The organism is Streptomyces sp. SID12501, assembly GCF_010550245.1.
GTDB lineage: Bacteria > Actinomycetota > Actinomycetes > Streptomycetales > Streptomycetaceae > Streptomyces.
On sequence record NZ_JAAGLU010000005.1, the window covers coordinates 173,015 to 288,357 of the forward strand.

Annotated in this window: 88 protein-coding genes, 4 tRNA genes and 4 pseudogenes (2 of these 96 running past the window's edge); 57 read left to right on the plus strand and 39 right to left on the minus strand. The window is 68.9% G+C overall.

The genetic code is table 11. The features are described 5' to 3' along the window. The 4 genes in view from G3I71_RS07420 to G3I71_RS07435 are tightly spaced (at most 44 nt apart) and all read left to right on the plus strand, a layout consistent with a single transcriptional unit that may run on beyond the window. Positions 1-1,412, plus strand: the 3' portion of a protein-coding gene (locus G3I71_RS07420) for a carboxyl transferase domain-containing protein (protein WP_164313108.1). Its footprint begins 205 nt before the window's first position; only the last 1,412 of its 1,617 coding nucleotides appear in the window; the start codon falls outside the window, past its left edge; its stop codon occupies positions 1,410-1,412. 44 nt (positions 1,413-1,456) lie between these two features. Beyond that, on the plus strand, positions 1,457-3,460 hold the full coding sequence (locus G3I71_RS07425; RefSeq protein ID WP_164313247.1) for a biotin carboxylase N-terminal domain-containing protein: 2,004 nt from the start codon (positions 1,457-1,459) through the stop codon (positions 3,458-3,460). Next, positions 3,457-4,461, plus strand: a complete 1,005-nt coding sequence (locus G3I71_RS07430) for a hydroxymethylglutaryl-CoA lyase (RefSeq protein WP_164313109.1) — start codon at positions 3,457-3,459, stop codon at positions 4,459-4,461. The genes G3I71_RS07425 and G3I71_RS07430 overlap by 4 nt, the downstream gene beginning before the upstream one ends. A gap of 6 nt (positions 4,462-4,467) precedes the next feature. Beyond that, complete coding sequence (locus tag G3I71_RS07435) at positions 4,468-5,640, plus strand: acyl-CoA dehydrogenase family protein (protein ID WP_164313110.1); 1,173 nt, start codon at positions 4,468-4,470, stop codon at positions 5,638-5,640. Here the strand turns inward: G3I71_RS07435 and G3I71_RS07440 are convergent. Both G3I71_RS07440 and G3I71_RS07445 read right to left on the minus strand, forming a co-directional pair. Continuing rightward, positions 5,597-6,271, minus strand: a complete 675-nt coding sequence (locus G3I71_RS07440; RefSeq protein ID WP_164313111.1) for a biliverdin-producing heme oxygenase — start codon at positions 6,269-6,271, stop codon at positions 5,597-5,599. The genes G3I71_RS07435 and G3I71_RS07440 overlap by 44 nt on opposite strands. Next, positions 6,268-7,443: a polyprenyl synthetase family protein gene (locus G3I71_RS07445; RefSeq protein WP_203729590.1), complete on the minus strand. Its 1,176-nt coding sequence runs from the start codon at positions 7,441-7,443 to the stop codon at positions 6,268-6,270. Before G3I71_RS07445 ends, G3I71_RS07440 begins: the two co-directional genes overlap by 4 nt. Before the next feature lie 200 nt (positions 7,444-7,643). On the opposite strand from G3I71_RS07445, the gene G3I71_RS07450 reads away from it, so the two are divergent. Further along, on the plus strand, positions 7,644-8,054 hold the full coding sequence (locus G3I71_RS07450) for an Imm10 family immunity protein (RefSeq protein WP_164313113.1): 411 nt from the start codon (positions 7,644-7,646) through the stop codon (positions 8,052-8,054). 162 nt (positions 8,055-8,216) lie between these two features. Here the strand turns inward: G3I71_RS07450 and G3I71_RS07455 are convergent, their stop codons facing one another. Continuing rightward, a complete protein-coding gene (locus tag G3I71_RS07455; RefSeq protein WP_164313114.1) occupies positions 8,217-8,657 on the minus strand; it encodes an ATP-binding protein in 441 nt (146 codons plus the stop codon). Between the two features lie 235 nt (positions 8,658-8,892). Between G3I71_RS07455 and G3I71_RS07460 the strand changes: the two genes are divergently transcribed. Continuing rightward, positions 8,893-9,744, plus strand: a complete 852-nt coding sequence (locus G3I71_RS07460) for a helix-turn-helix transcriptional regulator (RefSeq protein WP_164313115.1) — start codon at positions 8,893-8,895, stop codon at positions 9,742-9,744. A gap of 10 nt (positions 9,745-9,754) precedes the next feature. After that, positions 9,755-9,958: a DUF397 domain-containing protein gene (locus G3I71_RS07465; RefSeq protein WP_164313116.1), complete on the plus strand. Its 204-nt coding sequence runs from the start codon at positions 9,755-9,757 to the stop codon at positions 9,956-9,958. A gap of 194 nt (positions 9,959-10,152) precedes the next feature. Here the strand turns inward: G3I71_RS07465 and G3I71_RS07470 are convergent, their stop codons facing one another. From G3I71_RS07470 to G3I71_RS07485, 4 genes are all read right to left on the minus strand, one after another. Continuing rightward, the gene (locus G3I71_RS07470; protein WP_164313117.1) at positions 10,153-10,623 is read right to left on the minus strand and encodes a hypothetical protein; all 471 of its coding nucleotides are present in this window, start codon (positions 10,621-10,623) and stop codon (positions 10,153-10,155) included. Positions 10,624-10,729: 106 nt separating this feature from the next. Next, a complete protein-coding gene (locus tag G3I71_RS07475) occupies positions 10,730-17,296 on the minus strand; it encodes an RHS repeat-associated core domain-containing protein (RefSeq protein WP_164313118.1) in 6,567 nt (2,188 codons plus the stop codon). 148 nt (positions 17,297-17,444) lie between these two features. After that, positions 17,445-21,053: a LamG domain-containing protein gene (locus G3I71_RS07480; protein WP_239148989.1), complete on the minus strand. Its 3,609-nt coding sequence runs from the start codon at positions 21,051-21,053 to the stop codon at positions 17,445-17,447. A 418-nt stretch (positions 21,054-21,471) separates the two neighbouring features. After that, positions 21,472-21,825, minus strand: coding sequence for an SCO4225 family membrane protein (locus tag G3I71_RS07485; protein ID WP_164313120.1), 354 nt, complete (start codon positions 21,823-21,825; stop codon positions 21,472-21,474). A gap of 353 nt (positions 21,826-22,178) precedes the next feature. On the opposite strand from G3I71_RS07485, the gene G3I71_RS07490 reads away from it, so the two are divergent. The 7 genes from G3I71_RS07490 to G3I71_RS07520 all read left to right on the plus strand — a co-directional run bounded on the left by G3I71_RS07490 (position 22,179) and on the right by G3I71_RS07520 (position 31,254). Next, a complete protein-coding gene (locus tag G3I71_RS07490) occupies positions 22,179-23,237 on the plus strand; it encodes an ABC transporter substrate-binding protein (RefSeq protein WP_164313121.1) in 1,059 nt (352 codons plus the stop codon). A gap of 140 nt (positions 23,238-23,377) precedes the next feature. Next, positions 23,378-24,274 (plus strand): siderophore-interacting protein, encoded by an 897-nt coding sequence (locus G3I71_RS07495; RefSeq protein ID WP_164313122.1) that lies wholly within the window; start codon positions 23,378-23,380, stop codon positions 24,272-24,274. Between the two features lie 129 nt (positions 24,275-24,403). Then, complete coding sequence (gene desA / locus G3I71_RS07500; RefSeq protein ID WP_164313123.1) at positions 24,404-25,894, plus strand: lysine decarboxylase DesA; 1,491 nt, start codon at positions 24,404-24,406, stop codon at positions 25,892-25,894. A gap of 10 nt (positions 25,895-25,904) precedes the next feature. Then, on the plus strand, positions 25,905-27,221 hold the full coding sequence (locus tag G3I71_RS07505) for a lysine N(6)-hydroxylase/L-ornithine N(5)-oxygenase family protein (protein ID WP_164313124.1): 1,317 nt from the start codon (positions 25,905-25,907) through the stop codon (positions 27,219-27,221). Continuing rightward, positions 27,218-27,778, plus strand: coding sequence for a GNAT family N-acetyltransferase (locus G3I71_RS07510; RefSeq protein WP_203729592.1), 561 nt, complete (start codon positions 27,218-27,220; stop codon positions 27,776-27,778). Before G3I71_RS07505 ends, G3I71_RS07510 begins: the two co-directional genes overlap by 4 nt. Beyond that, a complete protein-coding gene (locus G3I71_RS07515; RefSeq protein WP_164313125.1) occupies positions 27,775-29,586 on the plus strand; it encodes an IucA/IucC family siderophore biosynthesis protein in 1,812 nt (603 codons plus the stop codon). The genes G3I71_RS07510 and G3I71_RS07515 overlap by 4 nt, the downstream gene beginning before the upstream one ends. A gap of 192 nt (positions 29,587-29,778) precedes the next feature. Next, positions 29,779-31,254 carry an RICIN domain-containing protein gene (locus G3I71_RS07520; RefSeq protein ID WP_164313126.1) on the plus strand — a complete coding sequence of 492 codons (1,476 nt, stop codon included), beginning with the start codon at positions 29,779-29,781 and terminating at the stop codon, positions 31,252-31,254. Positions 31,255-31,507: 253 nt separating this feature from the next. On the opposite strand, the gene G3I71_RS07525 is transcribed toward G3I71_RS07520, so the two are convergent. After that, a complete protein-coding gene (locus G3I71_RS07525) occupies positions 31,508-33,115 on the minus strand; it encodes a metallophosphoesterase family protein (protein ID WP_164313249.1) in 1,608 nt (535 codons plus the stop codon). A gap of 164 nt (positions 33,116-33,279) precedes the next feature. Here G3I71_RS07525 and G3I71_RS07530 point away from each other — a divergent pair, with 164 nt between their 5' ends. After that, complete coding sequence (locus G3I71_RS07530) at positions 33,280-33,537, plus strand: hypothetical protein (RefSeq protein ID WP_164313127.1); 258 nt, start codon at positions 33,280-33,282, stop codon at positions 33,535-33,537. Between the two features lie 54 nt (positions 33,538-33,591). Beyond that, positions 33,592-35,409, plus strand: coding sequence for a glutamine--fructose-6-phosphate transaminase (isomerizing) (gene glmS / locus G3I71_RS07535; RefSeq protein WP_164313128.1), 1,818 nt, complete (start codon positions 33,592-33,594; stop codon positions 35,407-35,409). Between the two features lie 160 nt (positions 35,410-35,569). Here the strand turns inward: glmS and G3I71_RS07540 are convergent, their stop codons facing one another. Together G3I71_RS07540 and G3I71_RS07545 are read right to left on the minus strand one after the other, a co-directional pair. Continuing rightward, positions 35,570-36,139 (minus strand): GPR1/FUN34/YaaH family transporter, encoded by a 570-nt coding sequence (locus G3I71_RS07540; protein WP_164313129.1) that lies wholly within the window; start codon positions 36,137-36,139, stop codon positions 35,570-35,572. A 192-nt stretch (positions 36,140-36,331) separates the two neighbouring features. Beyond that, positions 36,332-36,859 carry a universal stress protein gene (locus G3I71_RS07545; RefSeq protein WP_164313130.1) on the minus strand — a complete coding sequence of 176 codons (528 nt, stop codon included), beginning with the start codon at positions 36,857-36,859 and terminating at the stop codon, positions 36,332-36,334. Positions 36,860-37,217: 358 nt separating this feature from the next. Here G3I71_RS07545 and G3I71_RS07550 point away from each other — a divergent pair, with 358 nt between their 5' ends. Both G3I71_RS07550 and G3I71_RS07555 read left to right on the plus strand, forming a co-directional pair. Next, the gene (locus tag G3I71_RS07550; RefSeq protein ID WP_164313131.1) at positions 37,218-37,538 is read left to right on the plus strand and encodes a hypothetical protein; all 321 of its coding nucleotides are present in this window, start codon (positions 37,218-37,220) and stop codon (positions 37,536-37,538) included. A gap of 377 nt (positions 37,539-37,915) precedes the next feature. Beyond that, positions 37,916-39,193, plus strand: a complete 1,278-nt coding sequence (locus tag G3I71_RS07555; RefSeq protein WP_164313132.1) for a helix-turn-helix domain-containing protein — start codon at positions 37,916-37,918, stop codon at positions 39,191-39,193. Positions 39,194-39,366: 173 nt separating this feature from the next. Here the strand turns inward: G3I71_RS07555 and G3I71_RS07560 are convergent. Further along, positions 39,367-40,998 (minus strand): annotated as a pseudogene (locus G3I71_RS07560) (IS200/IS605 family accessory protein TnpB-related protein). 268 nt (positions 40,999-41,266) lie between these two features. Here G3I71_RS07560 and orn point away from each other — a divergent pair. Continuing rightward, entirely contained in the window at positions 41,267-41,872 is a 606-nt protein-coding gene (gene orn / locus G3I71_RS07565; RefSeq protein WP_164313134.1) for an oligoribonuclease, read from the plus strand. Positions 41,873-41,992: 120 nt separating this feature from the next. Then, positions 41,993-42,065: transfer RNA gene (locus G3I71_RS07570), tRNA-His, on the plus strand. Positions 42,066-42,285: 220 nt separating this feature from the next. Here the strand turns inward: G3I71_RS07570 and G3I71_RS07575 are convergent. Beyond that, positions 42,286-43,341, minus strand: coding sequence for a LacI family DNA-binding transcriptional regulator (locus tag G3I71_RS07575; protein ID WP_164313135.1), 1,056 nt, complete (start codon positions 43,339-43,341; stop codon positions 42,286-42,288). A 449-nt stretch (positions 43,342-43,790) separates the two neighbouring features. On the opposite strand from G3I71_RS07575, the gene G3I71_RS07580 reads away from it, so the two are divergent. The 4 genes from G3I71_RS07580 to G3I71_RS07595 all read left to right on the plus strand — a co-directional run bounded on the left by G3I71_RS07580 (position 43,791) and on the right by G3I71_RS07595 (position 48,676). Beyond that, positions 43,791-45,113: an ABC transporter substrate-binding protein gene (locus G3I71_RS07580; protein ID WP_164313136.1), complete on the plus strand. Its 1,323-nt coding sequence runs from the start codon at positions 43,791-43,793 to the stop codon at positions 45,111-45,113. Positions 45,114-45,118: 5 nt separating this feature from the next. Beyond that, entirely contained in the window at positions 45,119-46,135 is a 1,017-nt protein-coding gene (locus G3I71_RS07585; protein WP_164313250.1) for a carbohydrate ABC transporter permease, read from the plus strand. A gap of 9 nt (positions 46,136-46,144) precedes the next feature. After that, the gene (locus G3I71_RS07590) at positions 46,145-47,053 is read left to right on the plus strand and encodes a carbohydrate ABC transporter permease (protein ID WP_164313137.1); all 909 of its coding nucleotides are present in this window, start codon (positions 46,145-46,147) and stop codon (positions 47,051-47,053) included. A gap of 195 nt (positions 47,054-47,248) precedes the next feature. Continuing rightward, a complete protein-coding gene (locus G3I71_RS07595; protein WP_164313138.1) occupies positions 47,249-48,676 on the plus strand; it encodes a GH1 family beta-glucosidase in 1,428 nt (475 codons plus the stop codon). A gap of 117 nt (positions 48,677-48,793) precedes the next feature. On the opposite strand, the gene G3I71_RS07600 is transcribed toward G3I71_RS07595, so the two are convergent. Together G3I71_RS07600 and G3I71_RS07605 are read right to left on the minus strand one after the other, a co-directional pair. Beyond that, the gene (locus tag G3I71_RS07600) at positions 48,794-50,212 is read right to left on the minus strand and encodes a HAMP domain-containing sensor histidine kinase (protein WP_164313139.1); all 1,419 of its coding nucleotides are present in this window, start codon (positions 50,210-50,212) and stop codon (positions 48,794-48,796) included. A 10-nt stretch (positions 50,213-50,222) separates the two neighbouring features. After that, the gene (locus G3I71_RS07605; protein ID WP_164313140.1) at positions 50,223-50,927 is read right to left on the minus strand and encodes a response regulator transcription factor; all 705 of its coding nucleotides are present in this window, start codon (positions 50,925-50,927) and stop codon (positions 50,223-50,225) included. Positions 50,928-51,047: 120 nt separating this feature from the next. Here G3I71_RS07605 and G3I71_RS07610 point away from each other — a divergent pair, with 120 nt between their 5' ends. After that, positions 51,048-51,581, plus strand: a complete 534-nt coding sequence (locus G3I71_RS07610) for a hypothetical protein (RefSeq protein ID WP_164313141.1) — start codon at positions 51,048-51,050, stop codon at positions 51,579-51,581. 30 nt (positions 51,582-51,611) lie between these two features. Here G3I71_RS07610 and G3I71_RS07615 read toward each other — a convergent pair whose 3' ends face one another. Further along, positions 51,612-52,481, minus strand: a complete 870-nt coding sequence (locus tag G3I71_RS07615) for a spermidine synthase (protein ID WP_164313142.1) — start codon at positions 52,479-52,481, stop codon at positions 51,612-51,614. A 64-nt stretch (positions 52,482-52,545) separates the two neighbouring features. Then, positions 52,546-53,004: a hypothetical protein gene (locus tag G3I71_RS07620; protein WP_343242875.1), complete on the minus strand. Its 459-nt coding sequence runs from the start codon at positions 53,002-53,004 to the stop codon at positions 52,546-52,548. Between the two features lie 280 nt (positions 53,005-53,284). Here G3I71_RS07620 and G3I71_RS07625 point away from each other — a divergent pair, with 280 nt between their 5' ends. Beyond that, positions 53,285-54,733 (plus strand): hypothetical protein, encoded by a 1,449-nt coding sequence (locus G3I71_RS07625; protein WP_164313143.1) that lies wholly within the window; start codon positions 53,285-53,287, stop codon positions 54,731-54,733. A 103-nt stretch (positions 54,734-54,836) separates the two neighbouring features. On the opposite strand, the gene G3I71_RS07630 is transcribed toward G3I71_RS07625, so the two are convergent. Next, a complete protein-coding gene (locus G3I71_RS07630; protein WP_164313144.1) occupies positions 54,837-55,433 on the minus strand; it encodes a histidine phosphatase family protein in 597 nt (198 codons plus the stop codon). Between the two features lie 284 nt (positions 55,434-55,717). Between G3I71_RS07630 and G3I71_RS07635 the strand changes: the two genes are divergently transcribed. The 7 genes from G3I71_RS07635 to G3I71_RS07665 all read left to right on the plus strand — a co-directional run bounded on the left by G3I71_RS07635 (position 55,718) and on the right by G3I71_RS07665 (position 62,656). Beyond that, complete coding sequence (locus tag G3I71_RS07635) at positions 55,718-56,692, plus strand: phosphatase PAP2 family protein (RefSeq protein WP_164313145.1); 975 nt, start codon at positions 55,718-55,720, stop codon at positions 56,690-56,692. Beyond that, positions 56,673-57,911 carry a hypothetical protein gene (locus G3I71_RS07640; protein ID WP_239149012.1) on the plus strand — a complete coding sequence of 413 codons (1,239 nt, stop codon included), beginning with the start codon at positions 56,673-56,675 and terminating at the stop codon, positions 57,909-57,911. The genes G3I71_RS07635 and G3I71_RS07640 overlap by 20 nt, the downstream gene beginning before the upstream one ends. Continuing rightward, positions 57,902-59,560 (plus strand): hypothetical protein, encoded by a 1,659-nt coding sequence (locus G3I71_RS07645; protein WP_164313146.1) that lies wholly within the window; start codon positions 57,902-57,904, stop codon positions 59,558-59,560. The genes G3I71_RS07640 and G3I71_RS07645 overlap by 10 nt, the downstream gene beginning before the upstream one ends. A 148-nt stretch (positions 59,561-59,708) precedes the next feature. After that, positions 59,709-61,061, plus strand: a complete 1,353-nt coding sequence (locus G3I71_RS07650; protein ID WP_164313147.1) for an AAA family ATPase — start codon at positions 59,709-59,711, stop codon at positions 61,059-61,061. Between the two features lie 292 nt (positions 61,062-61,353). Continuing rightward, the gene (locus G3I71_RS07655; RefSeq protein ID WP_164313148.1) at positions 61,354-61,761 is read left to right on the plus strand and encodes a hypothetical protein; all 408 of its coding nucleotides are present in this window, start codon (positions 61,354-61,356) and stop codon (positions 61,759-61,761) included. A gap of 177 nt (positions 61,762-61,938) precedes the next feature. Further along, complete coding sequence (locus G3I71_RS07660) at positions 61,939-62,592, plus strand: hypothetical protein (protein WP_164313149.1); 654 nt, start codon at positions 61,939-61,941, stop codon at positions 62,590-62,592. Further along, a tRNA-Lys gene (locus G3I71_RS07665) sits at positions 62,583-62,656 on the plus strand. The genes G3I71_RS07660 and G3I71_RS07665 overlap by 10 nt, the downstream gene beginning before the upstream one ends. A gap of 122 nt (positions 62,657-62,778) precedes the next feature. Here the strand turns inward: G3I71_RS07665 and G3I71_RS07670 are convergent. Continuing rightward, positions 62,779-64,143, minus strand: coding sequence for a M6 family metalloprotease domain-containing protein (locus G3I71_RS07670; protein ID WP_343242876.1), 1,365 nt, complete (start codon positions 64,141-64,143; stop codon positions 62,779-62,781). 447 nt (positions 64,144-64,590) lie between these two features. Here G3I71_RS07670 and G3I71_RS07675 point away from each other — a divergent pair, with 447 nt between their 5' ends. Then, complete coding sequence (locus G3I71_RS07675) at positions 64,591-66,567, plus strand: EAL domain-containing protein (protein WP_164313150.1); 1,977 nt, start codon at positions 64,591-64,593, stop codon at positions 66,565-66,567. A gap of 43 nt (positions 66,568-66,610) precedes the next feature. Here the strand turns inward: G3I71_RS07675 and G3I71_RS07680 are convergent, their stop codons facing one another. Together G3I71_RS07680 and G3I71_RS07685 are read right to left on the minus strand one after the other, a co-directional pair. Further along, positions 66,611-67,741: an LLM class flavin-dependent oxidoreductase gene (locus G3I71_RS07680; protein WP_164313151.1), complete on the minus strand. Its 1,131-nt coding sequence runs from the start codon at positions 67,739-67,741 to the stop codon at positions 66,611-66,613. Positions 67,742-67,915: 174 nt separating this feature from the next. After that, positions 67,916-68,620, minus strand: a complete 705-nt coding sequence (locus tag G3I71_RS07685; protein ID WP_164313152.1) for a decarboxylase — start codon at positions 68,618-68,620, stop codon at positions 67,916-67,918. A gap of 288 nt (positions 68,621-68,908) precedes the next feature. Here G3I71_RS07685 and G3I71_RS07690 point away from each other — a divergent pair, with 288 nt between their 5' ends. From G3I71_RS07690 to G3I71_RS07705, 4 genes and pseudogenes are all read left to right on the plus strand, one after another. Next, entirely contained in the window at positions 68,909-69,859 is a 951-nt protein-coding gene (locus tag G3I71_RS07690; RefSeq protein ID WP_164313253.1) for a D-2-hydroxyacid dehydrogenase, read from the plus strand. A gap of 125 nt (positions 69,860-69,984) precedes the next feature. Beyond that, positions 69,985-70,226 (plus strand): annotated as a pseudogene (locus G3I71_RS50940) (L-cystine ABC transporter ATP-binding protein YecC); the annotation flags it as partial. A 193-nt stretch (positions 70,227-70,419) separates the two neighbouring features. Then, positions 70,420-71,178: an IclR family transcriptional regulator C-terminal domain-containing protein gene (locus G3I71_RS07700; RefSeq protein ID WP_164313153.1), complete on the plus strand. Its 759-nt coding sequence runs from the start codon at positions 70,420-70,422 to the stop codon at positions 71,176-71,178. 97 nt (positions 71,179-71,275) lie between these two features. Then, positions 71,276-71,349: transfer RNA gene (locus G3I71_RS07705), tRNA-Lys, on the plus strand. Positions 71,350-71,487: 138 nt separating this feature from the next. Here G3I71_RS07705 and G3I71_RS07710 read toward each other — a convergent pair. The 5 genes from G3I71_RS07710 to G3I71_RS07730 form a co-directional block, all read right to left on the minus strand. After that, positions 71,488-73,152 carry an AMP-binding protein gene (locus G3I71_RS07710; RefSeq protein WP_164313154.1) on the minus strand — a complete coding sequence of 555 codons (1,665 nt, stop codon included), beginning with the start codon at positions 73,150-73,152 and terminating at the stop codon, positions 71,488-71,490. Between the two features lie 40 nt (positions 73,153-73,192). After that, complete coding sequence (locus tag G3I71_RS07715) at positions 73,193-73,741, minus strand: DUF3592 domain-containing protein (RefSeq protein ID WP_164313155.1); 549 nt, start codon at positions 73,739-73,741, stop codon at positions 73,193-73,195. A 113-nt stretch (positions 73,742-73,854) separates the two neighbouring features. Then, a complete protein-coding gene (locus G3I71_RS07720) occupies positions 73,855-74,478 on the minus strand; it encodes a lytic polysaccharide monooxygenase (protein ID WP_164313156.1) in 624 nt (207 codons plus the stop codon). A 98-nt stretch (positions 74,479-74,576) separates the two neighbouring features. Next, complete coding sequence (locus G3I71_RS07725; RefSeq protein ID WP_164313157.1) at positions 74,577-75,704, minus strand: SPFH domain-containing protein; 1,128 nt, start codon at positions 75,702-75,704, stop codon at positions 74,577-74,579. A gap of 102 nt (positions 75,705-75,806) precedes the next feature. Next, positions 75,807-77,243 (minus strand): peptidoglycan-binding protein, encoded by a 1,437-nt coding sequence (locus tag G3I71_RS07730; protein WP_164313158.1) that lies wholly within the window; start codon positions 77,241-77,243, stop codon positions 75,807-75,809. A 181-nt stretch (positions 77,244-77,424) separates the two neighbouring features. On the opposite strand from G3I71_RS07730, the gene G3I71_RS07735 reads away from it, so the two are divergent. The 3 genes from G3I71_RS07735 to G3I71_RS07745 all read left to right on the plus strand — a co-directional run bounded on the left by G3I71_RS07735 (position 77,425) and on the right by G3I71_RS07745 (position 81,937). Continuing rightward, positions 77,425-77,498: transfer RNA gene (locus tag G3I71_RS07735), tRNA-Lys, on the plus strand. A gap of 462 nt (positions 77,499-77,960) precedes the next feature. Continuing rightward, positions 77,961-80,003, plus strand: coding sequence for a glycosyltransferase family 2 protein (locus G3I71_RS07740; protein WP_164313159.1), 2,043 nt, complete (start codon positions 77,961-77,963; stop codon positions 80,001-80,003). Further along, positions 80,000-81,937 carry a kelch motif-containing protein gene (locus G3I71_RS07745; RefSeq protein WP_164313160.1) on the plus strand — a complete coding sequence of 646 codons (1,938 nt, stop codon included), beginning with the start codon at positions 80,000-80,002 and terminating at the stop codon, positions 81,935-81,937. Before G3I71_RS07740 ends, G3I71_RS07745 begins: the two co-directional genes overlap by 4 nt. Before the next feature lie 125 nt (positions 81,938-82,062). Here the strand turns inward: G3I71_RS07745 and G3I71_RS07750 are convergent, their stop codons facing one another. From G3I71_RS07750 to G3I71_RS07770, 5 genes are all read right to left on the minus strand, one after another. Next, a complete protein-coding gene (locus tag G3I71_RS07750) occupies positions 82,063-83,094 on the minus strand; it encodes a glycoside hydrolase family 6 protein (RefSeq protein WP_164313161.1) in 1,032 nt (343 codons plus the stop codon). A 500-nt stretch (positions 83,095-83,594) separates the two neighbouring features. Then, on the minus strand, positions 83,595-84,266 hold the full coding sequence (locus G3I71_RS07755; RefSeq protein ID WP_164313162.1) for a class F sortase: 672 nt from the start codon (positions 84,264-84,266) through the stop codon (positions 83,595-83,597). Between the two features lie 5 nt (positions 84,267-84,271). Further along, a complete protein-coding gene (locus G3I71_RS07760; RefSeq protein WP_164313163.1) occupies positions 84,272-84,850 on the minus strand; it encodes a hypothetical protein in 579 nt (192 codons plus the stop codon). Between the two features lie 186 nt (positions 84,851-85,036). Continuing rightward, complete coding sequence (locus tag G3I71_RS07765) at positions 85,037-85,816, minus strand: HAD-IIA family hydrolase (protein ID WP_164313164.1); 780 nt, start codon at positions 85,814-85,816, stop codon at positions 85,037-85,039. 105 nt (positions 85,817-85,921) lie between these two features. Next, on the minus strand, positions 85,922-86,698 hold the full coding sequence (locus G3I71_RS07770; protein ID WP_343242877.1) for a hypothetical protein: 777 nt from the start codon (positions 86,696-86,698) through the stop codon (positions 85,922-85,924). A 273-nt stretch (positions 86,699-86,971) separates the two neighbouring features. On the opposite strand from G3I71_RS07770, the gene G3I71_RS07775 reads away from it, so the two are divergent. From G3I71_RS07775 to G3I71_RS07790, 4 genes are all read left to right on the plus strand, one after another. Then, positions 86,972-88,072, plus strand: a complete 1,101-nt coding sequence (locus tag G3I71_RS07775) for a Gfo/Idh/MocA family oxidoreductase (protein ID WP_164313166.1) — start codon at positions 86,972-86,974, stop codon at positions 88,070-88,072. After that, positions 88,069-88,602: a heme-degrading domain-containing protein gene (locus G3I71_RS07780; protein ID WP_203729600.1), complete on the plus strand. Its 534-nt coding sequence runs from the start codon at positions 88,069-88,071 to the stop codon at positions 88,600-88,602. The genes G3I71_RS07775 and G3I71_RS07780 overlap by 4 nt, the downstream gene beginning before the upstream one ends. 106 nt (positions 88,603-88,708) lie before the next feature. Beyond that, positions 88,709-89,599 carry an LLM class F420-dependent oxidoreductase gene (locus tag G3I71_RS07785; RefSeq protein WP_164313167.1) on the plus strand — a complete coding sequence of 297 codons (891 nt, stop codon included), beginning with the start codon at positions 88,709-88,711 and terminating at the stop codon, positions 89,597-89,599. A gap of 124 nt (positions 89,600-89,723) precedes the next feature. Further along, a complete protein-coding gene (locus G3I71_RS07790) occupies positions 89,724-91,307 on the plus strand; it encodes a condensation domain-containing protein (RefSeq protein ID WP_343242878.1) in 1,584 nt (527 codons plus the stop codon). Here the strand turns inward: G3I71_RS07790 and G3I71_RS07795 are convergent. The 4 genes from G3I71_RS07795 to G3I71_RS07810 all read right to left on the minus strand — a co-directional run bounded on the left by G3I71_RS07795 (position 91,294) and on the right by G3I71_RS07810 (position 94,317). After that, the gene (locus G3I71_RS07795) at positions 91,294-92,151 is read right to left on the minus strand and encodes a fumarylacetoacetate hydrolase family protein (RefSeq protein WP_164313168.1); all 858 of its coding nucleotides are present in this window, start codon (positions 92,149-92,151) and stop codon (positions 91,294-91,296) included. The genes G3I71_RS07790 and G3I71_RS07795 overlap by 14 nt on opposite strands. Positions 92,152-92,262: 111 nt before the next feature. Continuing rightward, positions 92,263-93,006 (minus strand): YidC/Oxa1 family membrane protein insertase, encoded by a 744-nt coding sequence (locus tag G3I71_RS07800; protein ID WP_164313255.1) that lies wholly within the window; start codon positions 93,004-93,006, stop codon positions 92,263-92,265. A 106-nt stretch (positions 93,007-93,112) separates the two neighbouring features. After that, complete coding sequence (locus G3I71_RS07805; RefSeq protein ID WP_164313169.1) at positions 93,113-93,436, minus strand: DUF6412 domain-containing protein; 324 nt, start codon at positions 93,434-93,436, stop codon at positions 93,113-93,115. Positions 93,437-93,528: 92 nt separating this feature from the next. After that, a complete protein-coding gene (locus G3I71_RS07810) occupies positions 93,529-94,317 on the minus strand; it encodes a class E sortase (RefSeq protein ID WP_164313170.1) in 789 nt (262 codons plus the stop codon). A 232-nt stretch (positions 94,318-94,549) separates the two neighbouring features. On the opposite strand from G3I71_RS07810, the gene G3I71_RS07815 reads away from it, so the two are divergent. The 3 genes from G3I71_RS07815 (at position 94,550) to G3I71_RS07825 (ending at position 98,024) form a co-directional block, all read left to right on the plus strand. Then, the gene (locus G3I71_RS07815; protein WP_164313171.1) at positions 94,550-96,025 is read left to right on the plus strand and encodes a beta-1,6-galactanase; all 1,476 of its coding nucleotides are present in this window, start codon (positions 94,550-94,552) and stop codon (positions 96,023-96,025) included. Between the two features lie 207 nt (positions 96,026-96,232). Next, positions 96,233-97,252 carry an SEC-C domain-containing protein gene (locus G3I71_RS07820; protein ID WP_164313172.1) on the plus strand — a complete coding sequence of 340 codons (1,020 nt, stop codon included), beginning with the start codon at positions 96,233-96,235 and terminating at the stop codon, positions 97,250-97,252. Between the two features lie 397 nt (positions 97,253-97,649). Continuing rightward, positions 97,650-98,024: a VOC family protein gene (locus tag G3I71_RS07825; protein WP_164313173.1), complete on the plus strand. Its 375-nt coding sequence runs from the start codon at positions 97,650-97,652 to the stop codon at positions 98,022-98,024. Between the two features lie 150 nt (positions 98,025-98,174). On the opposite strand, the gene G3I71_RS07830 is transcribed toward G3I71_RS07825, so the two are convergent. The 4 genes and pseudogenes from G3I71_RS07830 to G3I71_RS07845 form a co-directional block, all read right to left on the minus strand. Then, a complete protein-coding gene (locus G3I71_RS07830) occupies positions 98,175-99,395 on the minus strand; it encodes an acetyl-CoA C-acyltransferase (RefSeq protein ID WP_164313174.1) in 1,221 nt (406 codons plus the stop codon). A 103-nt stretch (positions 99,396-99,498) separates the two neighbouring features. Then, complete coding sequence (asnB, locus tag G3I71_RS07835) at positions 99,499-101,322, minus strand: asparagine synthase (glutamine-hydrolyzing) (protein WP_164313175.1); 1,824 nt, start codon at positions 101,320-101,322, stop codon at positions 99,499-99,501. A gap of 248 nt (positions 101,323-101,570) precedes the next feature. Next, a pseudogene (locus G3I71_RS07840) lies at positions 101,571-102,310 on the minus strand (SDR family NAD(P)-dependent oxidoreductase). Positions 102,311-102,477: 167 nt separating this feature from the next. Beyond that, the gene (locus G3I71_RS07845; RefSeq protein WP_164313176.1) at positions 102,478-103,248 is read right to left on the minus strand and encodes a hypothetical protein; all 771 of its coding nucleotides are present in this window, start codon (positions 103,246-103,248) and stop codon (positions 102,478-102,480) included. A gap of 536 nt (positions 103,249-103,784) precedes the next feature. On the opposite strand from G3I71_RS07845, the pseudogene G3I71_RS07850 reads away from it, so the two are divergent. The 3 genes and pseudogenes from G3I71_RS07850 (at position 103,785) to G3I71_RS07860 (ending at position 106,459) form a co-directional block, all read left to right on the plus strand. After that, positions 103,785-105,425, plus strand: a pseudogene (locus G3I71_RS07850) (IS200/IS605 family accessory protein TnpB-related protein). Positions 105,426-105,589: 164 nt separating this feature from the next. After that, positions 105,590-105,820, plus strand: coding sequence for a hypothetical protein (locus G3I71_RS07855; RefSeq protein ID WP_164313177.1), 231 nt, complete (start codon positions 105,590-105,592; stop codon positions 105,818-105,820). Positions 105,821-106,066: 246 nt separating this feature from the next. Further along, positions 106,067-106,459, plus strand: coding sequence for a very short patch repair endonuclease (locus tag G3I71_RS07860; RefSeq protein ID WP_164313256.1), 393 nt, complete (start codon positions 106,067-106,069; stop codon positions 106,457-106,459). Positions 106,460-107,060: 601 nt separating this feature from the next. On the opposite strand, the gene G3I71_RS50945 is transcribed toward G3I71_RS07860, so the two are convergent. Further along, positions 107,061-107,255: a hypothetical protein gene (locus tag G3I71_RS50945; RefSeq protein WP_239148991.1), complete on the minus strand. Its 195-nt coding sequence runs from the start codon at positions 107,253-107,255 to the stop codon at positions 107,061-107,063. A gap of 42 nt (positions 107,256-107,297) precedes the next feature. Between G3I71_RS50945 and G3I71_RS07865 the strand changes: the two genes are divergently transcribed. From G3I71_RS07865 to G3I71_RS07890, 6 genes are all read left to right on the plus strand, one after another. After that, a complete protein-coding gene (locus G3I71_RS07865; RefSeq protein ID WP_239148992.1) occupies positions 107,298-109,286 on the plus strand; it encodes a Z1 domain-containing protein in 1,989 nt (662 codons plus the stop codon). Continuing rightward, the gene (locus G3I71_RS07870) at positions 109,283-110,308 is read left to right on the plus strand and encodes a PD-(D/E)XK motif protein (RefSeq protein ID WP_164313179.1); all 1,026 of its coding nucleotides are present in this window, start codon (positions 109,283-109,285) and stop codon (positions 110,306-110,308) included. Before G3I71_RS07865 ends, G3I71_RS07870 begins: the two co-directional genes overlap by 4 nt. After that, complete coding sequence (locus tag G3I71_RS07875; RefSeq protein WP_164313180.1) at positions 110,305-112,299, plus strand: hypothetical protein; 1,995 nt, start codon at positions 110,305-110,307, stop codon at positions 112,297-112,299. Before G3I71_RS07870 ends, G3I71_RS07875 begins: the two co-directional genes overlap by 4 nt. 65 nt (positions 112,300-112,364) lie before the next feature. Next, entirely contained in the window at positions 112,365-113,195 is an 831-nt protein-coding gene (locus G3I71_RS50245) for a hypothetical protein (protein WP_203729605.1), read from the plus strand. Between the two features lie 17 nt (positions 113,196-113,212). Beyond that, complete coding sequence (locus G3I71_RS52635) at positions 113,213-115,021, plus strand: DUF6339 family protein (protein WP_343242879.1); 1,809 nt, start codon at positions 113,213-113,215, stop codon at positions 115,019-115,021. Positions 115,022-115,030: 9 nt separating this feature from the next. Next, positions 115,031-115,343, plus strand: partial view of a DNA cytosine methyltransferase gene (locus G3I71_RS07890; RefSeq protein ID WP_164313181.1) — the start only. Its footprint extends 1,049 nt past the window's final position; the window shows 313 of its 1,362 coding nt (coding positions 1-313); the start codon lies at positions 115,031-115,033; the stop codon falls past the right edge of the window.

Genomic DNA, 115,343 nt, shown 5'->3' on the forward strand with positions numbered 1-115,343 from the left:
CTGGGTCGCCCTTCCTGGAAATCGCCCCCCTGGCCGCCGACGGGATGTACCAGGGGCAGGCGCCGGCCGCCGGTGTCATCGCCGGGATCGGGCGGGTCAGCGGGCGTGAGTGCGTGATCGTCGCCAACGACGCCACCGTCAAGGGCGGCACGTACTACCCGATGACCGTCAAGAAGCATCTGCGCGCGCAGGAGATCGCCCTCGACAACCGGCTCCCGTGCATCTACCTGGTGGACTCCGGGGGTGCCTTCCTGCCCATGCAGGACGAGGTCTTCCCCGACCGTGACCACTTCGGGCGGATCTTCTTCAACCAGGCGCGGATGTCCGGCGCCGGCATTCCGCAGATCGCCGCCGTGCTCGGATCGTGCACCGCGGGGGGCGCCTACGTGCCCGCCATGAGCGACGAGGCGGTCATCGTCCGCAACCAGGGGACCATCTTCCTGGGCGGTCCCCCGCTGGTGAAGGCCGCCACGGGTGAGGTCGTGACCGCCGAGGAGCTGGGCGGAGGGGATGTCCACGCGCGCGTGTCGGGCGTGACCGACCATCTCGCCGAGGACGACGCGCACGCCCTGCGCATCGTCCGCAACATCGCCGCGACCCTCCCCGCGCGCGGGCCGCTGCCCTGGGACGTCCAGCAGTCCGTCGAACCCAAGGTCGACCCCCACGGGCTCTACGGCGCCGTGCCAGTCGACTCCCGCACCCCTTATGACGTACGGGAGATCATCGCGCGCGTGGTCGACGGCTCCCGTTTCTCGGAGTTCAAGGCCGAGTTCGGGCAAACGCTGGTCACCGGCTTCGCACGCATCCACGGCCACCCGGTCGGGGTCATCGGCAACAACGGCATCCTGTTCTCCGAATCCGCCCAGAAGGGCGCCCACTTCATCGAGCTGTGCGACCAGCGCGGCATCCCGCTCCTGTTCCTCCAGAACATCTCCGGCTTCATGGTGGGCCGGGACTACGAGGCGGGTGGCATCGCCAAGCACGGCGCCAAGATGGTCACGGCCGTGGCCTGCACGCGCGTGCCCAAGCTGACGGTTGTGGTCGGCGGGTCGTACGGCGCGGGGAACTACTCGATGTGCGGCCGGGCGTATTCACCGCGCTTCCTGTGGATGTGGCCCGGCGCCAAGATCTCGGTCATGGGCGGCGAACAGGCCGCGTCCGTCCTCGCGACCGTCAAGCGGGACCAGCTGGAGTCCCGCGGGGAGTCCTGGCAGGCGGCGGACGAGGACGCGTTCAAGGACCCGATCCGCGCGCAGTACGAGCGCCAGGGCAACGCCTACTACGCGACGGCCCGACTCTGGGACGACGGCGTCATCGACCCTCTCGAAACCCGCCAGGTACTGGGACTCGCGCTCACCGCCTGCGCCAACGCGCCACTGGGCGACCCCCAGTTCGGCGTCTTCCGGATGTGAGGGGCTCTAAGACGATGGCTATGAATATTGCTGTGAACATGGCGATGTTCGACACAGTCCTTGTGGCCAACCGGGGCGAGATCGCCGTACGTGTCATCCGTACGCTGCGCTCCCTCGGTGTGCGCTCGGTCGCCGTGTACTCCGACGCCGACGCGGACGCCCGGCACGTCCGGGAGGCCGACACGGCGGTACGGATCGGACCGGCGGCAGCGGCGGAGAGCTATCTGTCCGTCCCCCGCATCCTGGAAGCCGCCGCCCGCACCGGCGCACAGGCGGTGCACCCCGGGTACGGCTTCCTCGCCGAGAACGCGTCCTTCGCGCACGCGTGCACCGAGGCGGGGCTGGCGTTCATCGGCCCCCCGGCGGACGCGATCTCCCTCATGGGCGACAAGATCCGCGCCAAGGAGACGGTCCGCGCGGCCGGGGTCCCGGTGGTCCCCGGATCGAACGGCAGCGGGCTCACGGACGCCGAACTGGCCGACGCGGCACGGGAGATCGGCATGCCGGTGCTGCTCAAGCCCAGCGCGGGCGGGGGCGGCAAGGGCATGCGGCTGGTGCGGGACACCGGGGAGCTGGCGGAGGAGATCGCCGCCGCGCGGCGCGAGGCCCGCGCCTCCTTCGGTGACGACACGCTCCTCGTCGAACGGTGGGTCGACCGGCCCCGCCACATCGAGATCCAGGTCCTGGCCGACGCCCACGGGAACGTCGTGCACCTGGGCGAGCGCGAGTGTTCGCTCCAGCGGCGCCACCAGAAGCTCATCGAAGAGGCGCCCAGCGTGTTCCTCGACGAGCGGACCCGGGCCGCCATGGGCGAGGCGGCGGTCCAGGCGGCGCGCTCCTGCGGGTACGAGGGCGCGGGCACCGTCGAGTTCATCGTCCCGGGCAATGACCCGTCCTCGTACTTCTTCATGGAGATGAACACCCGCCTCCAGGTCGAGCATCCGGTGACGGAGCTGGTCACCGGCCTCGACCTGGTGGAGTGGCAGCTGCGCGTGGCGGCGGGCGAGCCGCTCGGCTTCGCGCAGGAGGACGTACGGCTGACCGGGCACGCGGTCGAGGCCCGTATCTGCGCGGAGACGGTTTCCGTGCGGGCGGGTGCGCGCGGGTTCCTGCCGTCCGGCGGCACGGTGCTCGCGCTGCGCGAACCTGCCGGTGACGGCGTACGCACCGACTCGGGGCTGACCGAGGGCACGGAGGTCGGTTCGCTGTACGACCCGATGCTGTCCAAGGTGATCGCGTACGGCCCCGACCGCCCGACCGCGCTCAGGAAACTCCGGGCGGCCCTCGCGGAGACGGTCACGCTGGGCGTGCCGACCAACGCGGGGTTCCTGCGCCGACTGCTGGCCCATCCGGCGGTGGTGGCGGGCGAGTTGGACACTGGGCTGGTGGAGCGCGAGGTCGACTCCCTCGTACCGGACGGGGTGCCGGAGGAGGTCTACGAGGCGGCGGCGGCCGTACGACTGGAGGCGCTGCGGCCGAAGGCGACGGAGGGCGGCTGGACGGATCCCTTCTCCGTGCCCAGCGGTTGGCGGCTGGGCAGCATGCCGAAGCCGCTGCCGTTCGAGCTACGAGTGACGGGACTTGAACCCGTCACGCACTTCCTGCAAGGCACGCACACGGTCACCGACGACCAGGTGTCCGTGGTCGTCGACGGCGTCCGTCACACCTTCCATCGCGCCGGCGACTGGCTGGGCCGCGACGGCGACGCCTGGCAGGTGCGCGACCACGACCCGGTGGCGGCCTCCCTCACCGCCACGGGCTCCGCGGGTGCCGGTTCTCTCACCGCCCCGATGCCCGGCACGGTGACGGTGGTGAAGGTGGCGGTCGGGGACGAAGTGGCCGCCGGTCAGAGCCTGTTGGTGGTCGAGGCGATGAAGATGGAGCACGTCATCGCCGCCCCGCACGCGGGCACGGTCGCCGAGCTGGACGTCACCCCGGGGACGACGGTCGCCATGGACCAGGTGCTGGCCGTGGTCACGCCTGCGGAGTCCTTGGCGGAGTCCCCTGCGGAGTCCTTGGTGAAGTCCTCGACAGAGGAGGAGAAATGACGCTCCCCATGGTCGTACCGGCCCCGGGTCTGCCCGCGCGGGTCAGGATCCACGAGGTCGGCGCGCGCGACGGACTGCAGAACGAGAAGGTGACCGTGCCGACGGCGGTGAAGGCGGAGTTCGTCCGCCGACTGGCCACCGCCGGCCTGTCGACGATCGAGGCGACGAGCTTCGTCCACCCCAAGTGGGTGCCCCAACTCGCGGACGCGGAGCAGCTGTTCCCGCTCGTCCGAGATCTCAGCGAGTTGCGCGATCTGAAGGTGGCGCTCCCGGTCCTGGTGCCGAACCAGCGCGGCCTGGACCGGGCTCTGGCGCTGGGAGCCAGGCGTGTCGCCGTGTTCGCCAGTGCCACGGAGTCCTTCGCCAAGGCCAACCTCAACCGGACGGTCGACGAGTCGCTCGCGATGTTCGAGCCGGTGGTCCGACGGGCGAAGGACGAGGCAGCGCACGTGCGCGGCTATGTGTCGATGTGCTTCGGCGACCCCTGGGAGGGGGCGGTCCCGCTCCACCAGGTGGTACGGGTCTGCACGGCGCTGCGGGACATGGGCTGCGACGAGCTGAGCCTGGGCGACACGATCGGCGTCGCCACCCCCGGCCACGTCCTGGAGCTGCTCGCCGCCCTCAACGAACAGGGCGTGCCGACGAACGTGCTGGGCGTGCACTTCCACGACACCTACGGCCAGGCACTCGCCAACACCCTGGCCGCGCTCCAGCACGGCGTCACCACCGTGGACGCGTCAGCGGGCGGCCTCGGCGGCTGCCCGTTCGCCAAATCCGCGACCGGCAACCTGGCCACCGAGGACCTGGTGTGGATGCTCCAGGGCCTCGGCATCGAGACCGGGGTCGACCTCGCCGGCCTCCTCGCCACCAGCACGTGGATGGCAGCCCAGTTGGGCCGGCCCAGCCCGTCCCGCACCGTACGAGCCCTGTCCCACAAGGATTCGCAGGACTCACAGGACTCGCAGCCCTCACAGATCTCACAGGATTCCCAGGAGCAGTGAAGGACCATGGACCACAAGCTCTCCCCTGAACTGGAAGAACTCCGGCGTACGGTCGAGCAGTTCGCGCACGACGTCGTGGCCCCGAAGATCGGCGACTTCTACGAGCGGCACGAGTTCCCGTACGAGATCGTCCGCGAGATGGGCAGGATGGGCCTGTTCGGGCTGCCGTTCTCCGAGGAGTACGGCGGTATGGGCGGCGACTATCTGGCGCTGGGCATCGCGCTGGAGGAACTGGCGCGGGTCGACTCGTCGGTGGCGATCACGCTGGAGGCCGGGGTCTCGCTGGGCGCGATGCCCATCCACCTGTTCGGCACGGAGGAGCAGAAGCGGGAGTGGCTTCCGCGGCTGTGCGCCGGCGAGATCCTGGGCGCGTTCGGCCTGACGGAACCGGACGGCGGCTCGGACGCGGGCGCGACCCGCACGACGGCCCGGCTGGACCCCGACACCGATGAGTGGGTGATCAACGGTACGAAGTGCTTCATCACCAACTCGGGTACGGACATCACGGGCTTCGTGACGGTGACGGCGGTGACGGGCCGCAAGCCGGACGGCAGGCCGCTCATCTCCGCGATCCTGGTCCCGTCCGGAACGCCGGGCTTCACGGTGGCGGCGCCCTACTCGAAGGTCGGCTGGAACGCCTCGGACACCCGGGAGTTGTCGTTCTCGGACGTACGCGTCCCAGCGGCGAACCTGATCGGCGAGGAGGGGCGCGGCTACGCCCAGTTCCTTCGCATCCTCGACGAGGGGCGTATCGCGATCGCCGCGCTGGCGACCGGACTTGCCCAGGGCTGCGTGGACGAGTCGGTGAAATACGCCAAGGAACGGCATGCGTTCGGGCGTCCGATCGGCGCGAACCAGGCCATCCAGTTCAAGATCGCGGACATGGAGATGAAGGCCCATACGTCCCGCCTGGCCTGGCGGGACGCGGCCTCCCGGCTGGTGGCAGGGGACCCCTTCAAGAAGGAAGCGGCCCTGGCCAAGCTGTACTCGTCGACGATCGCGGTGGACAACGCCCGCGACGCGACCCAGATCCACGGCGGCTACGGCTTCATGAACGAGTACCCGGTGGCCCGGATGTGGCGCGACTCGAAGATCCTGGAGATCGGGGAGGGCACGAGTGAGGTCCAACGGATGCTCATCGCGCGGGAGTTGGGGCTGGGGATGGAGATGGCGGGCTGAGACCCACGGAGAGGGCCCCGGTGATCGCGGCGGTGTGCCGGTAGGCGACGCGGGCCGCCTCGACGACCTGTTCCTGTACCTCGGGGTCGGGTAGGGCCTGGTTCATCCGGGCGGTGAGGCGGGCCCAGCGGGCGCGGTCGCCGCTGGTGTAGTAGGCGACGCCCTCCGTGCCGGGAAGGCTGTAGGCGGCGGTGACGTACGGGTGCAGGAAGAGGGCGCCGAGCGTCGAGCCCTCCATGACGTAGAGGTACCCCATGAGCGCTGTGAGGTCGGACTCCTGGGCCCGCAGCCGTATCTCCGCCGCGAACGCTTCCGCTTCCTCGGCGGCCCAGGGGCCGGGCGCGGTGCCGAGGTTCGCGAAGTAGGCCAAGTCGTGCTCGATGAAGGGGAGTTTGCCGAGGTCCGCCGACCACACGGGGTCGGCGGAGGGGTCCGTGACGCGGGAGAGCTCACCTTCGAGGGCGGTCAACACCACCCGATAGGCGGCGAGTTGGCCGACGTACCGCTCGACGGGAAGTGTCCCGGCGATCATCGCGCTCGCGAAGGGCGTGGCCTCCAGCGCGTCATGCCAGTCGCGGGTGCTCGTACGCAGCCGCTCAACCAGCGTGGCCGGGACCGGGGCCGCCGTCACGCGCCGCTCCGCTGCTGAAGCGTCTCGAGGAGACGGTCGATGAGGTGGCCCTTGCGTTCGATGGTGAGGTCGAAGTAGGCGGCGCTGCGGTCGGACCGGCACACGCGGTACACACTCTCCTTGGCGTCGCGCTTCAGCTGGACAGCCTCGGCGCCGAGCGCGAGGAGCGTCGGCTGCAGCTTCGGATGCCCGAGGACGTAGGCCTTGAGCCGCTCCCCCGAGAGTGACGGTTGGGACGACTCCGGGTCGAGCAGTTCGAGGAAGACCCGGTTGCTGAGCCCGTCGTAGTCCTCGTGGATCCTGCCCCCGCCGAACTCGGGTACGAAGTCGGTGAGGTCGTTGAACAGCTGGCTGGCCAGGCCGAGTTGGCGCATGGCGGCGTCCAGGACGTACTGCTCGTCGTCGACGACGCGAAGACCCGCGAGGGCCGAGTCGAGCGGCATCCGGAAGAGCGTGCCGGTCTTGAGGGCGGCCAGTGACTCCCAGTAGGCCACGCGCTCTTCGACGGGCGCGGCCAGCAACTCGGCGCGGGTCTCGGCCGTACGCGTGGACAGGTCGACGGCCTGCCCGGTGAAGCCGCTCTCGACGGCTCGCGCGAGGCTTTCCACGACAGCCGGGTCGGCCGCGTGCCGCAGGACGGCCGCGATCAGCCAGGAACCGGTGTTGAGTGCGAGCGGCACACCATGGGTGACGTGGAGCGCGGGTTCGCCGTAGCGGACGTCGCTGCCGTCCTGGATGTCGTCGATCGCGACGAAGGCCTTCAACATGACCCGCACGGCCACGGCGGCCCGCCGAACGACGGCCAGGTCGGCGGCGGAGTCCCCGCCACCACCATCGTTCCCCAACTCGTCGGGGAAGCCCCGATAATTCCGATAGGCCCAGTACACCATCGACGGCCGCAGCGGAGCCCGGTTGCCGCCGGGCGCCCCGGCGGTCGGGGGCAGCGCCTCCTGGCCCACCTTCGACCCGACGGCATCGGCGACGGGTTCGTAGAGGGAGCGCCGCAGGGCGGACTCGTACACGGACTGCGAGGCGACCGCCCCAGGAGCGGTCAGCGAAGCGAGAAACTCGGCCAGATCGTCCTCCAGCAGAGCCGCGTCACCCCGCACCACCGCCTCTACCGCGTCCACCGCTTCCCCAGCCGCTTCAGCGACCCTCTCCGTGGCACCCATACCCGCCCCAGCCTCCACTTCCGGCTCCCGCCCCGACCCCTGTCGACACGCAGAAGCGTGATCGCAACTGGCATATTTCGCAAGGGAGTTCGAGGACAGCACGGTAGCCGATATGGCGAAATCCGGCCTCCAAGACATCGCTTCTGATACTGGTTGGCCTGCCTACTGGCGCGCCCAGGTGTCCTGCTACAACAGCAGCCATGACCCTGAGATTCACTGCACGCGCAGTAGCGGCAGAGGTCGACCTCGACAACGACGTGATGCGGGCGGGCGTCGCCGAGGACGAGGCCGGCGAGGGGTTCTTCCTGCTGTTCATGAGCAACATCGGCGAACCGTCCCGTCAGAACATGTCACTCGGGCTCGACAGTCACTGTGTCGTGACGCAATCCCATGGAACGGCCTATGGCTGCGTCCGGGCGGTCACGTTGTCGGGCGGGCGACTCACGGTGTCGCTGGATCCCGCCTCGCTGGACGAACTGGGACTGGACGACCCCGAGATCGAGGCAGAACTCGACGTGCCGGACGAGGACATCGAGCGGATGAGGGCGGTACTCGCCCAGGTGCTGGCGTTCGGGCGGGCAGACTCCCGTCCTCGGTACGTTGGCCTATAGTCGCGCGCCCCTGGCTGCAGCCACCTGTGGTCGATGAGGGATGAGGATGGCAGCCATGCCGACAAGGGCGAGGAAATACTCGGACGTCGAGCGAGCACCGGTGTAGTAGTTGGGCCCAGAACTTCGCCGTCGACAAGTTACCCCTGTTTCCTGGCAGGCCTGCTACGCCGCAGCAAGGTCACCCCACACGTACTTGCCCTTGATGCCACCCCTGCTCAGCGGCTGCCAGCCCCACAGGTCGGCACAGGAACTGACCAGAGCCAGACCGCGCCCCTCCTCCAGATACGTGAGCTGCGTCAACACCTCTACCGAGGGCGGCGGCATGGGCGGTTCGGGATCGGTGTCCCACGCTCCGACGCGCAGGAAGCCGTCGCGCATCCGCAGGCGCAAAGCGACGGGGCCCTTGGTGTGGCGTACGGCATTGCTGACCAACTCCGTCGCCAGGAGTTCGGCAACGTCGGCGAGGCGGATCAGTCCGTGCATCGTGAGGATGAGTCGGACGGTGCGGCGACAGACGGTCACAGCGCGGAGGTCGTGCGGGATGTGGAGGACGTATTCCCAGGGCTCGTTCCCGGCGGGGACGGTTCCTTCAGTTTCCGACATGCGTGAACTCCTTGTAGCAGGAAGTGGAGTTGGCTGGTCGCTGAGGGTGCGGGCGGTGGCCGTGCCGCAGCCGTCATGGCAGGACGGAGTGGTGCGCTTCCGGGGTCCCGGCAGTTTCGCAGCGTGTGCGTCGCGAGACCAACCGTAGTGCAAAAATTTTTCCTCGCGCAAGCTGTTGCACTAACCTGGCACCCGAACGTGGTGCAGTGACAGGCGAGTTCAGACCGGAGGGCACATGGCACCGAGGAGCCGACCGACCGCACGGCAGGTGCGCCTAGGCACGGAACTGCGCAGGATGCGGGAAGCCGCCGGACTGAAGGCCCGAGAAGCGGCGGAGCTGCTCAGTTCGACTTCGGCCCAGATGAGCCAGGTGGAGGCCGGCCTGGCCGGAGCGAGCGAGGAGCGCGTACGCCGCCTGGCCGCTCACTACGCGTGCGCCGACGATGCCCTGATCGACGCGCTGGTGGCGATGGTCACCGACCGTACGCAGGGCTGGTGGGAGGAGTTCCAAGGCCTCCTACCGCCGGTCTTCTCTGATGTCGCCGAGTTGGAACATCACGCGACATTCCTTCACGAAGTCGTCATTACCCACGTACCGGGCTTGTTGCAGACCCCGGACTACGCCCGCGCAGTCTTCGGATACATGGTCCCGCAGTTGCCCGAGAGCGAGTTGACTCCGCGAGTCCAGCACCGGATGAACCGGCGAGCCGTCATCGAACGCGACCCCCCGGTCCCGTACCGGACCGTCGTCCACGAAGCCGCCCTGCGCATCCGTGTGGCCGACCGCAAGGTGATGTTGGCCCAACTCCAGGAGATCATGGGCGAGATGGAGCGGGGCCACGCCACCGTGCGCGTCATCCCCTTCGACACCGACGGGTTCGCCGGAGCGAGCGCCGCCATGATGCATCTGGGCGGCCCGCTCCCCCGCCTGGACACGGTGCTTCGCGACTCACCCAACGGCACGGCGTTCCTGGATGCCGAGTCCCAACTGGACCGATTTCGAACGCTCTTCCGTAAGGTGGAGGAGGCAGCGCTAGACCCCGCACAGTCGCGGGACTTCATCCACCGTTTGGCGAAGGAACTGTGAGGCACCACGCGTGACCGACCCCCTCCACTGGCAGAAGTCCTCCTTCTCCGAAGGAGGCGACGGGAACACCTGCATAGAGATAGCGGACGTGCGCACCCGCATAGCCATACGCGACTCCAAGGACCCGGCCCAGGGAACGCTCAGCTTCCCACCTCGAGCCTTCACCACGTTCGTCGATGCACTCAAGACGGACACTTCAGGCACGGCCATCTGACCTGGTCCGATCGGCCAATTGTTCCACCAGGGCTGCATAGTCCAGAGGGTGGCCAAGCTACTGAAGCCACACAGTTGGTCCGCCGCGCCGGCCGCGACTACCGCCGACCCCTGCAAGCCCTCGGCCTCACGTGACGAACACCGGACAGATCTCGATCATACAAATGCCCCTACACAGTACCGGCTCATCAATACTCACCTACCAGGCATCAGTTCCGTCACCATGTCTACCAGCTTTCGATAAGTCTGATTTTCTTGAAATACCGGATAATTTTGGACAATTACCTCCAAGGATTCCCTGGAGAACCTAGAGGCGACAGTCAGGAACTCGTCAATCTTGCAATATCCACTCACCGAATCCCAAGATCTCGTCACGGTAACCGTGTCGCCTTCGCAAGTGAAATGAATCAGTAGATCATTCTCCGTGAAGCTGATACACCCAGAATCCCCTTGCTGAACGTCACGAGCCGCAAGAAGCAGGCAGAACACGAAATCGAGGACCGGCGTTCCAGGGATCAACTCCCGCCCGAACTCATCAGTTGTGATAGACAGATCCATTTCGAAGTACCCATACCGTAGATCCATCTCACCGGTCCGCCCCAAATTGACGAGCTTCTTTCCAGTAAGTTCCGGCAATGAATCCGGAGCAAAGGAAATATCAAACACAAAAACTCCAAAGACGTGGATTTGAAAACGCGAGAGGGAAACATCATATCGGTCACCTATGCCGCATGAAGGCAGCATAGGTGACCGATATTTCAAGCAGCAGGTACTAAGGAATGGGATGAGCGGTTCTCAGGCTGCCATTCGGGTTGAGAATGACCTTAATTCCGTACGCCCTATTAGACCCCAGACCCTGGGCTTGTCTATCGCTGAGGATTCCCACACCATCGGGACCTGCATTAATTCTACCTTCGTAGACATACCCGTCACGTCCGCCACTGTTCGCCTTAGCGGAATTTTCGTTCACAACTTGCTGAATCCACTTTTGAACCTTCGCGCCCTTACCAATGAAAGCACCCTTGGTGACCGAATCATACTCTGCACCGCCGATTCGATGCCCGTCGAGAACATGCTGCCAGCCATCGAATTCATCAGTCTTCCACGTAACATTCGGGTTCTGTGCGCCTACATCTACTGAACCAGTACCAGAGGATTCGCTCTTTGCCTCGCTCAGTGCCTTGTTCATCCCGCTGTCGATGCGCCCGATGCCGTCCTTCATACCAAAGGCACCAATACCGACCATAGCCACACCGCCCGCAGCTGCGGGGACGCTGATGGCACAGCCGACAAGGGTGGCGACGCAGAGGGCTCCGCCGGCAAGCACAACATTTCCGCCAGCGCCCATGAGCAACAGGCTTCCAGCGGTTTCGGCAGCACCCCACCACAGCTCGGGCTCGGAGACGATCGCGGAGACGTAGTTGCCGGTGGTGTCCAGGACGTCGCCCAGCCAGCCCCACATGGGAGGGTTCTCCGCAACTACGGGCGCTCCGCTGCTGTTGTTCCCTGTGCTGCTGGTACTTGCCGTGCCCCCGCAGGTGTAGTAGCAGCCGCCTGGACCGGTTCCACCGCTGGGGACACCGGGAGTGGAACTCTGGCCTCCGCCGCCGCCACCCGGGCGCGGCTCGTTGTGGCCCGTGCCGTCGTCGAGCCACAGGCCCGTGGGATCGCTGAAGGTGATGGGGTTGTTGCCCGCGTAGGTGTAGCCGTTGAGCGACTGGTGCTGGTCCGGGATGAGCACCGGGTCCACGCTGATGAAACGGCCTGTTGACAGGTCGTACTCCCGCGCCCCCAGATGCGTCAGCCCCGAAGCGGAGTCCGCCGTAGCGCCGAGGAAACCCTTGTCGTCGGGCCAGGGGCCGAAGGTCGGTTGGCCTCGGTCGGCGCCGAACGGCGTGCTGTAGCGCTTCGTGGTCACCTGGGTCGCGTTGTCTATGGCGAGACTGCTCGTCCCGTGGTGATCCGAGGCCAGCCAACTCAGCTTGTCGGTGCCCGACTTGTTGGTGCGCATCGCGATCGTCGAGCCGGCGCCGGTGTAGTACCGCTGGGCCCAGAACTTCGCCGTCGATGTCGAGGTGTCGAGGTGGATCTCGCTCGATCCCAGGTACAGGACCGTCTCGCCGGCCGTGTTGCGGCGGATCAGGAGGCTGCCGTCGGCGTCGTAGACGTAGCCGGTGGTGCTGGTGCCCTCCTTGAGGGTGTCTAGCTTGCTCTCCGCCGACCAGGTCAGGGTCTGGCTCGCGGTGCCGTCCAGCCGGGTCTTGGTGTTGCCCGTCGCGTCGTAGGTGTAGGCCTCGGTGACACCGGTGCAGGTGTTCGCGGTCGTGGCCAGGAGGCGGTGGGTCTTCGTGCTGTTGTAGCAGTACGTCTTGGTCGTGGGTGTACTGCTGGTTTTGGTGACCTCGGTCGCGCGCAGGCCCGAGTCCTTGTACGTGTACGACGTCCAGTAGGGGGCGGCGCCGCCCAGGTTGGCCGTTGTGCGGTTGGCGGTGGAGCAGTCCGCTGCCGACGGGGTCCAGGCATCGGTCAGGCGGCGGTGACCGTCGTAGGTGAAGCACTGGTTGTCCGCCGCGCCGGTGCCGCCAAGGGTCATCGGGTCCGAGATGGACGTGACGTTGCCCGCGGCGTCGTAGGCGTAGTTCAGCTGCTGGAGCGTGTAGGCGTGCGTGTCGTCGGTGACCGACGACCTGAGGATGCGGTCGGTGCCTGTCTCGTAGTGGTTGTTGATGTACGCGTTGTAGGTGCCTTCGGCGTTGGATTTACCCAGGCTGAGCACCTGGGGCTGACCGAGGGCCGTGTAGCTGGCGTCCAGCAGGTAGGCACTGGTGCCTTCGGTCTGGGTGTTCAGGCCCAGACCGTCGTACTTGTATATGACCTGCTCCGAAGCAAGGCCACCGGCGGCGGGTTCCGTGGTGCTCTGCAGAGTTCCGTCGATGCGGTAGTCCGCTGCGAAAGTCAGCGTCTTGTCGGCGACAGCCTTCTTGGCTACCAACGGGTCGCTGTCCGGCAGGACGAGCTGGGTGGTGGTGGCCCGGTACATGCTGTCGAACGCGGTGACCTTCTTCGTGTACGCACTGCCGGTGCCGCTGACGGCCCCGCCGACATACCGGATGGCCGAGTCCCGCTGGCCCTTGGCGTTGGTGACCCCGTCGTAGGTGTACGCCGTGAGTTTGTTCGCGTCGACCTGCTCCTCGGTGGTGGAGGAGAGGTCCGCCGTGGCGGGAGCCGACCATGTGCCGGTGGTACGGCCCAACACGTCGTAGGCGCTGATCACGACTCGTCCCTCCGCGTCCTTGGTCCAGGAGACCTGGTCCAGGGTCGTGAAGCCGGTGGTCGTCGTGCCCATGTCGGGGTCGGTGGCGGAGGTCTGACGGCCGTAGAGGTCGTAGGCGTACGACCATCCACTGTCAGGTCCCGTGATCGTGGACTGCTTACCGTCGCGGGTGTACGTGAACTTCGTGGACGTGTAGGTCGCGCCCACCGTGGCGCCGTAGCCGGTGTCGGCCGGGCTGGTGCCCTCGTACTCGCGGGTCTCCGTCGTACGGCCCTGGGCGTCCACGATCGTGCGGGTGGCCGAGCCTCCGTCGGGGGCGGTCGTCGCGGTGGAGTCACCTGTGTAGCTGCTGGTGGTGCTCCACTTCTCCACGCCGACGACATAGAAGGTGCTGGTTACAGGGCGTTCCGCGCCGTCGAAGACAGTCACCGACTGCTTGGGCGTGCGGCCGTACACGGCAGCCGCGTACTCGCCGGAGGGAAGGTTGTCGGAGTCGAAGGCGTCGGCATACGTCTGGTAGGCCAGGCCGCGGTCGTTGTAGCGGGTGTCCGTGAGAAGTCGGCCGCCCTGCGGTGTGGGGCTCTGGCTCTGGAGAGGCCTCAGGAGCGAGTCGTAGATCGCGTAACTGGTGTTGTACGTGGAGCCGTCGGCCTTGAGCGTCGAGGTCGAGGACCAGGAGTTGTCGGCATTGGAGACGGAGTAGGCGTACGTGTAGTTGGGGCTGTAGCTGCTGGCGCGGGAGCGGTCGGGCAGCCACGTCGCGGTCTGGCGGCCGAGGGCGTCGTACGTCGTCTCGGTGATCTTGCTGTTGATGTCGTAGACCTTGACCGGCAGGCCTCGGGCGTAGTCCGCGTAGACAAAGGTGCTCTGCGTCTTGGCGTTGGTGACCTTGGTCCGGGTCAGCGGTCCCGCCGCAATGGGGACGTAACTCGTGGCCGTGGTGTTGTTGGCGGTGTCGGTGACGGACGCGACGCGGCCCAGACCGTCGTACGTCGTCCGGCTGGTCGTCTGCCATACGGACGGGTTACGTTCGCCGTTCGTGGCCGCCGTCGGGTAGGCGGTGGGGCGACCGATCCAGGTGATCTCGCCCTTGGTCGGCGTCTGGGACCCGGACCAGACGGCGGTCGTGGACGTGCCGTCGTAGACCATCGCGGTGTCGGACAGGACGTCGCCGGCCGTGGCCGATGACGTGGGCAGGGACAGCTCGGTCTCGGCGGGCGTGCAGGACCTGCCGACCACCCGGGTACGGGTGACCAGGGAGTTGATGCCGAGCGTCGTGTTGGCCGCGTACCAGGTGCGGGTGCACGTCTCGTCGCCGGTGACGGCCGCGTCGCCCGCGTCCTGCACCATCAGTGGCTGCCCGTAGGCGTCCCACTCGGTCGTTGCCGTGGTGCGTGTGCGCCAGGACGTCTTCGCCGCCAGATAGGTGTGCGCGTACGCCCTCTCCGTACGGACGAAGTAGGTCTTGGTGTTCGACGCACTGTGCGTGGCGGTGGTGCGGTACCAGGGATCGTTGACGGTCACGCTGACCGGCGTCGAACCGTTGTACGTGATCTGTTCGCGCAGGAAGCCCGCGTACGGGTCGCTGTCGGTCTGGTCGGCGACGTCCAGGCCGGTGAAGTCGATCCCGGCGACCGAGGCCGACCGCGTGGTGGCGGTGCCCTTGAGCTTGTCGCCGTGCATGCCCTGCAGGTAGAGGGAGACGGTCTTGGACTGGGTGCCGCCCGCGATGCCCTTGGTCGCGGTGACCTTGCCGTAGCCGCGCCAGACGGACCAGGTGCGCTCGGTCTCGGGGGTGAGCGGGTCGTCGTTGTAGTGCCAGGCGGGGTCTGCGTAGGTGTAGGCGTTCTCGGTGTCCGCGCTCCCGCTGAACGGGTCGGCGGTGCCTACGGCCGTGACGCGGTACTTGTGGAACCAGTCGATGGATGCCTCGGAGGATCCGTTGATGTTCCAGAACTGCGGGTAGCAGGGCTTGGAGTTGTCGTCCTCGGCGGCCGGCATGTTGAAGCCTCGGACGCACTCCGGACCAGAGATGGTGACCGTGGTGATGGCACCCGTCTCGGAGGTGACCGTCCTGATCCGTGGGCGGCTGAGCGGCAGGATGTTGTCGAGGTCCGCGTCGACCCGGTTCGGCCGCATCTCGTAGGTGAAGGTCACCGGATCGAGCACGATGGCGGTGCCGTTCTCGCCGGTGTGCCGGACGGACTCCAGGACCAGGCTGTGGTCGGAGGTGTCACCGATGTCGTTGCCGTCTTTGAAGTCCTGGTCCAGAGCCCAGGAGTCGACGGCGGTGAACTTGCTCGTGGCGGCCGACCAGGCTTGGGTGCTGACGCCGGTCAGTCGCTTGCGAGTGAAGAAGGATGGGCTCGCCGCGTCGCAGTCCGCCCCGGAGGCGCAGATCGAGTCGAAGGGGACGTCGGGCCACTTGGGGGCGGTGGAGTCGGTCAGTTCGCCGCAGTCCGCGACCGTGCAGCGTTCGGCGTAGGAGAAGGTGACCTTGTCGGAGGTCACACCGGAGAACAGGGCGTCCTTGTTCTGGCCGTAGCGGATCTCGGTGAGGTAGCCGCCGCGGGTGTACTTGGCGGTGGCGGTGGAAGCGCCGTTCTGTGCGTAGTAGTTGGTCTCGGGCGTGTACCAGTACGTCATGGCGTTGCCGTGGATGTCCACGACGTAGTCCAGGTTCCAGCGCCAGGCCTGGGTGAGCGCGCGGCCGGCGAAGGCGGTGCCCTTGTCGTAGCCGGGCTCACCGGAGTTGTTGCCGTAGACCGGCACCGTCCATACGGAGTTGGTGAGATCGGTGGCAGCCGCACCAGGAAGCTTGTGCTGGCCGAAGACGTACTTAGTGCCGTCGCCTGTGGTGACGGTCCAGTACTCGCCGTCGTCGTCGCCGTTGTCGCCCCCGGTGGAGCGGACGACCGTGGAAGCGTCGTCGGAGCTCAGCCGCCAGACGTCGTCGGTCTTGTCAGTGGCGTCGACCTTGACCAGCTTGTTGGCCTTGCCGTTGAGGACGATCGAAGCGTTCTCGAACTTCCAGCACAGGTCGAACTTGTCGGTCTGCCCGTCCTTGTCGCAGCTGTCGTAGGAGCGCTCGATGTACGAGGACGAGGAGATCTCGAAGCCCTCGCCGACCGGGTTGGCCTGGTTGTTCGTCGAGGCGGTACGGCCGTCGACGCTGCCGGAGTCGTAGGACAGCGCCAGGGACGGGGACGGTCCGGCCGCAGCGGGCGGCACGGCCATGCCGTAGGACCAGGTGAAGGCACCGGAGGAGCCGCCTGCCTCCCAGCTGGACGCCGGGGAGAGCGGGCTCGCCGTGTAGTCGCCCGCACCGGAGGTGGAAGCACCCGCACTCGCCGCGAGGGCCAGGACCGTCACCGCCGAGGAGGCGGAGGCTGCCGAAGTGGTGGCTGCGGCAGTTGAGTTGCGGCTCGACGGGCTCTTCTCGGCCGTCGGGGCCGCGAGGGCTACCTCGGCCGAGACGGTCTGGCCTGAGATGTCGTTGTGTGAGTCGAGCGGTGTCCGTTCACGGCAGGCGGCCTTGTCCGGCGTCGTCAGCGCGCAGGCGGGCAACTGGAACAGCCGCAGTCGGCCGGACCAGCCGCCGCCGTATGCGGAGGCGAAGTCCGAGTAGTCGACGCTGACTTCGGCGTTGCCGGGGTCGGCGGCCATGGCCGTCAGCAGTACGCCCTTGACACCAGCCGCTTCGGTCGCCTTGCGGCTGCGGACCTCGATACGGGTGTCGCCCGAGGCTCCGTCAGGCGTGCCGGTGAGGGTCACCGGGAGACCGCCGGCCGTCAGCCGGGCGGCCTTGCTCTTGCCTGCCAGCCCGGTCTTCGCCGAGCCGGCCTTCGGCCAGGTCGCGGTCTGCTCGGCCCTGGCGCGCTTGCCCTGTTCAGCGTTCTCCGCGCGTGTCTCGGCCACCCGGGCCCGGGCCTTCTTTGCGCCCTGCCCGGCGAACTCGTGGACCTCGGTGACCAGTTGCTCCTGCGCCTTGGGCTTGCCCAGGCCCCCGCCGCTGTCCGCCGCCTGCACGGGGACCGCGACAACTGTGGACACGACGAGGGTCATCACCAGTGCCGACAGTGTGCGTCGGCTGAAGACAACACGTCTGACCCTGGCGCGGACCCCACGTCTTCCGGCACTCATGGCACAACTCCCCAAGTGATCAAGGCGAACAGAGGACGACCGGACGACGGACGGCCGGTGAGACGAAAGGTCAGCCATCCGAGCCGCCCACGATGTCGTTGACCTGCTGCCCGGACATGGCGCCGGCCCAGATCCGAATCCGGGTGATCCGGCCCGCGAGGTAGTGGCCCCAGGCTGAGTCCACGAAGCCCGTGCCAACCGCGAAGTCGCCCGAACCAGCCACCGCCGTGTATTCGAGGTCCGCGCCGTTCTGGTTGCCACCGATGTACAGGCTGATTGTGCGCGCGGGGGCATCAAACACACCGGTCAGCCGTGTGACGCTGTTGGGCGTAACCACCGTGGCCGCGTTGGAGACCACTGCCGTCCAGGCCTTGTCGGTCCGCCGTCCGAAGTACCACTTACCCTCGACGGTCTTCGTTTCGGTCTGCGGATCGTCCACAGCAGCGGTCTTCTCGAACCACAAGCCCCAGGAGGAGCCGTCGGCGCTTCTCTGGCCGACGACCTGGGAGATGTAGCCGTCGGCCTTGAGCGCCATGGCTTCGCCGTCCAGCTCCACCGCCGTGGTCACCGTGAACGCCCCCGTGTCGTCAACAACCGAGCCCGTAGCGGTTGCCGTGTCGTTCGTGCCGTCAAGCACGATCGCCTTGCTGTCGAGGGAAGCGCCATTGGAGAGCTTGAGTGACCGCCCGTAGCCAGTACCGGCATCCGCCAACGGAATGTTTGTTCCGGCGGTCGCACCGTTTGGATTCCAGTCCGCCACTCGCTCGACGTACGCCTTGTTGTTCTCGTCCAGCAGCTGGGCCTCGATCGCCACGTCGTCGTCGGTCAGCAGCCTCTGCCAGACAGCTATTTCGTCGACACGGCCGCTCATGTAGTTCTGGTACGTGCCGCCCGAGGCGAACGCGACCCGGCCTACCTGTAGAGCGCCGCCCGCGACCGTCGCGTCCGACGTGCTCGGCAGGGCCACAGACCCGCCCTGCGGTCGGCCGTTCACATACAGGCGGATCGCCCGATTCTCTGCGTCATAGGAACCCGCCACATGGACCCACGTGTTGAGCGGCACGCCGGTGGCACTCGCGTCGGCGCCCTCGGACTTCCGTACGCCGTTCTCGTACCAGCTCCGGAGGAACACCCAGCGTTGTACGCCCGACGAGTAGTAGAGCGAGAAGCTGGAGTTGTCGCTTCCGGTCTGGGACAGGATCGTCCGGTAGGAGGACGCGTCGCTCAGGTTGACCCACGCCGACGCGGTGAACGAGTACCTCGTGTCGACCACGGCTTCCGACGTGTCCGCGTATCCCGACTGTCGTGTGGCGTCAGCGGGGTCGCCATTGAGCCACAACGACAGGTCCCCGTCACCACGCCGCGCCAGGGCCGACCGGCCCGAACCCGCGCCGTGCAACGTCATACCGTGCCGTACGCCCTCAGTGGCGGTGTCGGCCGCCGAGGTCCCGGTTGGTTCGTTGAGGTGCCAGCGGCCGACCGCTCGTTGCCCCTCAGCCACCTTGAAGTCCACCGCCGCCGTATCGCCCTCGCCAGCGCTGTCTCTTGCCTGGACTTCGAGCGTCGCCGTACCTGCCCGGGACGGTGTGATCCACAGAGTCACGGTGTCCCCGGAAAACCATTGCGACGATTCTTCGTCGGTGGAGAGCTTGTAGCGGTAGCCGGTGTTGACTGTGTTGTCCTCAGGGTTCCGGGAGAAGGTGAACTTCCCTTTGATCCCCGGACCGCCGACCGGGGCGCAGTCAGAGCACTCGGCGTACGGACCTCCGAAAGTGATCACCGGTGCCTTCGGGCCAGCGCTGTCGATCTTGAAATAGCACCAGCCCTTCGTGGTCACCGTGCTGGACGACTCCAGAAAGCTGTCGTCACTGTTGTAGAGCGACCGCGTGAACACCGCCATCCGGTATGTCTTCTTCTCGGTGAGCACAATTGGCGTGACGGCCTTCACCTGCTCGTTGTTGCCTACGGACCCGCCTGAGGGCCGTACCGGCTCGGTCTCCGTTTTCCAGGTGCCGTCGTTCTGTTCCCTCTGAACGTAGAAATGCGCCCGCAGGTGCGCGTAGGCTCCGCCGCCGGCTGCGGTCTGCGGTCGTGCCGTCAGCATCGGCTGCGGATCCGCAATGACGGTCGGGGCGGCCGACTTGGTCGAGCAGAGGACACTGTTCTTCTGCACGATGCCGGGATACGTCGGCACAGCGGGCAACCCCACGTACGTGACCACGAGAGCGGCATTGTCGTCGAACCGCTTCCAACTGTTCGGGTCGTTCTCGTTGTGCGCCTTCAGCATCAGCGTGAGACGGTCGAACCCGCCGGCCGCGAAGACCTTCACCGTGTTGGTGAGGTTCTCGTAGCTCTGGTCCGGGTCGTCGTTGAAGGAAATGGGAGCGTCCGGTTGGTCCGGGTCGCACATCGCTCCGCGACCCGCCGACACGGTCCGGTCGCCCAGGAGGTCCCACTTGGCCGTCGGTCCAGGCCACCTGGTCGCGGACGAGATCTCGCCGGTACGGACAAGGTCGACAACCGACTTCTCGCACGACATCGACCACTTCTCGGTCACCGTGAAGGTGGCGTCCAACACCCGCTTGCCCGCCAGACCGGTCGCCCCGAACTGGAAGTACATGCGCTGCTTGTAGCCCGAGCCGCAGTAGTACGCATAACCGCCGGTGACATAGGTGTCGCAGTAGCCGACACCCTCACCATCGTCGCCACCGGAGAAGTTGTAGAAGGTGTCGCCGTCCGAGGACAGCACCGTGCGCTCGGACGCCTCCAAGCCCACATCCGGGTCGATGTACAGCGGGTAGACCGTGTTCTCCCCGCTCAACAGGCCCACGTCCGGCACCACGGCCACCGCGTCGTCGGTCAGCTCCACGGGCATTACGACGGACACGTCACCATTGCCAGGGCCTTCAGCCGGATCGGCGGAAGTCTCGCCGTGGCCATCCACAACGGGTTCGTCATCGGCGGCGGCAAGCGACATGGTCGTCGTCCCCGACTCGGCGGCATCCCCTGCCGAGTCCCACATCCTCGCGGCCGGGGAACGGAACACCGTGTTGCCGTTCTCGTCCACCGCGGCAAGACCACCGCCTGCCCGCGCGCTCACCGTCAGGCCCTGCGTCTTGAGGGAGAACTCGATCCGCTCAAGTTCCGGATTGGCAGCCGCCTCGGCGGACTTGACGATCAATACCTGTCGGACGCCCTCCACCGTCGCAGTCATCCGCAGGTCAACCCCGGGCAGCACTTCCGCGTATGTGGCGGACGCACCGTCCAGCACCGGCTTCGGCAGACTGCCGGGCCAGCTCAGGCTCAGCCAACGGCCGTCCTCGGCCAGCTTCACCAAGCCTCCGCCGTCACCACCGGCGGAGAGAGAGATGTCGGCCACCGACGCCTTCGGCCCGATCGAGCCGTCAGCCCGGCGCTCCAGCGTCGCATCCGGCTCCGCCCACGAGCCGTCGGGCTGCGCGACGCGCACCGGTACGACGGACTGGGTAAGGGTGAACGAGTAACCGTCAGGGTTGGCGTGGGTCGTGGCGTACTCCTCACGGGCACCTACGACTTCGACCGCTTCGCCGGAAGCCGCCGCCTGTTCCAGCGCGGCGGACGCCTCAGACGTCGGCGGTTCCGTGTCATCGGCTCGCGCCACCGATGTGGTGACACCGAGGGCGGGTAGAGCCGCCAGCAACGCCGTGACCGTCAGACCGGAGACCAACCGTCTCGCACGTCCGACACTGCCGCGCTGCGGGCAGCGCAAAGCGTCCCTACCCATTCCCCACCCCCGCTTACGTGATCTTTATGAGCCCCCATATCCAACACAGTTGTTCGGGGACGGTCAAGCAATTTCAAAGTGAACACATCGACGTCGCAAAGCTGCGCACCGAGCGCCAACGCACCTTCCACGACCGCTCATTGAGACTCAAAATCGATGTTTACCTATGCGCACCATCCTCCAAGACGGCGGCCACAGGACCACACTCCCGCAGGAAGGTGAGTGCGAGTGGCTTGAAATAAACTCCCAGTTCGACCCGCGCCCACGCGGCTTCGACCAACAAGAAAAGGGCCCCGCAAGGCCCTTTCCCCACCACCGCGCCCCGTTTCCGAGGTCACGCCCCGGCAGCCGCGCCCCCCGAAGCCGGCCAGATCTTCCGCAGCGCGTATCCCATGAACGCCGCGTTGGCCAGCGCCGCCGCCGCGATGCCCACGAGGTAGAGGGCCAGGAACACCCCGTCGCCCGTGCCGTTCAGTGTGCCCTCGGGGAGAAGCGTGTACAGGAGGCTCAGCGGAGCGGTCAGCACCCACGGGACCACGCCCGACATGGAGGCGTCGGCGTGGGAGACGAAGAAGGTGTCGACGAGGAAGAAGCCGGTCGCGGCGACGACCACGGCCAGGTACACCCGGGAGAGCCAGTTGTCCGTGGCCAGGGTGAGCAGGGTGCGGGGGCGGCGGTTGCCGTTCATCGTGTCCTCCGGTGAGTGCGCCGCGTCGTGCTGCGCGATGCCTCAACAATGGCCCGCGCACCGGTGCCTTGGCATGAGTACACCTACTCATCCGTAACCAGGTTGCCTCGGAGTCGAGTTGAACCTCAGCCGACCCTTTCACCTTCACGAAACAGGCGCCGCCACCGCGAACGAATAGCCATCCACACAAGCCGCTCACCTTTGATTCGCAGGCCGCCCCAGGGACCCGCACGCATCACCCCTCCCGCCTCACTCCCCCGACCCACCCCCTGGACAGTAGGTAAAGTTAGGCTAACCTAACTTTCGAATTGTCCGGCCGGCCGACCCGCCCCGTTCGAAAGCAGAGCCCTCTCATGTCCAACGCCCGTGCCACCCACCTCTCCCGCCGCGGCATGCTGGCCGCCGGCGGCGCCCTCGGCCTCGGGGCCGTCCTCGCCGCCTGTGGGGACGACGACGCGAAAAGCGGTGGCTCGGACGCGGACGCGTCGAAGGCCGCCGCCACCCCTGCCGGGCCCTGGACGTTCAAGGACGACCGCGGCGAGACCGTCAAGGCCGACAAGGTGCCGTCCGGCATCGTCGCCTTCACCGGTGTCGCCGCCGCGCTCCACGACTACGGCGTCGAGGTCAAGGGCGTCTTCGGCCCGACCACGACCAAGGACGGCAAGGCCGACGTCCAGGCCGGCGACCTGGACGTCACCAAGGTGACCGTTCTCGGCAACGAGTGGGGCCAGTTCAACATCGAGAAGTACGCGGCCCTCGCCCCGGACCTCCTCGTCAGCACGATGTTCGACAGCGCGGGCACCCTCTGGTACGTCCCGGAGGAGTCCAAGAAGAAGATCCTCGCCGTCGGCGCCCCGACCGTCGGTATCTCCGTGTTCGACATCCAGCTGGACCAGCCGTTGCAGCGCATGCTGGAGCTGGCCAAGACCCTCGGCGCGGACACCGCCTCCGCCAAGGTGACCGCCGCGAAGAAGGCCTTCGAGGACGCCGCCGCCCGACTGCGCGCGGCCACCAAGGCCAAGCCGAACATCAAGGTGCTGGTCGGTTCCGCGAGCCAGGACATCTTCTACGTCTCCGGCTCCAACCTCTCCGTCGACCTGGAGTACTTCAAGGCCCTCGGCGTGAACTTCGTCGAACCCTCCACCGATGCCCTGAAGGCGAGCGGTGGCTGGTACGAGAACCTGAGCTGGGAGAACGTCGACAAGTACGAGGCCGACGTCATCATGATGGACAACCGTACGTCGGCGATCCAGCCCGCCGACATCGCCGAGGCGACCTGGAAGCAGTTGCCCGCGGTGAAGGCGGGGCAGGTGATCGCGCGTAATCCCGAGCCGATCCTGTCGTACGAGAAGTGCGTGCCGCTGCTCACGAGCCTTGCCGAGGCTATCGAGAACGCGAAGAAGGTCAGTTAACGCCGGGCGCCCTGAATCTGCACCGTGAGTGTGCTTGGTCGTGGGGAACTGCGGGCCCGCTGTGGCTGGTCGCGCAGTTCCCCGCGCCCCTTCCGGGGCGCGTCATCGCGTCCCCCTGACAATTTGCATCAGGAGTTCGCATGACGACCACCGCCGTCACCGTCCCCTTCCGGTTCTTCGCCCTGCATGTCGTACGGACCGTCCGACTCGGGCCCTCCCTCGTGCGCGTCACCTTCGCCGGGGACGATCTGTCGGCCTTCTTCTCCGACGGGCTCGACCAGAGCCTCTCCCTCTTCCTCCCGCACCCGGGGCAGGACGCCCCCGCTGTGCCCGTCGAGCTGGGCGACGGATGGTGGCAGGGGTGGCGTGAACTCCCGGACGGCGTAAGGGCGGTGATGCGCTCTTACACACTCCGCGCTCTGCGCGCCGACGCCCACGGCCGTACGACGGAGATCGACATCGACTTCGTCCTGCACGGCGTCGAACCCGGCGCCCTCGTCCCCGCAGGTCCGGCCTCCCGCTGGGCCTCCCGTGCCGCCACCGGCGACCGTGTCCTCCTGCTCGGACCGGCGATCGCGGACAACCGCGCGATCCGCTTCCGCCCGCCGGCCGGCACCGACCTCGTCGTCATCTGGGCCGACGAGACCGCCGTACCTGCCGCCTCCGCGATCCTCGAACAGCTCCCCGCCGGCACCCGGGCCCAGGTCTGGCTGGAGGCAGGGCGGGCCGGGGACATCCAGGATCTGGCGACCGACGCCGACGCCGAAATCACGTGGCTCGTACGCGGCCCGGGTACGGCAAGAGGAGCAGAAACAGGCACAGGCACAGGCGCGCCCCCGGCCCTCGACGCCATCCGGGATGCCCAACTCCCCTCCGCCGAGCGGCCGTACGCCTGGATCGCGGGTGAGTCGTCCGCCGTGAAGGAGCTGCGTCGGCATCTCGTACGGGAGCGCGGGATCGACCGTCGGGCGGTCACCTTCGTCGGTTACTGGCGGCGTGGGCTGAGCGAGGAGCAGTTGCGTGAGCAGCCCGAATGACGGGTTGGGCGGGTGACGGGTGGGGCCGGTGATTCACACAGGAACTCAAGTTAGGTTAGCCTTACCTAAGTCAATTCGTTCGACATGGCGAACCTGAATCTGCCCTCTCTCCCCCCGGAGGCTCCCCCGATGCGCTCGCACCTGCTCAATGACACGACCGCGGAGCGGTACCGCCGCTCCGTGACCGAAGGAGTCGAGCGGGTGGCCGCGAAACTCGCCACCACGGACCGTCCGTTCACCGGCGTCACGGTCGACGCCCTCGCCCCCCGCATCGACCGGATCGACCTGGACCGGCCCCTCCTCGACGAGGCCGCCGCCCTCGACGAGCTCGAAGAGGTCTATCTGCGCGACGCGATCTACTTCCACCACCCGCGCTACCTCGCCCACCTCAACTGCCCGGTCGTCATACCGGCGGTGCTCGGCGAGGCGATCCTCTCCGCCGTCAACTCCTCCCTCGACACCTGGGACCAGTCGGCCGGCGGCACCCTCATCGAGCGCAAACTGATCGACTGGACCAATGAGCGCATCGGCCTCGGCCCCGCCGCCGACGGCGTCTTCACCAGCGGCGGCAGCCAGTCCAACCTCCAGGCGCTGCTGCTCGCCCGGGAGGAGGCCAAGAGCGAGTCCGCCGCCGAGCTGCGTATCTTCGCCTCCGAGGTCAGCCACTTCAGCGTGAAGAAGTCCGCGAAGCTCCTCGGGCTGAGCCCCGACTCGGTCGTCTCCATCCCCGTCGACCACGACAAGCGGATGCAGACCGTCGCCCTCGCCCACGAGTTGGAGCGCTGCGAGCGCGACGGGCTGGTGCCCATGGCCGTCGTCGCCACCGCCGGCACCACCGACTTCGGCTCCATCGACCCGCTGCCCGAGATCGCCGAACTCTGTGCCCAGTACGGCACTTGGCTGCACGTCGACGCCGCGTACGGCTGCGGACTGCTCGCCTCGGTCAAGCGCCGCGACCTCCTCAGCGGCATCGAGCGCGCCGACTCGGTCACCGTCGACTACCACAAGTCCTTCTTCCAGCCGGTGAGTTCGAGTGCCCTGCTGGTCCGGGACGCGGCCACGCTCCGCCACGCCACCTATCACGCGGAGTACCTCAACCCGCGCCGCATGGTGCTGGAGCGCATCCCCAACCAGGTCGACAAGTCCCTCCAGACGACCCGCCGTTTCGACGCGCTCAAGCTGTGGATGACCCTGCGTGTGATGGGCGCCGACGGCATCGGCGAGCTCTTCGACGAGGTCTGCGACCTGGCCCAGGAGGGCTGGGAACTGCTCGCTGCCGACCCGCGCTACGACGTCGTCGTCGAACCCTCCCTCTCCACACTCGTCTTCCGCTACATCCCCGCCGCCGTCACCGACCCCGCGGAGATCGACCGCGCCAACCTGTACGCCCGCAAAGCCCTGTTCGCCTCAGGTGCGGCCGTGGTCGCGGGCACGAAGGTCGGCGGACGCCACTACCTCAAGTTCACCCTGCTCAACCCCGAGACCACGACGGACGACATCACCGCCGTACTCGACCTGATCGTCGGCCATGCCGAGCAGTACCTGGGAGAGTCCGCCGACCGCGGCACTTCCGTCGCCTCCGTCGCCTCCGTCATCTCCGTCACCGCCGTCGCTTCCTGAAGCCGAAGCCATGAACAGGACCGAAGCAGTGCACAAGACCTACGACTTCATCGGGATCGGCCTCGGCCCCTTCAACCTCGGCCTCGCCTGCCTCACCGAGCCGATCGACGAACTCGACGGCGTCTTCCTGGAGTCGAAGCCCGACTTCGAGTGGCACTCGGGGATGTTCCTCGACGGCGCCCATCTCCAGACGCCGTTCATGTCGGACCTCGTCACCCTCGCCGACCCGACCTCCCCGTACTCCTTCCTCAACTACCTGAAGGAATCGGGCCGGTTGTACTCGTTCTACATCCGCGAGAACTTCTATCCCCTGCGCGTCGAGTACGACGACTACTGCCGCTGGGCCGCGAACAGACTGCGCAGCGTCCGCTTCGACACCACGGTCGCCGAGGTCACTTACGAGTACGAGGACGAGCTGTACGTCGTCCGCACGGTCGCCGGTGACCTCTACCGGTCGCGCAAGCTCGTCCTCGGCACCGGCACTCCCCCGTACATCCCGGAGGCGTGCGCGGACCTGGGCGGCGACTTCATCCACAACTCCCAGTACATGCGGCACAAGCGGGAGTTGCAGACCAAGGAGTCGATCACTCTCGTCGGCAGTGGCCAGTCCGCCGCCGAGATCTACCACGACCTCCTCAGCGAGATCGACGTCCACGGCTACCGGCTCAACTGGGTGACGCGCTCGGCGCGTTTCTTCCCGCTCGAATACACCAAGTTGACGCTGGAGATGACCTCCCCGGAGTACATCGACTACTTCCGCGCGCTGCCCGAGCGGACCCGCTACCGCCTCACGCAGGACCAGAAGGGCCTGTTCAAGGGGATCGACGGCGAGCTGATCAACGAGATCTTCGACCTGCTCTACCGGAAGAACCTCACCGGCCCGGTCCCCACCCGGCTGCTCACCAACTCCGCTCTGAACACGGTGACTTACGAAGGCCGAACTGGAAGCGGAAGCGGAAGCGGAAGCGGAAGCGGGACGTACACGCTCGGGCTGCGCCAGGAGGAACAGGAGAAGGAGTACACCCTGGACACCCAGGGCCTGATCCTCGCCACCGGCTACAAGTACGCCGAGCCGGAGTTCCTTAAGCCCGTCCGCGACCGGCTGCGCTACGACACCCAGGGCAACTTCGACATCGCCCGCAACTACGCGATCGACACGACCGGACGCGGTGTCTTCCTCCAGAACGCCGGCGTCCACACCCACTCGATCACCTCGCCCGACCTGGGCATGGGCGCGTACCGCAACAGCTTCATCATCGGCGAGCTGCTCGGCAGCGAGTACTACCCGGTCGAGAAGACCATCGCCTTCCAGGAGTTCGCCGTATGAACTCCACGACTGCAATGGCTGCCATGACCTTCACCTTCCGGCCGCTCGATCCCCTCCAGGACGCCGAGCTGCTGCACAACTGGCTCACGCACCCCAAGGCGGCCTTCTGGATGATGCAGGACGCCCGGCTCGAAGACGTCGAGCGTGCCTACATGGAGGTCGCCGCCGACGAGCACCAGGACGCCTTCCTCGGTCTCCACGACGGCGTGCCCGCCTTCCTGATGGAGCAGTACGACCCGGTCCACCGCGAGTTGACCGGCCTGTACGAGCCGCAGCCCGGTGACGTCGGCATGCACTTCCTGGTGCCGGCGACCGACACACCCGTGTCCGGGTTCACCAGGTCCGTCATCACCGCCGTGATGGCCCACCTCTTCGAGGACCCGCGCACCGCCCGCGTCGTCGTCGAGCCGGACGTCGGCAACAAGGCGGTGCACTCCCTGAACGAAGCCGTCGGGTTCGTGCCCGAGCGAGAGATACAGAAGCCGGAGAAGAAGGCGTTGCTGAGTTTCTGCACCCGCGAGCAGTTCGAGAAGGCGATGAAGGCGATGTCTGTATGAGCCTCACCGGCGCCACCGCCCACCTCTCCCCCGAGCGCTGGGAACAGGCCAACCGCCTCCTGATCCGTAAAGCCCTCGCCGAGTTCGCGCACGAACGACTGCTCACCCCCGAACCCGAAAAGGGCGACGGCAGTGCCGATGGTGCTGATAGTGCCGACGGTGACGGCAGTTACGTCGTACTCGGTGACGACGGCCTGACCCGCTACCGCTTCACCGCCACCCGCCATGCCCTCGACCACTGGCAGGTCGACGCCGCCTCGATCACCCGGCACCGGCGCGGCGCCGAACTCCCGCTCTCCGCCCTCGACTTCTTCATCGAGCTGCGAAAATCGCTCGGCCTGAGCGACGAGGTCCTGCCCGTCTACCTGGAGGAGATCTCCTCCACCCTCTCCGGCACCTGCTACAAGCTCACCAAGCCGCAGATCCCCGTCGCCGAGCTCGCGAAAAGCGGCTTCCAGGAGATCGAGACCGGGATGACCGAGGGTCACCCCTGCTTCGTCGCCAACAACGGGCGGCTCGGCTTCGGCGTGCACGAGTACCTCTCGTACGCGCCCGAGACCGCGAACCCGGTCCGGCTGGTGTGGCTGGCCGCGCACCGCTCGCGCGCCGCGTTCACGGCGGGCGTCGGCATCGAGTACGAGGCGTTCCTGCGCGCGGAGTTGGGGCAGGAGACGGTCGTCCGCTTCCGTACGAAACTGTCCGACCGGGGCCTCGACCCCACCGAGTACCTCTTCATCCCGGTGCACCCCTGGCAGTGGTGGAACAAGCTCACCGTCACCTTCGCCGCCGAGATCGCCCAGCAGCACCTGGTCTGCCTGGGCGAGGGCGACGACGAGTACCTCGCCCAGCAGTCCATCCGGACCTTCTTCAACAGGACCGACCCCGAGAAGCACTACGTCAAAACGGCTCTCTCGGTTCTCAACATGGGCTTCATGCGCGGGCTTTCGGCCGCCTACATGGAGGCGACCCCGGCCATCAACGACTGGCTCGCCCAACTCATCGACAACGACCCGGTGTTGAAGTCGACTGGCCTGTCGATCATCCGCGAGCGCGCTGCCGTCGGCTACCGCCATCTGGAGTACGAGGCCGCCACCGACCGCTACTCCCCGTACCGCAAGATGCTGGCCGCGCTCTGGCGCGAGAGCCCGGTGTCGTCCCTCGATGACGGCGAGTCGCTGGCCACCATGGCATCGCTCGTCCACGTCGACCACGAGGGCCGTTCCTTCGCCGCAGCCCTCGTCGAGCAGTCGGGCCTGACCCCGAAGGAGTGGCTGCGCGGCTACCTGGGCGCCTACTTCACCCCGCTCCTGCACAGCTTCTACGCCTACGACCTGGTCTACATGCCGCACGGCGAGAACGTGATCCTCGTCCTCAAGGACGGCACGGTCCAGCGCGCGATCTACAAGGACATCGCCGAGGAGATCGCCGTCCTGGACCCGGACGCGGTACTGCCGCCGACCGTCGAGCGACTGCGCGTGGACGTACCGGAGGACAAGAAGCTCCTGTCGGTCTTCACGGACGTCTTCGACTGCTTCTTCCGCTTCCTGGCCGCGAACCTCGCCACCGAAGGCGTCCTGTCGGAGGACGACTTCTGGCGGACGGTCGCCGAGGTCACCCGCGCCTACCAGGAGGCGAACCCCCAACTGGCCGACAGGTTCCGCCAGTACGACTTGTTCGCCCCCGAGTTCGCCCTGTCCTGCCTCAACCGGCTTCAACTGCGTAACAACAAGCAGATGGTGGATCTGGCGGATCCGGCAGGCGCCCTCCAGCTGATCGGCACCCTGAGAAATCCCGTCGCAGGGTTCTGATCATGGCAAACGGGCTCCCCGAGTACGGTCCTCGGGGAGCCCGTCGCCGTCGTCGTCACCGTTCCGGTCGTCGTCTCCGCCGTCCCGAGGTTTCCGGCACATGACATCGACACGTGTACACACAGCCCCCTCACAGAATGCGGCACTACGGTCCTGGCCTTGCCGTGCCCGCTCCGTGGGGAGTCAAGATTCATGACCGAGCACCTCGCACAGCAAGTCCCGCACCACCAGCCGTCCGTGTCCGGAAGACCACCGGAACACGCCCCGGCCGTCCATGCGTACGCCGACGCCTTCTGCGGCAAACCGCGCGACGCCACCGACCTGGCCGCCCAGGTGCTCGCGCGTGGTTCACGGCAGGACGGTCCCGCCCTGCGCACCGCCCTGCTCGCCGATGTGCGGCGCACCGCCGACAGTTGGCTGCGCGACGGACGGCACGGGCTGCTGCGCCCGGAGTTCCGTGACTGGTCGAAACGGGCCGTCGACACCTTCGGCCCCGTCGACACGCTGCGCCGGGTGGAGCACAGCTCGGTTCTGCTGGCCGCCTTCGAGCAACTGCCCGACCAGCAACGGGCCGCACTGTGGCTGTGCCTGGCGGAGCCGGAGGAGACGGCGTCGGCGGCCAGGATCCTGAACACGACCGTGGAGTTCGCCGACTCCCTGGCCCAGTCGGCCCGCAGCCGCCTGGTCGACACCTTCCTGCGCGTACGGTCCGCACGCACCGCCGACCCCCAGTGCCTCCGCTACGGCGGCATGCTCGGCGCCATCGCCCGCGGCACCCATCGGGAGGCGCCCGCGGACCTCCAACAGCACCTGGACACCTGCCGCTTCTGCACCGTTGACCTGAAGCTGCTGCACACGCTCGCGGCGGGTGGCGCGGAGGAGGTACGGCGGCTGCTGGTCGACCAGGTGCTGGTGTGGGGCGGGGCCGCGTACCGCAAGACGCGGTCGGGGGGCCGGGCGTCGGCAGTCGAGCCCGTCACACCGTCCGTGCCGGCCTCGCCGACGGGCGACAGAGGTCACAGAGCCGAGGGCCGCCGGCGCAGACGGCCGGTGCTCGTGGTGGCGGTGACGGTGGCCGTCACCGCCGTCCTGACCACCGGGGTACTACGCCTGCTGGCCGGGTCCGGCTCCGCCGAGGGGGCCGAGCGTCCCCAGTCCACGCCGAGCGCCTCCATCGCACCGTCCTCCGTGGCCAACGCCACCACCAACACGATCACCCTCAAGACCGTGTCCACCGGACGCTGCGTCACCGGCCCGGCAGGAAGCGCCTCGCCGGGTTCCGGACCCCCCGCCGATCCCACCCTGGCGGCCTGCGACGGCGGAGACACGCAGGAGTGGCAGGTCGTCCGCCTGACGAAGGGCGCGGTCGCCCTCGTGAGCGCCACGTCGAGGTTCTGCCTGGACATCGAGGGCAACCGGGTCGCCGGCGACGGGATGCAGCAGCGGCCGTGCGCCTACGAGCAGGGTGCCTCCGCGCCCTTCCCGGAGGACCAGGCGTTCCTGCCGAAGGCCACGGCCGGCGACTCGTTCGTCCTCGTCTGTCAGGACAACCCGGAGATCGCCATCGGGGTGCGCGCCGGCAAGCTCTCGATGCGTACAACTACCTTGACCAGCAAGGACATTCGGTTCACCTTGGACGACGAGGCGGCGAGCGCGCTGGGGCTGTGACGGCCCGGTGCCAGAATCTCCCCATGGCGGAAGTCATCCGGAAGGACGACACGTGGGCCGTCGGCGACATCACGGCCGCGGAGCGGCATCCGGCGGCGCCCGTGACGGCCGACGAGTTCGCACTCGCCGAACAGGCGGTCCTCAGTCGCATGTGGAAACGCATGCAGAAACATGCAACACACGCCGGAGAACCGCCTGTTGGTGTCACTCGTAACTCACTCGTACGCCCTGCCTTCGGGGCATACGCGCACGCTCAGCGTACGCGGCGCGCGACCGTGAAGCGGTCGACCTCCTCGCCGGTCTCCGCGATGCCGCGCACCGTCAGCGTGGCGAGGCGGCCCTTGGAGGCGGGGGTGACGTCGACGCGGAGGAAGGAGTAGTCGAGGTAGCGCACGCGCGACCAGGTGACCGTCTCGTTGACCTTGCCGTCCTTGGTGTTGATGAAGGAGGCGACGGAGTCGACCTCGTTCTCGTGACCCTCGTAGGACAGCGGGGCGGTGAACGCGTACAGGCTGCGGCCGGCCGCGCCCGCCGTCACGTAGACGACACCCTCGGTCTCGGGGTACGAAGTGCCGCCGATCGGGAGCTTCTTGGTGACCGCGCCGCCCTTGATGACGTCGGTGCGCTCGTACTGGTGGTTGTGGCCGTTGATGACCAGGTCGACCGTGTACTTCTCGAACAGCGGCACCCACTCCTGGCGCACGCCCCCCTCCGAGGCGTGCGCGGTGGAGGTGCAGTAGGCGCAGTGGTGGAAGAAGACGACGACGAAGTCGATGTCCTTGGAGGCGCGGTACTTCTTCAGCTGCGCCTCCAGCCACTTGGTCTGGGTGCCGCCGGAGATACCGAGGTTGGCCGGGATCTCGAAGGAGATGTCGTTGGCGTCGAGCGAGATGACCGCCGTGTTGCCGTAGACGAAGGAGTAGACGCCGGGCAGGTTCTTCTTGTCCGGGCCGTTGTCGGGGAGGTTCCAGCGGGCGTCCTCGCCGCCGTAGCCGTTGGGCGAGTACCAGGCCTCCATGTCGTGGTTGCCGTAGGCCGGCATCCACGGGACGGACTTGGCGACGGACTCGGTCTGCGCGAGGAACTGGTCCCACACGCGGGAGTCGAAGCCGGTGTCGGCGGTCTTGCCCTGTCCGGCCGGGTCGGCGTACGCGATGTCGCCGGCGTGCAGGTGGAAGGCCGGGTTCTGGCCGAGCAGCAGGCTGTTGTTGGCGAGGCCGTGGTAGCCGACGCCCTCGTCGCCGAAGGCCGTGAAGGTGAACGGCTTCATGGGGGTCCCCCCGCTCGAGCGAAGCCGAGAGTGGGGGAGGTCGGGGGCGGTGGTGAAGGTGCCGAGCGTGCCCAGCAGGTGCGCCTCGGCCGGGTCGAAGCCGGCGTGGCCGACGCCGTAGTAGTACGTCTTTCCGGGACGCAGGTGGGAGAGCTTGGCGTGCAGGTAGTACTGGGTGTGGTCGCCGCTGGCACCGACGCCGGCCGGAGTGTAGAGGGTGCGGACCTCGGCCTCGATCTTGCGGGAGAGGTCCCAGGGGTGGGCGCCGATCCGGATGAAGGGCTTCTTCACCGCGACCGGGACCTGCCAGGAGACGGTGATCTCCGTGCGCGGGTCGTTGCCCCAGGCGAGGTGCCGGCCGAAGGGGGCGACGAGGGCGCCGTCGACCTTCTCGGTCTGCGTGTACGTCTGCGTAGGTGCGGAGGTCCGCGTCGCGGCCTGGGCGGCGCCCGGCACGAACGCACCGCCCGCGACGGCGCCGACGGTGACGGCACCGCTTCTGATCATCGTGCGCCGCGAGAACTTGGCGCGAAGGTACTCGTGCTGCTCGGCCATGCTCATGCGCTCTGCGAGCTGCTCGGGTACGCCCATGCGAGGAGTGTCCATGGCTGAAAACGGTGCTCTGGGCAGCCATCGGCGCGCAGGACACAGGGTGAACAGCGCTCGAACAGGGTCCCATAAGAGTTTCAACAGACCGCTGCCCGATATCGGGCAGGATTCTTGCGATTGCCAGCGCTTTACCTCAGGATCATCGGGTGCACGACGAACTCGTTGATCATCTGACGCGTACCACACCCCTCTCCCGGGGCGAGGCGCTGCGGGTGATTCAGGACGTTCTCGCCTACTTCGACGAGACAACCGAGGATTATGTCCGTCGCCGCCACCGCGAACTCCAGGGCCAGGGCCTGGTGAACGCGACGATCTTCGACCGGATCGAGGCGGACCTGAAATACCGCGCGGTCGCACCGCCGGAGCTCACCCTCCGACAGCTGCGCCGCATCGTCTACGGCTAGATCACCCGCGTACGCATCCACGTACGACAGGGACAGGGACAGGGACTCTTATATATGTGCGGAATTGTCGGATACATCGGCAGGCGTGACGTGGCGCCGCTGCTCCTCGAAGGCCTGCAGCGCCTGGAGTACCGCGGCTACGACTCGGCAGGCATCGTCGTGACCTCGCCGAAGGCGACGGGCCTGAAGATGGTCAAGGCCAAGGGCCGGGTCCGAGACCTGGAGGCCAAGGTCCCCAAGCGCTTCGCCGGCACCACCGGCATCGCCCACACCCGCTGGGCCACGCACGGCGCCCCCTCCGACCACAACGCGCACCCGCACATGTCGGCCGACAACAAGGTCGCCGTCGTCCACAACGGGATCATCGACAACGCCTCCGACCTGCGCAAGAAGCTCGAGGCCGACGGCGTCGAGTTCCTCTCCGAGACGGACACCGAGGTCCTCACCCACCTCATCGCCCGCTCCCAGGCGGAAACCCTGGAGGAGAAGGTCCGCCAGGCACTGCGCGTGATCGAGGGCACGTACGGCATCGCGGTCATGCACGCCGACTTCACCGACCGGATCGTGGTCGCCCGCAACGGCTCCCCGGTCGTGCTCGGCATCGGCGAGAAGGAGATGTTCGTCGCCTCGGACATCGCCGCACTGGTCACCCACACACGGCAGATAGTGACGCTGGACGACGGCGAGATGGCCACCCTCAAGGCCGACGACTTCCGTACGTACACGACCGAGGGCACGAGTACGACGGCCGAGCCGACCACCGTGGAGTGGGAGGCCGCCTCGTACGACATGGGCGGCCACGACACGTACATGCACAAGGAGATCCACGAGCAGCCCGACGCCGTGGACCGCGTGCTGCGCGGCCGGATCGACGACCGCTTCTCCACGGTCCACCTCGGCGGCCTCAACCTGGACGCCCGCGAGGCGCGTGCCGTACGGCGCGTGAAGATCCTCGGCTGCGGCACCTCGTACCACGCGGGCATGATCGGCGCCCAGATGATCGAGGAGCTGGCCCGTATCCCGGCCGACGCCGAGCCCGCCTCCGAGTTCCGCTACCGCAACGCGGTCGTCGACCCCGACACCCTGTACGTGGCCGTCTCCCAGTCCGGTGAGACGTACGACGTGCTGGCCGCCGTGCAGGAGCTGAAGCGCAAGGGCGCCCGGGTGCTGGGCATCGTCAACGTGGTCGGTTCGGCGATCGCCCGCGAGGCGGACGGCGGCATGTACGTGCACGCCGGCCCCGAGGTCTGCGTCGTCTCGACGAAGTGCTTCACCAACACCACCGTCGCCTTCGCACTCCTGGCCCTGCACCTGGGCCGTACCCGCGACCTGTCGGTCCGCGACGGCAAGCGGATCATCGCGGGCCTGCGCAGGCTGCCCGCGCAGATCTCCGAGATCCTGGAGCAGGAGGAGGAGATCAAGAAGCTGGCCGAGCAGTACGCCGAGGCCCGCTCGATGCTCTTCATCGGCCGCGTCCGGGGCTACCCGGTGGCCCGCGAGGCCTCCCTGAAGCTGAAGGAGGTCTCGTACATCCACGCCGAGGCCTACCCCGCCTCGGAGTTGAAGCACGGCCCGCTGGCGCTCATCGAGCCCGCGCTGCCCACGGTCGCGATCGTCCCGAACGACGACCTCCTGGAGAAGAACCGCGCCGCCCTGGAGGAGATCAAGGCCCGCAGCGGCCGCATCCTCGCGGTGGCCCACCAGGAACAGGAGAAGGCCGACGAGACGATCATCGTCCCGAAGAACGAGGACGAACTGGACCCGATCCTGATGGGCATCCCCCTCCAACTCCTCGCCTACCACACGGCATTGGCCCTGGGCCGGGACATCGACAAGCCGAGGAACCTCGCAAAGTCGGTAACGGTGGAATAGGCGGCCAGAGGGGCGCGTCCCCAAAGGGGCGCGGGGAACTGCGCGAGCAACCCCCACCGGCCCGCAGAGGCCAACGAACAGAACGGACCCCCCGTGTTGCCACCAGACACGGGGGGTCCGCTCATATCGCCGGGAGTCGCCCAACCCCCAGCCTGCGCAGCTAACCGGTGGCCGTCACGCCCCGGCCGGCAGCACGTCGCGGAAGAACTGTCGGCCAGTGGGCCAGCGCCGCCGTAGCCGCGTACCAGGCCACGAGACCGCCCGCCGCGGCGAACCAGCCACCGACCTTGGCAAGCCCACCGGAGTCCCCGAACTGCGCGATGGCGAGCAGCAGCATCGCCACGAACAACAGCCCGTACGCGCCCCGCGTGAGCGGAGCCGCCGCGGAAGCCCCCAGCGTCAGACTGAGCGCGACGAGCGCGAACAACAGCAGGAACAACCCCGCCGCGTTGGCGGAGACCTGAGTGTCGGCCCCGACGCCCCAGGTGAACCAGAACGCCCCGAGCGCGGCGAACGCCGTACCGGTGAACGTGTCCCGGTCTCGGAAGGCGAGCAGCCCGGCGATGAAGAGGGCGAGGCCGCCGACATAGGTGGCGAGTGAGACCGCGCTCGCGGCCGTCACGCCGTCGATCACCTCGGTGTGCCCGAGGCCGAAGGCCAACAGGGTGAGTCCGAGGGCGAGATGGCCGAGGATCGTGGTGGTGCTTCCCGCGGAGACGTCATTGTCCACGGCGGGCTCCCTTCGTGCATGTGCCCGTACAGCCTGTGCGGTGACCGATATATGCCCTTCACAAGCGCACAAACACCTCTACGCACAAGTAGGTTTGCCCAGCGCAAAAAGGCACGCCACAGGGGAGTTCGGCGACGCCCGCGGCTCATCTCCCGCAGGAGCAGGAGGAGTTGCGGAGGGGTTCGGGAGGAGTTACGGAATGACGATGACCGGACGCTGGGCGCGCTTCGCGAGCCGCCCGGCCACCGACCCGAAGATGCGCCCGACGATGCCGTGGGTCGAGCCGACGACGATCGCGTCGGCCTCGTACTCCCGCCCCACCTCTTCGAGTTCGTGGCAGATGTCGCCGCCACGCTCGACAAGGATCCAGGGCACCTCGGCCAGATAGTCCGCGCACGCGAGTTCGAGCCCGAGGACCTCGGTCCTGTGGTCCGGCACATCGACGAAGACGGGCGGCTCGCAGCCGGCCCACACCGTGGTGGGCAGCCGGTTGGCGACATGCACGATGATCAGACCCGAACCGGAGCGATGGGCCATTCCGACGGCGTACGCGAGGGCGCGCTCGCTCGACGTCGAGCCGTCGAAACCGACGACGACACCGTGCTTGAACGCGGGGTCGCAGGACTGACGTGGTTCTTCCGCCGCCAAGGGCTCGGCCGCCGTGTGATCGGCGACGGGGCGCTTGCGGTCCGCGGGTTCCAGGAATTCGTGACCGGCCATGGGATTCTCGGCGTTTTGATCCTCGTGGTGGGACAACGTGATATGGGACGACAGTGTGCGGCGGAGCTGTGTCCGGGAATCATCTTCCCAACCCCATACCCCCAAGGGTACGGCGGCACGCCTCCGTAGCCCATAGCCCGCACGTGCTCCGGACGGGTTCCAGGGAGCATGCACGAGGGGGTGCCCGTAACGCAATGGTTGCTGCCACGTACAGGCTGTTTCCACAGGGTTCGCCTACATCTCGCCTACTCCGATCACTCGCGCGCACATCTTCCGGACATCCTGGCCAGTGACCGACCGCTCGAACAAGCGTTGAACCCCGTGACCCGTCGTCGACCCGTCGTCACAGGGAGCAGCCATGACCTCACCGAGCCAGGACTCCGCGACCGACCTCGTCCGCTGGGCAGCCTTCAGCTGCGTCCTGGTCCCCGTGGTGCTCGTCCTCTATGGCACCTCGCTCGGCGGCGCGGCCGGTACGGCACTTGGGCTGGCGGCCGTCACAGGGGTGTGCCGGGTACTGCTGCGGCAGTCCGAGCGCTGCGCGGCCCGCCTGCCGGCCGAGGAGAGCGCCCCGCACCGGGGACGGCACGGCAGGACCCCTTCAGACGCCCATTCCGGGCCCGTTTCCGGCACCCACCGGGGCGGCCGGCACTCCGGCGGAACTACACCGGTCGACTGACCTGTTTTAGCGCACGCGGCCGATGCTTTTCAGCCAACTTCCGGCTACCGTGCACCCCTTGGCCGAACAACCCCCAAACCCCTGTTCCACCTGCACCGAAAGGGTCCCGACGGGTGCGCGCACCCTACGCGGATTGGCCACTGCGACGAGGCGCACTTCCCTGCACGCCCCACGAGTGCAACGCTTCGTGATCGAATGCTTTACGCCAAGTTGCCAAGTCGACAATCCGTCGAGTGACCAACTGGTCACCTCGGCATCATGGGACACAGTAGATTCGATCTTGACTGTCTACGGCGGGGGACTCGTGCAGGACCGAGGGGAAACGTGCAGGAGCGACACAACCGAGGAGCCGCGACCACCGAGGGGGGCTTAGCAGTATGAGCCACGACTCCACTGCCGCGCCGGAAGCCGCGGCCCGGAAACTTTCCGGGCGACGCCGCAAGGAGATCGTCGCGGTGCTGCTGTTCAGCGGCGGCCCCATCTTCGAGAGTTCCATACCACTTTCGGTGTTCGGTATCGACCGCCAGGACGCCGGGGTGCCGCGCTACCGATTGTTGGTGTGCGGAGGCGAAGAGGGTCCGTTGCGGACCACCGGCGGGCTGGAACTGACCGCGCCGAACGGCCTGGAAGCGATCGCACGGGCAGGCACCGTCGTCGTGCCCGCCTGGCGTTCGATCACCGCGCCGCCACCGGAAGAGGCGCTCGACGCATTGCGCCGGGCCCATGAAGAGGGTGCGCGGATCGTAGGCCTGTGCACAGGTGCGTTCGTCCTCGCGGCGGCGGGCCTGCTGGACGGCCGCCCGGCGACAACACACTGGATGTACGCGCCGACACTTGCGAAGCGCTATCCGTCGGTCCACGTCGACCCACGGGAACTCTTCGTGGACGACGGCGACGTACTGACATCCGCGGGCACGGCGGCGGGCATCGATCTGTGCCTGCACATCGTGCGGACGGACCACGGCAACGAGGCGGCCGGTGCGCTGGCCCGCCGACTGGTGGTCCCGCCGCGCCGATCGGGCGGCCAGGAGCGCTACCTCGACCGGTCCTTGCCGGAGGAGATCGGCGCCGACCCGCTCGCCGAGGTCGTCGCCTGGGCGCTGGAGCATCTCCACGAGCAGTTCGACGTGGAGACGCTGGCGGCACGCGCGTACATGTCCCGTCGTACGTTCGACCGCCGCTTCCGCTCGCTCACGGGAAGCGCACCGCTGCAGTGGCTGATCACGCAACGCGTCCTGCAGGCCCAGCGTCTCCTGGAGACGTCGGACTACTCGGTGGACGAGGTCGCGGGTCGCTGCGGCTTCCGTTCCCCGGTGGCCCTGCGCGGCCATTTCCGCCGCCAGCTGGGCTCGTCCCCGGCCGCGTACCGCGCGGCGTACCGGGCGCGCAGACCGCAGAGTGAGCGGGTGCAGGATCCGGACGGAGGGGTGACCGGGGCGCAGGGCGGCCCCGGCGGCATGGGTACGCCGACCACGGCGGGCCAGGGACACGGGCATCACGGCCAGGGCGGCCACGACCGCGCCCTGCATCCGGAGAGCCCGGTCCCGATCCAGGCCCGGCGTACGGCGAACTCGGTCGGCCTGTCGGCGGAGCACGCACGGGATCCGTACGTCGGAAACCGCGCGAGTCTGCCAGGGCAGCGGAGCGGCGCGTAGGTTCTGAGCGTTGGACGGGCTGGGGGTACGTTCCCCAGCCCGTTCGGCATCTCCAGCCTGTGCGGCACCATCCAGCCCTCCGGCGATCGAGGATGAGCGCGTTCAGCGCGACCGGGGGTCTGGGGGCGGAGCCCCCGGCGAGGCCCACACCGACGCCGGTTCACCAACCGTTCCTAGAGACTGAGCGGGAGTGAGTCCTGTTGCCAGGTCTCATGCTCGGCCGAACGCCCCGGACGGTGTTGGGCGTTCTGGTTGCCCGCGTTCGCTCCGCGTCCGGCGCCTACGGATCGTGTCCGTGGTCCGGGGATGCGGGGGCGGGTTCCCTCACGCCCAGGAACACCTGGTCCGGCCTGGACGGTCCGATGCCCCGCACGATCACTCCGGTCGTGTGGGGGCGGTGCCGTCCGTCGCCGGATCAGGTGTCCCTGAGCGCGCCTTCCGATCGCCACGGCAGCAGCATCATGGCGAGTGGTCTTACGCGTCGTGCTGGTCAAGGGCTTCTGCCAGTGCTGGGCACCCCAGCGGCTGGTGTAGGCCGGGTCCACGGCGATGACCGCGACACCCGTCTGATCCGCCATCGAGGACAGCCGGGCGCGGAGCTTCCCGGTGGGCATACCGGAGATCAGCTGGCGGAAGCGTTTGCGGCGGCCGTGTTTCTCCCGGGTCTTCTCGGCGGCGAAGTCCAGATCCTCCACCGCGATCGCCTTGACGCCGCACGATCGGGCCCAGTGCAGGAGGCGGGTGAGGGCGTGGCGAACCTGGGCATCCCGGTGTTCGGCGGTACCGGTCAGGTCGTAGAAGAAGCGGCGCGGGGCACCCATTGGGTTGCCGTGGGTGTCGAGGCGCCAGGCGGCCAGGTGATCGGCGTTCATGTCGACACCGATCACTCCGTGAGCGAGCGCGGCCTCGATGGGGAGGGTGGGGGTGGGCGGGATCTGCCAGGACGCGGTCACATACCAGCGGTCCCGGCCGGTATCGAGGTGGATGCGGTAGGCGATCGCCCGGTTGGCCGCGACCCGGTCGGCCCACTCGCCGCCCCGGTGCGCGAACGCGACCCGGCACGCCAGGAGGTACCGGCCATGCGGGGCGTTCGCCAGATGCGCGAGCGGTGCGGGGAGCTTGATGCTCACCTCTCCGTCCGGGCTGATCCGGATCGTCTCGTTGCCGTAGCGCTTGTCTGACTCACCGTCCGCCTGACAGAACCAGCGCTCCGCCTCCCACCGCCCCCGCCACACAGACTCGGTCAGCTGGGCCGCATCCAGATGCTGCCGGGTGCGGGCCAGCCGTTTGCCGCCGCGCACGACGTGCACGAGGCCGGCCTCGCGGTCCGCCCGCATGGCAGTCAGCCGGTCTTCCAGCACCCGCAGCCGCCGCGACTTCGCATGCCATTCCCGCTGGGACCGGTAACCCCCCGGCGCCTTCTTCGTCCCCTTCTGCCCGACCGGCAGCGACAACCGGTCCTCGATGGTATGGACGCCCGCTTCCAGGCTGTGGATGTGCGCGAGCTGACAGCGGCGGGCCAGCGCCCACTGGTCATGCGTGGCCTTGGTGATACTGCCCGCCCACCGCGACGACGACAGCGGCGTCAACTCCCGCTTACGCACCGCCCACGCCCCACCGGAATGCTCCAGACCGTCCCGACAACGCACCTTGAGATCCTTCGAAGCCAACGACCCCAGATGCGCACCCACCAAACGCAACACCTTCTCGTCATCCGGCATCAGGTCCTTGAAGCGGGTCCGCACAGCCACACCAGACGGCCCGGACGCGACGAACGCCGACGCGACACTCCTCAACTCACCCACCCCGTCACCCCCGCCCGGCCCCACCCGAAGATCCCGTCGCCATGGGAAACGAGCGCCACCAAGGAAGGTCACGCATTCGATATAAGAACGTCAGTTCCCCAACGAGAAACAGCCCCACGACCGAGACGCGCGACACAGATCCCGCACACTCACTCCCGCTCACTAGAACGCTCTTGAACACACTCCAGCGGCAGCAGGTCCAAACCCACCGCACAAGCACACCGCACCACTGATTCGCCGCGCGTCCACTCCCCGTAAGGTGAGACGCATGAACGATCGCATGGTGTGGATCGACTGCGAGATGACCGGTCTCTCGTTGTCCGACGACGCGCTCATCGAGGTGGCCGCACTGGTCACCGACTCCGAGCTGAACGTACTCGGCGAGGGGGTGGACATCGTCATCCGTCCGCCCGACTCGGCGCTGGAGACGATGCCGGAGGTGGTGCGGCAGATGCACACCTCATCGGGCCTCCTCGACGAACTGGCCGGCGGTACGACGCTGGCCGACGCCGAGGCACAGGTCCTGGCGTATGTGCGCGAGCACGTCAAGGAACCGGGCAAGGCCCCGCTGTGCGGCAACACGGTCGGCACGGACCGCGGCTTCCTGCTCCGCGACATGAGCACCCTGGAGGCGTACCTCCACTACCGGATCGTGGACGTCAGTTCGGTGAAGGAGCTGGCCCGCCGCTGGTACCCGAGGGCGTATTTCAACAGCCCGCCCAAGAACGGCAACCACCGCGCCCTCGCCGACATCCGCGAGTCGATCGTCGAGCTGCGCTACTACCGTGAGGCGGTCTTCGTACCGCATCCCGGCCCGGACTCGGACACGGCCCGCAAGATCGCGGCGAAGCACGCCCTGCCTGCGGCGCAGTAACCCGGTTCGACCACCCGTACGACAGCCACGAGGAAAGCCGGGCGCGAGCACCCCTTCGGACCCTGTACACTTTTTCTCGGCCGGTCAGGAAGACCACCCGGACTTCCCAAGCCGGTCATGGTGGGTGTAGCTCAGCTGGTAGAGCACCTGGTTGTGGTCCAGGATGCCGCGGGTTCAAGTCCCGTCACTCACCCTGAATGAAGAAGCCCCGACCTGCGAAAGCAGGTCGGGGCTTCTTCATGACCGGCCCTGCGGGAACCTCGCCCGGCTGCCAGGGCAGCACCCTGGCCCGGGGACGCCCGGTGAGCGCCCCCTTGACGAACCAGCTTTCCCCGCCCGGGAGTTGGACCCCATGGCCGACACACCCGTCCCGGTCCCCGAACACGCCCCCGCCCCCGCCCCCGCCCCCGCCCTCAGGACGACGTACGGGTCATCAGTTCCGTGGGAAGCACCAGCCGGCGTCGTTCCAGGACGCGGGATGCCGTCGGGCGGCGGTCGGCGACCTCCTCCAGGAGAAGGTCGATCATCGCGCGGCCCATTTCCACTATCGGCTGGCGGACGCTCGTCAGGGGCGGGTCCATGTGACGGGCTATGGCCGAGTCGTCGTAGCCGACGAGGGCCACGTCCTCGGGTATGCGGCGGCCCTGTTCGCGCAGGACCTGGCGGGCGCCCGCCGCCGTCACGTCCGAGCCGGCGAAGACCGCGTCCAGGTCGGGGCAGCGGGACAGGAGGCGGGTCATCGCCCGGCGACCGCCCTCCTCGGTGAAGTCGCCCGGTTCGATCAGGTCCTCGTCCACCTCGTGGCCCGCCGCCTCCAGGGCCTCGCGGTAGCCGTCGACGCGGCGCTGGGCGCCGTACACGTCCAGGCGGCCCGTGATGTGGGCTATCCTCCGGCGACCTCGGGAGAGCAGGTGTTCGACTGCTTGCCGGCCGCCGCCGTAGTTGTCGGAGTCCACCGAGGTGAGGGTTTCCGCCGCTGACCTCGGGCCGCTGATCACCGCCGGGATCTCCAGCTGGGCCAGCAGGTCGGGGAGCGGGTCGTCCGCGTGGGTCGAGACCAGCAGGACGCCGTCGACCCGGTGGGCGGCCAGGTACTGGGCGAGGCGTTCGCGTTCCCTGTCGCTGCCCGCGAAGATCAGCAGGAGCTGCATCTCCGTGTCCGAGATCGCGCTCCCCACCCCGCGCAGCATGTCCGAGAAGTACGGTTCGGCGAAGAAGCGGGTCTCCGGCTCGGGGACGACCAGCGCGATCGCGTCCGTGCGGTTCGCGGCGAGGGCGCGGGCCGCGGTGTTCGGGACGTAGCCGAGTTCCGCGACCGCCGCCTCGACCGCCGCGCGGGTCGCGTCGCTGACCCTCGGGGAGCCGTTGATCACCCGGGAGACCGTGCCGCGGCCCACTCCGGCGCGCGCGGCGACCTCTTCCAAGGTCGGCCGGCCACCGCTGCGGCCCCGCGCTCCGTGGCTTGCCATCTGGCTCCGCCCTTCCGCTGTCATCACCCTGGCCTGGAATCTAACAGTCCCGCCTGGGGACACCAGCCACCACCGGGGGACGTCAGGCCGCCCCGGAGGCCGACCGCCCCGGGAAGTCACCGGGCAGACCCCGGCGCCGGCCCGGGCCCGACTCGCCCACGATTCCGCACTGGCCGATCTTCACCGGTCCGCGTCCCGTTCGTACCATCCCGCCGAATTAGTTAACAGGCCGATAACTGAAGGCACCTCCTCCCGTCATCGCCCTTGACACCCCCGCCCGGACCGACGAACCTTCAACACATCACCGATGGGAGCGCTCCCACGGTACCTGACACATACACATCCCGCACGTTCCCCGCCCGAGCCGCAGCGCTGAATCAAGACGAACTAACGGGCCCAACAATGCAGTTGGCCGGGGGGTCGGCACGTCAGGGCAACAGGAGGACGTAATGCGAGCACGTACCCGAACCGCCCGTCAGGCGGTGGTCCTCGCGGCCGTAGCATCGCTGGGCGCCGGGCTGCTGGCCGGCTGCGCCGACGACGGCAACAGCGCTTCGCCGTCGGAGAGTGGCGGTGGCGGTGGCAAGACCACCATCACCCTCGGTCTCTTCGGCACGATGGGCTTCAAAGAGGCCGGTCTCTACACCGAGTACGAGAAGCTGAACCCGAAGATCAAGATCGCAGAGAACGTCATCGAGCGGAACGAGAACTACTACCCCGCCCTGCTCAACCACCTCACCACCAACAGCGGCCTGCAGGACATCCAGGCCGTCGAGGTCGGCAACATCGCCGAGATCGTGGGCACGCAGGCGGACAAGCTCGAAGACCTCTCCAAGGCTCCCGGTGTGGACAAGAGCGCCTTCCTCGACTGGAAGTGGGCCCAGGCCACCACCACGGACAACAAGACCATCGCACTCGGTACGGACGTCGGTCCGATGGCCATCTGCTACCGCAAGGACCTGTTCGAGGCGGCCGGACTGCCTTCCGACCGTGCCGCGGTCGGCAAGCTGTGGGCCGGTGACTGGAACAAGTTCGTGAGCGTCGGCCAGCAGTACAAGTCGAAGGCGCCCAAGGGCACCACCTTCATGGACTCCCCGGGCGGCCTCCTCAACGCGATCCTCAGCAGCGAGAAGGAGAAGTTCTACGACGCCTCGGGCGAGATCATCTACAAGACGAACCCGGCGGTGAAGGCCGGCTTCGACCTGACCGCGAAGGCCGCGAAGGACGGTCTGGTCGGCGCCCAGACACAGTTCCAGCCGTCGTGGGACACCACGATCGCCAACAGCAAGTTCGCCGCGATGGCCTGCCCGCCGTGGATGCTCGGCTACATCAAGGGCAAGTCGAAGCCCGAGGCGGCGGGCAAGTGGGACGTCGCCGTGGCCCCCAAGTCCGGTAACTGGGGCGGCTCCTTCCTCGCCGTACCGAAGAGCGCCAAGCACGCCAAGGAGGCCCAGGCGCTGGCCGCCTGGCTGACCGCGCCCGCCCAGCAGGCCAAGCTGTTCGCCGTCCAGGGCAGCTTCCCGAGCGCACAGGCCGCGTACACCTCGCCCGAGGTCACCGGCGCCAAGAACGACATGACCGGTACCGCGCCCATCGGTGAGATCTTCGCCGAGGCCGCCAAGTCCAGCCCGGTCCAGGTGATCGGCCCGAAGGACCAGATCATCCAGCAGGGTCTGACCGACAACGGCGTCATCCTGGTGACGAAGGGCAAGTCGGCCAAGGAAGCCTGGGAGACGGCGACCAAGACCATCGACAACAACCTGGAGAAGTGACCGGTATGTCCACCCGGCACGACACCGCCGCGCCCCCTGAGAAAGAGGGGGGCGCGGCCCCGGCCGCCCGAGGCGGGTCGGCTCCGCCCACGGAGGCGGAGACCCGCCGCCGCCTCCGGCTGTCCCGTCGCTGGCAGCGGGACGTTCGCTGGAGCCCGTACGCGTTCGTCTCGCCCTTCTTCCTGCTGTTCATCGCCTTCGGTCTGTTCCCGCTGATCTACACCGGCTGGGCCTCGCTGCACACCGTGGAGCTGACCGCGCCGACCGACATGGACTGGGTGGGGCTGCGCAACTACACGCGCATCTTCGACGACGACTTCTTCTGGAACGCGGCGAAGAACACCCTGACCATCGGCATCATCTCGACGGTTCCGCAGCTGGCGATGGCGATGGGCCTCGCGCACATCCTCAACTACAAGCTGCGCGCCTCGACCTTCTACCGGGTCGCGATGCTCGCGCCCTACGCCACCTCGATCGCCGCCGCCTCGCTCGTCTTCGTGCTGCTCTTCGGGCGCGACTACGGCATGATCAACTGGGCGCTCGACGCCGTCGGCATCAGCCCGGTCGACTGGCAGAACGACAAGTGGCCGTCCCAGATCGCCGTCTCGTCGATCATCATCTGGCGGTGGACCGGCTACAACGCGCTGATCTACCTCGCCGCGATGCAGGCCATCCCGCAGGACCTGTACGAGTCGGCGGCCCTCGACGGGGCCAGCCGCTGGCGGCAGTTCCTCCATGTCACGCTGCCGTCGCTGCGTCCGACGATCCTGTTCACCGTCGTCGTCTCCACCATCGGGGCGAGCCAGGTCTTCGGTGAGCCGCTGCTGTTCGACGCCAACAAGGGCGCGTCCGGCGGCGCCGAGCACCAGTTCCAGACGCTCGGGCTCTATCTGTACGAGCAGGGCTGGATCAACCAGCACCTCGGCCGGGCCTCAGCCATCGCCTGGACCATGTTCCTGATCCTCATCATCATCGGGATCGTCAACTACGTCATCTCGCGCCGGCTGCGCGCCAGCAGTTAGGAGCCCGTCGTGACGACGACCTTGACGAAACCCCCCGCCGACGCCGCACCCGAGCCCGCCAAGCGCTCGCTGCTGCCCAAGTCGGCCCGCGCGGGCGGGACTCTGCACGCCGGGCCCATCGCGTACGTCATCCTCGCGCTGTTCACCCTCGGCTCGCTGTTCCCACTGGTGTGGACCGCGATCGCCGCCTCGCGCGACAACAACCGACTGGCGCAGACACCGCCGCCGTTCTGGTTCGGCTCGAACCTGTTCAGCAATCTCAAGATCGCCTGGACCGACGCCAACCTCGGCGAGGCGTTCTTCAACACCACGTTCGTGGCCGGGGTTTCGGCGGCCACCGTCGTCATCCTGTCGACGATCGCCGGGTTCGCCTTCGCCAAGCTGCGGTTCCGCGGCCGGGGCGCCCTGATGCTGCTCGTCATCGGCACGATGATGGTGCCGCCGCAGCTGAGCGTGATCCCGCTGTACATGATGGTCGCCAAGCTCGACTGGACCGACCAGCTCCAGGCGGTGATCCTGCCGTCGCTGGTGAGCGCGTTCGGCGTGTTCTTCATGCGGCAGTACCTGATCCAGGCGCTGCCGGACGAGATCATCGAGGCGGCACGGGTGGACGGCGCGAGCAGTTGGCGCGTCGTGTGGCACATCGTGTTCCCGGCGGCCCGGCCCGCGATGGCGGTCCTGGGCATGCTGACGTTCGTCCAGACCTGGAACGACTTCCTGTGGCCGTTCCTCGTCCTCACCCAGACCGGCAACCCGACCGTGCAGGTCGCGGTGGCGGGCCTGGGCCGCGGCTACACGCCCGACCAGTCCCTGATCATGGCGGGTGCGCTGCTCGGCACGCTGCCGCTGCTGATCGTCTTCGCGATCTTCGGCAAGCAGATCGTGGGCGGGATCATGCAGGGCGCCGTCAAGGGCTGAGCCACTGCCCCACTCATGCGCCGCTCCACTCATGCGCCGCCCCGCTGACGCGCCGACTCGCTGACGCGCACAAGGACTTCTTCACGGGAACTCTTCTGGGGGCCGGGTCACCGCCGCCTCGGCCCCCCCAGCACGTCCCCCCACTTCCCTTCCTCCTCACCCGTCGGCTCCACGACTTCCTATGGGAGCGCTTCCATGACTGAACCCGTTACCCCTGTGACCTTTCCTCCCGCCTTCCTCTGGGGCGCAGCGACCTCCGCGTACCAGATCGAGGGGGCGGTGCGGGAGGACGGCCGCACCCCCTCGATCTGGGACACGTTCAGCCATACACCGGGCAAAACGGCCGGCGGCGAGCACGGTGACATCGCTGTCGACCACTACCACCGCTACCGCGACGACGTGCAGATGATGGCCGACCTGGGCCTGACGGCGTACCGCTTCTCCGTCTCCTGGTCGCGGGTGCAGCCGACGGGCCGGGGACCGGCGGTCCAGCGCGGTCTGGACTTCTACCGGCGCCTCGTCGACGAGCTGCTCGCACACAACATCAAGCCCTCGCTCACCCTCTACCACTGGGACCTCCCGCAGGAGCTGGAGGACGCGGGCGGCTGGCCGGAGCGGGAGACCGCACTGCGTTTCGCCGAGTACGCCCAGATCATGGGCGAGGCGCTGGGCGACCGCGTCGAGCAGTGGACCACGCTCAACGAGCCCTGGTGCAGCGCGTTCCTCGGCTACGCCTCGGGTGTGCACGCCCCCGGCCGGACCGAGCCGCTGGCCTCCCTGCGGGCGGCGCATCACCTCAACCTGGCGCACGGGCTGGCCACTTCGGCCCTGCGCGCGGCGATGCCGGCCCGCAACACGGTCGCGGTGAGCCTCAACTCCGCGGTGGTCAGGCCGCTTTCGCAGACCCCCGAGGACCTGGCGGCGGTCCGGAAGATCGACGACCTGGCCAATAGTGTCTTCCACGGCCCGATGCTGCACGGCGCCTACCCGGAGACCCTGTTCGCCGCGACCTCGTCGGTCACCGACTGGTCGTTCGTCCTCGACGGCGACCTCTCGCTGATCAACCAGCCGCTGGACGCCTTGGGCCTCAACTACTACACCCCGGCGCTGGTTTCGGCGGCCGAGGAGAAGCCGAGCGGTCCGCGCGCCGACGGTCACGGGGCGAGCGACTTCTCGCCGTGGCCGGGGGCGGACGAGGTCCTCTTCCACCAGTCGCCGGGCGAGCGCACGGAGATGGGCTGGTCGATCGACCCGACGGGTCTGCACGACCTGATCATGCGGTACACCAAGGAGGCGCCGGGTCTGCCGATCTACATCACGGAGAACGGCGCCGCCTACGACGACAAGCCCGAGTCGGACGGCAGCGTCCACGACCCCGAGCGGATCGCCTACCTGCACGGCCATCTGCGGGCGGTCCGGCGCGCGATCGCCGAGGGCGCGGACGTCCGCGGCTACTACCTGTGGTCCCTGATGGACAACTTCGAGTGGGCCTACGGCTACGGCAAGCGCTTCGGCGCGGTGTACGTCGACTACGCGACCCTGACCCGCACCCCGAAGTCGAGCGCGCTCTGGTACGGCCGAGCTGCCCGCAGCGGCGCCCTGCCGCCGGCGAACGGCGAATGAGCCGACGGGGACACTGACCGGGGGATCCGAGCGGGGGCCGGGACGCGGCACCTGAGGGGGGTGCCGCGCCCCGGCCCTGCCCGGCCTCCCGGTTTCCGGCGCGCCTCTGCCTCTGCCTCAGGAAACGGAGCGGCGGCGGCCGAAGGCCGAGGTCAGCCCCGTATGCCGGCGCTGCCGCCGGATCGCCCCCGGTCCGCTCCCCCGGTGTCCGCGCCGTACCGGTGCCCGGCCGTCCAGCTGGATCCAGATCCGTATCTCCGTCCCGCCGAGCACCGACGAGCCGATCCGTACGTCCCCGCCCGTCGCCTCCGCGAGCCGGCGCACGATGTCCAGGCCGAGACCGGTCGACCCGGCGCTGCCCGATCCGCGCCCCCTGGCCATGGCGGCCTCGGGGTCGGTGATCCCGGGCCCCGCGTCCGAAACCAGCATGATCACCGCGTCGTCGCCGTTGTGCACGTCGACCGCGAACGCGGTGCCCTCCGGGGTGTGCCGGAAGACGTTGCCGAGCAGGGCGTCGAGGGCGGCGGCCAGGTCGGCGCGGGCCACGGGTATGCGCACCGGCCGCTCCACACCGGCCACCCGGACCTTCCGCCCCTCGTCCTCCGCGAGCGCCGACCAGAAGTCCATCCGCTCGCGCACGACCTCGGCCGCGTCGCAGCCGGCGCCCGGTCCGGCGAGAGTCGTCTGCGGTTTGGCCTCCCGGGCGGTACGGATGATCGTGTCGACCTCGTGCTCCAGCTGGGCGACCGCGGCCCGGGTCTGCTCGGCGGCCGGGCCGTCTCCGAGCGAGGCGGCGTTCAGCCGCAGCACGGTCAGCGGCGTCCGCAGTCGGTGGGACAGATCGGCGGCCAACTCCCTTTCGTTTGCGAGCAGTTGTACGACCTGGTCGGCCATCGAGTTGAACGCGACCGCCGCGAGGCGCAGTTCGGCCGGCCCTTCCTCGGGCACTCTGGCGCCCAGCTTCCCCTCCCCCAGTTCCTGCGCGCCCTCGACGAGGCGCCGGGCGGGCCGCACCATGCGCACGCCCAGCCGGTCGGCGACGGCGACCGACCCGACGACGAGAATCGCCCCGACGCCGGCCAGGACCGCCCAGGCCAGGCCGATTCCGTTGCTGACCTCGGCCTCGGGGACGTACACCTCGACGACGGCTATCTCACCGGAGCCGATCGCGACGGGCTGGAGGAGGGTGGACCCGCCGGACACCTCGGTGGTGGAGGCACGGCCGAGCCTGCGGACGGCCTCGATGTCGGCATCGACCGCGCGCTGCCGTCCGAGGTCGACCGCACTCGTACCGCCGCTCGCGGGGATGTGCACGGCCAGGCCCGCGTCCGATCCGGCGGAGGCGACGACCCGTTCCAGCTGGTCGCGGTCGGTGGTGATGGAGAGGGCGGGGGCGACGGCCGCGGCCTCCCGCTCGGCGTTGGAGAAGGCGCGGTCGCGGGCCATCTCCCCGATGACCAGGCCCAGCGGCACGGCGAAGGCCACCACGACCATCGTCGTGACCGCCACGCACACCTTGACCAGCGCCCACCTCATGGTGTCCCCCTCACAGCGGCGGCTCCGCTCCGGGCGGCGCCAGCTTCACGCCGACGCCCCGCAGGGTGTGCAGATAACAAGGTCGGGCCGCCGTCTCGCCCAACTTCCTTCGCAGCCAAGACAGATGGACGTCGATGGTCTGGTCGTCGCCGTACGACTGCTGCCACACCTCCGCGAGCAGTTCCCTGCGCGCGACGACGACACCCGGCCGGCCGGCGAGGAAGGCGAGCAGGTCGAACTCGCGGCGGGTCAGGTCCAGTCGTACGCCGTCCAGTTCGGCCTGCCGGCGCAGCGGGTCGATGGCCAGGCCGCCGACGCGGATGACCGTGGAGGGCGGGGTGTCCGCGGGCGCGGTGCGGGCCCGGCGCAGTACGGCGGCGATACGGGCCGACAGGTGTTCGACCGAGAACGGTTTGGTGAGGTAGTCGTCCGCGCCCGCGTTCAGCAGCCGGACGATCTCCGTCTCCTCGTCGCGTGCGGTGGCGACGATCACCGGCACGTCGGTGATTCCGCGCAGCATCTTGAGAGCCTCGGACCCGTCGAGATCGGGCAGACCGAGATCCAGGATCACCACGTCGAAACGGAAGTGGGCGACCTCGCGCAGCGCCTCAAGGGCGGTGCCGACACTGCGCACGAGGTGCGCGGCATCGGTCAGATGCCGGATGAGGGCGGAGCGCACGAACTGGTCGTCCTCGACCACGAGCACACTTGCCATGCGCCGCACCGTACGCCAATCCGGCGAGTCGGGTCCGGCACCTGTGGATAACTCCACGGCGACCGCGACCGGCCGGCGACAGGCGACACCGACGGGGCGCGTGAGGCAGTATGACCGGCGATGCGCAGAGGACTCGTACACCTTCTGGCGTGGACGCTGGCCACGGGCGCGGCGGCCACGATGACGTGGTGGGGTGTCCACACGGTGATGGCGGGAACGGCGTACGACCCGCCCCGCGCGCTCCCCATCACGGCGGCCGACGCGGCCGGGCGGAAGTCGACGGCATCGGAGCCGGACCCGGAACCGAAGCCGCTCGCCACGACGGCGAGCCCGCGACCCACCCGCCCGGCACCGACTCCGACGCCCACCCCGACCTCGTCACCCACGTCGGCATCCACCCCGAGTGCGACCCCCTCGAAGACCCGCACCCCGTCGACGGTGAAGGCGTACGACACCGACGGCGGGCGGGCGGTCTTCGACCTCGGTACGGACTACGCGACGCTCGTGTCGGCGACGCCCGGGACGGGCTGGTCGATGCAGGTGTGGAAGACGGAGACGTGGATCCGGGTGGAGTTCAGTGCGGGCGCGGACCGGGTGACGGTGTTCTGCACCTGGCACGACGGCCCACCGCACGTGCAGGTAGTCACCTACTGACCTGCTGAAACCGCTGCCCGGCCGCCCGGGTCAGCGGAACACCGACGGCGGTGGTGCCGGTGAGGCGACCGCCGCCGCGTCCGTGACCGGTACGGCTCCGCCGGTGAAGTCCGTGAGGGCGCGGCCGTGTTCGAGGCGGGCGGGCTGCGGGTCGGAGGCGGCGCGGCGGGTCAGCTCGGCGATGGGCAGCGGATGCGCGGAGCCGACGAGCACCGCGTTGCCGAACCGTTTCCCCCGCAGCACGGTCGGGTCGGCGATCAGGGCCAGCTCGGGGAAGACGGCCCCCGCGGTGGCGATCTGGCCGCGCAGATGGGCGAGGGGCGGCCCGTCGGCGAGATTGGCGGCGTAACAGCCGGCGTCGTTCACGACCCTGCGTACGTCCGTCAGGAACTCGACCGACGTCAGATGGGCCGGGGTGCGCGCCCCGCTGAACACGTCCGCGATGACGAGGTCGGCCCAGCCGTCGGGGATCTTCGCGAGCCCTTCGCGGGCGTCGGTGGAGCGCACCCGGATACGGGCGTTCGGGTCCAACGGCAGCTCGCGACGGACCAGTTGGACGAGGGCCGCGTCCCGTTCGACGGCCTGCTGGGTGGACCGGGGGCGGGTCACGGCGACGTACCGCGCGAGGGTGAGGGCGCCGCCGCCGAGGTGCACGACCTGTACGGGCTTGCCGGGCGGGGCGACGAGGTCGATCACATGACCGAGGCGGCGCTGGTACTCGAAGGAGAGGTACGCCGGGTCGTCGAGGTCGACGTGGGACTGCGGGGCGCCGTCGATGAGCAGTGTCCAGGCGCGCGCCCGGTCCCGGTCGGGGATCAGCTCGGCGAGCCCGCCGTCGACCGTCTCGACGACGGCCTCGGCGGCCGGCTGTCCGCGCCGCGCGTTTCTGGACTTTCCCATTGCCCCATTATCAGGGTGGGCGAATGCCCCGGCACAACTGTGGCCGTACAACGGTCGTGCCAGGTCAGCGACGGTTGTCGGCGGCCTCGATGAGCCGGGCCGCCTCGCCGAGGGCCGCGCGGAGCACCGCCGGGTCGGTGGCCAGGTCCGCGTCTCCGGGCGGGAGCAGCCAGTCCGAGCCCTCGACGGGGGGTGCGGGATCGGGGAGCGCGAGGCTCAGACCACGCCCGTTGGTCTCCGTGCAGGTGCTGCCGGGAACGTCCCAGGCCGCGGCGGTGCCCGGCGGTACCAGGAAGCCCAGGGTGTCGCAGCCGTCGTCGTGCAGTACGGGGCCGACCGCGTCACCGGCACCCCGGCGCAGGATGTCGACCGCCTCCAGCCCCTGCCGCGCCGGAACCGTCACCAGATCGCAGATGTGCGCTGTGTTTGACGCGACCGATGCGGGCAACGCGGGTGATGTGTGCGCTCCGAACTGCGTACAAGGATCGGCGCTCTGACTGATCTCCATCCCGGCCTCCACCACGGAACCCCTCCTGTAACGAACGGGTCGGGAGTTCGGGTTACTCCCGGTCCACCGGGTTCAACGCGCCAGAGCGTCAACGGCTACGGCGCAAGACCGCTGCAAAGGATGGCAGTTCATGGCGGATCGTGGATGAGATATCCGGTTTGTAGCCAAACCCCGCATGGCGGGTCGTGCGCAGCGGGTACGTTCTTGCCCGCCGGAAACAGGACGTCCGATGGATAACTGTTCCAACTCGTCAGGAATCCGGCACGGTTCGACGGTTCGCAGAGAGGGCCCGGCCATGACGTCGTCAACAGTGGCCTCGTCGGAGTCCCCCCGGCCGCCACGGCCGAACCTCGCCTTTCGGAAGGTGCGCGGACAGCGCTCTCCGGGCGAGTTCGCCGGGGCGGTACGGCGGGCCGCCCGCGAGATCGGAGAGCGGGTCAGCTGTGACGCGCGTTACGTCGGTCGCGTCGAGGCGGGTGAGATCCGCTGTCCCAACTACGCCTACGAACGGGTGTTCCTGCACATGTTCCCTGGCCGGACGCTGGCCGACCTGGGGTTCGCGCCCCGCTCGTCGGTACGCGGACGCGGGGCGCGCGACACGGAGGACACGCCCTCCGCGCACCCCGCGAGCCCCACGTACGGCACCGGTGAGACGCCGGGGGCGTACGAGACGTATGAGATGCAGGACGCGCATTACCTGTACGAAACGCACGACAACTACGAGGAGAGCGACGTGCTGCGTCGCGCATTCATGACGGGCGGTGCCACCGCGGCAGCCGCCTCCCTGAGCCCCTTCGGGTTCACGTACGAGGCCTCGGCCGCGGGCCGTCCCGCGCGCCGCGTCGGAACCGGTGAGGCAGGGGCCCTTGAAGAGGCCGTCCGCCGTATCAGACTGCTCGACGACCGGCACGGCGCCGACGGCCTCTACCGGCGCGCGGCGGCACCACTTCGGGCCGCCTACGAACTGCTCGACGCGGGTGCGGTACGGCAGACCACCGCGGACCGGCTGCACGCGGGTGCCGGTGAACTCGCCATCTCCGTCGGCTGGCTGGCACACGACTCGGGCCGCTTCGACGACGCGCGCTCGCACTACGCGGAGGCACTGGCGACCGCCCGGGTGGCCGGGGACGCGGCCCTGGAGGCGCACGCCTTCTGCAACACCGCGTTCCTCGCGCGCGACACGGGACGCCCGCGCGAGGCGGTCAGAGCGGCACAGGCCGCGCAGCGCGTGGCACGGCCCCTGGGCTCGCCCCGCCTGATGTCGCTGCTCGCGCTGCGCGAGGCGGGCGGCTGGGCGGGCCTCGCCGACCGCGCCGGCTGCGAACAGGCGCTGGCACGGGCCCAGTCGCTGTACGAACGCGGCCCCTCGGAAGCCGACCCCGAGTGGATGAGCTTCTACGGCGAGGCCGAACTGGAGGGCCTGGAGGCGCAGTGCTGGTCGACGCTGGGCGACTGGCCCCGCGCGGCCCGGCACGCCCGCCGCGCGGCCCACCTGCAGAACCCGCACTTCACCCGGAACATCGCCCTCTACACGGCCGAACTCACCGACGACCTGGCCCGCGGCGGCCACCCGGACGAGGCGGCGGAGGCCGGCATGCGGGTTCTGGACCTGCTGGACGAGGTCCAGTCCTCCCGCATCCAGACGATGCTGGCGGCTACGGCTCGGGTGCTTCTGCCTCACCGGCGGGCGTCAGGGGTATCGGCGTTTTTGGAGCGGCACGCGAGCTTGCCCCGAACGGCCTGAGCCTTCGCTCCCGACTGCGGGCCCGGTGGGGGCTGGTCGCGCAGTTCCCCGCGCCCCTGAAGGGGCGCCCCAGTCGCCCGGAGTCCACAGGCACCGCGATTCGCTATCCGACCAGGTGCCCCAGGTCGTTCCAGCTCTCGATCGCCGGTTCGCCGTAGGCCCATCCCAGGACCGACAGTGATGTCGGGTTCAGTCTGATCCGTGCCGCGAACTCGATCGGCAGCCCCAGCCAGCGCGCCCCGATCGACCGCAGTATGTGCCCGTGCCCGAACACCAGCACGTCACGGTCGGCCGACCGCGCCCACGCGACCACCTCGTCCGCGCGCGCGGTGACCGCCTCCAGGCTCTCGCCCCCGGGGACCCCGTCCCGCCAGATCAGCCACCCCGGCCGGACGGCCTGGATCTGCGCCGGGGTCATGCCCTCGTACGTCCCGTAGTCCCACTCCATGAGCGTGTCCCACACGGCCGCGCGCTCACCGAACCCGGCGATCTCGCAGGTCTCACGCGCGCGTGCCAGCGGGCTCGTGCGCACCTCGACCCCGGAGAGCCCGTCGAAGGGCGCCCGGTTCAGCCGTTCGCCCAGCAGCTCGGCGCCACGCCGCCCCTCCTCGAGGAGGGGGACGTCGGTCCTGCCGGTGTGCTTGCCTGACAGTGACCACTCCGTCTGTCCGTGCCGGGCCAGCAGGATGCGCGATGCCATGAGGACCCCTTCCGGGGGGAAACGGTAAGTGTGGCAAATCAGGTGAGAGACGAACGAAAGGGAACGACCAAGCGAATCAGGGGTACCGAATGGTGGAAAGGCAAGGCGGAACCCCTCCATCATCGCGCACGCTGTCCGGGGGCAACCGGGGGGTCGATCTTTGCGTCTTGTGGGACAGGGCGCCGTGTACGGCGTTCACGTACGCCGTAAAATCGGACGAACCGCAGGCCACCGACGACCGGAGGCGCAGCTCAACGGGAACACAGAGTGGGAGAGACGATCGGATGCCGCGGACCGATAGTGCACGGACCGGGGCTGCCGCGCCCACCCGCCTCCGCTGGTGGACCGAGCTCCCACTGCTCCTGCTGGTCTACGCGTGCTATTCGGCCGGACGCCTGCTGGTACGGGGCGACGAGTCGACCGCCGTCGACCACGGCCTGGCGATCCTCCGGTTCGAGAAGGCCCTGCGGCTGAACGCCGAGCACCCGCTCAACCGCCTGTTCACCCGCGAATCCTGGATCGGCGTACCGGCCGACTTCTGGTACGCGTCGCTGCACTACCTCGTCACCCCCGCCGTCCTGATCTGGCTCTTCCGCTCCCATGCCGTCCGCTACCGGGCGGCCCGCGCCTGGCTGATGACCTCGACCTTCATCGGCCTCATCGGTTTCACCCTGCTGCCCACCTGCCCGCCCCGCCTGCTCGACGCCGGCCACGGCTTCGTGGACACGATGGCCCAGTACAGCTCGTACGGCTGGTGGGGCGGCCAGGCCAGCGCCCCGCGGGGGCTCGGCGGCATGACGAACCAGTACGCGGCGATGCCCAGCCTGCACGTCGGCTGGGCCCTGTGGTGCGGAGTGATGCTGTGGCGGTACGGCGGTACGCGCACCACCAAAATCTTGGGCGTCGCCTACCCGCTGATCACCACCATCGTGGTCATGGGCACCGCCAACCACTACTTCCTCGACGCCGCCGCGGGCGCCGCCGTGATGGGCCTCGGGCTGCTGCTGGCGCCGCTCGTCGTACGGAACGCGGACCGGGCAAGGGTGTGGATCACGGCCCGCGTCACGCCTGTCGCGCCCGTCGCAACGCGCTCTCACGGCGCAGAGGCCCCAATTGTCAGTGGTGAATGCCAGACTTCCCCGCGTGAGCGAATTCCAAGGCAGCGCGAGTCCGTCTTCGGGCCAGGTCCCGGGCCAGGGGCCGAGCCGAGTACCGCTTCCGCGGACGCGGGGGACGGCGCTGCGGCAGCGGCTCGCTGAGCTGCGCGGTCCCGCGGTCCCGCCGAAGGCACTGGACGCGCGTGCCCTCGCGGCCCTCGCCGCCAACCCCGGGTGCAGACGGCGCGCGATCCTGGACGGCGCGGGGGTGAACAAGGCGACGCTGGCGAGCGCGCTGGGCTCACCGTCCGCCTTCGGACAGTCCCAGTTCGCCCTGGCGCGCGGCAACACCTTCGAGGCCCGGGTCAAGGCCGACGGCGGCGCGGAGCTGCTCCGGCTGGTGCACGAGAAGCTGGACCCGGGTGCCGAACCGCCGGCGAAGGCCGAGGTCCCCGACCTCACGGCGAGCGGACCGCAGGGCCGCACCGCGCGGACGGCACTGGCCCTGCGCGAAGCCACAGCGGCGGCGCGGGCCGCCACCGGCACAGGTACAGGTACAGGTACAGGTACAGGTACAGGTGGCGGCAGGTGGACACTCCTCGACCACCCCATGCTCGTCCTCGACGTCGCGGGCTCGCCTGCCTTCCTGGAACCGGACGCGGTGGTCGTGCACCCGGACGGCAGTTGGACGGTCGTCGAGATCAAGTCCTTCCCGATGCTGGACGGTTCGGCGGACCCCGCGAAGGTGGGCGCGGCGGCCCGCCAGGCCGCGGTGTACGTGCTGGCGCTGGAGGAGGTCGCCGCCCGGCTCGTCCAGGACGGCGATCCGGCGCCGGTCGTGCGCCACCGGGTGCTGCTGGTCTGCCCGAAGGACTTCTCCAACCTCGCGGCGGCGTCCGCGGTCGACGTCCGCAAACAGCGCGCGGTGACCGGCCGCCAGTTGTCCCGGCTGACCCGTATCGAGGACATCGCCGACGCCCTCCCCGAGGGCACCTGCTTCGCCCCGGACCTGCCCACCGCCGAGCTGACCGCGGCGGTCGAGTCGGTCCCCGCGGAGTACGCGCCGGAGTGCCTGTCCGCGTGCGAGCTGGCCTTCCACTGCCGCGACGGTTCCCGTGCGCGGGGCGCGGTGACGTCTCTGGGCCGTTCCGTACGGGCCGAACTGGGCGCCCTGACCACGGTCGACGACGTGTTGTCTGCGGCCCACGGCCGCTCCGGTGACCCCCAGGACCCGACGGTGGCCGCGCTACGGAGAGCGGCGGCCCTGCGCGCGGAGGCGCTGCGCGGCGCCGAACTCACCGCTCCGGAGCCAGAGTTGGACCTGGACCCGGACCCGGGCTTGGACCCGGAGCTGGAATCGGGAGGCGTCGCATGTCGTTGATCGCCACGCTCGCCCGTCTGGAAGCCGTCAGCACCGGCCGCGCCCAGCCCGCCGCCACCGTCCGGCACCGCCATCTGTCCGAGCGGCCGCTCGTCCTCGTACCGCTGATCACCGCCGGTGAGGCCGGGGCTCCGCTGGGCGCGCTGGTGGGCGACGACCGGGACGCACCGCGTCTGCTCGTCGTGCCGCAGCCGCGCGACCGCGACCTCAGGTTCGCCTTCCTCGCCGAACTGGCCGACGTCGTCCTGCCGTTCATCGACTCCCACTCCGACGCCGTGGAGGCCGCGGAGCGCACCGAGATCGACCCGGAGACCGGCAAGCGCGTCAAGGTCGAGGTCGAACTGTGCGCGGACGCACCCCAGTTGATCGTCCCGAGTCGCGCCGGCATCGACTTCGTACGGCTGCTGGGGCGCTCGATGCGCTTCAGGCGTACGGCGGAACAGGACCCGGAGACGCCGCATCCCGCGCCGCCCCGGGTGCCGTTGCTCGGCCGCTGGTTCACGCACTACGGGGAGCGGGCCCGGGTCCCCGGCTCCGCTCTCCTCCTGGCGCTGACGGACGTGCTGTCCCGGCACTGGGCCACCGGTCAGTCCACGCTGGAGGACCAGCACCTGGGTGCGCTGCTCGCCTGGATCGACCCGCCGGACGGCGTGTCGGGCGCCGAGGCGGCGCTGCGGGCCGAGTTGGCACGGGACGCGAAGGGGCAGTTGCTGTGGCCGCCGGCCGGTCCGGCGACCGACCCCGCGTTCGACAACAAGCTGCTCGCCCCCGCGATCGAGAACTACAACCGCGCGCGGACGGCACTCGCCGCCGCCGAGGACGGCGAGTCGGCGGACGACCGGCTCGGTGAACTCACCGCCGCCGAGCGGGAGATCCGCGCCCTCGTCGAGAGCCGTACGCGGCCCACCTGGGACGCGGTGTGGCGCGGCCTCGACCTGCTGCGGACGCTGCCGGAAGGCGCCCACGCGGGCGACCGGTGGACACGCGACCGCTGGTCGTTCACCGGCCACCGCGACCGGGTCACCGCGGGCGAGCCCCCGCAGCCGCGCCGCGACGACGCGGTGACGGCGGCGAACAAACTGGCCACGCGCGAGCGCGAACAGGCCCGTCTGGAGGCCCAGGAGGCCTTGGACGACCCGCTGGTGATGGCGGGGCGGCGGCTGTCCGGAGAGGCGTTCGCGGGCGAGGTCACGGACGTCGTCATGACGTACAGCGAGGGCAAGCGCCCGAGCCCGCGCCCACTGGTCACCGTCCGCACGGACGACCGCCCGCAGCTCGGCGAGCGGGTGAAGGTGTACCGCTCACTGGGCGGCAAGCCGCAGGCGGCGGAGTTCGTGGGCCGTGAGGACGGTCCGGGAGCCGAGGGGCCGGGAGCCGCAGGCTCGGGATCCGAAGGTTCGGGATCCGAGGGTTCGGTGATCGTCCTGCGGGTGGTCGACAAGATGGGCCGCGGCAAGGAGCCCGAGGCCGGATCGGTGCCCGAGAAGGGGGACCTGGTCTGCTTCACGCTCTTCGAACACGAACAGCGGGGCGGCGCGAAGCTCCCCGACGCGGACCAGACCCCGTGGACCCACGGCGGGCCTCCGGGCGAGGGGGCCACGACCGCGGCCCCCGAGCCCGACCTGGTGACCGAGGAGGACGTGCTTTGAACGCCGGTTCGCGGAGGGGAATTTCGATCGCCGCCGCCCGACAACACCGCCGCCGCACCGAGGCCGACGTCCGGACGACCGCCCGCGTGCGTAGGAGCACTTCGGCCCCCGGCGACCGCCGCCGCCCCACCCCCGAGGAAGGCCCCCTGTGAACGCCGCTCACACCCCGCAGGCCGCCTTCGATCCCGGTGCCGCCGCCGGGCGGGCCACCGACGCGATCCTCCGGGACACGCTGCACGGCACCCACCGCGGAGTCGTCGTCGACTCGCCGCCCGGGGCCGGGAAGTCCACGCTCGTGGTCCGGGCCGCGCTCGAACTGGCCGAGGCCGGGCGCCCGTTGATGGTCATCGCGCAGACGAACGCCCAGGTCGACGACCTCGTCGTCCGCCTCGCCGAGAAGAACCCCGAGCTGCCGGTGGGCCGCCTGCACAGCAGTGACTCCGACCCGTACGACAAGGCGCTGGACGGTCTGTCGAACGTACGGAAGTCCGCGAAGGCGGCCGAGCTCGCGGGCCTGGACGTGGTGATCTCCACGGCCGCCAAGTGGGCCCACGTCAAGGTCGACGAGCCGTGGCGGCACGCGATCGTGGACGAGGCGTACCAGATGCGCTCGGACGCGCTGCTCGCCGTCGCCGGACTGTTCGAGCGAGCCCTGTTCGTGGGCGACCCGGGTCAGCTGGACCCCTTCTCGATCGTCGGCGCGGAACAGTGGGCGGGCCTGTCGTACGACCCGTCGGCCTCGGCGGTCACGACCCTTCTGGCCCACAACCCCGAGCTGCCCCAGCACCGTCTGCCGGTGTCCTGGCGGCTCCCGGCCTCGGCCGCGCCGCTCGTCTCGGCCGCCTTCTACCCGTACACCCCGTTCCGCAGCGGCACCGGCCACGGCGACCGGCGGCTCGCCTTCGCCGTCCCGTCGGACGGCTCGGCCCCGGACCGGGTGCTCGACGAGGCCGCCGAATCGGGCTGGGGCCTGCTGGAACTCCCCGCCCGGCGCACCCCTCGTACGGACCCGGAGGCGGTACGCGCGGTCGCCGTCGTCGTACGCCGCATGCTGGACCGGGGCGGCGCGGCCACGTCGGAACGCGGCCCCGACCCGACGCCGCTCACGGCCGACCGGATCGCTGTCGGCACCGCGCACCGGGACCAGGCGGCGGCCGTCCGGGCGGCGCTCGCCGAGCTGGGGGTCACGGACGTCACCGTGGACACGGCGAACCGCCTCCAGGGGCGGGAGTTCGACGTGACAGTGGTCCTGCACCCCCTCTCCGGCCGCCCCGACGCCAGCGCCTTCCACCTGGAGACGGGCCGCCTCTGCGTCCTCGCCTCCAGACACCGGCACGCGTGCGTGGTGGTGTGCCGAGCGGGCGTGACGGAACTCCTGGACGACCATCCGTCGACAGAGCCGGTCCAGCTGGGCGTGACGGTGAAGTTCCCGGACGGCTGGGAGGCCAACCATGCGGTGCTGTCGCATCTCGCGGAGCACCGGGTGCCCTGGCGCCCGTGACCCGCACCCCGGCAACCGACCGCCGGAGGCGGCCGCTGAATGATGAATACAGCCCGGACGGCTGGCAGGCCACCCACGCGGTGCTGTCGCAGCGGGCCGAGTACCGGGTCGCCCGGTGGCCGTAGGGGCAGTTCAGATGCCTCATTGGGCGAACCCGGGGCCCACTTGCGCGGGCAGGGGACAATGGACGGTGGCCCGGCTCGACGCCGGGGCCTTTCGACCGTGTGCCGTACATGCCGTGGCGCATGGAGGGTACGTACGAACGGTGCGGACCGTACGAGGAGGAGAAGACATGGCGGAGCCAACGCCGCGTCGCAACGAACCGCGGCTACGCCCCGCGCCCCTGCTCTTCGAGCCCACGCAGGTGGCCGACGACCCCGAGCACTTCTTCGACCTGGAGTCGATCGACGACCCCCGCGCGCTGCTGACCCGCGCCACGGAGCTGACCCTCGCATTCCGCGCCGCGACCGACCGCGCGGTCGAGTTCCAGGCGATGGCGGCGGCCCAGCTCGCCGACCCGCGCCGCTTCGACCGGCTGACCACGGCCGACATCGCGAACCAGGCGCAGTGGACCGAGGACTACGCGACGAAGATGGTCGAGTACGGCCGTGAGCTGCTGCGCGACGGCGGGGAGAACGCCAGCGGCGGAGGCGGCAGCGGGAGCGGCGGCCACGGTCAGGGACATGTCGACCCGGTCTGATCCGGCCTGAACCTGTCTGAACCTGTCTGAACCTGTGTTGTCCCAGCCGGCCCGATCCGGTCTCGAAAGTCCGTGCGGCATATTCAGAGGGGCAAGGTACCCCACCTCGCCCCCTCCCGTCCCGGTTTCCGGCAACCCTCGGAGATCACGTGGTCACTGCCGGTACATCTAGATGCCATGAGCAGCACACACTCTGACGTCTCGGGAGTCACCTCGGAGGGCGCCGTCTGGCTCGCCTCCGCAGGAACGTATCCGCGCAGCACGCTCTCGCTCTGGGCCGAGCGGCCCACCGCACCGCTCGTCCTGCCCTGCGGCACCGCGTTCGATGTCGTCAACGTGCCGGCCGTCTTCGGCCGCAGGATGCTCGACCGCCTCTGGGACGACGGGCCGGGCTCCGGCCCGGTCGCGGCCTACCGGGGCCGGATCCTCCTGTTCGCGGCGCTGGGTACGGCCCAACGACTGCCGTCACTGCTGAGGTGGGAGGAGTGGGGCTCGGCCGGTGCCGGCGAGGGAGCCGAGGACGGCGGCAGTGGCGCCCGGCGCAGGCACTCGATTCCTCCGCTCCTCTGCCACGGCCGCGGCGACGCCGTGACGGTCCCCGCGCTGGTGAGCGACGACGTCGAGCACGGGGAGGTGAAGGGCGATCCCCGGCCGGAATCCCGTTGGGTCGTCGCCCCCGACACCACCCATCCCTGGCTCCCGGGCCCGGAAATCCTGCTCTGGGCGGCCGTACGAGCGGCCCGTTCCGCGGTCTCCGGCGGGGTGCGGATATCGATTTTTCCTCCCACCGATCAGGATGCTAATGTCTACGACGTCAGCAGGCGCCGCTAGCTCAGTTGGTTAGAGCAGCTGACTCTTAATCAGCGGGTCCGGGGTTCGAGTCCCTGGCGGCGCACGTTGTCGATTGGCGAGGCTGTTCACCAACAGCCTCGCCAACGTCGTTTCCGGACCCCTTGACCGAACTCCCTGGCCAAGCTCCTTGGTCAAACTCTTGACCAAACTCCTCAGCAGGACCTCTCAGCCCGCACTCGTGATCTGCACCGTCCACGCCCCCGAGGGCGTACGGCCCTCCACCTCGACGCGGACGTTCTCGCCGGGCACCGTGAAGCTCTCGCCGAGGGCGACGGGCGCGTCCGCGAGGGGCGGATAGACGGAATCCTCCCAGCAGGCCTCGGTACGCGGATGGGCGTCGACCACCTCGACCGGGCCGCCGCCCGACTCGGCCCCGCCATGCACCCGGTAGACGAGCACACCCTGTGTACAGGTCGCCGTGTCGTTGCCCGTCGTCCCCCGCGCCTCGAAGGCGAGCGCCCGGTCGGCCCCGGTCCGCACGACGGCCAGCTTCACCCCGTCCCCCTGCCCGAAGACCGGCGCCCCCGCCCCCGTACCCCCGCCGCTACCGCTATCGGCCACATCCGCACGGGCGTATGCGGTCGTAGCCGGATGCGCCCCCAGCGATTCCAGGGTCAGCCGGGCCGAAGTTCCCCTGCGGACGCACACCACTTGGCGCGGTTCCAGCCACCCGAGTTTCCACTTGTGCCAGGCGAAAAGGTCCGGTGCCAACCCGAACTGGCTGCCCATCAGGTCCCAGTCGCCGACGTACGTGTCCCAGTCGCCCTTTCCATCCACGGGCCGGTGGTAGAGGTCGGGCAGGTCGAAGACATGGCCCGTCTCGTGGGCGAGGACGAGCCGGTCGGGCGGGTGCTTCTCGAAGACGGTGACGACCCGGCGGATGTCCGCACCGTCGGCCCGCAGCGGGACGTCCAGGTTGACGACCTTCGTCGCGTCGGAGTCGACGCCCGGCGCGTCCGGGTCGGCCACGAAGTACACGATGTCGTAGCGCGAGAAGTCGACGTCCCGGTCGGCGGCGGCGAGCGCGTCACGCAGATAGGCGGCCCGGTGGGCGGCGCTCCAGTCCCGCTGTATGGCGTACGAGGTGGACGGCCTCGGCATCCGGATCCAGTTCTGGAGCGGGTGCGGGCGCAGTGTGAACCTGCCGTACGAGGCGCGGGCGAAGAAGTCGCTGGTGGCGGGGAAGTGGTCGGCGGCCAGCTCGGCGGGGGTGGTCCGAGGGAGCGCGTCCGGGAAGGACAGGAACACCATCACGGCGTCGAGGGTGCGGGCCGGGCGCGGATAGGCGGCGTTCCAGGTGTCCAGGCCCTCCGAGTGGTGGGCGTCGGTGCGCTGGAGGGCGCAGGACTGCGCCGAGAAGGGTTCGGCGACCGAGGGGCCCGCGATGAGGGAGGTGGCGGCCAGGGCCGTCATGGTGGTGAGAACGGCGGCCGTGCTGCGCAGATGGGGGCGCGCTCCGGCGCACGCGAGCCCCTTGAATCCCGCCAGGGCATCACGGGTGAGCCCCTTGAGGGGGAGCTGACGCGGCACGCAGACCTCCGGATGCGGTTGGGGACACCGCAACCCAGCCTGTGTGATCTTGCGTTTGTATGCCCTGTTTGTCTGCACCAGAAGGGTGATTGAGGGGTGATCAGGCGGGTGACCAGGGACGATCGAGGGCCGTCAGACAAACGGCCAAGCATGCGAGGGCTCACCCTTCGTGGAGCGACACCCCGAAACACTCACGGAACGTCACAACCGATCGAGGGCGGAGGAACCCGTCCAGGCGCGGGCAGAAACGATCTGTCAAAACCGCCGGTCGTTCATGGACACTGGACAGTGGCTGGAAGGGCCTGGGACCAGCCTCTATGATCGGCACACTTTCCTGGCACTTCCCTGACACTTTCCTGCACGGACAAGGCCAGGGCGGCGGTTTGCCGCCCGGTCGGCCGCCCGACGGGATCCACATCAAGACCGAGTGCACTGCGGGAGCGAGCGGTGAGCGGAACGTCCGAAGGGCCGGCGCCCTCGGTAGATCTCATCCGGCCGGCCGTCACAGAGAGTAACTCCGACACGTCGTCTACGTCTTCTACGTCGACTTTGCCGTCCACGTCACCCATGTCACCCATGTCGTCCATGACGTCCATGACGACTTCCCATGTGGCTGCCGGTACGGCTCTGCTGCGCGGCGCGTTCGCGGCGGCGCCGCTGGCGATGGCCGTGGTGGACCGCGAGGGCCTGGTCGTCACGGCCAACGAGTCCCTGGGCGCGCTACTGGGCATCGACCCGGAAGTGCTGGTCGGGAAGGTGGCCGCCGACCTGGTGGACCTGGCCTCCGACACCCGTGCGTGGCACGCGTACCGCGAGGTGCTGCGCGGCCGGCAGGCACGGCTGCGCTGCACACGCCGTCTCAAGCACCCGGACGGGCACTCACTGTGGGCCCAGGTCACGTTCACACCGCTGCCGACGGAGACGGCGGTGGAGGTGGCGGAGGGTTCGGAAGGGTCTCGGGATTCGGAGGGAGTTCAGGGGTACGGGGGCCGGGGCGTTCTGCTGTCCGTGACCGACATCAGTGCGCGCCGTGAACTCCAGGCGCGGCTGCGGCACTTGCAGATGCACGATCCGGTGACCCGGCTGCCCAACCGCACGCTGTTCTTCGAGCGGCTCTCGGCGGCGCTGGAGGCGGAGTCGTACGAGCAGAGCGGGACGGGCCGGATCGGCCTGTGCTACCTGGACCTCGACGGTTTCAAGGCCATCAACGACACCCTCGGCCACCGCGTCGGTGACCGGCTGCTCGCCGCCGTGGCCGAACGCCTCACGCGGTGTGCGGAGGAGGCGGGCCTGGCCAGGCGGAACCCTGGCGCCGTCGCCCCGCTGGTGGCGAGACTGGGCGGCGACGAGTTCGCGCTGCTCATCGAGGACTCGACAGGCACCGACCAACTGGCCGACCTGGCCGAGTCGGTGCTGAAGGCTCTCCAGCTCCCGTTCGACCTCGCCGGTCAGCGGATGTCCGTCTCCGCGTCCATCGGCGTCGTCGAACGGCATGCGGCGGGCACTACTCCCACGGGTCTGATGCAGGCCGCGGACACGACGCTGTACTGGGCGAAGGCCGACGGGAAGTCCCGGTGGACGCTCTTCGATCCCGAGCGCAACGCCCACCGCATGACCCGCCAGGCCCTGTCCTCCACCCTCCGGCCGGCCATCGAGCGGGGTGAATTCGCCCTGGAATACCAGCCGTTGGTCGGCATGGCGGACGGCCGGGTGCACGGCGTCGAGGCGTTGGTGCGCTGGCACCACCCCCAGTTCGGCACGTTGACGCCGAACCGGTTCATCGGACTGGCCGAGGAGGACGGCTCGATCGTGCAGCTGGGGCGCTGGGTACTCGCCACCGCCTGCCGCCAGGCCCGCCGCTGGCAGCTCGAACGGCCGGACGAGCCGCCGATCTTCGTGAGCGTGAACGTCGCCGTACGTCAGGTCTGGGACTCGGACCTGGTGGCGGACGTGGCGGAGATCCTCGCGGAGACCGGCCTGCCGGCGGAGCTGTTGCAGCTGGAGCTGACGGAGTCGGCGGTCATGGGCTCCGCCGGCCGGCCCCTCCAGGCCCTCCAGGCACTCAGCGACATGGGTGTGGGCATCGCCATCGACGACTTCGGCACGGGGTACTCGAACCTTGCCTACCTCAGTCGGCTGCCGGTGTCAGTGCTGAAACTGGACGGTTCTTTCGTCCGGGGGTTCCAGTACGAGGGCGAGGGCGTCGCACCGAACCCGGCCGACGAGATCGTCGTCGAGGCGATGATCCAACTCGCGCACCGGCTGGGGCTGACGGTCACCGCCGAGTGCGTGGAGACGGCGGCCCAGGCCGAACGCCTGCGCCGTATCGGGTGCGACACGGGGCAGGGATGGCTTTACTCGCGGCCGGTGGGGGCGGATCGGATTTCTTTGCTGATGGGAGGGAGTGCGTGTCGGCAGGGGTGATCCGTTGATGCCTGCTGCCTGTTGTCAGTTGTCTGCTGCCTCGTCAGACCGTTGTCGTGTTCGGGTTCGTGGGCAATCCGTAGGCGTCCGCGATGAGTTCGTACGAGCGTAGGCGCAGGTCGCCTCGATGGGCGTGGGAGACGAGCATCAACTCGTCGGCTCCCGTGCGCTTTTGCAGGTCGTCCAGGCCCGTGCGGACCTCGTCCGCCGTGCCGTGGATGATGTTCGTCATCCAGGAGCTGATGAACTCCCTTTCCATCGGGCTGAATTCGTACGCCTCCGCCTCCTCCGGGGCCGGGAACAGGCCGGGGCGGCCGGAGCGCAGACGGGCCATGTTGAGGCCCATCGCCAGGACCTGGCGGCGGGCCTCGTTCTCGTCGTCGGTGGCGAGGGCGGAGACGCCGATGAGGGCGTAGGGGGCGTCGAGGACGTCCGAGGGCTGGAAGGACTCGCGGTAGAGGTCCAGGGCCGGGACGGTGTTCTGCGCGGAGAAGTGGTGCGCGAAGGCGAAGGGGAGGCCCAGGACACCGGCCAGGCGTGCGCTGAAGCCGGAGGAGCCGAGCAGCCAGACGGGCGGGCGGTGGGCGGACTGGACTCCGCCCGGGGACGTCGACTGGATCGGGCCGGGGATGGCGTGGATGCGGTGGTACGGGTGACCGCTCGGGAAGTCGTCGTCCAGGAAGCGGGTCAGCTCCGCCAGTTGCTGGGGAAAGTCGTCGGCGCCTTCGTTGAGCCGCTCCGTGCGGCGGAGGGCCGCCGCAGTGGCGCCGTCCGTGCCCGGCGCCCGGCCGAGGCCCAGGTCGATGCGGCCCGGCGCCATGGCTTCGAGGGTGCCGAACTGTTCCGCGATGACCAGGGGGGCGTGGTTGGGGAGCATGACTCCGCCGGAGCCCAGGCGGATGCGGTGGGTGTGGGCGGCGAGGTGGGCGAGGATCACGGCGGGTGAGGAGGAGGCCACGCCGGGCATGGAGTGGTGTTCGGCGACCCAGTAGCGGTGGAAGCCGCGGGATTCGGTGAGGCGGGAGAGGGCGACGCTGGTTCGCAGGGCGTCGGTGGCGGTGTGGCCGGAGCCTACGGTGACCAGGTCGAGGACGGAGAGAGGTACGGGGGCGGTGCCCTGCGTCGTGCCTCGGATCTCGTCTGCCGTCGCGTCTGCCGTCGCCTCTGCGGTCACGGTGGGTGCCTCCTGCTGCTGTTGTTCTGGTGCGGTGCGCTGTCCTCGGCGGAGCAACAGGAGGGAGGCTCCGCTTATTCCGGGATGCCTTTCGCCCCCGCCGCGCTGAAGGCGCTGCCCTCAAACTCCCCCAGAGGGGGAACCCCAGGCGGGCTGAAACACGACGTCGACGTGTCAGACCTGCACCACCGGTTCCCTTGTGAACAGCGTGCCCAGGGAGGGAGCGTTCACTTTGCGGGTCGTCAGCCTCAGGGCCTCCCACACGGAGACCTGGTTCGCCGTGAGCACCGGCTTCGTGAGGTGTTTCTCCAGGGTCTCGATGTGGGACGCCGTGTGCAGTGCCGTGTCCGGGAGGAGCAGTGCCTCCGCGTCCGCCTCGTCGGCCTCCTGGGCCAGCGACATCAGCTCCCCCTCTCCCCACTCCCCCGCCGCCGTGACGACCCCGCCACTGTGGACCCCCGTCACCTCGATCCCCGCGGCCCTCAGGAACTCCGCGAACAGTTCCGCCACGTCCGCCGGATACGTCGCCCCGATCGCCACCTTCCGCACCCCGAGCTCCCGCACCGCGTGCACGAAGCCGAACGACGTCGACGACGCCGGCGTGCCCGCGGCCCGGGCAAGGGCGCGTATCTGCTCGTGGGCGCCCTCCCACCCGTACAGGAAGCTGCCGCTGGTGGACGCCCACACCACCGCTTCCGGGCCGTTGAGCAGCAGCTCCTCCACGCCCGCCGCGAGGCGGTCCGCCGAGCCCGTCTCCAGTTCCTCGCCGATGTCCGTGTGGGCCAGATCCAGCCGGATGTCGCTGCCGAGAAGCTGCTCGATGCGCTGATAGTCGTCCTCGGCGGAGTGGCCCGGGTAGAGGAATCCGAGTGCCGTCATGTCCAGCCTTCCTGTTCCTGCCGCCCTTCCGGCAGCACCTGGGGCCGGGTGGCCCCGCGGCTCGGGTACCCAGTCCGCGCGGCGCCGCCCACAATCGGCACCCGGTTGGCCGAGAGCACCGGGATACGCGGTTCCGGCCGGGCAATGGACCGTGCACACGCCCGTGTTGACGAAGGTGGGTTCGGGTGCAAGCGTGGTCAATCCGCGCATGCCAGCCGTCCCGACGCCCTGCCGCCCGTGACCCCAGCCACCCAGCTGTCCAGCCTCTCCGATCGGAAACGGCTCCCGATGCCCGCGCTCCCCACGCTTCTCGTCCTGGACGCCGACCCGCCGCCCCGGCTCGGCCGGCTCACCGGGCGGGTCCGGATCGTGCACGCCGACGAGACCACCATCGCCGAGCAACTCCCTTACGCCGACGTCCTGCTCGTCTGGGACTTCGCCTCGCACGCCGTGCGCGCCGCCTGGCCGGGCGAGGGGGCTCGCCCGCGCTGGGTGCACACGGCGAGCGCCGGCGTGGACCATCTGATGTGTCCCGAACTCGCCGCGTCCGACACCGTGGTGACCAACGCGCGGGGCATCTTCGACCAGCCGATCGCCGAGTACGTCGCCGCCCTGGTCCTGGCGATGGCCAAGGACCTGCCGAGGACCCTGCACCTTCAGGAACGGCGCGAATGGCGGCACCGCGAGTCGCAGCGGGTCGCCGGGACGAAGGCCTGTGTCGTCGGGTCGGGCCCCATCGGGCGGGCAATCGCGAAGTATCTCAAGGCACTTGGCGTGACGACGGCGATCGTCGGGCGTACCCCGCGTACCGGCATCCACGGGCCCGACGACCTCAGCCGGCTGATGGCGCGCGCCGACTGGGTGATCTCCGCCGCTCCCCTCACCTCCGACACGCACCACATGTTCGACACCCGCCGCTTCGGTGTCATGCAGCCCTCGGCGCGTTTCGTCAACGTCGGCCGGGGACAGCTCGTCGACGAGACCGCGCTCGCCGAGGCGCTGTCGAAGCGGTGGATCGCGGGCGCCGCCCTCGACGTGTTCGAGCACGAGCCGCTCACGTCCGACAGTCCCCTGTGGGAGGTGCCCGGACTGATCGTCTCCCCGCACATGAGCGGCGACACGGTGGGCTGGCGCGATGAACTCGGCGCGCAGTTCATCGAGTTGTACGAGCGGTGGGAGACAGGGCAGACGCTGCCGAACGTCGTCGACAAACAGCGCGGGTACGTACCGGGGCACTGACCCGCCGCCGGGACAGCGACTGCCCCACCTCGCCGCTTCGAGAGTCCCTGCCGGTCCGGCCGGACGTCCGTCCCGGCTTGCGGGCGGCCGGCAGCCGAGGGGAGCCCAAGCCCTTCAGGCACTGGGAGAGGGTGGCGATCACGCGGGCGCCGGCCATGCGCCCGCAGGTGCCGCAGCTCGACGAGGTGACCTCGGCGCTCGGCCCAGAGCTGGTCGCGGGCGTCCTCGACGTGCTGTGGGACATCTCCGACCAAGTGCCGATGTTCGATTCCGGCCATATGGTCGCGAGGTCGCGTCCGGCCCACCGGAGCAGATCTTCGGCGATCCGGAGCAGGACAGAACGCGCGAATCCCTCACCACGGCGCTCCGACCGCGCCGGAGGGGCCTCAGAAAAGTCCTCTCCATGCCTATGGCATATGCCAGGAGAACACTCCCCTGCTGAGAGGCCGCAGCCCGGGCGACAATCTCGTCAACGCCCCCTCCGCGTAGACCCCTTGGCGGCTATCGTGGAGGGGATTGGCTGTCCGGATCACGGCTAAAAGCAAGCCAGGGGGAACACCGTGGCTCTCAAGCACGAGCCGACCGCGCCGCACCACTCCACCCAGGACGCGCTGCGTGTCCTGGAGACAGTGGCACGGCACTCCGCCGGTGTCACCGACGCCGAAATCGCTCGCCAGACCCATCTCGGCACGGACCTGCTCAGCCCCCTTCTGCGCATGCTGCGCCGCGAGGGGTACGTCGAACAGGCCGCCGACGGTTCGTACGTCACCGGCACCGCCCTCAGCCGCCTCGGCGCCACGCACGGCCATGACCAGGCCCTGCGCGCCCAGCTCCAGCACACCCTCGACCGGCTGCGCGACTCGGTGGGCGCGGCCGTCTACATGAGCCGGTACGTCGACGGCGAGATCCATGTCACCCAGTGCGCGGACAGCGCGGCAACGCCCGCGGTCAACGAGTGGGTCGACTTCCGCTCGGCCGCGCACGCCAGCGCGATCGGCAAGAGCCTGCTGGGCCAGCTCGACCACAACAGCCGACGCGACCATCTCGCCCGGCACAAACTGGCCCGCCTCACCTCGCACACGATCACCAACGAGCGGCTCCTGCTCTCCCGCCTGGAGACCCAGCCGCCCACGGTGCCGGTCCTGGACCTCCAGGAGTACGCGGTCGGCACGGTCTGCGCGGCGGTCCCGATCACGGCCGGTTCCACGGTCGGCTGCCTCGCCCTCTCCCTCCCGCTCCGCCACGCCCACCGCCTCCGCCAGGCGGCGGACCGGCTGAACCGGAGCGCGGGACCACTGCTGCTGTCGCTGGCCATCTAGACCTCGATCGATCCACGGCTACCTGGTCCGGAGCACCCTCCCGGACCAGGTAGTATTTTTCTTGTCGCCAGCCGCGAGAGCGGTCGGCGAGAGTCATGCGCCGCTAGCTCAGTTGGTTAGAGCAGCTGACTCTTAATCAGCGGGTCCGGGGTTCGAGTCCCTGGCGGCGCACAGTGACGGTGACGGGTATGTTCGCAAAAAGCGCGAACCTATCCGTCACCGTCTTTTTTGTGCGGCTTCGCCACGTGTTGTGAGGGCTCCGCCACCCACACCCCCCTTGCTCCAGCGGGCCCTCGTTCGCCCGGCGCCCTATCTGCTCAGCAGTTCCTCGCGCCCCCGCTCCCGGTACCGCTCCACCAGGCCCGCCACGTCGTCGCCGGTCAGCCTGCGGTACGTGTCCTCACCCGGTGGGCGCCACCACACCGGGTCCGGGCAGCGGAAGCCTTCGCGCCTGAGTCCTGCCCGGTGGATCTTGTTCGTCGCCGTGACCGGCATCCGCCCCACGACCCGTACGAACCGGGGCGCCATCTTCGTCCCCAGGTCGGGTTGCGCGGCCAGGAAGGCGGAGAAGGCGGCGGGGTCGAAGGTGCCGGCCAGCGTTGCCATGACCTGGTCGCCGGCCACCGGGTCCGGCACCGCGTACACGGCGACGGCCGCCGCACCCTCGTACCGGGCGAGAATGTTCTCGATCGTCGCTGCGGCCAGGTTCTCGCTGTCGACGCGCAGGCGGTCGTCCGCGCGGCCCGCGAAGTACAGGAAGCCCTCCGCGTCCCGGTAGAAGAGGTCGCCCGTCCAGTACCAGCCGGCCCGGCGGCGGGCCGCCTCGGCCTCGGGGTTGCGCCAGTAGCCCTCGAAGGGATTGCGGCCCCGGTTCACCAACTCCCCTATCGCAGCGGTCCCGTTGAGCAGGCGGCCCGAGGCGTCCAGGACGGCCGGCGGGCACTCGGTCCGCGTCGCCGGGTCGACCACCGCGAGGTCGTCGTCCGGGGCCGCCCGGCCGACGGCACCGTCCGGGGTGCCCGGCGTCCACCGCACCGCCGCCCCGCCCTCCGAGGACCCGTAGCCCTCCACCAGGCGTACCCCGAACCGGCGTTGGAAGGCCGCCGCGTCCACCGCCCCCGCCTCCGTGCCGAAACCCAGCCGCAGGGGGTTGTCCCGGTCGTCGGGCCGGGCGGGCGTCGCCAGCAGGTACTGGACGGCGCGGCCCACATACGTGAAGTAGGTCGCCCCGTAGCGGCGTACGTCCGTCAGGAAGCCGGAGGCCGAGAAGCGGCGGCGCAGCGCGACTCCGGCGCCGGCCGCCAGGGCCGGGGCCCAGTCCGCGATGACCGCGTTGCCGTGGAACATCGGCATGCAGACGTAGTGCACGTCCTCCGGGCGGACGGCGAAGGTTCCGGCCAGTGTTTGCCCAGCGGCGGCGAGCCTGCCCTGGGTGCAGATCGCGGCCTTGGGGGCGCCGGTCGAGCCCGAGGTGAAGTAGAGGAGGAGTCGGTCGGACGGGGTGGCGCGTGAGGCGTCCGGTTCGGCGTCCGCGTACGGGGCCAGGAGGTCCTCGTACTCCGGTGTGTCGGTCAACAGGAGGCGTACACCGGGGAGTTCGAGGTCGGCGAGGAGCGGGAGGTGGGTGCGCGCGGTGATCAGGACCGGGCACTCGGTGTGCAGGATGTCCCGGGCCAGTTCGGGGCCCCGGCGGGTGGGGTTGATCCCCGCGACGGCGGCACCGGCGAGGGCCGCCGCGCTCAACCACAGGGGGTATTCAGGGGTGTTGTCGAGCAGGACACCCACGTGCGGCTCGGCGGCCGGCGGCAGCAGGTCCGCCAGCAGCGCGGCTCTGGCCGCCGCGCCGGCGGCCACCTCGTGGTGCGTGAGCGTCCGGTCCTCGCACCACAGCCCCGGCCGGTGGTCGCCCCACCGCGCCGCCACGAGTTCCGCGACCGTGCGCCTGCCCGGCCCGTTGGGTTCCGTGAACTCCATGGGCGCGCACGGTAGTTGACATACCGTCAGATGTGGAGGGTCACGGCGACTCCGTGGTCACGTCCCAGCCCTCGGGGAATCCGTCGACCGTGCCGGAGTCGGTGCTGCTGTAGCCGCTGTCGTCACCGAAGAACATGTCGCCGATCGGTTCGAAGATCTGGCTGTACGTCACCATGAACCCGACGCAGAACACCACCATCACCCCGAGGAACCCGAGGATGCCCGCCAGGGCCAGCCCGTGGCGGACCGGGCTCGGGCGGTGTGCCGTGGCGTTGATCCGCTCGCCCTCGCTGTAGAAGACGGTGACGTAGTCGCCCTCGATGACCGTGCCCGGGCCGTGCGGTTCCTCGAAGCGGACGGTGCGACCGTCGCGCGCGACGAACTCGTACACGTGGTGCAGCGACGTGCTCACGGAGGAGTCGCCGGAGCCTCCGCTGGTGGTCGTGTAGGTCCGAATGCAGCGCGCCTCGGCGGTCAGCCCGCTGTTCCAGGCGCGGCGCATCCGCAGCACCCGGCGGATCACGAAGGCCGCCATCAGGACGGTCATCACGATGATGAGCGTCGGCACCCCGTAGAACATGACGTCCATAACGGTTCCCCCGGTCTTTCGTTCGGTACGGCTCCCCGTACGCCGCCTCACCTGGTCCTGGGGGCGTACGGGGAACCTACCCGTGGGGGGTCGCGGATTTGCTCAAGGAATGCTCAGAACCTGACGTCCGAGCAGGCGTAGAACGCGTTGGCCGTGTCCGCGATCGTCCACACCGCGACGATCACATGCCGGCCGCTGAGCCCGGACGGCAGTGTGCCCGTGTGCGAGAGCGTGGCCGGCGGGCGCCGGCCGTTGTAGGGAACCGTGAGGAACGGGGTGAGGTTGAGGTCCGAACGGGTGAGGGCGTGGTTCTGGTTCCAGCCGGACTTCGTGACGTAGTACTTGAAGTCGGTCGTGGCGTGCATGGCGGTGAACTGCCAGCGGAACGTGTAGCTCTGACCGCCCGTCACCGTGGTCGCCGGCCAGGTGCCGCCGGACGGGGCCTTCGGCTGGTCGAGCGCGCCGAAGTTGCCGTGGTTCGCCGAACAGATCCGGCCGTCGGCCGGTCCGGCGGCGGGGAAGCCCTTGGGACCCTCGACGCTCTGCGGCTCCCACTGGATGTCGCCGCAGCCCGTCACGGTGCCGTTCTGGCAGAGCTTCTGCCTGCTGATGGGGAGGTCGGTGTAGCCGTGGCCGCTGGCGCCTCCGGTGGTGAGGAGGAGAGCGCCGGTGGTGGCCAGGCCGACCACGGACGCGTACAGCTTGGTTTTCTTGCGGGACTTGGTCTTTTCGCGCATGCTGCCGCTCCTGCTGAACGTGGGGGAGGTTCAAGTGAGCCGTGCAGGTCTAGACCAAGTCCCAGATTATTACGGCGCAATAGGCATGTCCAGACCAATCACGAGCCCGGCTCGCTCCGTCCCGAGCAGAACGCGACCGTCAGGTCCTTCACCAGAACCTTGCGTTCGTAGTCGTCCAGTTCGACCAGGCCGCGCAGGGTCAGCCGGGTCACCGTGTCCTCCACCGAGTCGACGACCGAGGTGAGCGCGGCGGCCCGGTGCTGGGCGTCCAGGGCGGCGATACGGCGGCGGGTCATCGCGGCGGCGACCTCGGGCGCGTACTCGACCCGGACCGGCAGTACCGAGAACACCTCCAGGCCGACCGGTGCCGTGTCCGCCGCCACCGCCCGGGTCAGCACCTCCCCGGCCGCCTCCATCGCCCGTTTTCCCGCGCCCGGCATCTCCACCGGAACCCGGACGAGCGCCGCCTCGACGCACTCGCGCAGATAGGTCTCGTGATCCTCGACGCCGAGCGTGGCCCGCGCGGTGTCCCGCACCCGCCACACCACGAGGACGACGACCCGCAGCGCGACCCCGTTCGCGTCGGCCGCCGGCATCGGCTCGCCGCGCCAGTGCCGCAGCCGTACGTCGACCCGGGCGCGCAGGAGAAGCGGATTGACCCACAGCAGGCCGGTGCGCCGGACCGTCCCCCGGTAGCGGCCGAACAGGCCGAGCACCCAGGCCCGTCCGGTCCGCCCGCGCGCCAGTCCGCCGAAGCCGAACAGCCCGAGGGCGCCCGCTCCTGCGTACGCCGCCCACTGGGCCGGGCCCAGACCGGCGCCCGCGTACGCCGTCGGCAGTCGCAGCGCCTCCACCGCGAGGAGCGGCAGCACGCCCGCCCACCAGGAGGTGAGCACGCCCCCGGCCATCCCGGTGGCACCGGCGAGCACGCCCACCGCGCCGGGCAGCACCCGCGCCGGGCGCTCCACCAGGTCGGGGTCGACCGTCAAAACCGCCGGGCGCGGCGTCGCCGGTGCGGGTCTGCGGATGCGCGGCTGCTCGCCCGTACCCTGCCTGCGCCCCACGACGGCGGGCCGCAGCGGCACCGACACCGGGTCGGGTTCGTCGCGGAACAGCAGGTGGACGGGGATCTCGGTGGTCGCCTCGTTCTGGATGAGCCGGGCGGGCCGGGGGCCACTGTCCGGGGGTCCCTCGGGCTCAGGTGTGTGTTCGGTCGTCGTACTCATTTGTGCCTCCAGCCTCCGCGCCAGATGCGTTCATACCTGTGTTCGTACGTGCGTTCATTCGCGTGCGCGTGCATGCATTCGTGCGTACGTTCCGTTCGTGGGTTACGAGGAGAAGAGGCGGCGCCAGGTCTCCGGGCCCGGGTAGCCGTCGGCCGCGCCGCCCCGCCAGCCCTGGGCGCGCTGGAAGGCCTGCACCGCACGGCGGTCCGCCTCGTTCCAGCGCGAGTCGGGCCGGGTCGTGTAGTACCGCCCGAACCCCTTCTTCACCAGCTGCTCTCCGAGCTGGGTGACGTACGGGCTGCTGGAGCCCGGCCGGAACAGGCCACGTCCGGGGAACGCGGGGACCGCTGTGCCGGTGGAGGGTGGACCGGCGGCGCCGGGGACCGTTCCGGGGGTGGTTACCGGGGCTGTTCCGGGGTCGCTCCCGGCCGCCGGACCTTCCGGCTCGACCCCGGCCCCGATGTCGTTGCCCGTCCCGGTCACCAGCAGTGCCCAGGTGCGCGGGCCCGGCAGTCCGTCCGCCGCCGTGCCCTGCCAGCCCTGGGCCTGCTGGAACGCCCGGGTCGCCCTGCGGTCCGCGTCCGACCAGCGCGGGCCTGGGCCCGAGGTGTAGTAGCGGGCACCGCCGCGCTCCACGAGCATCCGGCCGAGCCGGGTTACGTACTTGTTGCTGGCGCCGGTACCGAAGTACGTCCGCCCCGGGAACCGGGCCGCGGTGTCCGGGGAGGCGCCGGGCGCCGAGTCCACCGTGCCCTCCGGGTCGTCGGCACCATCCGTGTCGCCCGGGTCCGAGGTGCCGCCCGTGTTCGCGGCGAGGCCCTTGTAGCGGTAGGCCTGATAGCGGTCCGAGTGGCTCCAGTAGGAAAGCGGGGTGGCCTGCCTGCGGGCGTGCGGGCGGGTCTCCTCGTAGGCGATGTAATAGGTGTGCGTGTAGTCCGTCCAGCCGCCGAAAATGACAACGTGCGAGCCCTTCTCCGGGTCCGACGGATTGTGGAACAGGAGAATGTCGCCAGGCTGCAGATCCTCCTTGGGAATGCGTACGCCGTACTTGTCGAGGCTGCCCGTCCATTCGTTCCCGGCGAGGTTCCAGGCCATGGAGACGAAGCCCGAGCAGTCCTGCCGGTAACCGTCTCCCCAATAGGTGCCCATGCTGTACGGCACCCGCGCGGCGACCCAGGTCCTGGCCCGGTTGATGATCTCCGCCCGGGTGGTCGTCCGGAGCTTGTCCAACGCCGGTTTTCCGGCCGGGCCGTGCAGTGGAGCCTTGCCGCCCTGCGGGGTGTCGGGCTCGTCACCTGCGGGTACGCCCGGACGGTGAGGGGCCTGCGGGGCGGCGGCGGCCGGCAGGGCGTGCCCGGCGCCGAGCACCGTCGAGGCCGTCGCGGCTACGACGAAGGTCCGCCGGACCGCCGTACGGGCGGGTCCCGGGCCCGTTCCCGACACCGGTCCGGAATACGGTGCGGCCCGTCGCCGGTGAACACATCCGGGGCATTCGCAGTCGCTCGCGGGATCGAATTCCTCGAATACCGGAGTCGCCATACGATTCCTCTCACGTCCCAGGCGATGACTTGCACGCTTCTGCACCCTCGCAGTTTCTCAACTGTCACCCGCTGTCGCATGTTGACGGTCCGAATGATGTACAGCCGCCGTTCAGCCGGGCGCGGACCTCGGGCGGTCCGGACCACTCATCGGGGTCGGGTACAGTTGTCCGCGTCACCGCGCGCCGCTAGCTCAGTTGGTTAGAGCAGCTGACTCTTAATCAGCGGGTCCGGGGTTCGAGTCCCTGGCGGCGCACAGACACACAACAGGCCCTCCGCTGAAGCGGGGGGCCTGTTGACGTACACACCGTAAGCACCCTGTAAGCACTCCGGAACCATCCGTGCACAAACGGTCCCAGTTGCACCAATCGGGATCAACAGCCGTCACAATGAGCGCGTATGACCGGTAAACACCGTGTTTCGCATCTTGCGATCATGCTGAGCGGCGTAGAACCCTGGGCGGCAAGATGCTGCGGATACGCAGCCATCGGGGGCGGACCGGTTGCGTCGGCACGGGGATGGGGCCCCGTTCATGAACGGATGCCGAGGGGGGCATCCTGCAACCGGAAGGGCACTCTTCCATGTCTATAGAGTGTGGATTATGGATGACGTGGGGGCAGTGCTCCATTACTGATGCGTCTGTGACGGCCGAGGGGGGCCCAGCAGACGCATAAAGAACCGACAAACACGCGGCTGTCCGCGTGTGGGGGGACGACTCATGACGTCGACGCCGACGGGCGCCCGGCATAACTTCGACTCATCACAGACGGCCCAGCTCAGGCTGCCGTCGAACCGGACCGGCGGCTTCCGCCGGATCAAGAAGAGCCTGCCGAAGTACGACTACGAGCACTACAGCCGGCTGGCCGGACCCCTCACACAGCCCGACCCGACCAAGCCGTACACGGTCAAGTACCGGTCGCTGCTCTCGCAGGAACCGCACCGCCTACGGGCCGCGCTGATGCTGGGTGCGGCTCCGCTGCTCTCCATCGTCCTGCTCGTCTGGCTGCTCCAGCCCGCGCACTGGACGGAACGCGACTACCCGGCCTTCGACTTCCTGCCGGCGCTCGACATCGTGATGCTTGTCTCGATCGGTCTGATCGAGCTGTTCCGCTGCCTGAACGTGCTGTCGAACGCGCACGCCACGCTGGTCGCCCGCGACCCGATCCCGGTGGTGCCCGAGACCGGCACGAGAGTGGCCTTCCTCACGTCCTTCGTGCCCGGCAAGGAACCGCTGGACATGGTGACGAAGACGCTCGAAGCCGCGGTGAGAATCCGGCATCGCGGCCTCATGCATGTCTGGCTGCTGGACGAGGGCGACGACGCCGACGTGAAGGCGGTCTGCGCCCGCCTGGGTGTGCACCACTTCTCCCGCAAGGGCATCGCGAAGTGGAACCAGCCCACAGGCCCGCACCGCGCCAAGACCAAGCACGGCAACTACAACGCCTGGCTCGACGCGCACGGCGGCGACTACGACTTCTTCGCCTCCGTCGACACCGACCACGTGCCGCTGCCCAACTACCTGGAGCGGATGCTCGGCTTCTTCCGGGACCCGAACATCGGCTTCGTCATCGGCCCGCAGGTGTACGGGAACTACGACAACTTCGTCACCAAGGCCGCCGAGTCGCAGCAGTTCCTCTTCCACGCGCTGATCCAGCGCGCCGGCAACGCCTACGGCTCGCCGATGTTCGTGGGGACCAGCAACGCCGTACGCATCAGCACGCTGAAGCAGATCGGCGGACTGTACGACTCGATCACCGAGGACATGGCGACCGGCTTCGAGATCCACCGCCACAAGAACCCGGCGACCGGGAAGAAGTGGCGCTCGGTCTACACCCCGGACGTGCTCGCGGTCGGTGAGGGCCCCAGCGCCTGGACGGACTTCTTCACCCAGCAGATGCGCTGGTCACGGGGCACGTACGAGACGATCCTCAAGCAGTACTGGAAGGGCTTCTACTCGCTGCCGCCGAGCAAGCTCTTCAACTACACGATGATGATCATCTTCTACCCGATGTCCGCCCTCAACTGGATCCTGGCGGCGCTGAGTTGCGCGCTGTTCCTGGGCCTGGGCGCCTCGGGTGTGAACATCGACCCGACCGTGTGGCTGATGCTCTACGGCAACGCCTCGGCGCTGCAGATCGGCCTGTACATCTGGAACCGCCGGCACAATGTCTCCCCGCACGAGCCCGAGGGCTCCGGCGGTGTGGCGGGCATGGTCATGTCGGCGCTGTCCGCGCCGCTCTACGCGAAGGCCCTGATCGACTCGGCGCTGCGGCGCAAGAGCAAGTTCGTGGTCACGCCCAAGGGCGACTCGGCGAGCCCGGACCGCTGGTTCGGAACCTTCCGCTACCACTGGTACTTCATCCTGATCTTCGGCGGCTCGATCGCGGCCGGTTTCGTCTTCGGGCACGTGCACCCCGCGATGGTCATCTGGGCGACGTTCGCCACGGCGATCACCGCGACGCCGATGGTCGTCTGGCGGCTCATGCTGCGCCAGGAGAAGAAGAAGCTCGCCGCCGGACCGGCCGAACCGCAGGACGCCGCGCCCACGCCGCAGCCGTTCGTACCGGCCCAGCCGACGTCACAGGCGCCACACGCCCCGCACACATCGCACGCCCCACACGCCCCCCACTCCACCCACGCGCCGCAGCACAAGCCCCAATGGGCCGCATCCGGCGGGACGGGCGGGGGCAGCGTAGGGGGCGAGGGCAACGACCAGACCATGCAGATCGCCCTTGGTGGACTTGGGGGACGTAAGGAATGACAGACCGTGCAGGCCGCCGCCGCGCCCGTCGACTCGCGATAGGCACGGCGGTGGTCCTCGCGTTGGCGGGGATGAACGGGCCGTGGGTGTACCGCTTCAGTACCGAGAAGTACCACGACTACAAGATCAACAGACCGGAGTACAAGGCCGACAACGGCAAGTGGGAGGTGGTGAACTTCCCGGAGAAGTACCGGCAGAACACCATCCACGCGGCCCTGCTGCACACCGGCAAGGTCCTCCTTGTCGCGGGCTCCGGCAACAACGCGGACAACTTCGACGCGAAGAAGTTCGACACCCGCATCTGGGACCCGGTCAAGGGCACGATCAAGAAGATCCCGACGCCCGCCGACCTGTTCTGCACCGGCCACACGCAGCTCGCCAACGGCAACCTGCTGATCGCGGGCGGCACGAAGCGGTACGAGAAGCTGAAGGGTGACGTCACCAAGGCGGGCGGCCTGATGGTCGTCCACAACGAGAACCCGGACAAGCCGATCACCCTGCCCGCGGGCACCAAGTTCACCGGCAAGGAGACCGGCAAGACGTTCGTGTCGAAGGACCCGGTCGTCGTGGAGCGCGCGACGAAGGTCTTCGACAAGACGACGGGCGTCTTCCTGCGCAACGATCCGGGGCTCGGCCGGATCTACGTCGAGGCGCAGAAGAAGGGCTCCAAGTACGAGACCGGCACGCAGGACAACTACCGCGTGCAGGGCCTGTCGGGCGCCGACTCCCGCAACACGTACGGCATCGCCGAGAAGCTCGCCCTGGACAAGAAGGACTTCCAGGGCATCCGGAACGCCTACGAGTTCGACCCGGTCGCCGAGAAGTACATCAAGGTCGACCCGATGAACGAGGCCCGCTGGTACCCCACGCTCACCACCATGTCGGACGGCAAGATCCTCAGCCTCTCCGGCCTGGACGACATCGGCCAGCTGGTGCCGGGCAAGAACGAGGTGTACGACCCGAAGACCAAGAAGTGGACGTACACGACCCATACGCGGCAGTTCCCGACGTACCCGGCGATCTCGCTGATGCAGAACGGCGAGATGTTCTACTCGGGCGCGAACGCGGGCTACGGCCCCGACGACGTCGGCCGTGACCCGGGCGTCTGGGACGTGGCGACCGACAAGTTCACCAAGCTGAAGGGTCTGGGCGACCCGAACATGCTGGAGACCGCCGGCACGGTGCTGCTGCCGCCGGCGCAGGACGAGAAGTACATGGTGATCGGCGGGGGCGGGGTGGGCGAGTCGAAGTTGTCGAGCAAGAAGACGCGCCTGATCGACCTCCTGGCTGCCGACCCGAAGTTCACGGACGGCCCGTCCCTGGAGAAGGGCACGCGCTACCCGCAGTACTCGATCCTGCCCGACGACACGGTCATGATCTCGGGCGGCTCGGAGGACTACCGGGGCCGCGGCGCCTCCAACATCCTCCAGGCCCGTATGTACGACGCGAAGACCGGCAAGCTGAGGCGGGTCGCCGACCCGCTGGTGGGCCGGAACTACCACTCGGGCTCGATCCTGCTGCCCGACGGCCGTGTCATGTTCTTCGGCTCGGACTCGCTGTACGCGGACAAGGCCGACACCAAGCCGGGCAAGTTCGAGCAGCGCATCGAGATCTACACGCCGCCGTACCTGTACGGCGACGCGCAGCCCTCCTTGTCGGGGGGACCGCAGACGATCGCACGCGGCGGGTCGGGCACCTTCAAGTCCCAGCACGCGGCCACGATCAAGGCGGCCCGGCTGATCCGCCCGAGCGCCTCGACCCACGTCACGGACGTCGATCAGCGCTCCATCGCCCTCGACCTGAAGAAGACGAAGGACAGCATCACGGTGACGGTCCCGAAGAACCGGAACCTGGTGGAATCGGGCTGGTACATGCTCTTCGTGACGGACGACCAGGGCACACCGAGCAAGGCTCAGTGGGTCAAGGTGCCTTGACAGTCAACAAACCCGGGCGCCCTTCCAAGGAAGGGCGCCCGGTCGTACCCAGGGGCGCGGGGAACTGCGCGACCAGCCACGTGCGACCCGCAGCCGACAACGCACAGAACCCCCCACCCTCGTAGTCACTTGCTCGCTTTCGCCAGCTTCAACGCATAAGAAGCCCACCACTGCCCGGCCTTCGGCCCCCCCTTGCACTCCCCGTCGGACTCCCCCGGCCGCTTGACCCACAGATACGCGTCGACGAGCGGATCGGCCGTCTTCACGGTCGGAGACTCCCCGAGCGCCCTCCCGGGAGGGTTGCACCAGTTCTCGTCGGCCTCGCCCCCGGTATAGGGCCCGTTCCCGTTACGGGACGTGTCCACCACGAAGTGCTTCCCGCCCACCTTCGCCGACAGCTCCTTGCCGTAGGCGATGGACTCGGCCGTCGAGTAGAAGTTGGACACGTTGACGGAGAACCCGTCGGCCTTCTCGATGCCCGCCCACTTGAGCGGCTCGAAGATCTGGTCGGGATGCGTCCACCCCGCGTTCCCCGCGTCCAGGTACACCTTCGTGTTCTTCAGCGCGGACAGCGTGTCGATCGCGCCGCTCAGCAGGTCGTACCGCTCCTCGTGGAACTCGTCCTGGGTGCAGCCGTCCACCAGGTGGAGGATCGCGTCCGGTTCCAGGACCACCGTGGCCGCACGGTCGCCGATGCCCTTGGCGACGCCGTCGATCCAGGCGCGGTAGCTGTCGCCGTCGGCGGCGCCTCCGCTGGAGTACTGGCCGCAGTCGCGGTGCGGGATGTTGTAGAGGACGAGGAGCGCGGAGCGGTCCGCCTTCTGCGCGGCCTCCGTGAAGCCGCGGGCCTCCGCCTCAGGGTTCTCCGGGCTGATCCACTCGCCGGTCGGCTGCTCGGCGATCTTCCGGATCTGCTCGGCGTCGGTGGTCTTGTCGTCCTTGACGTACGCGGCGACCTGTTCCGCCGCGGTGCCGTCCGGGTTCACCCAGAACGGGTTGGTCCCCTTGGGCTGCTGGGTGATCCGGGCTTCTGCCTCCTTGCCCGGCTCGTCGCCGTCCCCCTTGTCGGAGGACCCGGAACAACCGGTGAACAGCAGTGCCGCCCCCAGCACCGCCACAGACGCCCGCCCCCAGGTCGCCCCCTTACTGCCGAACATCGAACTCCCCCTCGAATGCACTGTCCTGGTCCCCCTGGATTCAGTGTCGTAAGCCTCAATCCTGACATAGGTGGCCGGGCACCCACGAGGTCGCCGATGCCTTGTCGGTTACCTGTTACAGCGCGTTCGGGCGGGGTAGACGAGGGCCGGGAACCTTGAACGCCGGGGCCTGGACCGCGACACCGGAGCAGCTCGTAGAACTATCTACTACCTGCGTGGATAACACAGAGCCACTGGACCGGGACTTGGCGTCAACCTCCCTCTAGGCCTGGGCGCTCATCCGTTCTACAGTCGTCTCAGACGGCCCCAGCCCCCGGCCAACAGTTCACCGTCCGCAATCAGGGACGGGCACCGAACCTCCCGCGCCGGTCGCCGGGCTACTCCCGCAGCCCGTGTGCCCGCGGTCGAGGACCAGCCCGGTCGACGGCTCTGGGGGGAGCGGGTCGTCGACCGGGCAGGTTGGGGCCATGGTGGGCGCACCCCCCGGGGAGGGAACGGGGTCAGACGGCCGCACCCGTCAGGTACGCCGACACGATCACGTTCGCCGTGTAGGTCCGGGAAACCCGGTCGAACGTACCGCCGCAGGTGATGAGCCGGAGTTCCGCGCGGCCCGACTGCCGTGCGCCGTAAGCCTGTTGGGCGTCGAAGCGGTCGCGGGGCAGGACCCGGACGTCGTCCACGGTGAACTCGGCGACCTTGCCGTCCGCGCGGGTGACACGGATCGTCGCGCCCGGCCGCAGGGTGCTGACCTTGTAGAAGACGGCGGGGCGGGTCTCGGTGTCGACGTGTCCGACGAGGAGCGCGGTGCCAGCGGCGCCGGGCCGGGTGCCGGACCCGTACCAGCCCACGACGCCCGCCTGGTCGAAGGGCGGCGGGTCGATCGCGCCACGCCGGTCGAGGCCGCGGGCCACCACCGGGGCCTGCACGCCCAGTTCGGGGATGTCCACGCGCTGCGGCAGGGCGCCGCTCAACGGCTCGTGCGCGGGCGGGAGTTCGGGGTCCGGAGGGCGGCCGACCGCCGCGATGTCGCCGGTGGTCGGCGCGGATATGCCATGGCGTACGTCGGTCATCTCGCGACCCCACAGCCACAGCCCGAGAAGCAGCAGCGCCCAGGCCACGCCCATGGTCAGGCGTCCGGCGCCCGGGGATCGTTCGCGGTCGTCGTCGGACATGCGCCTCAGTCCGTCCCACGGCCCCGGCGGAACCCGCGCACCGCGACGACGACCGCCGCCACACCCGCGAGGACGAGACCGACCACCGCCTGCCCGGTGCCGGGGCCGGTGCCCCGCGCCTCGGCGGCGGCCAGTTCCTCCGCCGCGCCGCCACCACCGGCGGGCACGGGCGCGACGGGCGAGGCGGCCGGACGGGAGGGCGCGGCGGACGACGGCTTTCCAGCCCCTTCGTCCGCCCCGTTCACGGCCACGGCGATCACGCCCCTGACCTTGCCCTCCTGCCCGCCGCACCCGACCGTGACGTCGTACGTGCCCGGCGGGAGCGCGGAGCGGACGCGGGACCCGCCGACGAGCGCCCCGTCCTCCCCCTGCGCCGCGAGCAGCACATCGGCGACGAAGGCCTCCGACTTCGCGGTCCCCGTCCTCCCCGTACAGCCGCGCACGACGAGCCGTACGTCACTGCCGGGCGCCGGGGACGCCGGGGTCACCGAGATCCCCCCGCCGGCGGCGAACGCCACGGGTACGGGGGTGAGCGCGGCGGCGACCGCGACACCGGCACAGAGCGTGAGACGCATGGAACCCATCGTGAACCTCCAGACACCTGGAGACTCCTCCTCCGCGCCCCGGTCCGCATCTCCGGAGCGGGTACGGCTGCTCCGTACGGGTTGCGAAGGGTTTGGCGGCGTACGGAGATTCAGGGGGAGAAGGGTTCCGACACGGAGGGTTCTGACGCGCAGGGCTCAGGCTCGGAGGGCTCGGGCTCGCAGGGCTCAGACGCGGTCGACGAGGTCCGCGATGGAGTTGACGATCTTGGACGGGCGGTACGGGAAGTTCTCGACCTGGTCCGGCCCGGTCAGACCGGTGAGCACCAGGAAGGTCTGCATCCCGGCCTCGATGCCGGCCAGGACGTCGGTGTCCATGCGGTCGCCGATCATTGCGCTGGTCTCGGAGTGGGCGCCGATCGCGTTCAGCCCGGTCCGCATCATCAGGGGGTTGGGCTTGCCCGCGAAGTACGGTTTCCGGCCGGTCGCCTTGGTGATCAGCGCGGCCACCGCGCCGGTCGCGGGCAGCGGGCCCTCGGTGGAGGGGCCGGTCTCGTCCGGGTTGGTGGCGATGAAACGGGCGCCGCCCTCGATCAGGCGTACGGCCTTGGTCATGGCCTCGAAGGAGTAGGTGCGGGTCTCGCCGAGAACGACGTAGTCGGGCTCGTGGTCGGTGAGGATGTACCCGATGTCGTGCAGGGCCGTGGTCAGCCCGGCCTCGCCGATGACGTAGGCGGTCCCGCCGGGGCGCTGGTCGTCGAGGAACTTGGCGGTGGCGAGCGCCGACGTCCAGATGTTGTCGACGGGCACCTCCAGGCCCATACGGCGCAGGCGGGCGTGCAGGTCGCGCGGGGTGTAGATCGAGTTGTTGGTGAGCACCAGGAAGGGCTTGCCCGACTCGCGGAGCTTCTTGAGGAAGGCATCGGCGCCAGGGATCGGCACGCCCTCGTGAATGAGCACACCGTCCATGTCGGTGAGCCACGAGTCGATGGGCTTGCGGTCTGCCATGTCCTGTCTCCTGCTCCTGCACTGCGCTCTGCGTTGCCGTACACGCGTACGAGATGCCGCGTGCGCCCAGCCTGTCACAGCCCGGATCTTGGGGGAATGGCCGGTTTATGTCCGCCCTACGGGTCGGACCCGGGCCAGCAGCATCATTCCGCCGCCGGTGAGCATCAGGGTGAGGGCGATGCCCGCGAGGCGGAGCGCGGTGTCGTGACCACCGGTGCCGGCGAGCTCGCCGATGTACGGCGGCAGCTCGTCCCGTACGCCGGGTACGGGACGGGCCGAGGCCGGGTCGGCGGCGGAGGTGGCGGCGGGAGTGGGAGCGGGGGCGACGACGCGGAAGCGGTAGTCGTTGGACTGGCCGACCCAGTCGCTGTCGCCGGCGTGCCGCTGGACCACGGCGGCGTTGGCGACGACGTCGTTGTCCACCGCTCCGGCGCCGATCGCGAGCCTCACCCGCACGGAGACGGTCCGCCCGGGCCCGACGGTGAACCCGGGAAACCCGTCGCCGTCGAACACGCCGATGGTCTCGTCGGCGTCGGTGGTCTCGAACCGCACGGGGTAGGGGCGGGGGCGGTGCTCGTCGTAGAACTCCAGGCGCGGCTGAGCCGTCGTCAGGGCACGGCGCTCGTCGACGAGTACGAGGACGGGGTGGATGTCCGTGCAGGTGCGGGCGGTGTTGTTGGTGAGGTCGAGGCGCCAGGTCCGGTGCCCACCACCGGCTTCGTAGGCGGCGGGCCCGCCGTGGATGCGGGTGGTGAGGGGGAAGGCGCGGTCGGTGGGGGTGGCGGCGCAGGAGACCGCACGGGCGGGGGCGGCCAGGACTCCGGGTGCGGCGGCGAGCAGGGCGGCGGTCATGGTCGCGGTGACGGTGACGGTCGTGGTCACGTAGGTACACAGTCGCATGAACACATGACCATGCCGGGATGGTGGGGTCGGTGGGCGGCACCGCTCCGGGGGGTGTGTGGCTACGCCCCGAACGGGCTCGCGCATGCGCCCGATCGGCCGATGCGGCACTTCACGTCGTCGCGTTTCGTCGACGGCGAGGGCCCGGGGAATCGGCGGCGGTCTCGATCGCGTGCGTCGATGGACTGCGGAGTGGTTGGGCGGGGCACCCGGCCCCCTGGGTCACCGCCGCCCAGAGGTGCGAAAGTGGACGGCATGACTGGTACGACTGGAATGACCCGCACGTCCGGTGCTCCCCTCCGTCTCGGCCTCGTCGGTTACGGTCTCGCGGGCTCCGTCTTCCACGCCCCGCTGATCGCCGCCACCGAGGGCCTCGTCCTCGACACGGTCGTCACGGCGAACCCCGAGCGGCAGGCACAGGCCCGCGCCGGGTTCCCGGACGTACGGATCGCCGCCACCCCGGACGAGCTGTTCGCCCGCGCCGACGAGCTGGACCTGGTCGTCATCGCGTCCCCGAACAAGACGCACGTCCCGCTGGCCACCGCAGCCATCGAGGCCGGCCTGCCTGTCGTGGTCGACAAGCCGGTCGCGGGCACGGCGGCCGAGGCGCGTGACCTGGCCGCCCTCGCCGACCAGCGGGGACTGCTCCTCTCCGTCTTCCAGAACCGCCGCTGGGACCACGACTTCCGGACGCTCCGCAAGCTGGTCGCGGAGGGCGGGCTGGGTGACGTATGGCGGTTCGAGTCACGGTTCGAGCGGTGGCGGCCCCAGACCAAGGGCGGCTGGCGCGAGTCCGGCGACCCGGCGGAGTTCGGCGGACTGCTGTACGACCTCGGCAGTCACGTCGTCGACCAGGCACTGGTCCTCTTCGGCCCCGTCGCCTCCGTGTACGCCGAGACGGACATCCGCCGCCAGGGCGCCGAGACCGACGACGACACATTCATCGCGCTCACCCACACGAGCGGCGTCCGCACCCATCTGTACGTCTCCGCGACCACCGCCCAACTCGGTCCGCGCTTCCGGGTGTTGGGCTCGCGGGCCGGGTACGTGAAGTACGGCCTCGATCCGCAGGAGGCCGCCCTGAAGGAGGGCGGACGGCCGGGGGACCCCGGTTGGGGGCTCGAACCCGAGAGCATGTGGGGGCGGGTCGGGGCCGGAGAGTCCCCGCTCACGGGTGGCGGACGGCCGGAGCCGACCCTGCCGGGGGCGTACGAGAAGTACTACTCTGCGATCGCCGCGGCCCTGCGCGACGGCGGCCCCAACCCGGTGACCGCGCTGGAGGCGGCAGCCGCGCTCGACGTACTGGAAGCGGCCCGGCGTTCCGCGAACGAGAAGGTGACGGTGACCCTGCGATGACCAGTCAGAAGACCGGCGGCCACAAGGCGGGCGGACAGCCCTCGCTCGGGCCGCGCATCGCGCCCGAACTCACCCCGAGCATCGAGGAACTCGAAGCACAGCAACGGCACTTGGTGTTCCCGCAGTTCTCGTACGACGACGCGTGGGCGCTGGGTTCGCTGCTCGTGGAGCTGGCGCGGGAGCGACAGGCGCCGGTGGCCGTCGACATCCACCGGGCCGGTCAGCAGCTCTTCCACGCCGCCCTGCCCGGCTCGACCCCCGACAACGACGCCTGGATCGACCGCAAACGCCGGGTCGTGGAGCGTTACGGCGCCCCCTCCTATCTGGTGGGCGCCCGCTTCCGCGCCAAGGGCACGACCTTCGAGGACGACTCGCGCCTCGACCCCGACACGTACGCGGCTCACGGCGGCTCGTTCCCGATCGCCGTCGAGGGCGTCGGCGTGATCGGGTCGGTGACGGTGTCGGGGCTGCCCCAGCTCCAGGACCACCGGATGGTCGTAGAGGCGCTGGAGATCTTCCTCAAGGTGTGACGCTCCTCGTCGCGTGCTTCTCGTGGTGTGACGGGAATTATCCTGAGGGACCCTCCGTTTCAGGGAGCCACAGCACGGCATCCGGACTCGGAGGGAAACAGAACCGATGAACCAGGTCAACGCCTCACAGGTCGGCTCACTGAAGGAAACCGTCGGGCGGTACGGCATCTGGAGTGTCGGGTTGCGTTCGGAGGAGCCCGAGGGCCTCACCGAGCGCGCCGAGGCCGCCGCCGAGCTGGAGGAACTGGGCTTCTCCGCCCTCTGGTTGGGCGGCAGCCCGGGCGTACGGCACGCGGTGCCGCTCGTCCGGGCGACCTCGCGGCTCGTCGTGGCGACCGGCATCCAGAGCATCTGGCAGTACGACGCCACCGAAACGGCGTCCGGTATCGCGGAGTTGGAGGCGACCCACCCCGGCCGCTTCCTGCTCGGCCTCGGGGTGAGTCACGCCGGGATGGCGGACCGCTACCGCCGCCCGTACGCGTCGATGGTCGAGTACCTCGACGCCCTGGACGCGGCCGGACTGCCCGCCGAACGCCGGGTGTTGGCCGCGCTGGGCCCGAAGATGCTGGAGCTCTCGCGGGACCGCGCCGCCGGCTCGCACCCGTACCTCGTGACCCCCGAGCACACCGCGCAGGCCCGTGAAGCACTGGGCGAATCACCGCTGCTGGCACCGGAGTTGAAGGTCGTACTGGACACGGACCCGGGCCGGGCCCGCACGACCGCCCGTGGCACCCTCGCCATGTATCTGACCCTGCCGAACTACACGAACCACTTCCTGCGCATCGGCTTCACCGAGGACGATCTCGCGGACGGTGGCAGCGACCGTCTGATCGACGCGGTGTTCGCATGGGGCAGCGAGGACCGGATCCGTGAGCGGATCGACGCCTTCCACACGGCGGGCGCGGACCATGTCACCCTCCAGGTCGTCGAGGACCAGTCCAGGGGCACCCTCCCCCGCGACGGCTGGCGTCGGCTGGCCGCCCTGCTGAAGCCCTGAAGCCCTGATGTCTTGAAGCCCTGAAACGGTAGCGTTTCCTCCGGATGCATCCGGTCGTTTGTCTGCACGTGTCATCGGGCGAGATCCAGGAGCCCGGTGACACGCATGCGAACGGAGAAGTCCCGTGCGATTGACCGATATCCACCGTTGCGAGATCCGGCCCGGACGGCTCGTGACCTGGACCCTGCATCCGACGACAGTCGAAAGCGTCGCCGAACTGCCGGAGGACACCCGCCCACCCGCGTACGTACAGGAGGCCCACGTCCGCACCGCGCGAACGGTGCGTGAGGACGGCCTGTTCGTGCCGACCTGGCTCGGTACGGCCTTCGACATTCCCGGGCGGGTCGATCTCGACGTCCTCCAGGGCGCGTTCCGGGCCTGGACGCTGCGGCACGAGACGCTGCGCAGCGGTTTCCGCTGGGTGGACGGCCCGCCCGGGTCTCCCGACGACTCCCCCAACAGCTCTTCCGACGGCTCTCCCAACAGCTCTCTCAACGACGAGCTGCGGCGCTTCACGCTCGCCGCCGAGGACGTCGTCCTGCATCGCGAGGACGTCGGTGACTTCCGGGACGGGGCGGTGCTGTCGCGCTATCTGCAGGATCGGTTCGACATCGCGGCCGACGCGCTGACCTGGCCGAACTTCATCTACAGCGCGGTCGTCAGGGACGACGGAGTCAGCGTGTACATGGCTTTCGACCACACCAACGTCGACTCGTACTCGATCTTCCGCATCGCCCACGAGATCCACCAGCTCTACACGGCCGGCCTCGACGGCGAGGCGGTGGACACGGCGCCGGTCGCCAGTTACGTCGACTTCTGCGCGAGCGAGCGTACGCACGCCGACGGGATCGACGAGACGCACTCGATCGTCGACGAGTGGCGGAAGTTCATCGCCCGGTGCGACGGCAAGCTACCCAACTTCCCCGTCGACCTCGGCCTCGACCCCGAAGGGCCGCTCCCCACCCAGAAGTTGATGCGGGAGTGGCTCACGGACGACGCGGACGCGGCGGCCTTCGAGGCGTACTGCCGTCCGTACGGCGGCAGCATGACCGGCATCCTCGCGGCCACCGCCCTCATCGTGCGCGAGATCAGCGGCCAGCAGGTGTACCGCACTGTCGTGCCCTTCCACACGCGGGCCAGGTCGGAGTGGTCGGACTCGGTCGGCTGGTACGTGGGCGGCGCGCCGCTGGAGATCCCGGTGGGCGAGGTGTCGGACTTCGACGGCGCGCTGGACCTGGTCCGCACCGCGCTGCGCGCCAAGCGGCCCCTGTCGAGGATGCCCATCGCCCGGGTGCTGAAGCTCCTGGGCTCCGACTTCCGGCCCACCTCACCGGACCTGTACTCGATCGTCTCGTTCGTCGACACCCGGGGCATCGCGGGCTCGGAGAGCTGGGACGACCTGAAGGCGTACGGGCTGATCCGGGTGTCGTACGGCGACCAGGTGTGCGCCTGGGTCACCCGCCTCCACGAGGGCCTCCAGTTCGCGTCCCGCTACCCGGACACGGACGTGGCACAGAAGAACATGCGGCTGTACGTGGCCAGGCTGCGGGAGCTGATCGCGTCGGTGGCGCGGGACGCGCCCGCCGACAGGGGCGCCCCGAGGGGCGCGGGGCTGCGTCCGACCGCGGCTCCGCTGCGGGGCGCGGGCAGCCTCCACCGGCCCGCGGCCACCGAACTGCCCACCACAAAAACCCTTACGCGTCCTTGAATTCCTGACGCTGCCGCCCGAGCCCCTCGATCTCCAGCTCGACCACATCCCCGGCCCGAAGAAACGGCTTGGGCTCGGGCGCACCCAGCGCAACCCCCGCCGGCGTACCCGTGTTGATGACGTCACCCGGGTACAGGGTCATGAACTGGCTTACGTACCGCACGACTTCGGCGACCCCGAAGATCTGCTCGGCGGTCGTCCCGTCCTGCTTCAACTCACCGTTCACCCACAACCGCAGCGCGAGCCCCTGCGGGTCCGGCACCTCGTCCGCGGTCACCAGCCAGGGCCCGAGCGGGTTGAACGTCTCGCAGTTCTTCCCCTTGTCCCAGGTACCTCCCCGCTCCAGCTGGAACTCGCGCTCGGACACGTCGTGCGCGACCGCGTACCCGGCGACATGCGCGAGCGCCTCCTCGCGCGAGCCGAGATAGCGGGCCGTACGTCCGATGACCACCGCGAGTTCCACCTCCCAGTCGGTCTTCGTCGACTCGCGCGGCACGAGCACCGTGTCGTACGGCCCGACGACCGTGTCCGCCGCCTTGAAGAAGATCACCGGCTCGGCAGGCGGCTCGGCGCCGGTCTCGCGGGCGTGGTCGTGGTAGTTGAGCCCGATGCACACGATCTTGCCGATGCGAGCCAGCGGCGGCCCGATCCGCAGCCCGGTCGCGTCCAGGACGGGCAGCTCACCGGCGTCGGCGGCGGCCCGGATCCGGCCGAGCGCCACGTCGTCGGCGAGCAGCGGTCCGTCGATGTCCGGGACGACCCCCGACAGGTCCCGCAGGGTTCCCTCGGCGTCGAGCAGCGCGGGCCGCTCCGACCCTGCCGTACCGACTCGCAGCAGCTTCATGATCTTTCTCTCCCTCGGTTACGTCCCCGGCCACCGGTCACGCCCTCAGTCACCATTCATCGGAGGACTGGTCGATCGTCCAAGCTGGACGTCCGGTCCGCAATACCCGGTTCACGTACTGGACTGCGGCGCGAGCTGCCAGCGGTACAGCACCGCCCGCTCGACGGCGCTCCAGGTCGTACTGGTGACCATGTAGAGCGCGGCGGCCAGCGGCATCACGGCCACGGAGAAGAGCGTGAAGAAGGACATGAAGGGCGCGAACCTCGCGGCGGACGCGAGCCCGGGCACCGCCTCACCACCACCGGCGGTCACCGACATCGGGTTGGCCGCCATCACCAGCTTCATACGCCGGTAGTTGAAGGTGGCGACGGCCGCGACGAGGACGAACAGCCCGAGGTAGACGAGCCCGGCGGCCCCGAGGATCCCGTCACCGCCGAGCGCGTCGGCCCAGCGCTCGCCGAGCGGCGCGGCGAACAGCTGGTGGGTGAGCAGACCGTTGGCCCGGCCGCCTATCTCCGGGTTGGAGAAGAGGTGGTAGAGCAGGAAGAACGCCGGCAGCTGGAACAAGCTCGGGAAGCACCCCGACAGCGGTGAGACCTTCTCCTCGGCGTGCAGTGCCATGACGGCCTGCTGGAGCTTCTTGGGGTCCTTCGCGTGCTGTTTCCGCAGCTCGGCGACCCTCGGCTGCAGCGCGGCGCGCGCCCGCTGGCCACGCGCCGCCGCACGGGACAGGGGATGCACGAGGAGTCGTACGAACGCGGTGAACAGGACGATCGCGACGGCGGCGGAGGATGCGTGGAAGAAGGGCTGGAGCAGGTCGGCGAGATGTGCGACCAGGCCCGCGAAAGCGGACAGGAAGGTGGACATGGGTGAGCCCTCCGAGGGGTCTCGTCGTGCCGGGGATGAGGAGAGAACCGGCGTGACGACCCACGCGTGTACAGAGAACGTGGTGCTGTGTGCCCTACGCGGTGGCCGTCGGGAGGGCGAGTCCGGGGGCACGGGGGCGGGTACGGCCGCGGGCGTCGGGGTCCCGTTGCGGCAGGAAGGCCGTACGTCGGGCACGGTCGCGGATGGCCGTACGGACCCGGGTGGGCGGCACGGCGGGCGCGCAGCGCGAGGCGATGAGTGAGCAGGCGGCGAACGCGGACCCGGCCGCGGCGGTCGCCGCGAGGGCGACGGCCGCGGAGAGGCTGCCCGCGTCGAGCAGCGCGACCTCGATGAGCAGCAGGAACAGCGCGGCGGCGGTACGCGGGTTCACCAGGACCGGACTCCAGCTCCGGATCATGCCCACGCCCCCCTCTCGTACGTCTCGCACTTCTCGCACTTCTCGTACGGTTGTCTGCCCTGCTGTTCGTTATACAGGATGCCCGGTTCGGCTCAGCGAGGCCGCATCGACGTGAGCTTGGCCCAGACGACCAGACGGTAGCGGGACGTGTACTCCGGGGTGCAGGTGGTGAGGGTGAGGTAGTAGCCGGGGGTGCGGTAGCCGTAGGCCGGCCTGACGGTGGAGCGGGGGATGGCCCTGATCACGCCGTCGTCGCGGGCGGAGGTCTGCGGAAGGGCCCGGTCGACGGTGTACGAGTAGACCGCGTCGGCCGTCTCGACCTGGACGGCGTCCCCGCGCCGCAGCCGGTTGATGTACCGGAAGGGTTCGCCGTGGGTGTTGCGATGCCCGGCGAGGGCGAAGTTCCCTGCCTGGCCCGGCTGTTGGGTGCCGGGGTAGTGGCCGACGTACCCCTTGTTGAGTACGGCCGACTTGCTGACGCCCTCGGCGACAGGCACGCGGAGACCGAGCCGGGGGATGCTGAGGATGGCGTACGCCTGGGACCAACTGGGCGTGGAGGAGCTTGAGTTGGCGAGGCGGGCGCCGTCCCGGCCGACGGTGCCGGAAGTTTCGGAGGAGCCGGAGCCGCTTTCCGGACTCGCCGGACCCCCTGAACTCCCGCCGGGACTCGCGGGGTTCCCCCACTCCTCCTCCAGGGACCGGACTTCCCGTTGGGCGCCCTGTTCGGCCTGGCGGTTGGTCCACCACAGCTGGTGGACGACGAGGAGCGCGAGGACGGTGCCGAGGGTGACGAGGAGTTCGCCGCAGCTCCACAGCGCGCGGCGGCGGAGTGCGCGCCGGCGGAGTGTGCGGTGCCGTACCACAGGAGCCCGAGCCCGCATGCGTACGCCTCCTCCGCGCCCTCACATGGGTCGGCCGCACCATAGGCCAGACCTCGCGAAGTCACCAGACCTGCCCCTCCCCCACTGCGGCCCCTGTCCGGCCCCTCCCTGTGAGCCCCCTTTGTCCAATGGTTTTAGAAAGCGCTGTCACAACTCTCGACAACCCCACGCGCCGCACCTGATGCTTCCTTCTGGCATGAACGGGGCAGGTCAGAATCCGGACGGAGAAGCCATGATCCGACGCAGATCTCTGCTGGCCGCGGCAGGAGGCACTGTCCTCGGCAGCGCCCTGGCGACGGGCACCGCACGGGCCGACGCGACCATCACCGTCAACCCCGCGACGAAGTACGGGACTTGGGAAGGCTGGGGCACCTCGCTCGCCTGGTGGGCGAACGTGTTCGGCGCCCGGGACGACTTCGCGGACCTCTTCTTCACCACCAAGTCGGTGACGTACAACGGGACTTCGCTGCCCGGCCTGGGCCTGAACATCGCCCGCTACAACCTCGGCGCGTCCAGCTGGAACAGCGTGGGCGGCACGAGCATGGTGGCGTCGGCGAACATCCCGGCGTACAAGCAGATCGAGGGCTACTGGCAGGACTGGAACAACGAGGACCCCACGTCCTCGGCCTGGGACTGGAGCGCCGACGCGACGCAGCGGGCGGCGCTGACGAAGGCGGTGGCACGCGGAGCCACGACCGAACTGTTCGCCAACTCGCCGATGTGGTGGATGTGTTCGAACCACAACCCGTCGGGCGCCTCGGGCGGCGGCAACAACCTCCAGACCTGGAACTACCGCCAGCACGCCTCGCACCTGGCCGCCGTGGCCCTGTACGCCAAGAACAACTGGGGCGTGAACTTCGCGACGGTGGACCCGTTCAACGAGCCTTCGGCGAGCTGGTGGACGGCCACCGGTACGCAGGAGGGCTGCCACATGGACGCGTCGGTCCAGGCCGCCGTACTGCCCTACATGAGAAGCGAGTTGGACACCCGAGGCCTGACGGGGATCAAGATCTCGGCCTCGGACGAGACCAGCTACGACGTGGCCCGCACGACCTGGGCGGCCTTCGGATCGTCCACGAAGGCCCTGGTGAACCAGGTGAACGTGCACGGCTACCAGGGTTCGGGGGGCCGCCGCGACCTCCTGTACACGGACGTGGTGACGACGTCCGGCAAGAAGCTCTGGAACTCGGAGACGGGCGACAAGGACGCGACCGGCCTGACCCTGGCGTCGAACCTCCTCTACGACTTCCGCTGGCTGCACCCCACGGCCTGGGTCTACTGGCAGGTCATGGACCCGACGGCGGGCTGGGCGATGATCGCCTACGACCCGACCACCCTCCAGCCGACGACGGTCCAGACGAAGCACTACGTGATGGCCCAGTTCAGCCGCCACATCCGCCCCGGCATGACGATCCTCGACACGGGCGTCAGCTACGCGGTGGCGGCGTACGACGCGAGCGCGAAGCGCCTGGTGATCGTGGCCCTGAACACGTCCACGTCGGCCCAGACCCTGACCTTCAACCTCGGCGGCTTCACCACGGTGACGGGCGGCACGGGCGGCCTGGTCCCGCGCTGGAACACGGTGACCGGTGGCGGCGGCGACCTCTACACGGCCCGCTCGGACAGGTACCTGAGCGGCAAGACGGTGGCGGTGCCGTTCGCGGCGGGCGCGGTGCAGACGTTGCAGGTGGACGGGGTCACCATCTGAGTCGCTGAGGAGTGGCCGAGGCGTTGGTGAGAAGCCGGCGAGAAGTCGGCAAGGGAGCCGGCGAGGGAGTCGGCGAGGGGCTGCTGAGGAGTTGCCGAGGAGGGGAGGCACCGGGCCGGAGTGCCTCCCGGTGGCTTCGCTCCTCCTCGGAGATCCCTCTCATGGCTGCCACTCTTCTTTGACGGGCGTCGGCAGTACGGTGATCTCATGCGCCCCGACACGCCTCAGGAAAACGTCGACCACATCGCCGAAGCGGCCCGCCTGGAGCGGACCGCCGGCCTCTACCCCGAGGACGCCGAACACCTGCTCGTGCAGGCCTCGGCCCACCTGGAACTGGCCGGCGACCGCCCCGCCGCGTCCGCCCTGTACGACCGCCTGCTGCAATCCCCCGGTTCCCTGGAGAACCCCCACCTCGTGCGGGCCCTCAAGGCGTCGAACCTGTGGGAGTACGGCCACGAGGCGGAGGCCCGAGCGATCATCGACGGCGTCCGCGCGGCCGGCCCGCGCGACCCGGCGCCCTGGGTGATCGTCGCGGAGTCCCTGGAGTCCCACGACGAGTTGGAAGCGGCCCAGGAGACGTTCACGGAGGCGGCCCGCCTGCTGATCTCGGACGCGCAGGAACCCCCGTACTCGACCCATCCGCTCCTCTACGGCCGCCACCGCGTACGCCGGATGCTGGGCGCCGCCCACGACGAATGGGACACCCTGGCCGACACGCTCCACTCGTCGCCGGTGTCGCTGGACGAGCTCCACGACCCCAAGCGGGTCTGGTCCCTGGGCTCGGACAACCCGGCGGAGCTGCAGGCGGAGATCTCCCGCCTACGGGCCGAACTGGGCGCGTTCAGGGAGGCGCTGTCCCGCCCGTTCCCGGTGGCGGTCCTGCACTGGCCGGCGGCGGAACTGGCGGAACTGGTCGCCGCGTATCCCGACCTGGCGGACGAATACCCCTCGCACGAGGAGCACCTCGCGACGATAGAGGCGTCCCTGCGGGAGCTGGCGGCTTCCGGCACGGCGAACCTGGGGATCGTCACGGGAACGGTGCCTTCCTACGAGGCGTTCGCGGCGTCGGAGGGCGCGTCGCCGGGGGCTGCCGAGTTGCTGCCGCAGTACGCGACGACCTTGGCGGCCCGGGGGAAGGCCGTGGGGTGGCCTCCGCAGCGGGGGACGGTTTGTTGGTGCGGGTCGGGGACCGCTTACGAGGGGTGCCACGGACGGGTGGCGGTGTAGGGGGCGAGGGCGAGGCCGGCGAGAGGGCACGGTCGGGTGGGGCAGCCGGGGGCAACGGCTTCCGGGGAGGTCTCACCCGACGGCCGACCGTTGGCCGATGGCCGATGGCCGGGAATTGGCCGACAGTCAGGGGTCGGCGCGTCCGGGTCTTCAGCCCACTTCCCGCCCGTTGTAGTGATCGGTCGGATCCAGTAGCGTCACCCGACATGAACACCGGACCGGCGCAGCGACGCCACCCACGGATCGGCTATCCGGTGGAGAGCTGATCACGCGGCGGGTGCGAAGAAGACACCCGCTCGGTTCGGCACCCAGTTCGGCACGCGGACCTCCCAGTGCTTGTGCATCACGAGTCCCAATTCCGTGTCGGGCAATGCCGAACAATACTGAGGTCAGCCGAGTGACAGTCACGTTCAACCACACCATCATCGCAGCCAAGGACCGCCAGGAGTCGGCCCGTTTCTTCCGAGAGCTGCTGGAACTGCCGGAAGCGCCCTCCTGGGGCCCGTTCACCAACATCCAGCTCAGCGACGGGGTGTTGCTGCAGTTCGCCGAGCCGCCGGTGGACATCCAGATGCAGCACTACGCGTTCCTGATCGACGACGAGCTGTTCGACCGGGCATACCAGCGGCTCTGTGCCGACGGCATCGAGCACTGGGCCGACCCCCAGATGCGACGCCCTGGCGAGACCAACACCGAGCACGGCGGCCGGGGCGTGTACTTCAAGGACCCCGGCGGCCACGCGATCGAGCTGATCACGCGCCCGTACCTGTAGGCCGTACTGGTAACCCGTATCCGTAGGTAGGGCGAAGCCTGGTCGGGCAGGCCTTCAGAGGCCCGCCCGACCAGCGCCACGGCCTGGATCCGGTCCAGCACGCCCTGGTAGTCGCTGTTGCGGGGCGATGAGCGGTGGGCGGTCGTGGACCTACGAGGTGCGCTCCAGGAGGAGAGCCATGCCCTGGCCGCCCGCGGCGACGACGCTGATCAGGGCGGTGCTGAGGTCGTCGTGGCGCAGGGTGGCGAGGGCGGTGGTGGTCAGCCGGGCTCCGGCCGCGCCGTAGGGCTCGCCCAGGGCGATCGAGCCGCCGTGCGGGTTCATACGCTCGGGCTCCAGCCCGAGTTCGGCGCAGTACGCCAGGATCTGCGCCGCGAAGGGTTCGTTGCCTGCGACGGTGCCGACGTCTGCCAGGGACAGACCGGCCCTGGTCAGGACGGCGCGGGTCGCGGCGACGGGGACCGGGCCCTCGGTCTCGGGAGTGCCCGCGCTGACGGCGGAGGCGAGGATGCGGGCGAGCGGGGTGTGACCGTGGGCGCGAGCGTAGCTCTCGGACATGACGACGACCGCCGCGGCTCCGTCGGACAGCGGGGCGCTGTTGCCCGCGGTGACCCTGCCGTCGGGGCGGAACCGTGGCGGCAGGACGGCGAGGCTCTGCTCGGTCACCCCTGTGCGCGGACAGTCGTCGGCGCTGGCGGTGGTGCCGTCAGGGGCCTTGACCGGGACGATGTCACCGAAGTGGAAGCCCTGGTCGAGGGCTTGCTGGGTGAGCCGGTGGGAGCGGGCGGCGTAGGCGTCCATGTCGATGCGGGTGATGCCGTACAGGTCGGCGGTGTTCTCGGCGGCGAGTCCCACCGGGATGTACGGATCGGGGTGCCCGCCCTGTTCGCGTGGGTCGTGCCAGGGGCCCGCGTCGGCCTGTGAACGCCGGATCGTGCGTTGGCCGGCGGTGTGGAAGGCGGGGTTCTCGGTGCCGGGCCAAGTGTCGGAACTGCCGTGGGCGAGGCGGGACTGCGACTCGACTCCGGCCGCGACGACGACGTCGGCGTCCCCGCAGCGCACGGCTTGCGCGGCGATACGGATCGCCTGCAGTGAGGAGGTGCAGAAGCGGTTGACGGTCACGCCGGGCACGTGGTCCCAGCCGAGCAGGACGGCGGCGATCCGGGCGATGTTGAAGCCCTGTTCACCGCCGGGCAGGGCGCAGCCCACGACCAGGTCCGCCACGTGTCCCGGTGTCAGACCCGGGGTGCGGGCCACGGCTTCGGCGAGGACACGGGCGAGCAGGTCGTCGGGGCGGACGTCGGCCAGAACGCCCTTGTGGGCGCGTCCGATGGGAGTGCGGACGGCTGAGGTGATCACGGCGTGCTGCATGGCGGTGGCGGCGTCCTGTGCGTCTCGGCGAAGAGGAATGAAGAGAAGGAGGGAAGGAGGGGGACGGGAATGCGGGACGGCGATGCCGGGATGGGGAGGGCGGTCAGAGATGGAGGGTGGGGCGGTGGGTGCGCAGCCAGTGGTCCAGGTCCAGGACGAGTTCCAGTCCCTCGCGGGGGAAGCGGTCCGCGCCGGTGGATTCGAGGAGCAGGCGGCGTACGGCGGCGGTGTCCAGCAGATCGGTGGCGGGGCCGGCCTCGGTCAGGAGGCGGTCGACCTGGGTGGTGAGGGCTGCGCGGTAGGCGGGGTCGCGGACCATCGGGTAGGGGCTCTTGCGGCGGGCCAGGACCGGTCCCGGGAGCAGGTCGGCGACGGCGGCGCGCAGCAGGCTCTTCTCGCGGCCGTCGAAGGTCTTCATGTCCCAGGGGGTGTTGAAGACGTACTCGACCAGACGGTGATCCAGGAACGGCACCCGCACCTCCAGGCCGACGCCCATGCTGAGGCGGTCGGCGCGGTCCAGCAGGCAGGGCAGGAACCGGGTCAGGTTGAGGTAACTGTCGCGTCGCATCGCGGCTTCCGCGAGGGTGGTTCCGGGCAGGTGCTCGATCTCGGCGCAGGCGGCCCGGTGGAGTGCGGCACGGTGTGCGGGCAGGTCGAGGGCGGTGGCCAGGGCCGGGTCGAGCAGCCGGGTCAGGTCCGCGCGGCCCAGCACGCTGTCCCAGGGAAAGGAGGTCGCCGCCGCGGCCTCGGGGGTGAACCAGCGGTAGCCGCCGAAGAGTTCGTCGGCCCCGTCCCCGGCGAGGGTGACCGGGAAGTCCTCGCGTACCGCGCGGTAGAGCTGGAGCAGCGAGGTGTCGAAGTCCCCGAGCGTCAGCCCGTCGCGCAGGTGACCGACCCGGGCACGTCGGTGGGGGTCGGCGAGCCCGTCGGCGTCCAGTCGTACCCGGCGGTGTGAACTGCCCAGGTGGCGCACCATCAACTCGGCGTAGGGGCCGTCCGGGTCGCGACCCATGGCGTCCCGGTCGGATGCCTGGCCGCCGAGGTCCACCGACAGGGTGTGCAGGGTCCCGGCAGCGGGGCGGGCCAGCGCGGCGATCGCGCTGGAGTCCAGACCGCCGGACAACAGGACGCTCACCGGTACGTCGGCCGCCAGCTGCCCGGTGACGGCGTCCGCCAGCAGCTGTCGTACCCGCGCCACCGTGGCGGGCAGGTCGTCACGGTGCTCGGCCGGGGCCAACGACCAGTAGCGGCGGGCGCGTACGCCCTCGGGGGTCAGGGTGACCACGGTGCCCGGGGCGACCTCGTCCAGCCCGGCGAAAGCGCTGCGTCCGGGTGTTTTGATCATCGGGTGGGCGGACAACAACAGCTCCCGCAGCCCGTCCAGGTCCAGCCGCGCGGTCACCGCGGGATGCGCCAGTACGGCCTTGGGCTCTGAGCCGAACACCACCGCGTCGCCGGTCCGCGCGTAGCACAGGGGCTTGATCCCGAACCGGTCCCGTACCAGCGTCAGCCGCCTGGGGCCCGGCTCCCACGCGACGTAGGCGAACATGCCCTCCAGCCGGGCCGGAGCACTTTCACCCCAGGCGTCGATCGCGTGCAGGACGACCTCGCTGTCGCTGCGGGTGGTGAACCGGTGCCCGAGGGAGGTCAGTTCCTTCCGCAGCCGGGCATGGTTGTAGACCTCGCCGGTGAAGGCCACCGCCAGCGCCGTACGTCCGCCGCGCACCAGGGTCATGGGCTGCCGGCCGCCGACCAGGTCCACGGTGGCCAGCCGGGTGTGTCCCAGAGCCGCCGTCCCCTCCGCCCACACGGCAGAGGCGTCCGGCCCTCGGCACGCCAGAGTCTCGGTCATCTCCTTGAGCGAGGTGTCCTCGGTGCCCTGCGGCACCTGGCCCGCGAAACCGACATAGCCGACCAGCCCACACATCGTTGGCACTCCCCCGACCCCGGCGAGGGGGCGCATCGCTCGATCCGGATCCAGGACCTCCGCCCACACTGCGGACACCGACCGCGCGCGCAAGACGAAGACCGGGTGCCGACCCCAGTACGCCGGACACCACCCCGGAAACGACCAGAACCCGGCCAGGTCACCTCCTCGTAGGGCGAATCGCCTGAACGAATGCTCGTCCGCTGGTCAGGGGTCGGCGCCGTCGGCTTCCACGGCCTGCGCGGGGTTCACCCGACGGTCGGCACCTCCGGCACAGGTGATGCCTGCGGCCTCATCGCGTCCGAGACGGACTTGACTCCGCCGTGGGCCGTGAGGCCTCCGTCGACGGGGATCTCCACTCCGGTGATGAAGGAGGACGCGTCGGAGAGGAGGAAGACGACGAGAGGCGCGATGTCGTCGACGGTGCCGCTGCGACCGAGGGGTGTCTCGCGGAACATCGCCTCCCGGAAGGCCGGGGTGGCGGCTGCGGTCATCTCGGTCTCGATGTAGCCGGGGTGCACCGTGTTCACGCGGATGCCTCGCGGCCCCAACTCCGTTGCCGCGATCTTCGATACCCCTCGCAGGGCCCACTTGCTGGCCGTGTACGCCACCGGGTAGTACGCGGTGAGCGCGGCGGACGACCGACGTTCACGATGGACGAGCCCGGCGGCATCAGGGGCGTGAGGTGCTGGATGCCGAGCAGCGGCCCGGTGGTGTTCACCGACTGGACGTACGCGAAGTCGTCCGGGCGTACGTCGCCGAGGCGGTCGCGCTGGATGACGCCGGCGTTGTTGACGAGCCCATGGATGTGGCCGTACGTGTCGCGGAGTTCGGCGGCGAGGGCGGCCCAGTCGGCCTCGTTGGAGACGTCCAGCTTCCGGCAGTCCCCAACTCCGTCCGGGCGTACGTCGGCTGCGACCACCGTGGCTCCGGCGCGAGCCAACGCCTGGGCTTCGGCGGCGCCCTGGCCTCGGGCGGCGCCGGTGATGACGACGACCTTGCCGGTGAGGGGGCGGGAGTCGCCGGGGTGGTGGGGGACGGGTCGCTTTGAGGGGTGCGCGTCATGGCGGTCAAGGTAGCCGCCGGGGGTAAGAGGGCGGCGGTTGACCCGGTCAGTTAGTCATAGGAATAGCAGTTGACCTGCAACGATCGAGGCTAGAAGGCGGCAGCGGCCACCGCCTCGGCTTCCGGCAGCAGGTCCTTGCTCTCCTGGATCAACCTCTCGTACGTGCGCTCGTGGTCCCCGCTTTCGAGAGCGAACCGCAGGAGCGAGCCGGACCAGTTGTCGAAGAGCGAGAACGTGCGATCCACCATCCGCTTGGCTTCCTCGCGCTGTGCGTCGTCGAGGGACGGCAGGCTTTTCTCTTCCACCTCGGGCGACTTTATGCTGTGCGACGCCTCCGCCATGTAGTGCTTCGTGCCGAAGAACTCACATTCGCGACCGTCCCGCAGGGCGATTCCCCGGCAGTGGGTGAAGATCGTGATGGAGACGGCCTCGATGGACTCGACCATCGCGAAAACGGCGTATGTGGGGGCGCCCGCGGCGAGCGCGGCCAGCTCCAGGCAGAGACGTCGAGAGTGGCTGAAGTTCTCGCTCCAGAGGACCCGCGTGGCGTCCGACAGGGGCATGCTGCTGTCGGCCCCCAGCTTCTCCAGGTCGGTCAGCATCCACTGCCAGTGGAAGTCCTCTTCGTACGTGTGCGCGTTCAGAAGGGCCTGCAGCTGATCGGGCCGGGCATTGCCTTCGTCTTTACGGAAGACGTACTTGTTCAGATCGGAGTAGCCCATGATGAAGGGAACCACGCTGGGCCCCCACGCCAGACGCTTTTCTCCGGGGAGTGAATCGTTGGCGAGCAGGCGAGTGAAGAATGCGTGGTTCTCGTACGATTTCCGATGTTCTTCGATGTAGTCGATGACCTTCTGCATGGAAAACTCCGTTCACGTCCTGTCGACATCTCCGCAGCGACAGAGAGTGAAGGCAGCATCGCATAGGCATCTTCAACTCATTATGTTTCACGAAGCGTTGATATGGAGTCTGCCCTTTTTTCCCGTCGGGATTTCCCTTCTTTCCCGTCGGGAATGCCCTTCCTCATGCAGCGCACAGCCGCACCACGACCGGCCGGTGATCGATCCCGACAGCCGAGGACGCCAGCCAGGTCCGGCGCCAGTAGACGGCTTGCCGTCGAAGTTGTCCTCCCGGAAGCCTGAGCGCTGCCATTCCTTTGGCGCCACCGTCACCTGGCCGTCCTCCAGCCCTGCACCAAACAGCCCGGCAACCGGCCGCTGACGACGGTGAACATGCGGGAGTGAGTGTTGCTGGTCTCTGTCATGTCGCGCCGCGGCTATGGGGGGCGGTTTCGGCGGGGAACTGATGTTCTCTCATCGAATGCGTGACCTTCACGAGTGGTGCTCGTTTGCCATGGCGACGGGATCGTCGGGTGGCATCGGACGGGGGTGGCGGGGTGGGTGAACTGAGGAGTATCGCGCCGTCGTTCGTCGCGTCGGGTCCGTCCGGTGTGGCCGTGCGGACCCGTCTCAAGCAGCTGACCGCAGGCGATGAGGAGGTGCTGTGTCTGGTCGGTGCGCATCTGGGGTCGCTGGCCTCGAAGGATCTCAAGGCGCGTTGCCGGGACGGTCTGTCGCATTCCGGGGAGGCGTGGGCGGTGCGTAAGCGGGAGCTGACGCCGTTCTCGTCGTCGCGGTGGGCGGGCAGTATCACCAAAGCCACGCACGACCAGTGGGCACTGGCCCGCCGGTGCCAGTCGGCGCACATCCAGAACCTGGAAGCCGGTGTCCGTACCATCGAGGACCGGTTGTCGCTGCCGATCGGGCAGAAGGGGACGAAGAAGGCGCCCGGGGGTTACCGGTCGCGGCGGGAGTGGCATGCGAAGTCGCGGCGACTGCGGGTGCTTGAGGACCGCCTGGCTGCCGTGCGGGCGGACCGTGAGGCCGGCATCGTGCACGTTGTGCGCGGCGGCAAGCGGCTGGCCCGTACCCGGCAGCATCTGGAGGAGGCTCAGCTGACCGAGTCCGGATGGCGTGGGCGGTGGGAGGCGGAGCGCTGGTTCTGCCAGGCGGACGGTGAGTCCGGCAAGCGCTACGGCAACGAGACCATCCGCATCAGCCCGGACGGCGAGGTGAGCATCAAACTCCCCGCACCGCTGACGCATCTGGCGAACGCCCCGCACGGACGGTACGTCCTGGCGTGCCGGGTCGCGTTCGCACACCGGGGCGAGGAGTGGGCGGACCGTGTCGCGGCCAACAGAGCCGTCGCCTACCGCATCCACCTCGATACGGGCCGGGACCGCTGGTATGTGACGGCGTCCTGGCAACTCCCGCCCACCCCCACCCTCTCGATCGAGGCGGCGCTCGCGCACGGGGTGATCGGTGTCGACATGAACGCCGATCACCTGGCGGCCTGGCGCCTCGACACCCACGGCAACCCGACCGGCAGCCCGCGCCGCTTCTTCTACGACCTGACCGGCACCGCCGAACACCGGGATGCGCAGGTCCGTCACGCCCTGACCCGCCTCCTGCACTGGGCCCGAACGTGCGGTGTGAAGGCGATCGCGGTGGAGGACCTGGACTTCGCCGCGGAGAAGACCCGGGAGAAGCACGGCCGCCGCAAACGCTTCAGGCAGCTGATCTCAGGGATGCCCACCGGCAAGCTCCGCGCCCGGCTGGCCTCGATGGCAGACCAGACGGGTATCGCGGTCATCGCCGTGGACCCGGCCTACACCAGCCGCTGGGGCGCCCAGCACTGGCAGAAACCACTCACCAGCACCACCAGCACAAACCGCAAGCCCACTCGCCATGATGCTGCTGCCGTGGCGATCGGAAGGCGCGCCCAGGGACACCCGATCCGGCGACGGACGACACCGCCCCCACCACACCGGAGTGATGCGGTGGGGCATCGGACCGTCCAGGCCAGACCGGTTGTTCCTGGGCGTGAGGGAACCCGCCCCCGCATTCCCGGACCACGGACACGATCCGTGCCGCCCGGACGCGGAGCGAACGCGGGCAACCAGAACGCCCAACACCGTCCGGGGCGTTCGGCCGAGCATGAGACCTGGCAACAGGACTCACTTCCGCTCAGTCTTTAGGAACGGTTGTTACGCCGGGGAACGTGTACGGGGCGATTGCTCCGCGGTAGGTGTTACGAGCCCGGGGCGCGTCGTTCCTCTGCTGGGCTCTGCTCGGGTCCGCTCCGCTCCGCTCCAAGGGGTCACGCTCCGTGCGTCGGCGCGTGGCCTGCTTGGATCGGCGTATGACGGATGGGTCGACGCTCAGCGATGCCTGCGGTTCCGCGGAGCATGTCCCGACCCTGCTCGACCGCTTCGAGTCCGACCCGAGCGGCGCCTGGTCAGAGCTGATGGATCATCTGTACCCGCAGCTGGACACCGCGTTCTCGGCGAGCTTCGCGACGCTGCCTCGGCTGGCCGAGCTGGCGTCGGGCCGCAGCGCTGAGGACCGCCGGTGGGTGCTGCTGGCTGCCTGAGGCGATCACGGCCTGCGCCACCGGCGGCGATGACGTGTTTCGAGGTCTTCTCGGCTCCGATCGCGGACTCCACACGGTCAAGCACGTCCTCGACAGGTTCAACCCGTAGATCAACGGTACGAGTAGCGGGACTGACAGGGCCATGGGCCGAAAGCAGCAGGCTCGGATTCCGGAGCGTGCATAAAACGCCGGCAGAATGCCCCCGTGCCCGCCCCTATTCCGTCTTCCCCCGCCGTGTCCGCCCGCATGAGCCGACAGGGCTCCCGCGATACGGCTCCCGAGGTCGCGGTGCGGCGGCTCCTGCATGCCGCAGGTATGCGCTATCGGGTGAACGTGCCGGTACCGGGCATGCCACGTCGCACGATCGACGTCGTCTTCGCCAGGGCCAAGATCGCCGTCTTCATGGATGGCTGCTTCTGGCACGGCTGCCCTCAGCACGCGACGCAGCCGAAGGCAAACTCCGAGTGGTGGCGTGCCAAGCTCGACAAGAACGTGGCACGTGATCGCGAGACAACAGGGCTACTGCAGGCGGCGGGCTGGACTGTCTTGAGGTTCTGGGAACACGAGTCCGCCGACGAGGTCGCGCGTCAAATCGCCATGGCCGTGGCATCCAAGCAGCGACCCCTGGGTGGTCCCTAAATCAAGCCTCTCAGCCCCGGCTCGTCCTCCATGGCGAGCAGGCCCCGGCGGGTACTCCGCCGCGAGTTCGCATACGCCGGCGTAAAAATCGATCGGGGGCGCTACTTTCTCCAATCCGCATCCAACTCACCCAATAGTGTGTAGGTCCTGTACGAAGGTGACGTGCCGGTGAGCGTCTCGCAGTGCTGTGCCATGTGTGAAACGACCCACGATGGCAGAGGGCTCCGGGGTGTGGACGGCTTCGGCGAACGAGAACGGGGAACGGTCGACTCTCATGACCGATGAATTCGACGACATGTACGAGACGTTCAAGGCACTCCTGGACACGTTTACCCCCGCGGAATCAGTCAAGCGGTTGGAGCAATTCGGAACCAGTCCCGACCTCGTCCAGCGGATCCGGGAGCGTCACGAGCAGCAGACCGTCCGTATCAAGGAGCTCGAAGAGCCGCATGCTGTGGTCCTGGGCAACCGTGACACCTGGTACACGGGCCCGCAGGCCAAGGACAAGTGCTGGCCTGCCATCGTGGACCTCCTCGGCAAGGACGGTTGGCCTCGGGATCCCGCGATCAGAGCCCTGGACGACTCCTCCACTCGCGTCGTCTCACTGCTGAACCACCCCAAGGAGAAAGCGTTCTCCACTCGCGGCCTCGTCGTTGGCTACGTTCAGTCCGGCAAGACGACCAACTTCACGTCGGTCATGGCCAAGGCCGCCGACCGCGGCTACAAGTTGTTCATCGTCCTTGCCGGCATCCACAACGGCCTCCGCCGACAGACCCAGGCCCGACTGGTACAGCAACTCGTGGAGCCGAACCCCTCGATGTGGTCCCAGTTGACCGGGTTGGACAAGGACTTCACCCCGCACGAGAATCCGGCCTCGTACTTCGGGAAGAGCAACAAGACGCGCGTGCTGTGTGTGGTGAAGAAGAACGCGGCGGTTCTGCGCAAGCTTGCCCGATGGCTCGAAAAGGCATCGGACTACCTCCAGGACTGTCCTGCGCTGATCATCGACGACGAGGCAGACCAGGCCACCGTGGCCACATCGTCGATCAACCCGCTGATCCTGGACATCATGGGCTGCCTGCCGAGGTCCGCCTACGTCGGCTACACGGCCTCGCCGTTCGCCAATCTCCTGATCGACCCGGGTGCCGAGGACCTGTATCCCAAGGACTTCGTCGTCAACCTTCCAAAACCTGAAGGCCACTTCGGCACCGAGGTCCTCTTCGGACGCTACGCGCTCGACGGTGAGGATCCTGAACAGGTGGACGACGGCTACGACATGATCAGGTCGATCCCCGAAGAGGACGTGCCGTACGTACGCCCGGACACCCGGGCCGACATCGAAGGCTTCGAGCCAGTCATCACCGACACTCTGCGCAGTGCGGTCGAATACTTCTGGCTCGTCACAGCCGCTCGGCGCGTACGAGGTACGGGCAATCAACACAGCACGATGCTGATCCATACCAGTGTGAACACCGCAGTGCACAACAGCTTCAAGAGACCACTCGCACGTCTGCGTGAGCAGGCCACCATGTCCCTCGCGGACACCGACTTCCTCGCTCGGCTGCGAGGCCTCTGGGAGCAGGAGACCCAGCGTGTCCGGGCCGAGGATTTCCGCGAGGCGAAAGTGCCGTTCGATCGGTTGCTGACCGAACTCTCCGGGGTCCTGGACAGTTGTCGCATCATCATGGACAACTCAAGCAGTGAGGACCGCCTCGACTACGAGAACGGCCCGGTCGTGGCCATCGCCGTAGGTGGCAACACGCTTTCGCGGGGTTTGACTCTCGAAGGTTTGGCGGTCAGCTACTTCGTCCGCGCGGTCTCGGCGTACGACACGCTGCTGCAGATGGGACGCTGGTTCGGCTTCCGGAACGGCTACGCCGATCTGCCCCGAATCTGGATGACAGACGAGTTGGCAGAGTGGTTCCGACACCTGGCGACAGTCGAGACCGAGATGCGCCGAGACATCGACATTTATATGACGGAGGACGAAACACCCCTCACGTTCGCTGTCCGCCTGCGCACTCATCCCTCCCTGCGCGTGACCGCCGCTGCAAAAATGCGTGACGCCGTCACGGCGGCTTCCTCTTACGGTGGCAAGCGGGTCCAGACCCACTACTTCCACACCAACGCCGACTGGCTGACCGGGAACATCGAAGCCGCAAGCCGTCTCGTCGCCGCCTCCGCAGTAAGTGCGACCAAGGTGGAACGGCGCCCGGCGGACGGCCGCTACGTTTTTCGCGACGTGCCTCATGACCTGGTGATCGGCTTCCTGTCGTCTTACAAGTTCCACGAGAAATCCCCGGAGAACGACGCGGACTTGATCACCGCCTACATCCGAAAGCGAGTAGCCGCAGCCAGCTCACTTCGCCGGTGGAACATCGCGGTTGTCGGCAACCCGAGGGGAGACAGCTTCACGTTCGCCCCCGGTGTGACCGTCGGGCGCAACGCCCGTGCTCGGCTCGCCGTCAGAACTCCTGACCCTGACTTCGCCGACATCAAGACTTTGATGAGCCGTCGTGACGCAGCGGTGGACCTCAGCGGGGACACGGCGAAGTTGAGCGAGAAAGGAATCATGGACAGGCGCCGTATCGAACTCCCGGACACCGGTCTCCTGGTTCTCTACCCGATCGACAAGGTGTCCGAGCCGGCCCCTGCGAAGACAGCCCGTGCACCCTTGAACGCCGAGGAACACGTGATCGGCGTCGGACTGGTCTTCCCTGAACCCTGGGACAAGGACAGCGAGGTTGAGAAGTACATCTCCGCCAACCTGTCCAATGTGCGGATCGAGGAGGAGGATTACAGCCTCCTCGTCAGCGAGGAAGCATGACCGACGACACGCTCCGAAGACTCGTCGAGGAACGTTGGACGGCGCTGGAAGCCGAGGAACCCACAGGTGAACGTCGCCTGAGAGTTACCCACTTGCCAGTTAGCGGCGATCACGGTTCCCTGGCGGTCGGTGTTGACCATGGAGGGCACCGCCATCTCCTGGTCCCGGTCCACTCACATCGAAAGATCCGGCCCGGCCTGGACGGCCCGGTCCTCCTGCTGCGCAAACGGGCACTGGAGGACGAGGACACCTACCAGACCTTCGCCGACCTCGCCTGCTTGCGTGATGACCTCACCGATCTGTTCACGGAACTGTGCATGGACGTTCTGGAAGCCGCGAGGGAGCTTCCAGAGAATCCAGTGAAGGCGCTCTACCGAGTGCTCGACCGGTGGAAAGCCCTCTTTCGAACGCAGGAGGCTCCCTTGGGGCCCGAGCAACTTGCCGGCCTGTTCGGTGAGTTGACATTGCTCAACCGTCTACTCGAAAAAGATTCGAGCGCGCATCGCCTCTGGCGCGGTCCCGAGAGACACCGCCACGACTTCTCGACCGGCATCACTGCTGTCGAGGTGAAGGCGAGCACCACCACTGAGGGCCGAAGACCACAGATCCACGGGCTCGATCAACTCGAAGCACCGGATGGCGGTGAACTCTGCCTGGTCTGGTTCCGTCTGCAACGTACTGCGGTGAATGGTTCCGGCACTGCGGTGGTGGAACTGGTCAACCGCACACTTCAGCTGTGCGACGACGAGGGCGCTCTTCTCGAACTTCTGGCGCAAGTCGGCTATCGCTCTTCGGACGCCGACCACTACCACGACGTGCGCTTCGTGATCAGCGAGGAACAGTGGTACTCCGTGGGCCCGGGCTTCCCCAGCTTGACGGGCCGGGCACTCGTCGCGGCGGGCATACCGGTTTCCGTACTGGACGTGGAGTACACCATCGATCTGTCCGGTAAGTCTCCGGCGCCGATGGAACCCGACCAAGTGTCCCGAGTGATCGAGGACTTGATCCAGGAGTCCGTGTGACGTCGCCCGGCTGGTTTTCCCAGCCTTACCCCCCGGAAGGCGCGAGCGCCGCCGAGGGTATCCGCAACCAGCTCGGCCGGCCCGAACTCGACCTGCTGACCATCCTGGTCCGCGAGTCCGCCCAGAACAGTTGGGACGCCCGACTCCGCACTTCATCCGTCCCGGTCGACTTCCGCATTGATATGCGGACTGTTGGCCCCGCCCACACGGGAGCCTGGCGAGAGCTACTGCTCGGCGGCGCACCCGACAGTGCGGAAAACTTCCCGCTGCGTGACACCCTCCGGCGTGGCCAGATCCGGTTTCTCGCCGTGTCCGATCGCGGCACTCGCGGACTTGGAGGCCCCACCCGCGCCGATGATGCCGCAGGAACCGACCGTGACTTCGTCTCTTTCATTCGCAACATAGGCGAGCCGCGAGATGTTGCACTGGGTGGTGGCACCTACGGCTTCGGCAAGGGCATTTTCTATCTCCTCTCCAAGTCCGGCACCGTCCTCGTGCACTCCCGTTGCCGAACCACACTGGGCGACCTCGAAACCCGGCTCATCGGCTGCACCCTTTGGAAAAGCTACAAGGCCACCGAGTCACGGGGAGATCGGCGTTACACCGGTCGACACTGGTGGGGAGACACATCGGGGGAAGTGATCGAACCTCTGGTCAGCCAGCAGGCGGAGGCGACGGCCCAGCGCCTGGGCCTCAGACCCTTCGGTCCCAACGAGACAGGCACCACCGTTGTCGTCATCGACCCCAATCTTGACGACCTCGCGCCGAACGAAGCGGCTGCCTACCTGGCCGAGACCGTCACTTGGCATCTGTGGCCAAAAATGGTCTCCGTGGGCCACAAGCCGCCTGCCATGTGTTTTTCCGTCACCTGCGACGGAATCGAACACCCGGTGCCCGATCCGCGGGAGACGCGTCCGCTGAACATGTTCGTGTCCGCCTACGAAGTGATGACCGGTTCGGGCGGCATTGATCTGGAGTGCAGGAGACCCAAACGACATCTGGGCCGCCTCGGACTGGTCAAGCGGATCATGCCGCCGCTGGAGCCGACACGGGCGTCACGGATGCTCGACATCGAAAACCTGGTCCACCACATCTGTCTCATGCGTCCGGCAGAGCTGGTCGTCACCTACCGGCCCGGGCCCAAGCCTCCCAGCGAGAACCAGGGCTATGCCGGTGTCTTCCGAGCGGACGTGAGCATGGACGAGATCTATGCCAAGGCCGAACCGCCGACGCACGATGCCTGGAACCCTCAGTCCCTCGCAAAGCCCGAGAGCACCTACGTGCAGACCACCTTCAGCCGCATCAGCGAGGCTCTGGACGACCTGCTCTTCCTCGGCGGAGTCGCACGGCCAGGAGCCAGCAACGTCGCGCTGGGTGCAGCCAGTTCAATGTTCTCGGGCTTGGTGGGCGGTGCGTGGGGGATCGGTGGAGCCACCGCCTACACCAAGCCTGGTAGCACGATCACACGTGCCTCACGGCCAGAGGAGACGGACGAGGACGCCATCCCTTCGGCCTCAGGTCGTCCCACTCCTGAAGCAGCGCGGGGCATCGAGCAGGCCGCTGCCGGGGAAGGCGAGGGCTCCAGCAGTTTCGACACTGGTCTGCGGGCCTTCGGCGGCGTGCCGGAGCACAGCGGAATCGCCGCGCCACGACGTCGTCCGCGCGTGCAGTACGTCGGCGATCCCTACTACGACGATCACGACGACGTCTCCGTACTCGTCCAGGAGTTCCGCCTGCCGGTCCCGGGATCCCAACGGGTCCACATCGATCTTGCCGTCACACTTCCCGGTTCGGGTGGGCGCGAGACCGATCCGCCGATCGGAGCGAGCATGCCCGTGCTCCTCGGTTGGGAGGACAGCAACGGTCTTCTGCACTCCTCGGAGGCGTGTGTGATCGAGGGCGGCGAGGCCGTCTGGCGCGCGCTCGTGCGCCCGGCACCGGACACCATGACAGAGATCGATATCAAGGTCGAGGCAGTGAGAGTCTCGTGACACGACGTGCTCTCCCGTATCGCGCTCCCTCCGAAGACGTCGTTGTCGTAGAACCCTGGCTGTTGGTGACCGATGACGGTGAAATTCCCCTGCCCGAGGCCCTGCCCGACTGGGACTACCAAATGGACCTGCACCTGCGCAGAACCGTCCGAGTCGATCTGCGGCAGGCCCGCTCTCAATCCGGCCTTCCGACGGATGCCGCTCTCATGCTCGCAGCCGTCTGGACGGCCACCGGATCCAATCTCAGTGGGCCGGCTCAGCATGTGCGACTGACCGACGACGGCACACGCAAAGTAGACCTGGATGTGCAACTGCGTGGTGCCGATCTGGGCGGCTTGCTCCTCCTGGACACCGCACTCGTTCTGGCCGAGCGGCGAAGCGACGCCCGCCCCTCCTCACCACGTCGGGCAGGCTCCGTACTGTGGAGCGATCGGGATACGTTGCGGCTACAGGGCGATGCTCCGCAGTTCCCGATGGCTGTGATCGACTTCGCCCGAACCTCCTTCCCTGACGGGGCGGCCTGGCACCTCCAGATCAGCGGCAGCCTGGAGAGCGCCACCATGGGGTCTTTGCTCCTGCTGATCAACGAGCGCAACACGGTGACAGCAACCGCGTTCAAGAACGCAGGAAAACCCGGGCCGGTCGACCGGATCGTGCTCTCCGCGGTGTACGCGGATGCCGCTCGGACCATGATCGAACACGCCCTCGCAATGGACGACTTCGTCGAGGACGGCGAATTTCCGGACGGTTCGCTGGGGGCCACCCTGGTCGGCCTCTTCGAGCAGTTGTTCCCCGGCCGGTCGATCACTGACATTCGTCTGCGTCGACACCAGTCACCTGCCCTGTTCGCATCGGATCTGCAGGCGGCAGTCAAGATCTTCGAGGTGTCGCGATGAGTTTCCTTTATCCTCGGTTGCTCGCCGATCAGGCCAGACCGCTGTTCGAGGAGTACAGGCACCTGGCGACTGCCGAACTGACCGATCGAGCAACCGTCTCCCACGAATCTGCGGTGTACGTGGCCACTGGTGGAGACCGGATCTCCGCCGACCGGCTTCGAGAGCTGCGGACAGGTGTTGTCGATCTCGCCGCACGAGCGGGCTTTCCCGACGACTCCGACCGCGCGCGCAACGCCGATTTCGACCTCCAGCTCGCCGCTCTCCTGCACGCCGAGACGGGCATGGTGCCAGCCGAGGCAGCCTCCCGCGACGTCTGGGCCTTCCTAGCGCTCGTGCTGCTGCCGGACGTGGCTTTCTGGCGCTACCCCCAACCTCCCAAGGACCGTGTTCTCGGCACGGACCTCACCCGCCACGTATTCGGCCGGTTGTGGTGGCGTGCTCAACTCGTGCGCTCCCCCGGCACAACGGAGCCCTACAGTGCTCTCAAGATCCTCGGCGAGGCCGCTTTCGACCAGATCTACGCGCGCCGGGCCGCACTTGGCGGGAGTCCCCACCTGGTCCGCGCCATTCTCCGCGTCTGGAACGGCCTGGACCTGGCTGGGCTCAACGAACGCGACACCCTTCGCGACTTCCTGAAGAGACTTTTGCGGCTCGCCCCGTTCGTCCTCTTCGACGGCATCGCGGAAGGTGCCCTGGACGACGAACTGCTCGCTGTCGCCCAAGAGTCCGTCGACGCGCAACGACCGACAGCCCCTCCTCCGGCGGCCGACACAAAGCAGTCCGGACAGACTGCCGGGGTTGTCGTCGAACCGGCTACTACCGCATCCCAGAAGGAAGACCCAGTGCGCTCCGCCGTCGCCCCGAGCGTCGAGCCCCGTCGTTTCAGGTCGGTGGAGATCTGTGCCGGAGCCGGGGCGCAGGCCCTCGGACTGGAGCGTGCGGGGTTCGACCCGGTGCTACTCGTCGACAGCAAAGCGGATGCCTGCTTCACTATCGACCTCAACCGGCCCGCCTGGGACGTGATCTGCATGGACGTTGTCCAGTTCCATCCGAACATGCGCCAGGAGACGCTGGGGGTCGACCTGCTGAGCGGCGGACTTCCACGGGTGAAGTCATCGGCAACGGTTGGTCGTACGGAGGACACGGAGGAGCGCGCAGTCCTCCGTGCCTCGATCGGACTCGCATGTGCCATGCGGCCGAAGGCCGTGCTGCTGGAGAACGTTCCGGACCTGGTCGAGAGCCCGCACTTCGAGACCGATCGCTTGTGGATCGAGTCCGCATTGCGAGATGCGGGCTACCGGGCGAGTTGGCGAGTCCTCAACGCAGCGGACTTCGGTGTACCGCAAAACCGCAGCAGCGGATTTCTGGTCGCCCTGCAGGAGCCGTACTTCTCCCGTTTCTCGTGGCCCGAGCCGGACCGGCTGCCGCCACCGACTGTGGGCCAGGTTCTCGGCCGGTCGATGGCCTCACGCGGTTGGCCCGGCGCGGAACACTGGATCAAGGGCGCGGACCGAGTCGCTCCAGCACTCGTAGGTGGCTCCGATCGACGGGGCGGCGGCGATCTCGGTCCCACCGGCAGCAAGAAGGCCTGGGCCTCACTGGGTGTGAACGGCAGCAGCCTCGGCGACGAACCTCCTGGTGCCGATTTTCCCCAGGGCGAGCATCCCAAACTGACCGTCGATCAAGCCGCGATGATCCAGGCAATCCCGGAGAACTGGCGCTTCTTCGGAGGAAAAACATCCAGATATCGCCAAATTGGTCATGCTATGCCGCCCCCTCTCGCCACCGCACTGGGCCGAGCCCTCGTGGTCGCCCTGGAAAGCTAAGATCGCCAGATGTACAATCTCCGCCTCCTCGAACCCGAACCCATCACCGTCGTCGACCTGTTCTCCGGCTGCGGTGGTTTCACCCAGGGGTTTCACGAGTTCCGTCCCGAGGGCGCGGAGGACGGCGATCCCGTCTTCCACAGCATCGCGGCAGTCGAGCACAACGCCGCTGCGGTTGCCACGTACGCCGCGAATTTCGGCAGTGGCCGCCCGGACAGGACCTTCCCGCAGGCTGGCGTCCACTTCGGAGACATCGAGAAGTGGGAGCCGACTCCGGATGCCCTCCACGCGGACGTGGTGGTCGGCGGACCTCCTTGTCAGG

What these genes read in the sequence shown, in the direction of transcription:
- G3I71_RS07425 (WP_164313247.1), top strand. Translation starts at nt 1,457, where the DNA reads ATGTTCGACACAGTCCTTGTGGCCAACCGGGGCGAGATCGCCGTACGT.
- G3I71_RS07430 (WP_164313109.1), top strand. Translation starts at nt 3,457, where the DNA reads ATGACGCTCCCCATGGTCGTACCGGCCCCGGGTCTGCCCGCGCGGGTC.
- G3I71_RS07435 (WP_164313110.1), top strand. Translation starts at nt 4,468, where the DNA reads ATGGACCACAAGCTCTCCCCTGAACTGGAAGAACTCCGGCGTACGGTC.
- G3I71_RS07445 (WP_203729590.1), bottom strand. Translation starts at nt 7,443, where the DNA reads ATGGGTGCCACGGAGAGGGTCGCTGAAGCGGCTGGGGAAGCGGTGGAC.
- G3I71_RS07450 (WP_164313113.1), top strand. Translation starts at nt 7,644, where the DNA reads ATGACCCTGAGATTCACTGCACGCGCAGTAGCGGCAGAGGTCGACCTC.
- G3I71_RS07455 (WP_164313114.1), bottom strand. Translation starts at nt 8,657, where the DNA reads ATGTCGGAAACTGAAGGAACCGTCCCCGCCGGGAACGAGCCCTGGGAA.
- G3I71_RS07460 (WP_164313115.1), top strand. Translation starts at nt 8,893, where the DNA reads ATGGCACCGAGGAGCCGACCGACCGCACGGCAGGTGCGCCTAGGCACG.
- G3I71_RS07475 (WP_164313118.1), bottom strand. Translation starts at nt 17,296, where the DNA reads ATGACCCTCGTCGTGTCCACAGTTGTCGCGGTCCCCGTGCAGGCGGCG.
- G3I71_RS07485 (WP_164313120.1), bottom strand. Translation starts at nt 21,825, where the DNA reads ATGAACGGCAACCGCCGCCCCCGCACCCTGCTCACCCTGGCCACGGAC.
- G3I71_RS07490 (WP_164313121.1), top strand. Translation starts at nt 22,179, where the DNA reads ATGTCCAACGCCCGTGCCACCCACCTCTCCCGCCGCGGCATGCTGGCC.
- G3I71_RS07495 (WP_164313122.1), top strand. Translation starts at nt 23,378, where the DNA reads ATGACGACCACCGCCGTCACCGTCCCCTTCCGGTTCTTCGCCCTGCAT.
- desA (WP_164313123.1), top strand. Translation starts at nt 24,404, where the DNA reads ATGCGCTCGCACCTGCTCAATGACACGACCGCGGAGCGGTACCGCCGC.
- G3I71_RS07505 (WP_164313124.1), top strand. Translation starts at nt 25,905, where the DNA reads ATGAACAGGACCGAAGCAGTGCACAAGACCTACGACTTCATCGGGATC.
- G3I71_RS07510 (WP_203729592.1), top strand. Translation starts at nt 27,218, where the DNA reads ATGAACTCCACGACTGCAATGGCTGCCATGACCTTCACCTTCCGGCCG.
- G3I71_RS07515 (WP_164313125.1), top strand. Translation starts at nt 27,775, where the DNA reads ATGAGCCTCACCGGCGCCACCGCCCACCTCTCCCCCGAGCGCTGGGAA.
- G3I71_RS07520 (WP_164313126.1), top strand. Translation starts at nt 29,779, where the DNA reads ATGACCGAGCACCTCGCACAGCAAGTCCCGCACCACCAGCCGTCCGTG.
- G3I71_RS07525 (WP_164313249.1), bottom strand. Translation starts at nt 33,115, where the DNA reads ATGGGCGTACCCGAGCAGCTCGCAGAGCGCATGAGCATGGCCGAGCAG.
- glmS (WP_164313128.1), top strand. Translation starts at nt 33,592, where the DNA reads ATGTGCGGAATTGTCGGATACATCGGCAGGCGTGACGTGGCGCCGCTG.
- G3I71_RS07545 (WP_164313130.1), bottom strand. Translation starts at nt 36,859, where the DNA reads ATGGCCGGTCACGAATTCCTGGAACCCGCGGACCGCAAGCGCCCCGTC.
- G3I71_RS07550 (WP_164313131.1), top strand. Translation starts at nt 37,218, where the DNA reads ATGACCTCACCGAGCCAGGACTCCGCGACCGACCTCGTCCGCTGGGCA.
- G3I71_RS07555 (WP_164313132.1), top strand. Translation starts at nt 37,916, where the DNA reads ATGAGCCACGACTCCACTGCCGCGCCGGAAGCCGCGGCCCGGAAACTT.
- orn (WP_164313134.1), top strand. Translation starts at nt 41,267, where the DNA reads ATGAACGATCGCATGGTGTGGATCGACTGCGAGATGACCGGTCTCTCG.
- G3I71_RS07575 (WP_164313135.1), bottom strand. Translation starts at nt 43,341, where the DNA reads ATGGCAAGCCACGGAGCGCGGGGCCGCAGCGGTGGCCGGCCGACCTTG.
- G3I71_RS07580 (WP_164313136.1), top strand. Translation starts at nt 43,791, where the DNA reads ATGCGAGCACGTACCCGAACCGCCCGTCAGGCGGTGGTCCTCGCGGCC.
- G3I71_RS07585 (WP_164313250.1), top strand. Translation starts at nt 45,119, where the DNA reads ATGTCCACCCGGCACGACACCGCCGCGCCCCCTGAGAAAGAGGGGGGC.
- G3I71_RS07595 (WP_164313138.1), top strand. Translation starts at nt 47,249, where the DNA reads ATGACTGAACCCGTTACCCCTGTGACCTTTCCTCCCGCCTTCCTCTGG.
- G3I71_RS07600 (WP_164313139.1), bottom strand. Translation starts at nt 50,212, where the DNA reads ATGAGGTGGGCGCTGGTCAAGGTGTGCGTGGCGGTCACGACGATGGTC.
- G3I71_RS07605 (WP_164313140.1), bottom strand. Translation starts at nt 50,927, where the DNA reads ATGGCAAGTGTGCTCGTGGTCGAGGACGACCAGTTCGTGCGCTCCGCC.
- G3I71_RS07610 (WP_164313141.1), top strand. Translation starts at nt 51,048, where the DNA reads ATGCGCAGAGGACTCGTACACCTTCTGGCGTGGACGCTGGCCACGGGC.
- G3I71_RS07615 (WP_164313142.1), bottom strand. Translation starts at nt 52,481, where the DNA reads ATGGGAAAGTCCAGAAACGCGCGGCGCGGACAGCCGGCCGCCGAGGCC.
- G3I71_RS07625 (WP_164313143.1), top strand. Translation starts at nt 53,285, where the DNA reads ATGACGTCGTCAACAGTGGCCTCGTCGGAGTCCCCCCGGCCGCCACGG.
- G3I71_RS07630 (WP_164313144.1), bottom strand. Translation starts at nt 55,433, where the DNA reads ATGGCATCGCGCATCCTGCTGGCCCGGCACGGACAGACGGAGTGGTCA.
- G3I71_RS07635 (WP_164313145.1), top strand. Translation starts at nt 55,718, where the DNA reads ATGCCGCGGACCGATAGTGCACGGACCGGGGCTGCCGCGCCCACCCGC.
- G3I71_RS07645 (WP_164313146.1), top strand. Translation starts at nt 57,902, where the DNA reads ATGTCGTTGATCGCCACGCTCGCCCGTCTGGAAGCCGTCAGCACCGGC.
- G3I71_RS07655 (WP_164313148.1), top strand. Translation starts at nt 61,354, where the DNA reads ATGGCGGAGCCAACGCCGCGTCGCAACGAACCGCGGCTACGCCCCGCG.
- G3I71_RS07660 (WP_164313149.1), top strand. Translation starts at nt 61,939, where the DNA reads ATGAGCAGCACACACTCTGACGTCTCGGGAGTCACCTCGGAGGGCGCC.
- G3I71_RS07685 (WP_164313152.1), bottom strand. Translation starts at nt 68,620, where the DNA reads ATGACGGCACTCGGATTCCTCTACCCGGGCCACTCCGCCGAGGACGAC.
- G3I71_RS07690 (WP_164313253.1), top strand. Translation starts at nt 68,909, where the DNA reads ATGCCCGCGCTCCCCACGCTTCTCGTCCTGGACGCCGACCCGCCGCCC.
- G3I71_RS07710 (WP_164313154.1), bottom strand. Translation starts at nt 73,152, where the DNA reads ATGGAGTTCACGGAACCCAACGGGCCGGGCAGGCGCACGGTCGCGGAA.
- G3I71_RS07715 (WP_164313155.1), bottom strand. Translation starts at nt 73,741, where the DNA reads ATGGACGTCATGTTCTACGGGGTGCCGACGCTCATCATCGTGATGACC.
- G3I71_RS07720 (WP_164313156.1), bottom strand. Translation starts at nt 74,478, where the DNA reads ATGCGCGAAAAGACCAAGTCCCGCAAGAAAACCAAGCTGTACGCGTCC.
- G3I71_RS07725 (WP_164313157.1), bottom strand. Translation starts at nt 75,704, where the DNA reads ATGAGTACGACGACCGAACACACACCTGAGCCCGAGGGACCCCCGGAC.
- G3I71_RS07730 (WP_164313158.1), bottom strand. Translation starts at nt 77,243, where the DNA reads ATGGCGACTCCGGTATTCGAGGAATTCGATCCCGCGAGCGACTGCGAA.
- G3I71_RS07740 (WP_164313159.1), top strand. Translation starts at nt 77,961, where the DNA reads ATGACGTCGACGCCGACGGGCGCCCGGCATAACTTCGACTCATCACAG.
- G3I71_RS07745 (WP_164313160.1), top strand. Translation starts at nt 80,000, where the DNA reads ATGACAGACCGTGCAGGCCGCCGCCGCGCCCGTCGACTCGCGATAGGC.
- G3I71_RS07750 (WP_164313161.1), bottom strand. Translation starts at nt 83,094, where the DNA reads ATGTTCGGCAGTAAGGGGGCGACCTGGGGGCGGGCGTCTGTGGCGGTG.
- G3I71_RS07755 (WP_164313162.1), bottom strand. Translation starts at nt 84,266, where the DNA reads ATGTCCGACGACGACCGCGAACGATCCCCGGGCGCCGGACGCCTGACC.
- G3I71_RS07760 (WP_164313163.1), bottom strand. Translation starts at nt 84,850, where the DNA reads ATGGGTTCCATGCGTCTCACGCTCTGTGCCGGTGTCGCGGTCGCCGCC.
- G3I71_RS07765 (WP_164313164.1), bottom strand. Translation starts at nt 85,816, where the DNA reads ATGGCAGACCGCAAGCCCATCGACTCGTGGCTCACCGACATGGACGGT.
- G3I71_RS07775 (WP_164313166.1), top strand. Translation starts at nt 86,972, where the DNA reads ATGACTGGTACGACTGGAATGACCCGCACGTCCGGTGCTCCCCTCCGT.
- G3I71_RS07780 (WP_203729600.1), top strand. Translation starts at nt 88,069, where the DNA reads ATGACCAGTCAGAAGACCGGCGGCCACAAGGCGGGCGGACAGCCCTCG.
- G3I71_RS07785 (WP_164313167.1), top strand. Translation starts at nt 88,709, where the DNA reads ATGAACCAGGTCAACGCCTCACAGGTCGGCTCACTGAAGGAAACCGTC.
- G3I71_RS07795 (WP_164313168.1), bottom strand. Translation starts at nt 92,151, where the DNA reads ATGAAGCTGCTGCGAGTCGGTACGGCAGGGTCGGAGCGGCCCGCGCTG.
- G3I71_RS07805 (WP_164313169.1), bottom strand. Translation starts at nt 93,436, where the DNA reads ATGATCCGGAGCTGGAGTCCGGTCCTGGTGAACCCGCGTACCGCCGCC.
- G3I71_RS07810 (WP_164313170.1), bottom strand. Translation starts at nt 94,317, where the DNA reads ATGCGGGCTCGGGCTCCTGTGGTACGGCACCGCACACTCCGCCGGCGC.
- G3I71_RS07815 (WP_164313171.1), top strand. Translation starts at nt 94,550, where the DNA reads ATGATCCGACGCAGATCTCTGCTGGCCGCGGCAGGAGGCACTGTCCTC.
- G3I71_RS07820 (WP_164313172.1), top strand. Translation starts at nt 96,233, where the DNA reads ATGCGCCCCGACACGCCTCAGGAAAACGTCGACCACATCGCCGAAGCG.
- G3I71_RS07830 (WP_164313174.1), bottom strand. Translation starts at nt 99,395, where the DNA reads ATGCAGCACGCCGTGATCACCTCAGCCGTCCGCACTCCCATCGGACGC.
- asnB (WP_164313175.1), bottom strand. Translation starts at nt 101,322, where the DNA reads ATGTGTGGGCTGGTCGGCTATGTCGGTTTCGCGGGCCAGGTGCCGCAG.
- G3I71_RS07845 (WP_164313176.1), bottom strand. Translation starts at nt 103,248, where the DNA reads ATGCAGAAGGTCATCGACTACATCGAAGAACATCGGAAATCGTACGAG.
- G3I71_RS07855 (WP_164313177.1), top strand. Translation starts at nt 105,590, where the DNA reads ATGACGGATGGGTCGACGCTCAGCGATGCCTGCGGTTCCGCGGAGCAT.
- G3I71_RS07860 (WP_164313256.1), top strand. Translation starts at nt 106,067, where the DNA reads ATGAGCCGACAGGGCTCCCGCGATACGGCTCCCGAGGTCGCGGTGCGG.
- G3I71_RS07870 (WP_164313179.1), top strand. Translation starts at nt 109,283, where the DNA reads ATGACCGACGACACGCTCCGAAGACTCGTCGAGGAACGTTGGACGGCG.